Origin of the sequence: Streptococcus sp. NSJ-72 (genome assembly GCF_014334035.1) — a bacterium.
Taxonomy (GTDB): domain Bacteria; phylum Bacillota; class Bacilli; order Lactobacillales; family Streptococcaceae; genus Streptococcus; species Streptococcus constellatus.
The window spans coordinates 1,787,819-1,903,161 of the sequence record NZ_CP060489.1 but is presented as its reverse complement, the minus strand read 5'-3'; the positions used below and the strand labels follow the sequence as shown (position 1 = coordinate 1,903,161).

119 protein-coding genes, 11 tRNA genes, 3 rRNA genes and 5 pseudogenes (1 of these 138 cut by a window edge) are annotated in these 115,343 nt (G+C 38.6%); 124 read left to right on the top strand and 14 right to left on the bottom strand.

Features of this window, described 5'->3' with window-relative positions:
• The 6 genes from H8787_RS09385 to H8787_RS09360 all read right to left on the bottom strand — a co-directional run.
• On the bottom strand, window positions 1-110 hold the 5' portion of the coding sequence (locus tag H8787_RS09385; RefSeq protein ID WP_162885539.1) for a hypothetical protein. The gene continues 67 nt to the left of window position 1, outside the view; the window shows 110 of its 177 coding nt (coding positions 1-110); its start codon is at window positions 108-110; its stop codon lies beyond the left edge, outside the window.
• Entirely contained in the window at window positions 107-385 is a 279-nt protein-coding gene (locus H8787_RS09380) for a hypothetical protein (RefSeq protein WP_003027794.1), read from the bottom strand. The genes H8787_RS09385 and H8787_RS09380 overlap by 4 nt, the downstream gene beginning before the upstream one ends.
• A 342-nt stretch (window positions 386-727) precedes the next feature.
• Window positions 728-895, bottom strand: a complete 168-nt coding sequence (locus tag H8787_RS09375) for a hypothetical protein (protein WP_003075312.1) — start codon at window positions 893-895, stop codon at window positions 728-730.
• Window positions 896-899: 4 nt separating this feature from the next.
• Window positions 900-1,514 carry a Rha family transcriptional regulator gene (locus H8787_RS09370; RefSeq protein WP_187327924.1) on the bottom strand — a complete coding sequence of 205 codons (615 nt, stop codon included), beginning with the start codon at window positions 1,512-1,514 and terminating at the stop codon, window positions 900-902.
• Between the two features lie 16 nt (window positions 1,515-1,530).
• Window positions 1,531-1,938 carry a hypothetical protein gene (locus tag H8787_RS09365; RefSeq protein ID WP_062198896.1) on the bottom strand — a complete coding sequence of 136 codons (408 nt, stop codon included), beginning with the start codon at window positions 1,936-1,938 and terminating at the stop codon, window positions 1,531-1,533.
• 14 nt (window positions 1,939-1,952) lie between these two features.
• Window positions 1,953-2,150: a helix-turn-helix domain-containing protein gene (locus H8787_RS09360; protein WP_151621203.1), complete on the bottom strand. Its 198-nt coding sequence runs from the start codon at window positions 2,148-2,150 to the stop codon at window positions 1,953-1,955.
• A 163-nt stretch (window positions 2,151-2,313) separates the two neighbouring features.
• On the opposite strand from H8787_RS09360, the gene H8787_RS09355 reads away from it, so the two are divergent.
• The 4 genes and pseudogenes from H8787_RS09355 to mutL all read left to right on the top strand — a co-directional run bounded on the left by H8787_RS09355 (window position 2,314) and on the right by mutL (window position 6,841).
• Window positions 2,314-3,087, top strand: coding sequence for a helix-turn-helix domain-containing protein (locus tag H8787_RS09355; RefSeq protein WP_151621201.1), 774 nt, complete (start codon window positions 2,314-2,316; stop codon window positions 3,085-3,087).
• 117 nt (window positions 3,088-3,204) lie between these two features.
• Window positions 3,205-3,447: pseudogene (locus tag H8787_RS09350) on the top strand (cell filamentation protein Fic); the annotation flags it as partial.
• 207 nt (window positions 3,448-3,654) lie between these two features.
• Window positions 3,655-4,800: a tyrosine-type recombinase/integrase gene (locus H8787_RS09345; protein ID WP_187327923.1), complete on the top strand. Its 1,146-nt coding sequence runs from the start codon at window positions 3,655-3,657 to the stop codon at window positions 4,798-4,800.
• 94 nt (window positions 4,801-4,894) lie between these two features.
• A complete protein-coding gene (gene mutL / locus H8787_RS09340; protein ID WP_187327922.1) occupies window positions 4,895-6,841 on the top strand; it encodes a DNA mismatch repair endonuclease MutL in 1,947 nt (648 codons plus the stop codon).
• Between the two features lie 328 nt (window positions 6,842-7,169).
• Here the strand turns inward: mutL and H8787_RS09335 are convergent, their stop codons facing one another.
• Complete coding sequence (locus H8787_RS09335; protein ID WP_187327921.1) at window positions 7,170-7,679, bottom strand: helix-turn-helix domain-containing protein; 510 nt, start codon at window positions 7,677-7,679, stop codon at window positions 7,170-7,172.
• Between the two features lie 161 nt (window positions 7,680-7,840).
• On the opposite strand from H8787_RS09335, the gene ruvA reads away from it, so the two are divergent.
• Both ruvA and H8787_RS09325 read left to right on the top strand, forming a co-directional pair.
• Window positions 7,841-8,431, top strand: a complete 591-nt coding sequence (gene ruvA / locus H8787_RS09330; RefSeq protein ID WP_006269179.1) for a Holliday junction branch migration protein RuvA — start codon at window positions 7,841-7,843, stop codon at window positions 8,429-8,431.
• Window positions 8,432-8,441: 10 nt separating this feature from the next.
• Entirely contained in the window at window positions 8,442-9,005 is a 564-nt protein-coding gene (locus H8787_RS09325; protein ID WP_187327920.1) for a DNA-3-methyladenine glycosylase I, read from the top strand.
• 137 nt (window positions 9,006-9,142) lie between these two features.
• Here the strand turns inward: H8787_RS09325 and H8787_RS09320 are convergent, their stop codons facing one another.
• Both H8787_RS09320 and H8787_RS09315 read right to left on the bottom strand, forming a co-directional pair.
• Window positions 9,143-9,556, bottom strand: a complete 414-nt coding sequence (locus H8787_RS09320) for an EamA family transporter (RefSeq protein WP_006269778.1) — start codon at window positions 9,554-9,556, stop codon at window positions 9,143-9,145.
• A 160-nt stretch (window positions 9,557-9,716) separates the two neighbouring features.
• Window positions 9,717-10,571 (bottom strand): Rgg/GadR/MutR family transcriptional regulator, encoded by an 855-nt coding sequence (locus H8787_RS09315; RefSeq protein WP_187327919.1) that lies wholly within the window; start codon window positions 10,569-10,571, stop codon window positions 9,717-9,719.
• A 382-nt stretch (window positions 10,572-10,953) separates the two neighbouring features.
• Between H8787_RS09315 and H8787_RS09310 the strand changes: the two genes are divergently transcribed.
• From H8787_RS09310 to H8787_RS09145, 35 genes are all read left to right on the top strand, one after another.
• Window positions 10,954-11,223: a hypothetical protein gene (locus H8787_RS09310; RefSeq protein WP_020998096.1), complete on the top strand. Its 270-nt coding sequence runs from the start codon at window positions 10,954-10,956 to the stop codon at window positions 11,221-11,223.
• A 97-nt stretch (window positions 11,224-11,320) separates the two neighbouring features.
• Entirely contained in the window at window positions 11,321-13,330 is a 2,010-nt protein-coding gene (locus H8787_RS09305; RefSeq protein WP_187327918.1) for an ABC transporter permease, read from the top strand.
• Window positions 13,327-13,956 carry an ABC transporter ATP-binding protein gene (locus tag H8787_RS09300; protein ID WP_006269784.1) on the top strand — a complete coding sequence of 210 codons (630 nt, stop codon included), beginning with the start codon at window positions 13,327-13,329 and terminating at the stop codon, window positions 13,954-13,956. Before H8787_RS09305 ends, H8787_RS09300 begins: the two co-directional genes overlap by 4 nt.
• Window positions 13,957-14,111: 155 nt before the next feature.
• Window positions 14,112-15,380 carry a competence/damage-inducible protein A gene (locus H8787_RS09295; protein ID WP_187327917.1) on the top strand — a complete coding sequence of 423 codons (1,269 nt, stop codon included), beginning with the start codon at window positions 14,112-14,114 and terminating at the stop codon, window positions 15,378-15,380.
• Between the two features lie 48 nt (window positions 15,381-15,428).
• Entirely contained in the window at window positions 15,429-16,574 is a 1,146-nt protein-coding gene (gene recA / locus H8787_RS09290) for a recombinase RecA (protein ID WP_006269775.1), read from the top strand.
• A gap of 86 nt (window positions 16,575-16,660) precedes the next feature.
• A complete protein-coding gene (spx, locus tag H8787_RS09285) occupies window positions 16,661-17,059 on the top strand; it encodes a transcriptional regulator Spx (RefSeq protein WP_003026638.1) in 399 nt (132 codons plus the stop codon).
• An 84-nt stretch (window positions 17,060-17,143) separates the two neighbouring features.
• Complete coding sequence (locus tag H8787_RS09280) at window positions 17,144-17,713, top strand: SP0191 family lipoprotein (RefSeq protein WP_037598406.1); 570 nt, start codon at window positions 17,144-17,146, stop codon at window positions 17,711-17,713.
• Window positions 17,714-17,817: 104 nt separating this feature from the next.
• Window positions 17,818-18,375: an SP0191 family lipoprotein gene (locus H8787_RS09275; protein ID WP_003071476.1), complete on the top strand. Its 558-nt coding sequence runs from the start codon at window positions 17,818-17,820 to the stop codon at window positions 18,373-18,375.
• A 123-nt stretch (window positions 18,376-18,498) separates the two neighbouring features.
• Window positions 18,499-18,765 carry an IreB family regulatory phosphoprotein gene (locus H8787_RS09270; protein WP_009569646.1) on the top strand — a complete coding sequence of 89 codons (267 nt, stop codon included), beginning with the start codon at window positions 18,499-18,501 and terminating at the stop codon, window positions 18,763-18,765.
• Complete coding sequence (ruvX, locus tag H8787_RS09265; RefSeq protein WP_003071469.1) at window positions 18,765-19,184, top strand: Holliday junction resolvase RuvX; 420 nt, start codon at window positions 18,765-18,767, stop codon at window positions 19,182-19,184. The genes H8787_RS09270 and ruvX overlap by 1 nt, the downstream gene beginning before the upstream one ends.
• A 17-nt stretch (window positions 19,185-19,201) precedes the next feature.
• The gene (locus tag H8787_RS09260) at window positions 19,202-19,513 is read left to right on the top strand and encodes a DUF1292 domain-containing protein (RefSeq protein WP_003027765.1); all 312 of its coding nucleotides are present in this window, start codon (window positions 19,202-19,204) and stop codon (window positions 19,511-19,513) included.
• A gap of 200 nt (window positions 19,514-19,713) precedes the next feature.
• Window positions 19,714-20,958, top strand: coding sequence for a bifunctional folylpolyglutamate synthase/dihydrofolate synthase (locus H8787_RS09255; protein WP_187327916.1), 1,245 nt, complete (start codon window positions 19,714-19,716; stop codon window positions 20,956-20,958).
• Window positions 20,959-21,006: 48 nt separating this feature from the next.
• Window positions 21,007-21,444: an SP_0198 family lipoprotein gene (locus H8787_RS09250; RefSeq protein WP_003071462.1), complete on the top strand. Its 438-nt coding sequence runs from the start codon at window positions 21,007-21,009 to the stop codon at window positions 21,442-21,444.
• Between the two features lie 297 nt (window positions 21,445-21,741).
• Window positions 21,742-22,488: a collagen binding domain-containing protein gene (locus tag H8787_RS09245; protein ID WP_115263559.1), complete on the top strand. Its 747-nt coding sequence runs from the start codon at window positions 21,742-21,744 to the stop codon at window positions 22,486-22,488.
• A gap of 98 nt (window positions 22,489-22,586) precedes the next feature.
• On the top strand, window positions 22,587-23,045 hold the full coding sequence (locus tag H8787_RS09240; protein ID WP_187327915.1) for a Spy0128 family protein: 459 nt from the start codon (window positions 22,587-22,589) through the stop codon (window positions 23,043-23,045).
• 141 nt (window positions 23,046-23,186) lie between these two features.
• The gene (gene cls, locus H8787_RS09235; RefSeq protein ID WP_048801164.1) at window positions 23,187-24,719 is read left to right on the top strand and encodes a cardiolipin synthase; all 1,533 of its coding nucleotides are present in this window, start codon (window positions 23,187-23,189) and stop codon (window positions 24,717-24,719) included.
• 66 nt (window positions 24,720-24,785) lie between these two features.
• The gene (locus tag H8787_RS10180) at window positions 24,786-24,917 is read left to right on the top strand and encodes a hypothetical protein (RefSeq protein ID WP_262350632.1); all 132 of its coding nucleotides are present in this window, start codon (window positions 24,786-24,788) and stop codon (window positions 24,915-24,917) included.
• Between the two features lie 54 nt (window positions 24,918-24,971).
• On the top strand, window positions 24,972-26,504 hold the full coding sequence (locus tag H8787_RS09230) for a heme transporter CcmD (protein ID WP_187327914.1): 1,533 nt from the start codon (window positions 24,972-24,974) through the stop codon (window positions 26,502-26,504).
• A gap of 107 nt (window positions 26,505-26,611) precedes the next feature.
• On the top strand, window positions 26,612-28,822 hold the full coding sequence (gene nrdD, locus H8787_RS09225; protein ID WP_187327913.1) for an anaerobic ribonucleoside-triphosphate reductase: 2,211 nt from the start codon (window positions 26,612-26,614) through the stop codon (window positions 28,820-28,822).
• A gap of 8 nt (window positions 28,823-28,830) precedes the next feature.
• Entirely contained in the window at window positions 28,831-28,971 is a 141-nt protein-coding gene (locus tag H8787_RS09220) for a hypothetical protein (RefSeq protein ID WP_003038368.1), read from the top strand.
• Between the two features lie 59 nt (window positions 28,972-29,030).
• Window positions 29,031-29,528, top strand: a complete 498-nt coding sequence (locus H8787_RS09215; protein ID WP_187327912.1) for a GNAT family N-acetyltransferase — start codon at window positions 29,031-29,033, stop codon at window positions 29,526-29,528.
• A 4-nt stretch (window positions 29,529-29,532) separates the two neighbouring features.
• Entirely contained in the window at window positions 29,533-30,138 is a 606-nt protein-coding gene (nrdG, locus tag H8787_RS09210; protein WP_187327911.1) for an anaerobic ribonucleoside-triphosphate reductase activating protein, read from the top strand.
• A gap of 184 nt (window positions 30,139-30,322) precedes the next feature.
• A complete protein-coding gene (locus tag H8787_RS09205; RefSeq protein ID WP_187327910.1) occupies window positions 30,323-31,774 on the top strand; it encodes an LCP family protein in 1,452 nt (483 codons plus the stop codon).
• Window positions 31,775-31,776: 2 nt separating this feature from the next.
• Window positions 31,777-32,511: a capsular polysaccharide biosynthesis protein Cps4B gene (gene cps4B, locus H8787_RS09200; protein ID WP_187327909.1), complete on the top strand. Its 735-nt coding sequence runs from the start codon at window positions 31,777-31,779 to the stop codon at window positions 32,509-32,511.
• Between the two features lie 8 nt (window positions 32,512-32,519).
• Window positions 32,520-33,218 carry a Wzz/FepE/Etk N-terminal domain-containing protein gene (locus H8787_RS09195; protein WP_006270511.1) on the top strand — a complete coding sequence of 233 codons (699 nt, stop codon included), beginning with the start codon at window positions 32,520-32,522 and terminating at the stop codon, window positions 33,216-33,218.
• Between the two features lie 9 nt (window positions 33,219-33,227).
• Window positions 33,228-33,920, top strand: a complete 693-nt coding sequence (locus H8787_RS09190; RefSeq protein WP_070484749.1) for a tyrosine-protein kinase — start codon at window positions 33,228-33,230, stop codon at window positions 33,918-33,920.
• Between the two features lie 24 nt (window positions 33,921-33,944).
• The gene (locus tag H8787_RS09185) at window positions 33,945-35,318 is read left to right on the top strand and encodes a sugar transferase (protein WP_134971929.1); all 1,374 of its coding nucleotides are present in this window, start codon (window positions 33,945-33,947) and stop codon (window positions 35,316-35,318) included.
• Window positions 35,319-35,354: 36 nt separating this feature from the next.
• On the top strand, window positions 35,355-36,527 hold the full coding sequence (gene cps2T / locus H8787_RS09180; RefSeq protein WP_187327908.1) for a beta 1-4 rhamnosyltransferase Cps2T: 1,173 nt from the start codon (window positions 35,355-35,357) through the stop codon (window positions 36,525-36,527).
• A 3-nt stretch (window positions 36,528-36,530) separates the two neighbouring features.
• Entirely contained in the window at window positions 36,531-37,694 is a 1,164-nt protein-coding gene (locus tag H8787_RS09175; protein WP_049480892.1) for a glycosyltransferase family 4 protein, read from the top strand.
• A 218-nt stretch (window positions 37,695-37,912) separates the two neighbouring features.
• Window positions 37,913-38,230 carry a serine O-acetyltransferase gene (locus H8787_RS10305; protein ID WP_410468308.1) on the top strand — a complete coding sequence of 106 codons (318 nt, stop codon included), beginning with the start codon at window positions 37,913-37,915 and terminating at the stop codon, window positions 38,228-38,230.
• Window positions 38,231-38,468: 238 nt separating this feature from the next.
• Window positions 38,469-39,440: a glycosyltransferase family 2 protein gene (locus H8787_RS09165; protein ID WP_187327907.1), complete on the top strand. Its 972-nt coding sequence runs from the start codon at window positions 38,469-38,471 to the stop codon at window positions 39,438-39,440.
• Window position 39,441: 1 nt separating this feature from the next.
• Complete coding sequence (locus H8787_RS09160) at window positions 39,442-40,371, top strand: glycosyltransferase (RefSeq protein WP_187327906.1); 930 nt, start codon at window positions 39,442-39,444, stop codon at window positions 40,369-40,371.
• Window positions 40,372-40,374: 3 nt separating this feature from the next.
• Window positions 40,375-41,442, top strand: coding sequence for a glycosyltransferase family 4 protein (locus H8787_RS09155; protein ID WP_049480900.1), 1,068 nt, complete (start codon window positions 40,375-40,377; stop codon window positions 41,440-41,442).
• A 17-nt stretch (window positions 41,443-41,459) separates the two neighbouring features.
• Entirely contained in the window at window positions 41,460-42,569 is a 1,110-nt protein-coding gene (locus H8787_RS09150) for a hypothetical protein (RefSeq protein ID WP_187327905.1), read from the top strand.
• 23 nt (window positions 42,570-42,592) lie between these two features.
• Window positions 42,593-44,008 carry a flippase gene (locus H8787_RS09145; RefSeq protein WP_187327904.1) on the top strand — a complete coding sequence of 472 codons (1,416 nt, stop codon included), beginning with the start codon at window positions 42,593-42,595 and terminating at the stop codon, window positions 44,006-44,008.
• An 11-nt stretch (window positions 44,009-44,019) separates the two neighbouring features.
• On the opposite strand, the gene H8787_RS09140 is transcribed toward H8787_RS09145, so the two are convergent.
• Complete coding sequence (locus H8787_RS09140; protein WP_187327903.1) at window positions 44,020-44,577, bottom strand: histidine phosphatase family protein; 558 nt, start codon at window positions 44,575-44,577, stop codon at window positions 44,020-44,022.
• 168 nt (window positions 44,578-44,745) lie between these two features.
• Here H8787_RS09140 and H8787_RS09135 point away from each other — a divergent pair, with 168 nt between their 5' ends.
• The 3 genes from H8787_RS09135 (at window position 44,746) to H8787_RS09125 (ending at window position 49,089) form a co-directional block, all read left to right on the top strand.
• The gene (locus tag H8787_RS09135; protein WP_187327902.1) at window positions 44,746-47,271 is read left to right on the top strand and encodes an SSURE domain-containing protein; all 2,526 of its coding nucleotides are present in this window, start codon (window positions 44,746-44,748) and stop codon (window positions 47,269-47,271) included.
• Between the two features lie 98 nt (window positions 47,272-47,369).
• Entirely contained in the window at window positions 47,370-48,056 is a 687-nt protein-coding gene (locus H8787_RS09130; protein WP_187327901.1) for a response regulator transcription factor, read from the top strand.
• A gap of 1 nt (window position 48,057) precedes the next feature.
• Window positions 48,058-49,089, top strand: coding sequence for a sensor histidine kinase (locus H8787_RS09125; RefSeq protein ID WP_006269168.1), 1,032 nt, complete (start codon window positions 48,058-48,060; stop codon window positions 49,087-49,089).
• Window positions 49,090-49,150: 61 nt separating this feature from the next.
• Here H8787_RS09125 and H8787_RS09120 read toward each other — a convergent pair whose 3' ends face one another.
• A complete protein-coding gene (locus tag H8787_RS09120) occupies window positions 49,151-49,906 on the bottom strand; it encodes a MurR/RpiR family transcriptional regulator (protein ID WP_003034801.1) in 756 nt (251 codons plus the stop codon).
• A 163-nt stretch (window positions 49,907-50,069) separates the two neighbouring features.
• Between H8787_RS09120 and H8787_RS09115 the strand changes: the two genes are divergently transcribed.
• From H8787_RS09115 to H8787_RS09095, 5 genes and pseudogenes are all read left to right on the top strand, one after another.
• Window positions 50,070-51,764, top strand: coding sequence for a PTS transporter subunit EIIC (locus tag H8787_RS09115; RefSeq protein WP_187327900.1), 1,695 nt, complete (start codon window positions 50,070-50,072; stop codon window positions 51,762-51,764).
• A gap of 2 nt (window positions 51,765-51,766) precedes the next feature.
• Window positions 51,767-52,549 carry a Cof-type HAD-IIB family hydrolase gene (locus H8787_RS09110; RefSeq protein ID WP_003034796.1) on the top strand — a complete coding sequence of 261 codons (783 nt, stop codon included), beginning with the start codon at window positions 51,767-51,769 and terminating at the stop codon, window positions 52,547-52,549.
• 80 nt (window positions 52,550-52,629) lie between these two features.
• Complete coding sequence (polA, locus tag H8787_RS09105; protein WP_187327899.1) at window positions 52,630-55,275, top strand: DNA polymerase I; 2,646 nt, start codon at window positions 52,630-52,632, stop codon at window positions 55,273-55,275.
• 166 nt (window positions 55,276-55,441) lie between these two features.
• Window positions 55,442-55,879, top strand: a complete 438-nt coding sequence (locus H8787_RS09100) for a CoA-binding protein (protein WP_187327898.1) — start codon at window positions 55,442-55,444, stop codon at window positions 55,877-55,879.
• A pseudogene (locus tag H8787_RS09095) lies at window positions 55,880-56,374 on the top strand (kinase).
• A 257-nt stretch (window positions 56,375-56,631) separates the two neighbouring features.
• Here the strand turns inward: H8787_RS09095 and H8787_RS09090 are convergent.
• The gene (locus tag H8787_RS09090; protein WP_187327897.1) at window positions 56,632-57,477 is read right to left on the bottom strand and encodes a DUF975 family protein; all 846 of its coding nucleotides are present in this window, start codon (window positions 57,475-57,477) and stop codon (window positions 56,632-56,634) included.
• A gap of 200 nt (window positions 57,478-57,677) precedes the next feature.
• Here H8787_RS09090 and tgt point away from each other — a divergent pair, with 200 nt between their 5' ends.
• The 58 genes and pseudogenes from tgt to H8787_RS08800 all read left to right on the top strand — a co-directional run bounded on the left by tgt (window position 57,678) and on the right by H8787_RS08800 (window position 92,874).
• Window positions 57,678-58,820 (top strand): tRNA guanosine(34) transglycosylase Tgt, encoded by a 1,143-nt coding sequence (tgt, locus tag H8787_RS09085; protein WP_037598467.1) that lies wholly within the window; start codon window positions 57,678-57,680, stop codon window positions 58,818-58,820.
• A gap of 25 nt (window positions 58,821-58,845) precedes the next feature.
• Window positions 58,846-59,492 (top strand): annotated as a pseudogene (locus tag H8787_RS09080) (uridine kinase).
• Between the two features lie 179 nt (window positions 59,493-59,671).
• Window positions 59,672-61,489, top strand: a complete 1,818-nt coding sequence (locus tag H8787_RS09075) for an acyltransferase family protein (RefSeq protein ID WP_187327896.1) — start codon at window positions 59,672-59,674, stop codon at window positions 61,487-61,489.
• Between the two features lie 514 nt (window positions 61,490-62,003).
• A complete protein-coding gene (rpsJ, locus tag H8787_RS09070; RefSeq protein ID WP_187327895.1) occupies window positions 62,004-62,312 on the top strand; it encodes a 30S ribosomal protein S10 in 309 nt (102 codons plus the stop codon).
• A 203-nt stretch (window positions 62,313-62,515) separates the two neighbouring features.
• Window positions 62,516-63,142, top strand: a complete 627-nt coding sequence (gene rplC / locus H8787_RS09065) for a 50S ribosomal protein L3 (protein WP_003029484.1) — start codon at window positions 62,516-62,518, stop codon at window positions 63,140-63,142.
• A 24-nt stretch (window positions 63,143-63,166) separates the two neighbouring features.
• Window positions 63,167-63,790, top strand: a complete 624-nt coding sequence (rplD, locus tag H8787_RS09060) for a 50S ribosomal protein L4 (protein ID WP_003029483.1) — start codon at window positions 63,167-63,169, stop codon at window positions 63,788-63,790.
• Complete coding sequence (locus H8787_RS09055; RefSeq protein ID WP_003075202.1) at window positions 63,790-64,086, top strand: 50S ribosomal protein L23; 297 nt, start codon at window positions 63,790-63,792, stop codon at window positions 64,084-64,086. Before rplD ends, H8787_RS09055 begins: the two co-directional genes overlap by 1 nt.
• Before the next feature lie 17 nt (window positions 64,087-64,103).
• Window positions 64,104-64,937, top strand: coding sequence for a 50S ribosomal protein L2 (gene rplB / locus H8787_RS09050; RefSeq protein ID WP_003071334.1), 834 nt, complete (start codon window positions 64,104-64,106; stop codon window positions 64,935-64,937).
• 86 nt (window positions 64,938-65,023) lie between these two features.
• On the top strand, window positions 65,024-65,302 hold the full coding sequence (rpsS, locus tag H8787_RS09045) for a 30S ribosomal protein S19 (RefSeq protein WP_000533765.1): 279 nt from the start codon (window positions 65,024-65,026) through the stop codon (window positions 65,300-65,302).
• Between the two features lie 14 nt (window positions 65,303-65,316).
• Window positions 65,317-65,661, top strand: a complete 345-nt coding sequence (gene rplV / locus H8787_RS09040; protein ID WP_003026550.1) for a 50S ribosomal protein L22 — start codon at window positions 65,317-65,319, stop codon at window positions 65,659-65,661.
• Window positions 65,662-65,673: 12 nt separating this feature from the next.
• Window positions 65,674-66,327 (top strand): 30S ribosomal protein S3, encoded by a 654-nt coding sequence (gene rpsC / locus H8787_RS09035; RefSeq protein WP_003071330.1) that lies wholly within the window; start codon window positions 65,674-65,676, stop codon window positions 66,325-66,327.
• Window positions 66,328-66,330: 3 nt separating this feature from the next.
• Window positions 66,331-66,744: a 50S ribosomal protein L16 gene (rplP, locus tag H8787_RS09030; protein WP_003062852.1), complete on the top strand. Its 414-nt coding sequence runs from the start codon at window positions 66,331-66,333 to the stop codon at window positions 66,742-66,744.
• A 9-nt stretch (window positions 66,745-66,753) separates the two neighbouring features.
• On the top strand, window positions 66,754-66,960 hold the full coding sequence (gene rpmC, locus H8787_RS09025) for a 50S ribosomal protein L29 (protein ID WP_003071328.1): 207 nt from the start codon (window positions 66,754-66,756) through the stop codon (window positions 66,958-66,960).
• Between the two features lie 27 nt (window positions 66,961-66,987).
• Window positions 66,988-67,248 carry a 30S ribosomal protein S17 gene (rpsQ, locus tag H8787_RS09020; RefSeq protein WP_003026542.1) on the top strand — a complete coding sequence of 87 codons (261 nt, stop codon included), beginning with the start codon at window positions 66,988-66,990 and terminating at the stop codon, window positions 67,246-67,248.
• A gap of 25 nt (window positions 67,249-67,273) precedes the next feature.
• Window positions 67,274-67,642 carry a 50S ribosomal protein L14 gene (gene rplN, locus H8787_RS09015; RefSeq protein ID WP_003071326.1) on the top strand — a complete coding sequence of 123 codons (369 nt, stop codon included), beginning with the start codon at window positions 67,274-67,276 and terminating at the stop codon, window positions 67,640-67,642.
• Window positions 67,643-67,718: 76 nt separating this feature from the next.
• Complete coding sequence (rplX, locus tag H8787_RS09010) at window positions 67,719-68,024, top strand: 50S ribosomal protein L24 (protein ID WP_003071325.1); 306 nt, start codon at window positions 67,719-67,721, stop codon at window positions 68,022-68,024.
• A gap of 23 nt (window positions 68,025-68,047) precedes the next feature.
• Window positions 68,048-68,590: a 50S ribosomal protein L5 gene (rplE, locus tag H8787_RS09005; protein ID WP_003071324.1), complete on the top strand. Its 543-nt coding sequence runs from the start codon at window positions 68,048-68,050 to the stop codon at window positions 68,588-68,590.
• A 17-nt stretch (window positions 68,591-68,607) separates the two neighbouring features.
• A complete protein-coding gene (locus H8787_RS09000) occupies window positions 68,608-68,793 on the top strand; it encodes a type Z 30S ribosomal protein S14 (protein ID WP_006270514.1) in 186 nt (61 codons plus the stop codon).
• A 168-nt stretch (window positions 68,794-68,961) separates the two neighbouring features.
• Window positions 68,962-69,360, top strand: a complete 399-nt coding sequence (gene rpsH, locus H8787_RS08995; RefSeq protein WP_003071323.1) for a 30S ribosomal protein S8 — start codon at window positions 68,962-68,964, stop codon at window positions 69,358-69,360.
• 194 nt (window positions 69,361-69,554) lie between these two features.
• A complete protein-coding gene (gene rplF, locus H8787_RS08990; protein ID WP_020998084.1) occupies window positions 69,555-70,091 on the top strand; it encodes a 50S ribosomal protein L6 in 537 nt (178 codons plus the stop codon).
• An 81-nt stretch (window positions 70,092-70,172) separates the two neighbouring features.
• Entirely contained in the window at window positions 70,173-70,529 is a 357-nt protein-coding gene (rplR, locus tag H8787_RS08985) for a 50S ribosomal protein L18 (RefSeq protein ID WP_003040651.1), read from the top strand.
• A gap of 18 nt (window positions 70,530-70,547) precedes the next feature.
• The gene (gene rpsE / locus H8787_RS08980; protein ID WP_187327894.1) at window positions 70,548-71,042 is read left to right on the top strand and encodes a 30S ribosomal protein S5; all 495 of its coding nucleotides are present in this window, start codon (window positions 70,548-70,550) and stop codon (window positions 71,040-71,042) included.
• 13 nt (window positions 71,043-71,055) lie between these two features.
• Window positions 71,056-71,238 carry a 50S ribosomal protein L30 gene (gene rpmD, locus H8787_RS08975; RefSeq protein ID WP_003029471.1) on the top strand — a complete coding sequence of 61 codons (183 nt, stop codon included), beginning with the start codon at window positions 71,056-71,058 and terminating at the stop codon, window positions 71,236-71,238.
• A gap of 160 nt (window positions 71,239-71,398) precedes the next feature.
• A complete protein-coding gene (gene rplO, locus H8787_RS08970) occupies window positions 71,399-71,839 on the top strand; it encodes a 50S ribosomal protein L15 (protein ID WP_003071320.1) in 441 nt (146 codons plus the stop codon).
• A gap of 12 nt (window positions 71,840-71,851) precedes the next feature.
• Window positions 71,852-73,159 carry a preprotein translocase subunit SecY gene (secY, locus tag H8787_RS08965; protein WP_003071319.1) on the top strand — a complete coding sequence of 436 codons (1,308 nt, stop codon included), beginning with the start codon at window positions 71,852-71,854 and terminating at the stop codon, window positions 73,157-73,159.
• A 243-nt stretch (window positions 73,160-73,402) separates the two neighbouring features.
• Window positions 73,403-74,041, top strand: a complete 639-nt coding sequence (locus H8787_RS08960) for an adenylate kinase (protein ID WP_003071318.1) — start codon at window positions 73,403-73,405, stop codon at window positions 74,039-74,041.
• A 116-nt stretch (window positions 74,042-74,157) separates the two neighbouring features.
• The gene (infA, locus tag H8787_RS08955) at window positions 74,158-74,376 is read left to right on the top strand and encodes a translation initiation factor IF-1 (protein ID WP_001029883.1); all 219 of its coding nucleotides are present in this window, start codon (window positions 74,158-74,160) and stop codon (window positions 74,374-74,376) included.
• Between the two features lie 24 nt (window positions 74,377-74,400).
• Window positions 74,401-74,517 carry a 50S ribosomal protein L36 gene (gene rpmJ, locus H8787_RS08950; RefSeq protein WP_001808836.1) on the top strand — a complete coding sequence of 39 codons (117 nt, stop codon included), beginning with the start codon at window positions 74,401-74,403 and terminating at the stop codon, window positions 74,515-74,517.
• Window positions 74,518-74,532: 15 nt separating this feature from the next.
• Window positions 74,533-74,898, top strand: a complete 366-nt coding sequence (gene rpsM / locus H8787_RS08945) for a 30S ribosomal protein S13 (RefSeq protein ID WP_002262317.1) — start codon at window positions 74,533-74,535, stop codon at window positions 74,896-74,898.
• A gap of 19 nt (window positions 74,899-74,917) precedes the next feature.
• Window positions 74,918-75,301, top strand: coding sequence for a 30S ribosomal protein S11 (gene rpsK, locus H8787_RS08940; RefSeq protein WP_001118385.1), 384 nt, complete (start codon window positions 74,918-74,920; stop codon window positions 75,299-75,301).
• Window positions 75,302-75,345: 44 nt separating this feature from the next.
• Window positions 75,346-76,284, top strand: a complete 939-nt coding sequence (locus tag H8787_RS08935; RefSeq protein ID WP_003071316.1) for a DNA-directed RNA polymerase subunit alpha — start codon at window positions 75,346-75,348, stop codon at window positions 76,282-76,284.
• 11 nt (window positions 76,285-76,295) lie between these two features.
• On the top strand, window positions 76,296-76,682 hold the full coding sequence (gene rplQ, locus H8787_RS08930) for a 50S ribosomal protein L17 (protein ID WP_187327893.1): 387 nt from the start codon (window positions 76,296-76,298) through the stop codon (window positions 76,680-76,682).
• Between the two features lie 431 nt (window positions 76,683-77,113).
• Entirely contained in the window at window positions 77,114-77,596 is a 483-nt protein-coding gene (locus H8787_RS08925) for a sigma-70 family RNA polymerase sigma factor (protein WP_187327892.1), read from the top strand.
• Window positions 77,597-77,796: 200 nt separating this feature from the next.
• Window positions 77,797-79,352 (top strand): 16S ribosomal RNA (locus H8787_RS08920).
• Window positions 79,353-79,408: 56 nt separating this feature from the next.
• A tRNA-Ala gene (locus H8787_RS08915) sits at window positions 79,409-79,481 on the top strand.
• Window positions 79,482-79,671: 190 nt separating this feature from the next.
• Window positions 79,672-82,574, top strand: a 23S ribosomal RNA gene (locus H8787_RS08910).
• Window positions 82,575-82,825: 251 nt separating this feature from the next.
• A 5S ribosomal RNA gene (gene rrf, locus H8787_RS08905) occupies window positions 82,826-82,941 on the top strand.
• Together the 16S, 23S and 5S rRNA genes with 11 tRNA genes alongside form the textbook arrangement of a ribosomal RNA operon.
• Before the next feature lie 105 nt (window positions 82,942-83,046).
• A tRNA-Val gene (locus tag H8787_RS08900) sits at window positions 83,047-83,119 on the top strand.
• Window positions 83,120-83,136: 17 nt separating this feature from the next.
• Window positions 83,137-83,209, top strand: a tRNA-Asp gene (locus H8787_RS08895).
• A gap of 27 nt (window positions 83,210-83,236) precedes the next feature.
• Window positions 83,237-83,309, top strand: a tRNA-Lys gene (locus H8787_RS08890).
• Window positions 83,310-83,318: 9 nt separating this feature from the next.
• Window positions 83,319-83,400: transfer RNA gene (locus H8787_RS08885), tRNA-Leu, on the top strand.
• Between the two features lie 10 nt (window positions 83,401-83,410).
• Window positions 83,411-83,483, top strand: a tRNA-Thr gene (locus H8787_RS08880).
• 15 nt (window positions 83,484-83,498) lie between these two features.
• Window positions 83,499-83,570, top strand: a tRNA-Gly gene (locus H8787_RS08875).
• 7 nt (window positions 83,571-83,577) lie between these two features.
• Window positions 83,578-83,663, top strand: a tRNA-Leu gene (locus tag H8787_RS08870).
• Between the two features lie 9 nt (window positions 83,664-83,672).
• Window positions 83,673-83,746, top strand: a tRNA-Arg gene (locus tag H8787_RS08865).
• Between the two features lie 59 nt (window positions 83,747-83,805).
• A tRNA-Arg gene (locus H8787_RS08860) sits at window positions 83,806-83,879 on the top strand.
• 39 nt (window positions 83,880-83,918) lie between these two features.
• Window positions 83,919-83,992, top strand: a tRNA-Pro gene (locus H8787_RS08855).
• 444 nt (window positions 83,993-84,436) lie between these two features.
• The gene (locus H8787_RS08850; protein ID WP_070669051.1) at window positions 84,437-85,285 is read left to right on the top strand and encodes an S-adenosyl-l-methionine hydroxide adenosyltransferase family protein; all 849 of its coding nucleotides are present in this window, start codon (window positions 84,437-84,439) and stop codon (window positions 85,283-85,285) included.
• Between the two features lie 14 nt (window positions 85,286-85,299).
• Window positions 85,300-85,845, top strand: a complete 546-nt coding sequence (locus tag H8787_RS08845) for an ECF-type riboflavin transporter substrate-binding protein (RefSeq protein WP_006270195.1) — start codon at window positions 85,300-85,302, stop codon at window positions 85,843-85,845.
• A 145-nt stretch (window positions 85,846-85,990) separates the two neighbouring features.
• Window positions 85,991-86,197, top strand: coding sequence for a hypothetical protein (locus H8787_RS08840; RefSeq protein WP_022525734.1), 207 nt, complete (start codon window positions 85,991-85,993; stop codon window positions 86,195-86,197).
• The gene (locus H8787_RS08835) at window positions 86,181-86,384 is read left to right on the top strand and encodes a helix-turn-helix transcriptional regulator (RefSeq protein WP_187327891.1); all 204 of its coding nucleotides are present in this window, start codon (window positions 86,181-86,183) and stop codon (window positions 86,382-86,384) included. Before H8787_RS08840 ends, H8787_RS08835 begins: the two co-directional genes overlap by 17 nt.
• Window positions 86,381-86,866, top strand: a complete 486-nt coding sequence (locus H8787_RS08830) for a DUF6773 family protein (protein WP_187327890.1) — start codon at window positions 86,381-86,383, stop codon at window positions 86,864-86,866. Before H8787_RS08835 ends, H8787_RS08830 begins: the two co-directional genes overlap by 4 nt.
• Before the next feature lie 13 nt (window positions 86,867-86,879).
• Window positions 86,880-87,360 (top strand): annotated as a pseudogene (locus H8787_RS08825) (DUF6773 family protein).
• 607 nt (window positions 87,361-87,967) lie between these two features.
• A pseudogene (locus tag H8787_RS08820) lies at window positions 87,968-88,729 on the top strand (nucleoside phosphorylase).
• 11 nt (window positions 88,730-88,740) lie between these two features.
• The gene (locus tag H8787_RS08815; RefSeq protein ID WP_003068102.1) at window positions 88,741-90,420 is read left to right on the top strand and encodes an ABC transporter ATP-binding protein; all 1,680 of its coding nucleotides are present in this window, start codon (window positions 88,741-88,743) and stop codon (window positions 90,418-90,420) included.
• Window positions 90,413-91,249 carry an energy-coupling factor transporter transmembrane component T family protein gene (locus tag H8787_RS08810; protein ID WP_003071815.1) on the top strand — a complete coding sequence of 279 codons (837 nt, stop codon included), beginning with the start codon at window positions 90,413-90,415 and terminating at the stop codon, window positions 91,247-91,249. The genes H8787_RS08815 and H8787_RS08810 overlap by 8 nt, the downstream gene beginning before the upstream one ends.
• Window positions 91,250-91,281: 32 nt before the next feature.
• Window positions 91,282-92,034: an SDR family oxidoreductase gene (locus tag H8787_RS08805; RefSeq protein WP_003068106.1), complete on the top strand. Its 753-nt coding sequence runs from the start codon at window positions 91,282-91,284 to the stop codon at window positions 92,032-92,034.
• Window positions 92,035-92,049: 15 nt separating this feature from the next.
• Window positions 92,050-92,874, top strand: coding sequence for a glycosyltransferase family 8 protein (locus tag H8787_RS08800; RefSeq protein WP_187327889.1), 825 nt, complete (start codon window positions 92,050-92,052; stop codon window positions 92,872-92,874).
• A 51-nt stretch (window positions 92,875-92,925) separates the two neighbouring features.
• Here the strand turns inward: H8787_RS08800 and rsmG are convergent, their stop codons facing one another.
• Window positions 92,926-93,639: a 16S rRNA (guanine(527)-N(7))-methyltransferase RsmG gene (gene rsmG, locus H8787_RS08795; protein WP_006270458.1), complete on the bottom strand. Its 714-nt coding sequence runs from the start codon at window positions 93,637-93,639 to the stop codon at window positions 92,926-92,928.
• Between the two features lie 147 nt (window positions 93,640-93,786).
• On the opposite strand from rsmG, the gene H8787_RS08790 reads away from it, so the two are divergent.
• Together H8787_RS08790 and htpX are read left to right on the top strand one after the other, a co-directional pair.
• Window positions 93,787-94,347, top strand: coding sequence for a LemA family protein (locus H8787_RS08790; protein WP_039677367.1), 561 nt, complete (start codon window positions 93,787-93,789; stop codon window positions 94,345-94,347).
• A gap of 1 nt (window position 94,348) precedes the next feature.
• Entirely contained in the window at window positions 94,349-95,245 is an 897-nt protein-coding gene (gene htpX, locus H8787_RS08785; RefSeq protein WP_003068114.1) for a zinc metalloprotease HtpX, read from the top strand.
• Between the two features lie 68 nt (window positions 95,246-95,313).
• On the opposite strand, the gene H8787_RS08780 is transcribed toward htpX, so the two are convergent.
• Window positions 95,314-96,573 carry a transporter gene (locus H8787_RS08780; protein WP_187328383.1) on the bottom strand — a complete coding sequence of 420 codons (1,260 nt, stop codon included), beginning with the start codon at window positions 96,571-96,573 and terminating at the stop codon, window positions 95,314-95,316.
• A 187-nt stretch (window positions 96,574-96,760) separates the two neighbouring features.
• Here H8787_RS08780 and H8787_RS08775 point away from each other — a divergent pair, with 187 nt between their 5' ends.
• The 15 genes from H8787_RS08775 (at window position 96,761) to mltG (ending at window position 115,222) form a co-directional block, all read left to right on the top strand.
• Window positions 96,761-97,297, top strand: coding sequence for a YceD family protein (locus H8787_RS08775; protein ID WP_039677365.1), 537 nt, complete (start codon window positions 96,761-96,763; stop codon window positions 97,295-97,297).
• A 91-nt stretch (window positions 97,298-97,388) separates the two neighbouring features.
• On the top strand, window positions 97,389-98,813 hold the full coding sequence (gene gndA / locus H8787_RS08770) for an NADP-dependent phosphogluconate dehydrogenase (protein ID WP_003071834.1): 1,425 nt from the start codon (window positions 97,389-97,391) through the stop codon (window positions 98,811-98,813).
• Between the two features lie 8 nt (window positions 98,814-98,821).
• Window positions 98,822-99,511: a DNA-binding response regulator gene (locus H8787_RS08765; RefSeq protein ID WP_003068120.1), complete on the top strand. Its 690-nt coding sequence runs from the start codon at window positions 98,822-98,824 to the stop codon at window positions 99,509-99,511.
• 210 nt (window positions 99,512-99,721) lie between these two features.
• Complete coding sequence (locus tag H8787_RS08760; RefSeq protein WP_049481911.1) at window positions 99,722-101,911, top strand: PTS transporter subunit IIBC; 2,190 nt, start codon at window positions 99,722-99,724, stop codon at window positions 101,909-101,911.
• 16 nt (window positions 101,912-101,927) lie between these two features.
• Entirely contained in the window at window positions 101,928-102,743 is an 816-nt protein-coding gene (locus H8787_RS08755) for an endonuclease/exonuclease/phosphatase family protein (RefSeq protein WP_003068124.1), read from the top strand.
• A gap of 182 nt (window positions 102,744-102,925) precedes the next feature.
• A complete protein-coding gene (gene nrdR, locus H8787_RS08750; protein WP_003068126.1) occupies window positions 102,926-103,399 on the top strand; it encodes a transcriptional regulator NrdR in 474 nt (157 codons plus the stop codon).
• Window positions 103,400-104,551, top strand: a complete 1,152-nt coding sequence (locus H8787_RS08745) for a DnaD domain protein (protein WP_187327888.1) — start codon at window positions 103,400-103,402, stop codon at window positions 104,549-104,551. It abuts the gene before it with no gap.
• A complete protein-coding gene (gene dnaI, locus H8787_RS08740; protein WP_187327887.1) occupies window positions 104,552-105,451 on the top strand; it encodes a primosomal protein DnaI in 900 nt (299 codons plus the stop codon).
• 78 nt (window positions 105,452-105,529) lie between these two features.
• A complete protein-coding gene (der, locus tag H8787_RS08735; RefSeq protein WP_049481904.1) occupies window positions 105,530-106,840 on the top strand; it encodes a ribosome biogenesis GTPase Der in 1,311 nt (436 codons plus the stop codon).
• A gap of 460 nt (window positions 106,841-107,300) precedes the next feature.
• Window positions 107,301-110,411: a DEAD/DEAH box helicase gene (locus H8787_RS08725; protein WP_187327886.1), complete on the top strand. Its 3,111-nt coding sequence runs from the start codon at window positions 107,301-107,303 to the stop codon at window positions 110,409-110,411.
• Window positions 110,412-110,452: 41 nt separating this feature from the next.
• Window positions 110,453-111,085, top strand: a complete 633-nt coding sequence (locus H8787_RS08720) for a cystathionine gamma-synthase (protein WP_187327885.1) — start codon at window positions 110,453-110,455, stop codon at window positions 111,083-111,085.
• A gap of 82 nt (window positions 111,086-111,167) precedes the next feature.
• On the top strand, window positions 111,168-112,499 hold the full coding sequence (gene murC / locus H8787_RS08715) for a UDP-N-acetylmuramate--L-alanine ligase (RefSeq protein WP_006269441.1): 1,332 nt from the start codon (window positions 111,168-111,170) through the stop codon (window positions 112,497-112,499).
• Window positions 112,489-113,007 carry a GNAT family N-acetyltransferase gene (locus H8787_RS08710; protein ID WP_187327884.1) on the top strand — a complete coding sequence of 173 codons (519 nt, stop codon included), beginning with the start codon at window positions 112,489-112,491 and terminating at the stop codon, window positions 113,005-113,007. The genes murC and H8787_RS08710 overlap by 11 nt, the downstream gene beginning before the upstream one ends.
• A 2-nt stretch (window positions 113,008-113,009) precedes the next feature.
• Window positions 113,010-113,507, top strand: coding sequence for a GNAT family N-acetyltransferase (locus H8787_RS08705; protein ID WP_037598793.1), 498 nt, complete (start codon window positions 113,010-113,012; stop codon window positions 113,505-113,507).
• A 110-nt stretch (window positions 113,508-113,617) separates the two neighbouring features.
• A complete protein-coding gene (mltG, locus tag H8787_RS08700; RefSeq protein WP_187327883.1) occupies window positions 113,618-115,222 on the top strand; it encodes an endolytic transglycosylase MltG in 1,605 nt (534 codons plus the stop codon).
• Window positions 115,223-115,343: the final 121 nt, after the last annotated feature.

Sequence of the window (115,343 nt, the reverse complement as noted above, 5' to 3'; positions counted from 1 at the left end):
ATGTAGCCCCTCCGCTTGTAAGCAATCGCCCAAGCATTAAACAGTTGAGTACAAATACCAGCAAGAAAGAAAAGTAGTAGCGTTAAAATTGCGCCTAGTAGTTCGCTCATTTGTTTAATGCCTCCAGTTCCTTGGGTTTGTCATTGTTTAATAGCAGAAAGGCAATTTTGTCTAGTCTTTGGCAAAGTTTTTCGTTTTGTGCATAAGCAGTCTCAATATATTTCTTAGCTATCCAGTTAAAGGTCGCTGTATCCACTTTTTGCGTTATCTCTAAGGCTTCTAGAGTTAAGTTATTCATTTCTAAGCTGTTCATGATGTCAGTTAGTTCGCTGCCTAAGTCGATTAGTTTTTCAGTGCTCAATAATACAGTTGTTGTTTTCGTCATGGTGTTTTACCCCTTTTGGATTTTCTTGTATTTATGCCCTTTTTAAGGGTTAGCGCCCTCCGTATGGTCAAAATGTCCTAGATATGGTATAATCTAGCTATAAATCTTTACTAAAACCCTTACGGCTTGCCTGCTGTATTGTTTTAGTATTTGTGTGAAAGGCTTCCTACTTGGTCGGTTGGTTAAGCCTTTTTGTTTTATTCTGTTTTTAAGCACTCTAATAAGCGTTTTGAGCGGTTGAAACGGTTAGGGATATAATTATACCCTTGAGACATTTCAAGTTGATTTTGGCTATATCTTATTGGCGAAAATCAGCTTAAAATCGATTCTAGCGCTTGCTGCTTATTCAGCTTTTGAGTTATCGTTATCTTTTAAAATATTTTCAAGCCCTGTTTTGATAAAATAAAGGCTAGTTAGTGCTTGTTTTTTATCACCTTGTAAAATAGCATTGTCTGCAAGGTCGATCATAGCGTATAGATGAGCTTTTTCTTGTTCGTTTGATAGATACATTTTTTTATCCTCCTTGTTGTGGTCTAAAGACCATGGATTTTATTTCCTGATAAGTCATGCCTAGCTTAATCATAGCAATAGCCATATCTTCTAAGTCTTGATATCTGGCTAGCTCGGTACTGGTTAGGCTATCAATGCCATTATAGCCACCACGCACTGCCATAAGTTGGCGCTTATTCATACCGCTAGCACCTTTCAGTAAAAGATTGTTCATTGTACTGTGAGCGTGCTTAGGAGCAACTAGCCATGTCTCTATACTGTCGTGTAAGGTTTTTCGTTTAGGCTTTTCTAAAGCCCTCTGATAGCGAAACGCCGCCACCTCGTCCCGCATTTCAAAGAATGCTTTGACTAGGTTTGTTTTGAATTCTTTAACTGGCTCGGTGTTACGTAAGTAAGTGATTAGCAACGTAGCCTGCTGCTCATTCAGAATATAGTCACGTACATTTTGCCCAGCCTCTGAAGGTGAAATTTTAAATGTCACCTTTCCGAACTTCTCAAAGTCTGCTCGGTGCTTATTCAGTAAGATTTTCAAATGCCTATGTTTTACCTCTGCACATTCTGCAATAATGCTTGAAAGTGTATACGGCTCTTTTTTGCCGTCCATGTAGACTAATTCCATGTTGCGCCTGCCTTTCTTACTCGTAAACTTCTGATAGCTCTTTAAAAACAGCGTCAGGGATTGCCCGCATTGCTTTTTGTTGCAGTTCCATTGCTTTGTTGCGGTCGCTCGCTTTGGCAGTGCTTTTTTCGATAATTTCAGAAGTTGCGAGAACTTGCCGAAAAAGTAAGTCTAATTTGAGTCTATGCCCTTCTGTAATTTCTACTTGTTGGGCTTTTTTATTTCTCAAAAATTCAAAATCTATCAGCTCATCATCTTCTAACTTATAGTCAATAGCTTTTCGATATCGCCAACCTGAAAGCCGCTGCTTGATGTCTGCAAGCGTCCACGTCGGCAAAGCTTCAGCGATAAGATCCAAAGTGATAACTCCGTTATCTTCATAGAGCTTATAGAGTGTTTCTTGGGTAAATGGTTGTTTTGCCACGGCCTACCTCCTTTCTATTCTTCTGGTGTAAGTAGTTCGTCTATAGTGACGCCCAGATATTTCGCAACTTTTAGCAAGGTTTCTGTTTCAGGGTTTTTGGTACGTTCATAGTACAAAGCTGTCAAAGTGGTTTTAGAAACACCCGTAGCTTCGTGAACGTCTGAAACTTTCTTGCGTTGCTTTGCTAAAATAATTCTAAGATTATTTTTCAAAGTTTTACCCTCCTTGTTGTAATTCTATATTTACAACTTTGATGTTTTTTTGTAAGCTGTTGTTTACAGTTTACAAAAAAACAAAATAACTGTCAAGTAATATTTACAAATCGTTGAAAAAAAAAACATCGTGATGTAAAATAGGTTAGTAAGGAGAATACCTATGATAAAAACAAACTTAAAAGAATTACTCGAAAAAAATAAACTGAGTATTAACAAATTATCAATGGAAACAGGCTTATCCCGCCCAACTCTAACCTCTCTCTTAAATAACGATAGTAAAGGAATTCAGTTCGATACACTCGAAACTCTTCTGGATTTCTTCAATATTCCTATTTCAGATTTTTTTACTATTACTGACAGAGAGATATTATTTTATTTTCAGGAAGTATTAAACTTTGATAACTTAGAAACAGTAGAAAATTCAACGATTCATAATAGTCAAAATGATGACGGTTCTGTAAATATAAAACCTAGTGAAGCTTTTTTATATAATTGCCAAGTGGTAGATCACCAAAACAAAACAAAACCGTTCTCTCTTATAGTGTCTCCGATAGAACAGGAAAAGAAATTGCTAATAGTAAACCTAGCTTTTTTTAGAGCTAATCAACAAAATAAAGCTGAAGATACTTCTGATATAAATAAATTTCTCTCAAGGCTCAATAATGAAGCGATTATAAATTTAATTCAAAGCGTTATATCAAATTGGTTAAAATATTACACAAAAATAAACGAACTTGATTTATTCTTAAATTCAATGGTATTTGTAGAGATTGTTGTTTTTGGGTTTAAAACCAGGATACCTGTAGTTGTTGATATTCATAAAGAGAATACAATTATGAAACTGTCTTTTGAAACATATATAAAAAACTCACCTAGAGTTGGGGACGATGTCTTTAGTTCTAAAATTTCTTTTATTAATGCAAAGGAAGACTAACCCACGCACCACGATGTTCAACGATCATGCTGCGCGTGATTTCTCGGGGTTCGCTCGGAGTTCAGCAAATCAAACATCTTAAAATCTAATTTTTAAAACACCAACAGAAAGGAAGCCATGAACGAATTACAATTTTTAATCTATTCAGCAGATAACAACCAAGAAACAGCTAGCGTTATTATACGCGGGGAAACTATCTGGGCTAGTCAGAAAGAAATGGCTAGGCTGTTTGATGTTGGTGTTCCCGCCATTAGTAAGCACTTAAAAAATATCTTTGAAGAGGGAGAATTAGAAGAAAAAGTGGTTGTTTCCAAAATGGAAATAACCACAAAACACGGTGCAATTGCTGATAAAACCCAAAAGATAAATTCAGACTTTGAGAAAGAGCTTAAAGGGCTGATTGGCAAATAACCTCATAAAACGCATTTTAAGCGCTTGTTTTCTTTTCTGGTATAATTTACCGTCTTACATAAAACAAACGAAAATAGGGGTGTTTTCGTAGCTCCTTGCATGATATAAACCGAATCTAAAACCCTTACGGCTTGCCTGCTGATAGAAAGGGATATCATGAGAATAACAGAAGTCAAAAAGAAAAACGGTACAACTGTATACCGTGCTAGTGTTTATCTCGGTGTTGACCAGGTAACAGGTAAGAAAGTAAAAACCAGCGTAACAGGACGAACAAGAAAAGAGGTTAAATCAAAAGCTCAACAAGCCCAGATAGATTTTAAACTGAATGGTTCAACCATTCAAAAGGCAGTTACGGTCAAGAATTTTCAAGAGCTGGCTGATATATGGCTAGAAAGCTATAAGCTGACCGTTAAGCCTCAAACCTATGAGGCGACATTGAGCAATCTAAGAACCCATATTTACCCAGTTTTTGGGAACAGACAACTTGACAAGATAACGGCTAGTGATATACAAGTTTTTATCAATCAGTTATCAAGATATTTTGAAAACTTTGTGACAATACGGTCAATCATCAGGAGGATTTTTCAGCAAGGAATATTGCTGCAGCTTGTCACTAATAACCCAGCTAGAGATATTATACTTCCTAGAAGACAAAAGAAGGCTGATAACAAGGTAAAGTTTATTGCTCCAGATGATTTGAAGGCTTTTCTTGATAATCTAGAAAAGAAGCAGTACAAGCGTTATGGTTTGTATTATGAGTATGTCCTCTATCATTTGCTCTTGTCTACAGGATTACGGATCGGTGAAGCCTGCGCCTTAGAATGGACTGACATAGACCTTGATAAGAGTACAATCACCGTAAATAAAACGTATAACAAAGGCTTAAAGGCAGTTAGTACAGCCAAGACCAAGTCAGCCAATCGAACTATTAGCATAGACAAGAAAACGGTCAATATGCTGCGCTTATACAAGAATAGGCAACGCCAGCTATTTTTCGAGACTGGGGCGCGTGCTCCGTCTGTTGTCTTTGCCACCCCTACAAGAGAATATTTTGATTTGGCAATCAGGCAAAGTGCTTTAGATACCCGTTGCAAAGAAGCAGGTATCCCTCGCTTTACCTTTCACGCTTTCCGCCATACTCACGCTAGTTTATTGCTGAATGCTGGTATCTCATACAAAGAATTACAATATCGATTAGGTCATGCTAATATTACAATGACCTTAGACATCTACAGCCACCTATCAAGAGACAAAGAAAAAGAAGCAGTAGCTTACTTTGAGAAAGCTATTAGCTCCCTTTAGTCCACAAAAAGGTGAACAAATTGTGTTTTTGATAGTTGTAAACATCATCAGAACCTTATTAAATCAACGTTTAGAAAGGGTAAAACCAAAAACTATGTCAAAAATTATAGAATTACCAGAAAATCTTGCTAATCAGATTGCGGCTGGTGAGGTCATCGAGCGACCTAGCAGCGTGGTCAAGGAGTTGATAGAGAATTCCATTGATGCTGGTGCCACTCAAATTATAGTTGAGATTGAAGAAGCAGGGCTCAAGAGTATTCAAGTCATCGATAATGGTGAAGGAATTGAGCATGAGGAGGTTTCCTTGGCTTTGCGGCGGCACGCAACGAGTAAAATTAAGAAGCAAGCCGATCTTTTTCGGATTCGGACTTTAGGCTTTCGTGGTGAAGCGCTTCCGTCTATTGCTTCTGTTTCACGCTTGACAATTGAAACTGCGACAAATGGTGGAACACATGGGACGCGTTTAATTGCTCAGGGGGGAGAAATTGAAACTGTGGAACCAAGTAGTTGCCCTAAGGGTACCAAAATCAAAGTGGAAGACCTTTTTTTCAACACGCCTGCTCGCTTGAAATATATGAAAAGTCAGCAAGCAGAACTATCTCACATTGTAGATATGATTAACCGTTTGAGCTTAGCTCATCCAGAAGTCGCTTTTATCTTGCTCAATGATGGTAAAGAGTTGACTCGGACAGCAGGAACAAGAAATTTGCGTCAAGCAATTGCTGGTATCTATGGATTAACAACAGCAAAAAAAATGATTGAAATTTCAGCTTCTAATCTGGATTTTGAAGTATCAGGCTATATTAGCCTACCAGAGTTGACACGTGCCAATCGTAACTACATCACCATTCTCATCAATGGTCGTTACATCAAGAATTTCCTGCTCAATCGAGCTATTCTTGATGGTTACGGTAGTAAGCTCATGGTTGGGCGATTCCCGATTGCTGTGATTGCTATCCAGATTGATCCTTACCTTGCGGATGTTAATGTTCATCCGACCAAGCAAGAAGTGCGGATTTCCAAGGAGCGAGAACTGATGGTCTTGATTTCGCAAGCTATTGCTGCGAGTTTAAAAGAACAGGATTTGATTCCGGATGCTTTGGAGAATTTAGCAAAATCAACCATTAACAGAGCAAATAAGTCGGAGCAGACGAGCCTTCCGCTCAAAGAAAACCGACTCTATTATGACAAAGAGAGAAATGACTTTTTTGTTAGACCTCAAGTATCAGAAAGCAATCTTTCTTTTGAGGAAAATGCTACATTTGATCAGCAGCATACTGATACAGATATGCTTGCTTCCAGAGCAGTTTCTGTCAAATTTGCAGCAAGGCAAACTCCTTCTTACGATCAACTAGATCATCCAGAACTGGATCAATCAAGCTTAGAAAGAGCTTTAGATAAGTTAGATGGAGAAGAAACTTCAACTTTTCCAGAACTGGAATATTTCGGGCAAATGCACGGCACGTACCTCTTTGCACAAGGAAATGGTGGTCTCTATATTATCGACCAGCATGCAGCGCAGGAGCGAGTCAAATATGAGTATTATCGGGAAAAAATCGGTGATGTGGATGACAGTCAGCAGCAACTTTTGGTTCCCTATATCTTTGAATTTCCAGCGGACGATATGTTGCGGCTCAAGCAGCGGATGAATCTGCTGGAAGAAGTCGGAGTTTTCTTGGACGAATACGGCAGCAATCAGTTTATTCTGAGGGAATACCCTATCTGGATGAAGGAAGAGGAAATCGAGTCGGGTATCTATGAAATGTGTGATATGCTGCTCCTTACCAAGGAAGTTTCTATCAAGAAATACCGAGCTGAACTAGCGATTATGATGAGTTGCAAACGCTCTATTAAGGCCAATCATAGCTTAGATAATGATTCGGCACGTGATTTGATCTTCCAGTTATCGCAATGTGACAATCCCTACAATTGCCCTCACGGTCGTCCAGTTTTGGTAAACTTTACCAAATCTGATATGGAAAAAATGTTCCGTCGCATTCAGGAAAACCACACCAGCTTGCGAGAATTGGGCAAGTATTGAAACTATTTATAGAAACTCTAAAACAGAGAGTGGGACGATGAAAGGTTTGGGGAACCCTTCGAGGCTGGAAATAAAGTCAAGTGAAACTTGGGTCAAAAGGACTGGAAAAGTTGAGTTATCAACGTATTAGAGTCCACTCAGCAGTGATTGATTGGCACTAAAGTGCCTAATCAATTGTGCATGGGAAACTCTACATTGACTAAAGTCACTAGAGCTTCTTCAAACCACTGCGTCTTATAATTCTGACTATATAAACAAAAGAAGCTGAGCACTTTTGTCTCAGCTTCTGTTTTTAAGATTTTATCTGTAAGTGAGTTTCAGCAGTGATTTAAGATGTTTGGCTATAGGAACGGGGTTCTTGATGTTCAGCACTTTCTACTCTAAAGTTAGTTATCTGATCCAAGTAAGTTTTCTTGATGGTCAGATACCTCTTGCAGGCTAAGGCTGCGCCGGCAGATAGAAAGAAGAGGAAAAAGATGAGGGATGGATTCCAGGGAAGATAGAGTCCTCCTGCGAAAAAGAAGAGGGTGATGGCCAGAAAGAGGATATAGAGGACGTTGACCAGACCAAAGCTTCTGACCTCCTGTTGATAGCCCTCGCTTTCCGAAGTAGTCCACTTGGATCTGGCTTCTTTCTCATCTGCCTGATCCAGTAGCAGATAATCCGTCGTCACCTGAAAGATTTTGCTCAGTTCGATGACCTTCTCGATTTCCGGCAGGGCCTGAGCAGATTCCCACTTGGAGATGCTCTGCCGGGAGACATTGACCTTTTCCGCCAGTTGATCCTGAGACCAGCCTCTTTCCTTTCGCAGTTCAAAAATTCGTTTATTGATTTGCATTTGCTAAATCTCCTTTCATATTTCTCTACTTGTATTGTACCATGATTGAGAGAACTTGAACATATAGCCAGCTTTCCTTTTTGTCAACCGGAGGTTGCGCTTTTATTTGCAGTTTCTGCGCTCAGAATATGATATACTAAAAGGGTTGAAAAGGAGAAGTCATGTACGAATATTTTAAAGGAATTTTAAGTAAAATCACAGCCAAATATATTGTAGTGGAGGTGGGGCAAATTGGCTATATCCTGCATGTGGCAAATCCCTATGCCTATTCAGGTCAGGTCAATCAGGAGATTCAAGTTTTTGTTCATCAGGTGGTTAGAGAGGATGCCCAGCTCCTCTACGGTTTTGGCACAGAAGATGAAAAACAGCTTTTTCTCAATTTGATTTCGGTTTCTGGTATTGGCCCCGTTTCTGCTCTTGCGATAATCGCAGCCGATGATAATGCTGGATTGGTGCAAGCCATTGAGCAGAAAAACATCACCTATCTGACCAAGTTTCCCAAGATAGGCAAAAAGACAGCCCAGCAGATGGTGTTGGACTTGGAAGGTAAAGTGGTAGCAACAGGTGCGCCAGCGGAAAGCAAGGTTTCCGTCCAGACTGCAGATAATCAGGAGTTGGAAGAAGCCATGGAAGCCATGCTGGCTCTGGGCTACAGGGCTGCTGAACTCAAGAAAATCAAGAAATTCTTTGAAGGCACGACAGATACAGCTGAAAACTACATCAAGTCAGCTCTCAAGATGTTGGTGAAATAGGAGTGAGGATATGACTAAACGTTGTGGTTGGGTAAAAATGAACAACCCCTTGTATGTAGCCTACCACGATGAAGAGTGGGGTCGACCCCTTCATGATGATTGGAAGTTATTTGAACTGCTTTGCATGGAGACCTATCAGGCGGGACTTTCGTGGGAGACCATTTTGAATAAACGTCAGGCTTTTCGGGAGGCCTTTCATTTCTATGACGCGCAGAAAATTGCTCAGATGACAGATGCAGACTTGGATGGTCTTTTGGACAATCCGGATATTATCCGTAATAAGATGAAGCTCTATGCGACCAGAGCCAATGCCCAAGCTTTTTTGGCTGTTCAAGAACAATACGGTAGTTTTGATCATTATCTCTGGTCTTTTGTTGGATTTACACCGATTGACAATTCTGTCAAGGATTACAGACTTGCTCCGTCTAAAACTTCCCTGTCCGAAAAAATAGCTAAAGATATGAAGCAACGAGGCTTCAAGTTTGTCGGTCCTGTTTGTGTCTATTCTTTCATGCAGGCAGCAGGATTGGTCAATGATCATGAAACAAGTTGTGAATGGAATCCTAAAAAATAAGGCATAAAAGCATTTACCAATATTGCTAAATTTGTACTATATTCTCACTAAACATACAATAAAATGGAATCAAAAGATGACAGTTGAATAACGTAAAAGACAGTTTAGAGAAAAAACTGTCTTTAATATGCCGAACGCTACAAAACCATGATTAAGGTTCCAATGGTAATCAAGATGGTGCCAATTAAGGATTTCATAGTAAAATCTTCGTGGAGAAAGATAAAAGCAAGGATGAGCGTGAGAACAACACTAAGCTTATCAATAGGAGCGACCTTGGAGGCTTCTCCTTCTTGCAATGCTCGGTAGTAACAAAGCCAAGAAGCGCCTGTTGCTAGGCCTGATAAAATCAGAAAAATCCAGTTTTTCTTACTGATGTTAGCTAAACCAATTTGTCCTTTAGTTAAAAAAACTATACCCCAAGCCATCAAAACGACGACTACTGTCCGAATAGCTGTTGCTAGATTAGAATTAACCCCAGCAATCCCAATTTTAGCTAAGATAGATGTCAGTGCTGCAAACAAAGCAGAAAAAAATGCAAAAATTGCCCACATAATGGAAGCCCCTTAAAGTTTTATTCTTTTATTTTATCACATTTGATTCTATCTAACACAAGTAAACCAAGGAAACTCAGGCAGCAAGAACTGTCTGGTTTTTCTTTGTATAAATTAAAATATGGGAAGAATTTGAACCTAGTTGATAAAAAACCACAAGCTAAGACCTGTGGAAATGGTTGATTTCGTGTTTCATATCTTGTAATAAATCCAGTTCATCTGTGATTTCTAATAAGACCAATCCTTTTTTGATTAATTTATTATTATTTTGACAAATTCCTAATCGAATATTACATAAAGCTAAAGCATCATACCTCTTTAACTTTTGTGCAGTCTCTAAAGCTAGTGTGACAATTTTTTCACATTGGTGAAATTCATTATGGTGCAAATAGATTCCTGCTAAATTTGAGAGAAGAGTTAAGCGATCGTTTTGAAAATTTTTATAGTCTTTATATTTCTCTGAATTTTCCAAAATTTTATCAGTAATCAAATGTAGGGTATCCATCGAAAAATGATGTAAAATAGATACTAGAATCCTAAAATCATTTTTATACCAAGTATCTTCTTTTTCTAAATAATTCCAAAACTGCTTGGTGATAGAGATTGTTTCATCTGTTAATGTTTTAACTCCGTTTTTTCTAATAGAAATGAAAAGTTTTAACAAATCATGAATATGCTTAATTGGTAAATCGTATTCCTTACGAAGATATCTTTCACAGAGTTCTTGTAGCTCTTCTAAATCTTGTGTGCCACTAATAGAGCTTATATTTAAAGCTTTGTTAAATATGATACTTCTGGGGCTAGGGTTATAGACGTGACAGATATACTCAAACTCTTCAAAACTCATATTGATTTGACGTAGTAAAAATTCCATATTTTCGTATTTGGGAGTAGCCTTCCCGCTTTCAAATTTAGCCAGAGTTGTTCGGGATAGAACCTCTCCGCATACATCTGCTTGCGATAAACCTTTTGATTTGCGAATTTCTTTATAAACAGCTCCGAAATCATACTTCATAACAAACCTACAAACCTCTCAGAATAATATAGTGCGAAAAAAGTTAGCGTTTTCAAAAAAGTGATTTCAAATATTATAACATAGAAGTGAAAATTTATAAAGAAACGGAGGGAGAATATGAGAACAGCTTGTTTACAATTGATGATACTTTTGTTACTGTATCCAAGTATCTGGCTATTTTAATAAGTAAGGTGTGAATTATGTTTACATTTCATTCAAATTAGGAAATAACACGTTATGATATTTTCATCAAATGGAAGTCTATACTAGTTAAGACAATATTTGATATATCATATATATAAAGGAGGAAACCATATCAAATAGTTCAAATAAATTTACGAAATTAGCACTTATTGGTGCTCTTGCCCTTACTCTTAGTCCTTTGGCTGGAGGTGGGGTCTCGGCAGATACCCAGCATCCTCATCCTACTTATAAGGATACTTGGAATTATGGTGTAACATCAAATGGATGGGCCTACTCGCATTATTATTTAGAAGCACCAATCCGTCTTGGAAGCGGCTCATCTGTGACCGATATATGGGGAAATGTAAAAGACTATGCCAAATCAAATTATGGCTGGGCAAATTCAGGAGCTACAAAACATTGGTCATGGATTCAAGCAAAGTCATTTTATTCTTGGTATGAATTCTAATAGTCATACGATTTAATAAACTTATCGTGGAGGGAAATGCCTGCATAGTAGAATTTCAGTTTTTCCCTCCTTGTTTTTTGTTGTAAAGGAGTCTTGTATGAAGTGGCGGCTAACCGTTCTTTCTTTATTTGTCTTACTAATATCATTTTTATCTTTAGGTGCTGTTAAAGAATTTGGGAACGACATTCCTTATCCTGCGCAGGCAGCTTTTTCATTGACGGGCTCTAGTGAGGTTGATAAAAACCAAATTTTTGATAAAATACAGGAAATTGCAGATAAAAAGCAATTAACTATTTATCGTCCTTTTTTAGATAAAAGTGGTCAGCAAGCTACATTTGTTTTTGGAAAGATACAGCGCAAAAATCAATCTTATATCACGGATCGAGGAGTCTTGGCAGCAAGTACCGCGACTGGTATGTATTATTCTAGTAAGGCGCTACCGACAGAATTAAAAACAGAATTGCAGCGATTTGGCTTGACTTACACAGGAGCAGACCTTCCGTGGTACTTAGTGCCAATCAACTTTCTATTTATGAATTTACGCTCTCTGGCAGTTTGGACTTTATTTTTTGTTTTTGCTGTGCTTCTTTTTGCAGTCAAAATGCTTTATGTTAAAAAAGCTATGATTCAGCGCAGTCTGGGGCTTTTTGATAGAGAATTTCGGCGTTCACTTTGGTTGGATTCTACTATTTTGATTAGCACAGGAATCCTTGTGTGGCTACTTTTTGTTTTATGGCAAGGTAGTATGGTAAATGTTTATGTTAAGACGTTTAGCTTATTACTATTTCTCAATCTCTTTATTTTGATGGTTATTAGCTTACTTGTCAATCTACTTTTTGCTTTAAATGTTCGCCTTATGGGAGCTGTAACTGTCTTGAAGAATAAAAAATCAAATCCGTTAGTGCTTTATATCTGGCTTTTTGGAATGTTGCTATCTTGCTTTATCTTTGGCGTGACTGCATCGGAAAGTGTTAAAACCATTTCCAAATCTGCCCAAGAAATAGCCGTTTTGGGAAATTGGAAAATAGCTCAAGATTATGCTGCGATCACTTGGTTTGAAAATACCGCTACTCATACTGATGAAAATCATCAAATTGATTCAACATTTATAAAAGAAAATGCTGCGAAGCATAGACAATTGATTCAATCTTTTGGGACAGATGGCTGGCTTTATTCAGAGCAATCTAGCCTTAGCCCAGATCGAACTAAGCACGCTCCGGAAGAATTTAAGCAGGAGCTGGTAAGAAATGGTGTCGATAGTAAAATTGCAGAAACATTGTTCTATGTCAATACAGGATTGATGAATAAAAATAAAAAATTGTATCCTCAAAATAAGTATGGGCAAGCACCGAAAGAAAGCTTAGGTGTTATCTATATTCCAAAAAGTCAGATGGCTCACATAGACAATGTTCGTAAGATAATTAACTATGAGCACTTCCGATATTCAGCTTTAAAAGCTGAGGATTTTCAAATCGTAGAAATTCCTGATGGACAGAAGACTTTTCTTTTTAACCATAAAGACGGTCCAGATGAATTATTGGCTAAACAAGAAGTAGTGAACAAGATTTTAGTGCAAATCAATTTTCACAATCTACCAGCAGATGCAGCTTTTGATAACTATTATACAGTTCTTGCAACAAAAGGAGCTTTTAAACAGAAATGGATAAAAGAAAAGATTAGCCAAGCTGGTTTGACTCATTTTTCTAGTATGACAAATATTTCAGAGCAACTATTATTAGCTCGTGAAAACATTGTTAGCCAACTGACAGGGACGATTACTGCTCTACTGATGTTAGTCTTGGCGCAGTTCTTTATTATTTATGAATATATTACCACTCGCATGAAACAAAAAGCGAAAAAGATTTCTTTACAAAGTTTGTTAGGAGCAAGTAGCTATCTAGAAATTTTTCAGTCTTTACTGCCATTGATAGCAGGCATTTTATTCATCAGTGCATTGACAATTTTAGTGATGAAAGGTAGTTTCCTAGTAGTTGGTTTAGTAGGAGTTCTTTATGCGTTTGAGATAACTGCTATGTCTTACTTTGCTTTAATGAACGTCAGAAAAAATCGTGTTCAGATTATAAAAGGAGATTTTGAAATACTATGATTGAGATAGAAAATTTAGCGAAAAAATATGGACGAAAAACCGTCTACAGCCATGTCAATCTACATTTTGAAAGGAATCAATCCTATGCTTTAGTTGGGCTTTCGGGTTCTGGAAAGACAACATTGTTAAATGCAATTGCTCGTTTAGAAAAACCAGATCAAGGCAGAATTTTGCTCAATAAGCAAGATATTTGGAAAATGAAGGAAAAAGATTATTTTAAACATTATCTGGGCTATGTCTTTCAAAATTATGCTTTGGTGGAAGAAGAAACAGTTTTCGACAACTTGAAACTATTGGCGGGTAAATCAGAAATTCTGATAGCTTTAAAACAGGTTGGACTAAATGAGTCTGTCATGAAGTCCAAAATTTATGAGCTTTCCGGTGGTCAAGCTCAACGGGTTTCAATTGCGCGATTATTATTAAAAAAAGCGAAAGTCATTTTGGCAGATGAGCCGACAGGTGCTCTTGACCAGCAAACAGGAAAATCAATTATTGATTTGTTGCTTAGTTTAGTTGCATCAGACACTGTGGTTATTTTTGCGACGCATGATCCAAATGTTTTTGAACGAGTTGATCAGGTCGTTGATATCACACAGATTAGTGGCTCATTAGAACAGTCATATTAGATTGATTGACAAACAAAAAGAGGCTATGTCTCTTTTTGTTTGTCAAGATACTATAGATGATATGCTGAGCAACTTGAAAATTGTTTTATTAACAAATTTTAATCTTTTTTATGATAAAATAAGACCAAATTGCGAATAGTAAGATAGGAGGTTCTATGAAAGCAGAAATTATTGCTGTAGGTACTGAAATTCTGACCGGGCAAATTGTCAATACGAATGCTCAATTTTTATCGGAAAAGTTAGCGAGTCTAGGGATTGATGTCTATTTTCAGACTGCTGTCGGTGACAATGAAAATCGTCTTTTATCTATTTTGGAAATTGCAAAGAAACGGAGCGATCTTGTCATTCTTTGTGGTGGCTTGGATCCAACAGAAGACGACTTGACCAAGCAGGTGTTGGCAAAATTTTTAAATCGCAGGTTGGTCTTTGACCAAGTAGCTATGGAAAAATTAGATCGTTTCTTCGCGAGTCGACTGGACTATGTTCGAACACCAAATAATGAGCGGCAAGCTCAGATAGTGGAAGATTCGACTTCTCTACAAAACGAAACCGGACTTGCGGTGGGGGGCGTGATTGAAGTAAGTGGTGTAACTTATGTTGTTCTGCCTGGTCCACCTAGTGAATTAAAACCTATGGTGAACAATGAGCTGATTCCGATTTTAGCAACGGATCAAAAATTGTATTCAAGAGTTTTGCGCTTCTTTGGCATTGGTGAAAGTCAATTAGTAACTCTTTTAGGAGATTTAATTGATGCTCAGATCGATCCGACCATTGCTCCTTATGCTAAGACGGGAGAGGTGACATTGCGATTGTCCACAAAGGCTAGCAGTCAAAAAGAAGCAGATACTAAGTTTGCTTATTTGGAAAAGAAAATTTTAGCTGTACAGACTTTTGAGAAACAACGTTTAGTGGACCTTTTCTATGCTTATGGAGATGATAATTCTCTAGCGCAGACAACTTTTGAATTGTTGAGGAGAGCAGGCAAGACTGTTACAGCAGCCGAAAGTTTGACTGCAGGCCTTTTTCAAGCAACTTTGGCAAACTTTTCTGGAGCCTCTAATGTCTTTAGTGGTGGCTTTGTCACTTACAGTATGGAGGAAAAGAGCCGCATGCTGGACATTCCTTTGGCAGACTTGGAAAAACATGGAGTTGTTTCTGCTTTTACAGCAAAGAAAATGGCTGAGCAGGCCAGAAAATTGACTGCCAGTGACTATGCAGTGAGTTTGACGGGTGTGGCAGGTCCAGACAGCTTAGAAGGATATCCGGCAGGGACAGTTTATATTGGCTTAGCAACCACAGAGAATGTACAATCTTTTAAGGTTAATATTGCCGGTCGTAGTCGGACTGATGTACGAAAAATAGCTGTTCTGCATGCTTTCAATCAGTTACGAAAAACTTTATTAAAAAACGAAAATATGCTATAATAATTAGATAGTCGAGAAAATTAATTTATCACTATACAGGAGAAATAAATGGCGAAAAAACAAAAAAAATTAGAAGAAATTTCAAAGAAATTTGGTGAGGAACGTCAAAAAGCGTTAGATAATGCACTTAAAAATATCGAAAAAGATTTTGGTAAAGGGGCGATTATGCGTTTGGGTGAGCGCGCTGAACAAAAAGTTCAAGTTATGAGCTCAGGTAGCTTGGCGTTAGATATTGCACTTGGTGCAGGAGGGTATCCAAAAGGTCGGATTATTGAAATCTATGGACCAGAATCATCTGGTAAGACGACAGTGGCCCTCCATGCTGTTGCTCAGGCTCAGAAAGAAGGCGGAATTGCGGCCTTTATTGATGCTGAGCACGCTCTGGATCCGGCGTATGCGCAAGCTCTTGGGGTTAATATTGACGAATTACTCCTTTCTCAACCAGATTCTGGCGAGCAAGGACTAGAAATTGCTGGGAAACTGATTGATTCTGGTGCAGTAGATTTGGTGGTCATAGACTCTGTGGCAGCTCTTGTACCGCGTGCTGAAATTGATGGTGATATCGGAGATAGCCATGTTGGTTTGCAAGCGCGTATGATGAGTCAAGCTATGCGTAAACTATCTGCTTCTATTAATAAAACGAAGACAATTGCGATCTTCATCAACCAACTACGTGAAAAAGTTGGTATTATGTTTGGAAATCCAGAAACAACACCGGGCGGTCGAGCTCTTAAATTTTATGCTTCTGTCCGTCTGGATGTCCGTGGCAATACTCAAATCAAGGGAACTGGTGATGAAAAGGACACTAATGTCGGTAAGGAAACCAAAATTAAGGTTGTGAAAAACAAGGTGGCTCCGCCATTTAAAGAAGCCTTTGTGGAAATCATGTATGGTGAAGGAATTTCCAAAACAGGTGAGCTCATCAAGATTGCAACAGACCTAGATATTATCAAAAAAGCGGGCGCGTGGTATTCTTACAATGATGAAAAGATTGGGCAAGGGTCTGAAAATGCTAAGAAATACTTAGCAGATCATCCAGAAATTTTTGATGAAATTGATCACAAGGTTCGAGTTCACTATGGTTTGATTGAGAATGATACTGAAGATGAAAAAAATGCAGAAGCAATTAAATCAGCAAACAAAGTAGAGGAAGTGACTCTAGACTTGGACGATGCGATTGAGATTGAGGAATAATTTTTTTAAAATAGGTCGTAAGACGGAGGGATTTTATGGTATAATATAGTATGATAATAGTACCGTGTGGCGAAAGGAGTACTTACATGATTACAATTTATACTGTCTCAAGTTGCACTAGTTGTAAAAAAGCAAAAACATGGCTCAATGCTCACCAGTTAACTTATAAAGAACAAAATCTTGGTAAAGAAGGGATTACAAAAGAAGAATTGTTAGATATTCTAACAAAAACTGAAAATGGGGTTGCAAGTATTGTGTCTTCAAAAAATCGTTATGCAAAAGGTTTAGGCGTAGATATCGAAGAATTGAGTGTGAGTGAAGTGATTGATTTGATTATGGAAACGCCACGTATTTTGAAAAGTCCTATTTTAGTAGATGATAAACGTCTTCAAGTAGGATACAAAGAAGATGATATTCGTGCATTCCTACCTCGCTCGGTTCGTAATGTTGAAAATACAGAAGCGCGTTTACGCGCGGCCTTGTAAAGAGTGGGATTTCCACTCTTTTTTATTTCAATGTTTATTGATATTAAAAATATGATAAAATAAAGAATGAGGAGGAGTTAATCTATGAAAAGAAGCCTAATTTTATTAACCATTATTCTTACAGTCTTAGTAGGCTGTGGTCAAAAGAAAGAAACAAAATCAAAAGCAAGCAAACAATCTATTGATAGTACGTTGCCAGTTATTGCAAATGCTGAAAAAGAAACGGTTGTGACGAAAAAATTATCGTTTCCAAAAACAGCTGAGGGAGTTCAGCAAACGCAAACAATTACTTACAAAGGGAACCAATTTTTAGGTTTAACGATTGAACAAATTTTGCCGATGAAAGAAGAATTAAAAAAGGTGGTTGCTGAGGTTGGAGTTGCTGAGGCGCAAAAATTATTGGAAAAATCTTTGGCTGAAGATGAAAAATTTACACAAGCAAAAAATTTGCAAGGCTTTTCAACCTCTTTGGAAATTATAAATGAGCAAGAATTGAAGCGAACTCATACGTTTGATTTTCAAGTTTTGGATGTTAATAAAGCCGCAAATACTGAGTATTTAAAGAATATGAAATTAAAAGAATTTTTAAAAATGAAACCAAAAGAATATGTTGAAGATCAGATTGCCAGTGGTGCAACGGAAGTCAATCAATAACTTGTTAAACATGAATTGATTTTTTAGACGGCTCTTTTTGACAACGCTTACAAAAGATGGTATACTATTCTTATAAAGCTCTAAAATACAAGGAGGATATTTTTATGAGAAAATCGGTTGTTTTGTTAGGAGCAAGTTTGTTGCTGCTCACAGCTTGTGGTCAAAAATCCGGTCAGAATCAGTCAGGGGATAGTAAGACTGGTTCGAGTGTTGTGAAAAAGGATTCTGTTGTGACCAAGTCTTTTCAACAAAAACAGACTGTCCAAGGGATTGAACAAACACTTACGCAAACTATTTCTTATGAAGGAAAAACCTTTAAGAAGTTTGTGATAAATCTTGAACAAATACTTCCTGAAAATATGAAGAGTGCATTAGCGGGTCAAGATTTAGAAAGCACTAAGCCGCACTTGATTTCTGCTTTTGAAAAGGCTGCAGGATTGGATAAATTTAAGTCTTTGGGCGGTGTTGATGTTAAAACAGACATTACAAAAGACTATATTATTAAAGTTGCAATCAATATTGATATGAGCAAAATCAACCTTGATGAAGCATCAAAACTGGATACATATGGCTCTATGTTTTCAACTATCAAAAATTTAACACCTAAACAATATATTGAATCTGTCAAAGCAGCTGGTGCTAAAGAAGTTGCAAATCCATGATTTTATAGGTGTATATGAAACAAAAAAAGCTGAAATTTATTCAGCTTTTTTCAACCCCTTTCATTTGTGAAAAGTCTTGAAATGTGCTATAATATGGGTATTCTAGTGAAAGAAGGTGTAATTGTGGGATTTACAGATGAGACAGTACGTTTTAATCTTGATGATTCAAACAAAAAAGAGATTAGTGAAACATTGAAAGATGTCTATGTGTCGCTGAATGAAAAGGGCTATAACCCAATCAACCAAATCGTAGGATACGTGCTTAGTGGTGATCCTGCGTATGTACCTCGCTATAATAATGCACGAAATCAAATTCGTAAATATGAACGTGATGAGATTGTAGAAGAATTAGTTCGTTATTATTTGAAAGGACAAGGCATTGATCTCTAATGAGAATTATGGGGTTAGATGTTGGTTCAAAAACAGTTGGTGTTGCAATTAGTGACCCACTTGGTTTTACAGCTCAAGGGCTTGAAATTATTCCCATCAATGAAGAACAAGAAGAATTTGGTTTTGAGCGTTTGACTGAACTTGTCCAAGAATATAAGGTGGACAAGTTTGTTGTGGGTCTTCCTAAGAATATGAACAATACAAGCGGACCACGTGTAGAAGCAAGTCAGGCTTATGGGACTAAGATTGAGCAGCTATTTCATTTGCCAGTTGAATACCAAGATGAGCGCCTAACAACAGTAGCTGCGGAGAGAATGTTGATTGAGCAAGCGGATGTGAGCAGAAAGAAGCGAAAAAAAGTGATTGATAAGCTCGCAGCGCAGCTTATATTACAAAATTATTTAGATCGAAATTTTTAATAAATAAAGGAGAAAACATGGCACACGATCATAACCATGACCATGAACACGAAGAACGTGAACTAATTACTTTAGTGGATGAGCAGGGAAACGAAACTTTGTTTGAAATTCTCTTGACCATTGATGGAAAAGAAGAATTTGGGAAAAACTACGTTCTATTGATTCCAGCTAGCGCAGAAGAAGATGAAAATGGCGAGGTAGAAATTCAAGCCTACTCGTTTACTGAAAATGAAGACGGAACCGAGGGTGACCTCCAACCAATTCCAGAAGATTCAGATGCTGAATGGGATATGATTGAAGAAGTTTTCAATAGCTTTATGGAAGAATAAAAATTGCGTACACTAGCTTTTCGTATTACAAACAATGAAGAGATTGAAAGGCTGTGTGAATAGTTATTTTTATGGTATACGAATGAGTGGTTGGTTAATTCCCATGTGGAGCAAGAGTTCCAGCCATTCAAGTGAATTGTGGGGTGTGACATGAACCAAAGTCTGGTTCTGTTTCACTCCCTTTTTGCTGGGAGAAGAATATGAATGAAATTGAAACGTGGCTAGAGAGCCGCATTGGTTTAAATTTTCGCTCTGGTTTAGAGCGAATGAGGCAGGCTATAAGTCTTTTGGATCATCCGGAAGAAAATTATCCCATTATTCATGTGACAGGAACGAACGGAAAAGGCTCAAGCATTGCTTTTATGAGTCAATTATTTGCAGAGCATAAAAAGAAGGTGGGAACCTTTACGTCACCTCATATGGTGAGCATTTATGATCGGATTTGTGTCAATCATAAACCAATCTCTGACAAGGATTTTGTTAGAATTGGGCGCCGTATTCAAGCAATGGAAAGGCAACTTTTGCAGACACAAGATCCATTATCTTATTTTGAAATTTTAACACTCATAGCTTTATTGTATTTCGAAGAAGAGCAGGTAGATGTGGCTTTAATTGAGGTGGGAATTGGTGGACTTTTAGATGCAACAAATGTAGTGATAGGAGATGTTGCGGTTGTAACGTCTGTAGGATTGGATCATCAAGAAACATTAGGAGACTCCATAGTAGCAATTGCTGAGCAGAAAGCGGGGATTTTCAAGAAAAAGGAACGAGCTGTTATCGGGCCGCTGGCTGAAGAAGCCAGGAGGGTCTGCGAATTGCGCGCAGATGAGTTGGGAGTTGTTTTGTATGAATACGGTAGGGATTTTTCATTTTCAAAAGGACAATTTTCTAATCAAGATAAAATGATAGTTGGTTTACAGCTGGATCTCAAAGGTACTTATCAGGAAGAAAATGCAGCTGTTGCTTTGCAAAGTTTTCTTTTATTCATGAAACAGCAAAATTGGCAACCACAAGTAAAATGGATACGCAAGGCTTTGCAAGAGACCCATTGGGCAGGGAGACTGGAATGTTTTGAGAGAGGAATTTATTTGGACGGGGCTCACAATTTACCCGCTTTGTCACGTTTGGTGGAGTTTATTCGCCAGCAAGAACAAAAAGAAATTTTTCTTTTATTCGGTGCTTTGAAACGTAAAAATTATCAGGGAATGCTGTCTTATCTAAAACAAGAATTGCCAGATGTGCGGTTGACGATAACGACATTTGAGGATGACGGTGCAATAGACAAGCGGAATCTGACAACTGAAACCTATGTTTCCTCTTATCGGGAGTTTATTGAACAATTCATTAAAAAATCTACTGATAGTCAGCTTCTTTTTGTGACAGGTTCTCTTTATTTCATTGCAGAAGTTCGTGCTTTTCTTTTGGAGAAAGAATTGACTGCTTGAAACGAGAAATAGTAGAATAGAAATGTAATCAAAAAAGGAGGGAATCAAATGGTACAATTAAAGAAACTTGGCTATGCCACATTTTTTCTAATAGGGCTTATCATTTTGACATCGTGTGCCAAGTCTAATCAAACTTCATCATCATCTCAATCTATCTCAAGCAGTCAATCAACTACAGTCTCAAGTGAGAGCAGCACTTCGTCAACTATTGCAGAAAATTCGGTAGAAAAATTAGACGGTACTTATAAAGGTATGGACGAAGAAGATGAGATCACTTTGGTTATCAAGGGAAACAGTGGCACGTGGACAGAAGAAGAGCCAAATGGTAAGAAAGAAGTAAAACAAGTGAGCATTGATCCAACAAATCAGCGAATGACGATTGGTGACGACATTGAGCGTTATATGATTAATGGCAATCAGTTGACAATTGAGGATATTGAGCAAGAAAACGGCGAAAATGATACGGTTGTTTTAACGAAGCAATAACTTATTTGATATTGGAGCAATGACTCTTAATAGAAAAACTAAATAGTAGCTTGCAAATGTAGGAGGTTGAGTTCAGATATTTCATCAGTTTTTATAACCACTGCTTTAAATTGTGTTTGTTTTACCCACCGCTCCAAATGGTTTATAAATTGTTCGCTTCGTGGATTTTATCTGCGCTCGCTAGTGATTCTCTATACTGGAGTTATGTGAGAATGAAAAAAGTTTAGTATTTCAGAAAAAATTTAGAAATAAGAAGATGAGGGAAGAGAATTTGACTAACTTTTTGAAGTGTAATAGGTGATAAAAACGAACAGCGAGAGAGAATTTTTTCAACTTACGGTAAATCGAAATACAGTACCAGTAGGAAAGGTGGATTTTGAAGGGGGAAGACAAGTTAAAAAGATAGATCTTACAAAATCAGGTAGCTATAAAACAGATAAGATTATCAGTTATCACATTTCTATTAATCAGTCTGGTAAAGAGATTTCTGATGCCAAAGTAACAGACATTCTGAGTACTCCTAAAATTTCTTATATTAAGAACAGTTTCAAAATTGAAAAAGGTAAGTGGGTGATTGTAAATAATCGTTGGGTATTGAAGAATAAAATAAATGTCACGGAACAATTTACAATCAATTTCATATCTGACTCACAATTTTCGGTTGATTTAGGTCATATCAAAGCAGGAGAAGGTTATCGTATTAACTATAAAGCTAAAGCAAACTATAATTTACAGAATGGAGAAATTGTTGAAAATATTGCTTCACTTTGGTCAAGTAAAATAAAAATCATAAATTCCATAGTGAAGACTACTTACAGAGAAGCAAGCGGAAATGCAGAAGGTTATGTTTACTCAATCACGCTGCATAAAAAGGATGAAGTTTCTGGCATGCCTTTAACGGGAGCTATCTTTAGGGTTATACGAGATCGCAACGGTACTACAGTTGGGGAATTTATCACAGATAGTGCAGGGGAAGTAACAAGTCTGAATCTATTAAAAGATACTTATAAAATTAAAGAAATAAAAGCTCCGGCTGGATATTAGCCATTTAAACGAAAGTTTAAGATTACTCCGGATAAGTTTAATAATGAGAAGACTTATGATTTGGAAGTTCTCAATAAATGAGGATTGGTTGAGGTCAATTGAAAGTTAAGAAATTATTAATTGGACGTGATTTAAAGGCAGGTGAATTTGAGTTTGAACTCAAAGGCACAGAGGATAATGTCCACCAAGTCAAGAAAAATGCTGTTAATGGTGATGTGATTTTCGATACTATTGAGTACACGAAAGTGGGAACATATCATTATATGATTACTGAAAAAGATACGAAACTTCAAGGTGTAATCTATGATAAAAAAGTGATCAAAGTAACAGTGACTGTTACAGACAATAGTTCGCGTATACTAGAAACTAAAGGTCGATATGATCAGGATGTTAAAGCTTTTGAAAATAGCTATACCCTACCAGCAACACCGCCGAAGAAAGGTTTGCCTAAAACAGGAACAGCTGTTCATTACTTAGCAATCTTTATGGATATGATATTGTTAGTGGGTGCAGTTTACTTCATCAAGAAAAAAATAAGTCTAGAGGTGGAAACCTAATGAGAAATGGAGAGTCTAATTAGGTTCCCTTTTTTATTGAAAGTTTTAAAAATGATTTGAAAATCAAGCAAGACTTGACTTTGGCTTGATTTATTAGGTAATCCCCGTTATACTAGTACTAAATACTGATAGGGAGAGAATATGAGTTTTAGGAAATTTCAGCTATTGATGTCAAAATATGGTTTTAGCATCATTACTATGGTGTTAGAACTGGTGCTTGTTTTTTGGTTTTTCTTTTGGCTCGGTCGATGGACGCCTACTTTATGGATTGCCTTTGTGATTTTGTTCAGTGTGGCAACGATTTTGGCGATTGTCAATCGTTCAATGACGCCAGAAAGCAAAGTAACCTGGCTTTTAGTGGCTTTTATTCCAGTCTTTGGACCGTTGCTTTATCTGATGTTTGGTGAGCGTCGTTTGTCTAGAAGTGAATTGAAACAGTTGAAAAATATGGATCAAATGAAATTTCGTGAGGACAATAGTTATGAGTTGCGTTTAGAGTTGAAAAATACAGATAAGTCAGCTTATGGGATTATCAAATCACTTCTTAGCATGGATCATAATGCGGATGTATATGACGGTACGGAATCACAATTTTTCCCTTTAGGCGAAGAAATGTTTCAAAAAATGCTGGAAGATTTGCGTAAGGCAGAAAAATTTATCTTTTTGGAATATTATATTGTGGAAGAAGGTCTCATGTGGAATAGTATTTTGGATATTCTGCGTGAGAAAGTAACTCAAGGTGTCGAAGTGAAGATGCTCTATGATGATATTGGCTGTATGGCGACTCTTCCTGGCGACTACACCAGTCGATTACAAGCTATAGGGATTGATGCCCATAAATTTAACAAAGTGATTCCGCGAATGACAGTAGCTTATAATAATCGAGATCATCGTAAAATTCTTGTTATTGATGGGCAGATTGGCTATACTGGAGGGGTCAATTTAGCAGATGAGTACATTAATCACATTGAGCGTTTTGGTCACTGGAAAGACGGTGGGATTCGTTTAAATGGTCGTGCAGTAAAGGCCTTGACACGTCTTTTTCTTATGAACTGGTATATCAACCGTGGAACCATTAGCGATTTTGATCAATATCATTTGGACAACAAAGCAATAGATGCACCAGGACTTTATATTCCGTATGGAAGCGGACCTAAGCCTATGTACAAAGCTCAAGTGGGGAAAAATGTTTATCAAAATATTATCAGTCAAGCAACAGATTATGTGTATATTGCTACACCGTACTTAATTATTGATTATGACTTGACAGAAGACATTAAAAATGCAGCTATGCGTGGGGTAGATGTGCGGATTGTGACCCCTTATATTCCAGATAAAAAGCTGATTCAGCTCATTACACGAGGTGCTTATCCAGACTTGATGGCAGCTGGGGTTCGGATTTATGAATATACCCCAGGTTTTATTCACAGTAAGCATGTGGTGGCAGATGATGATTTTGGTGTGGTTGGAACAATCAACTTTGATTATCGAAGTCTGGTTCACCACTATGAAAATGCTATTTTGATGTATAAAACGCCTTCTATGTTTGACTTAAAACAAGATTTTGAAAACCTTTTTGAGAATTCTCAAGAAATTCATGAGGATACTATTAAAAATACCTGGTATCAACGTTTAATCAAAGAGATTGTTGAATTGTTTGCACCTATGCTATAAAATTTCTCTTGTATGAGAGGAATTTTTTCTTTTTTACGAATAATTTAGTAAAAAGAAGGCGAAATAATGATACATCTAACACAAGAAGAACAAGAATTTTTACAAAAGTATACAAACAGCAGTCATCACCGTTTTCGAGATTTGGAATATTATGCCTTGCTTTTGCAAAAGATGAAGATTGTGTCAGAATCAAGCTGACAGATAGAGGAGATTTTGGTATACTAAATAAGACTGATATCAAGGAGAATCTTTATGCACGACACAATGCTTGAACAAGAGCCAATGGTAGAGAGTATTCACGAAGAAAGTGAACAGAAAAAAATTTTTGTAGAACCTACACCGACGCCGTTTGTCGTTTTATTTTTGTGGAGCTTATTATTGAGTGTTTTAAGTGTTGCCAATCCGTTTTTGACCAACTTTGCTACTAATCTGCAATCTCAAAATTTATATGCTGGATGGGCAATGGCGCAGGGGCAGGTTATTTATGGAAATATTTATGGAACGAGTGGTTTGCTTTATTATCTAACTAATTGGGTGGGTAGTCTTTTCATGGGCAATATTTTATTTGCAGTAGTGCAGTGCTTTGCCCTATTTGTTGCAGGAATTTTTCTTTTTAAAATTGTTTACCAATTAACAACTGTAAGGAATACCTCTGTAAAGATTCTTTCTTTATTTTATGGCTTAACCTTAGCTTTGGGCTGGGGCGGTTTATATTCTAGTATTTTTGCTTTTCCTTTTGTATTTGGTGCACTGTACTTTCTGATGCGCTATGTTGCAGGAGAAGCTAGTGACAGAGTTTTTATTGGTTTTGGTGCGCTCGGTACATTGATGTTTATGACAGATCCGATGACAAGTCTCGTGTTTTATTTAGTGGCTTTCCTTGTTTTGTCAGCTTATAATATTAGTGTAAAGAAAAAAGTACATGGCCTTTATCAATTTTTAGCAGCACTTGTAGGCTTTTCGTTTCTATTTTATCCTTTGGGCTATTATACGGTTTTAAATGGTAGCTTTGGTCTTGCGATTAGTCAGATTCTTTATCCGTTGGAAAGCTTTCGCTTTGCAGGGCAGCACTTGTTGTATAATGGTTTACTTTATGGTGGGTTAATCATTGGAATTGGTTTAGTGTTTTCTTGGGTGAGAAGTTTTTCATTGCCAGCAAATTCTTTGGAACGTTTCCTGCAGCTATTTAGTTTTTTCGCGTCCTTGATTTTAGTTTTATTTGTTTTCTTTTTGCCAGATCAAGGCGCTTATCAGCTGTTGCCTGTTTTGCCATTCTTCCTGATTTTGCTCAGTATGTGGTTAGGAAAAAGTAAACTTAAAAGAGGTGGACGTCATAGCCGTGTACAAAAATCTACATCTATTTTAGGAACGTATGTTGCAAAAAATGCTTTCTTGCCGCTTTTAGCAGTTACTTACTTAATTGGTTCTCCGCTTGTTAATCACTATATTTTATCTTCAGGTGAAGCAAGTGAACGTGTTTCTGCGGCAAATTATATCAAAGATAAAGCGAAGAAGACTGATAAAATCTATGCTTGGGATAAAACAGCAGCGCTTTATCAGGCGAGTAGACACTTATCTGCAGTACCAATTTTAACACCTAGCTTGTACCAAGGAACCGATGAAAATAAAATGGCGCTAGCTAGGAGTCTGAAAGAAAATGCACCAACCTATATTTTAGTGAATAATCAAGTGCCTGTTCTTCAAGATGTGCAAAAACAAATTCAGAAAAATTATGAGAAAACTGACCTGGAACTTCATCATTTCAAGCTTTATAAATTAAAATGATTTAATCAATATCTTGTGTTTAAAATAAAATTTAAAGTTTTTTTCCACAAGATATTGATTTTTTTTGTTGAGGTGATATAATATATTTTATACGAATGGAGGAGCTCATGATAGCATTAAAAGAAGAAACAATACAAGGTTTTGCTGATATTTATGTTGAAAAACGTGACGGTCGTCGTGTAGCTTTTGACGCAGATAAGATTTATAAAGCGCTTGTCAAAGCTAGTCAAGAAGTCACGACGATGACGCCGTTGTTAGAAGCAAAACTTGAAGGGATTACCAATAAAATTGTAGCAGAGGTGATTGAACGCTTTCCTGCTGGTGTTAAAATTTATGAAATTCAAAATATCGTTGAGCATGAATTGTTGCAAGCCAATGAATATGCTATTGCGGAAAGTTATATTACTTATCGCACGCAACGCGATTTTGCGCGTTCAAAAGCAACAGATATCAACTTCACAATCGGCAAATTGCTGAATAAAGATCAAGCGGTTGTCAATGAAAATGCCAACAAGGACAGTGATGTTTTCAATACTCAACGTGATTTGACAGCGGGGATTGTTGGGAAATCAATTGGTTTGCAAATGCTGCCGCCGCATGTAGCAAACGCCCATCAAAAAGGGGATATTCATTATCATGATTTGGACTATAGCCCATATACGCCGATGACCAACTGCTGCTTGATTGATTTCAAAGGGATGTTGAAAAATGGTTTTAAGATTGGAAATGCAGAGGTAGAAAGTCCAAAGTCGATTCAAACCGCGACTGCACAAATTTCTCAAATCATTGCGAATGTCGCCTCTAGTCAATATGGTGGTTGTTCAGCTGATCGAATTGATGAAGTTTTAGCGCCTTATGCTGAAAAGAATTACGAAAAGCATTTGAAGGATGCGCGTGAATGGGTCGTTCCTGAAAAACAGGAAGAGTTTGCTTGGGAAAAGACGAAAAAAGACATTTACGATGCCATGCAGTCTTTGGAATATGAAATCAATACCTTGTTTACGTCAAATGGACAAACCCCATTTACATCGCTTGGTTTTGGTCTTGGCACCAATCGTTTTGAGCGTGAAATTCAAAAAGCGATTCTTCAAATTCGCATTAAAGGTCTGGGGTCTGAACATCGGACAGCTATTTTTCCTAAATTGATTTTCACGTTGAAGCGCGGATTGAACTTAGAACCGGATAGCCCAAACTATGATATTAAACAGCTGGCTTTGGAATGCGCTACGAAACGGATGTACCCAGATGTCTTGTCTTACGACAAAATTGTGGAATTAACAGGTTCTTTTAAAGTTCCAATGGGCTGCCGTTCTTTCTTACAAGGCTGGAAAGATGAAAACGGTCAAGAAGTCAATTCTGGTCGGATGAATCTTGGCGTTGTGACGGTCAACCTTCCACGAATTGCTCTTGAATCTGAAGGCAACATGGAGAAATTCTGGGAAATTTTTAATGAGCGGATGAATATTGCTGAAGATGCGCTCGTCTACCGTGTCGAACGCACCAAAGAAGCGACTCCAGCTAATGCTCCTATTCTTTATCAATATGGTGCTTTTGGAAAACGTCTAGGTAAATATGATAAGGTGGATCAACTCTTTAAGCATCGTAGAGCCACGGTTTCTCTTGGCTATATTGGTCTATATGAAGTGGCTACAGTCTTTTATGGTGGTGAATGGGAGCACAATCCAGAAGCCAAGAAATTCACAGTCGATATCGTTCGTGAAATGAAGCGCCGTGTAGAAGAATGGTCTGACCAATATGACTACCACTTCTCTGTTTATTCTACACCGTCTGAAAGTCTGACAGACCGCTTTTGTCGTCTGGATACAGAAAAATTTGGTCTTGTAAAAGATATTACAGATAAGGAATACTATACGAATAGTTTCCACTATGATGTCCGTAAAAATCCGACACCGTTTGAAAAATTAGATTTTGAAAAAGATTATCCAGCAGCTGGGGCTTCAGGAGGCTTTATTCACTACTGTGAATATCCTGTTCTACAACAAAATCCGAAAGCACTCGAATCAGTCTGGGACTATGCTTACGATCGTGTGGGCTATCTTGGAACCAATACTCCGATTGACCATTGTTACAAGTGCGATTTTGAAGGGGACTTCACGCCAACCGAACGTGGATTTACTTGTCCAAACTGCGGCAATAGCGATCCTAAGACAGTTGATGTTGTGAAGCGAACTTGTGGTTATCTTGGAAATCCTCAAGCTCGTCCGATGGTAAATGGACGTCACAAGGAGATTTCGGCTCGTGTTAAACACATGAATGGTTCAACAATCAAGTTCGAAGGACATCATATAGAAAAATAGGAACTTTCATGGGAAAATATCAATTAGACGATAAAGGGAAAGCACAAGTCACACGCTATCATGAAAAACACTCGAAAGGTGGAGTCAACAAGAAAGCTCGTGTTACAAGTTTGCGAGAACAATTTTTGCAAAAAGCAAAGAAAAAATAAGGGAAAGAGTGAGGTCTGCATGAAGCTAGTCTCACTCTCTTTCTATCAAGGTGTGAAATATGAAATTAAGACGACCAAGATTGGAAGATAAGGACGCAGTCACGGCTCTCATAATGGAATTTGAAAGTTTAAATGCCGCACACGATGGTGGTTTTTGGAACGAGGAGGATTTTGATTATGAAGATTGGATTGTTGGGAACCGAGATGCAGAAATGGGCCTCAATATTCCTGATACCTGGGTGCCGGCTATACAGTTTGTTGCCTTTGATAAAGGACAGGCTGTTGGCTTTCTAAATTTACGCTTGCGTCTGAATGAACATTTACGCGGACATGGCGGTCATATTGGTTATAGCGTTCGTCCAACTATGCAGGGGAAGGGCTATGCGACCGCTATGTTGAAAGAAGGGCTTCTTGTCGTTGCTTCAAAGAATATCCACCGAGTGCTAGTTACTTGTGCGGAGGACAATTCTGCTAGTAGGGCAGTTATTTTAAAAAACGGGGGCATATTAGAAGACATCCGACAGGGCACCGAACGCTATTGGATAGATTTGGAGTAGAAAAATGACATGGAATACACCGAAGCCAGGTGAGTGGAAAAGTGAAGAGTTAAGCAAGGGGCGTATTATTGACTATAAAGCCTTTAATTTTGTGGATGGTGAAGGGGTGCGTAATTCCCTCTATGTCAGCGGCTGCATGTTTCATTGTGAGGGCTGCTACAATGTAGCGACCTGGTCGTTCAATACCGGGATTCCTTATACGCAAGAGCTGGAAGAGCAAATCATGAAAGATTTGGCTGAGCCCTATGTTCAAGGACTGACCTTGCTAGGAGGAGAGCCTTTTCTGAATACTGGGATTCTCTTGCCCTTAGTCAAGCGTATTCGACGAGAGTTGCCTGACAAAGATATTTGGTCTTGGACGGGCTATACATGGGAAGAAATGATGCTGGAAACACCAGATAAACTTGAACTTCTTAGTCTCATTGATATTCTGGTAGATGGTCGTTTTGATAAGGCAAAACGAAATCTCATGTTACAATTTCGAGGTTCCTCTAATCAGCGTATTATTGATGTACAAAAGTCTCTCAAAGCTGGAAAAGTGATTATTTGGGATAGATTGAATGATGGCACAGAAAGTTTTGAGCAGGTTAATCGAGATAAAACAGAATAAATTTGAACCAAGGTAGGAATTGATTGTTCCTACTTTTTTGTTGTTTAAAATGTAATGGCGAAAGATTGCATTGAAAACGCATTTATAATTTAAAGTTTTTGTAATTCTTAAAGAATGTTTAACTTTCAGTTATTTTATGCTATAATGGAGTAATAAAATGGATAATTCTACGTAGGGGTTTAAAATGGTCCAAAAAAGATTGCGCTCTTCTAAGAAGAGAGGTTATCGAATCTTAAATATTGCTTTGCTAATCGTTTTTGCATTGCTAACAGCATTATTGGTTTTTTCAATGTTTCGGTATAATATTCTAGCATTTCGGCACTTGAATGTTTTACTATCAATCTTGCTAGTAGCCGTAGCACTAGTGACTGGCTTTTTAATTTTTAAAAATAAAGCGCGTGTCACAACGACTATTATTCTCATTTTGGCTATTTTAGTTAGTTCAGGTGCGATGTATGCCATTAAAGAAGTGCTGGATTTGTCTAATGGTCTAAATGCAACATCCAACTATTCTGAATATGAAATGAGTGTGGTGGTACCGGCAAATAGCGACATTAAAGATATTAGCCAAGTGAAAAATGTTCTTGCTCCGACAGCAAATGATGAAAAAAATATCAAGGCATTAACAAACAACTTAGCAAAAACTAAAAAAGTCAATCTAACGGTTGATCAATCTTCTTCTTATCTGGCAGCTTATAATTCTTTGAGGAATGGTGAAGCGAAGGCTATGGTGCTAAATAGTGTTTTTGAAAGTGTTATCGAAAACGAACATCCAGATTATGCTTCAAAAATTAAGAAAATCTATACTTATAAGATTAGTAAGAAAATAGAAAATGCGCAATCACCAGCTACCAACAACGATGTCTTTAACATTTATGTTAGTGGTATTGACACTTATGGTCCCGTTTCGTCTGTATCTCGTTCGGATGTGAATATCATCATGACAGTGAATCGCAAAACAAAAAAAGTGTTATTAACAACAACACCGCGTGATGCTTACGTACCGATTGCTGATGGTGGCAACAATCAAAATGATAAATTGACGCATGCTGGCATTTATGGTGTGGAAGCGTCCATTCATACATTGGAAAATCTCTATGGCATTAAAACCAACTATTACATCCGACTCAATTTCACTTCTTTCCTCAAATTAGTGGACTTGTTAGGTGGTATTGACGTTTATAATGACCAAGAATTTACAAGTTTGCACGGGAATTATCATTTTGGTGTAGGAGATGTTCATCTAAATTCTGAGCAGGCTCTAGGCTTTGTGCGAGAACGGTATTCATTGAGTGGCGGAGATAACGACCGTGGTAAAAATCAAGAAAAAGTAATTGCGGCAATTATTAAAAAGTTGACTTCAACACATGCTTTGAAGAATTACAATGAGATTATTTCAGGTTTACAAAATTCAGTTCAAACCAATATGAGTCTTGAAACGATGATGAATCTCATTAATACACAACTAGAATCTGGCGGTAGTTATACTGTGACTTCTCAAGCTGTTACAGGTGAGGGACGGACAGACCTTCCGTCTTATGCTATGCCAGATGCGAATCTTTACATGATGGAATTAAATCAAGATAGCTTGAATGCAGCCAAAGCGGCAATTCAGAAAGTGATGGAAGGTAAATAAGATTGATTGATATTCATTCGCATATTGTGTTTGATGTAGATGACGGTCCCAAGACACGTCAGGATACGCGAGAGCTTTTGACGGAAAGTTATCGCCAAGGAGTTCGAACGATTATTTCAACTTCTCATCGTAGAAAGGGAATGTTTGAAACTCCTGAAGAAAAAATCGCGGCAAATTTTCATGTGGTTCAGCAAATCGCTAAAGAAGTGGCGGACGACCTCACCATTCTTTATGGTGCCGAAATTTACTATACTAGCGATATTTTAGAAAAATTGGATAAAAAAATTATTCCAACTTTGGGTGGAACGAGTTATGCTCTGATTGAGTTTAGTATGACAACTCCGTACAGAGAAATCCACAGTGCTTTAAATAATGTTCTGCGTTTAGGGATTACACCAGTTGTAGCCCATATTGAGCGTTATCATTGCTTGGAAAACGATGTGAAAAAAGTGCAAGACTTGATCAACATGGGATGTTATATGCAAATCAATAGCTCCAGTGTCCTAAAGCCGAAGTTATTTAGTGGCGATAAGTATAAATTCATGAAGAAACGGGCGCAGTTCTTTATGGAGCAGGATTTAGTGCACTTTGTGGCGAGTGATATGCACAATTTAGGTCCACGACCTCCTTATATGCAGGAAGCCTACCAAATTATCTCTAAAAAGTATGGCAAAGCATATGCTGATGCACTATTTCGCGAAAATCAAGAAATATTATTAAAAGACGAATTAATTTAGGAGAAGAAATGAAAAATCAAGATAATCAGACGATGGAAATTGATGTTCTATCATTAGTTAAAAGTCTATGGAGACGAAAATTTCTCATCGTTGTGACAGCTTTTGTGATGGCTATCATTACTTTAGGATATAATACCTTTATTATAAAGCCTAATTATACAAGTTCTACAAGGATCTATGTAGTAAATCGACAGCCTAGTGATAATTCTACATTGACAAACCAAGATTTGCAGGCTGGATCGTACTTGGTTAAAGACTATAAGGAAATCATTTTATCACAGGATGTATTAGCCAAAGTAATCTCTGACTTAAAATTAAATATGCAGCCAAGTGCACTAGCTAAGAAGATTACAGTTACTGTTCCGACCGATACACGTATTGTCTCAATAGCCGTTTCAGATGGTGATGCAAAGGAAGCTGCGCGTGTTGCTAATAGCCTTCGCCAAGTAGCAGCTGAAAAGATTATAGCTGTTACAAAAGTAGCAGACGTGACGACATTAGAAGAAGCAGAAGTACCAAACTCTCCTTCTTCACCGAATATCAAACGCAATACCTTAATTGGTTTCTTAACTGGAGGAGCCTTGATTTCAATGGTTATTATTATCGTTGAAGTGTTGGATGATCGAGTGAAAAAGCCAGAAGATGTGGAAGAAGCGTTAGGAATTACTCTTCTTGGAGTTGTGCCGAATATGGATAAACTAAAATAGGAGGAAATGATGCCAAGATTAGAATTAGCTAAAAATAAAGAGAAAGCTCTCAAAAAGTCAGAAGAATATTACAACGCTTTAAGAACCAACATTCAGCTTAGTGGAGAAAATATTAAAGTTATTGCTGTTACTTCTGTACAGTCTGGTGAAGGGAAGTCAACAACTTCTACTAATCTAGCTATTGCTTTTGCACGATCAGGCTATAACACTTTGCTGATTGATGCAGATATTCGTAATTCAGTCATGTCGGGAGTTTTTAAAACACGTGACAAAATTACAGGTTTGACAGATTATTTAGCTGGTGCAGCTGATTTATCAAACGGTTTATGTGATACAAATGTTGAAAATTTATTTGTGATTGAAGCAGGGCAGATTTCGCCCAACCCAACTGCACTTCTTCAAAGTAAGAACTTTGGGATGATGATTGATATTTTACGAAATCATTATGATTATATTATCATCGATACTCCTCCTATTGGAATTGTGATTGATGCAGCCATCATTGCTCAAAAATGTGATGCTAGTGCGTTAGTGGTTGAATCAGGAAATGTAAAACGTAAAGCTTTACAAAAAGCTAAAGGGCAACTAGAGCAAACAGGCACTCCATTCTTGGGAGTTATTTTAAATAAGTATGATACACAGTTAGAAAAGTACGGTTCTTATGGTAATTATGGAGACTATGGGAACTATGGCAAGAAATAAAGTTCAGTAAATTTAGGAGTAGGGATGTTTGAAAATAGAAAAGAATTTCAAAAAATAGAGATTGTATTGACACAACTACTTTCTGTTGTCACTATTTCTACAATTATGAATTTAGTCTTGAATTCAAAACTAACAAGTAAAGACATCATCATACTAGTATTGCTGCATATCGTTGCTTTTTATATCAGTAATTATGGTTACTACTTTTTTAAACGCGGTTATTTGATTGAGTTTACAGAAACGATAAAATACAGTGCCTTATATACTGTTATGATTACTTTCTTTTCATTTATGTCAAAAGGTAGCTTTTTACTAATTCGGAAAGATCTTATTCTTTTTATTCTTTTAAATGCTGTTTGTATTTATTGTATCAATTTGTTGATTAAACAATATTATCTGCGAGTGCATCCGAGGCTAAAAAGTAGTAAGAAAGTACTAGTTATTACTGTTTCAAGCCGCTTGGATAGAATTTTGCAGAAGTTAACGCAAACTTGCTCATTTAATGATTGCATCGCTGCTGTCTCTGTATTTGATAATTCCTATTATCAGCATCCCACCTTTGATGTTGTTCCGAGAGAACATCTCATTGAATTTGCGACTCGTTCCGTTGTTGATGAAGTCTTTATTAGTTTGCCAAGTGATTACTATTCCATTGAGGATTTGGTTATTCAGTTTGAGAATATGGGAATCACAGTTAATGTGAATATTAACGCCTTAGATTTTCAAATTGGTGAGAAGAGGCTTCAAGAGATTGCTGGTTTTAGCGTAGTCACTTTCTCGACAAATTTCTACAATTATAGTCATATTGTTGCCAAACGAATTTTAGATATTATTGGCTCTTTCTTTGGACTTTTGCTTTGTGGTATTGCAGCGATTTTCTTAGTGCCAATGATTCGTAAAGATGGTGGACCAGCTATTTTTGTTCAGGAACGTGTTGGGAAAAACGGTCGGATCTTTAAATTTTACAAATTCCGCTCTATGTACATAGATGCCGAAGAACGTAAGAAAGAACTGATGGCACATAATACCATGAGTGGCGGGATGTTTAAAATGGATGATGATCCTCGGATTACTCCAATTGGGAAATTCATTCGAAAAACAAGCTTGGATGAATTACCACAATTTTATAATGTTCTTAAAGGAGATATGAGTCTTGTGGGAACGCGTCCACCAACCAAAGATGAATATGAGCACTATACTCCTGAACAAAAACGGCGGTTGAGTTTCAAGCCAGGTATCACTGGTCTGTGGCAAATTAGTGGTCGCAGCAGTATTACTGATTTTGACGAAGTTGTCAAATTAGATGTCGCTTATATTGACGGTTGGACCATTTGGTCAGACATCAAAATCTTACTCAAAACAATTAAAGTTGTGCTAATGAAAGACGGAGCGAAGTAGTCTTACTTCCTCTTCTCTATTTTTGATGAAAGAAAAATGATAAAAACAGTTTATATTATTGGTTCTAAAGGAATTCCGGCTAAATATGGTGGATTTGAAACCTTTGTAGAGAAATTAACAGAATTTCAAAACAGTAAAAATATTCAATATTATGTTGCTTGCATGAGGGAAAATTCAGCAAAGTCTGGCATTACAGAAGATTTTTTTGAGCATAATGGAGCAATTTGTTTCAATATTGATGTTCCAAACATTGGTCCAGCTCGCGCCATTTCCTATGATATTGCTGCTCTAAATAAGGCGATTGAAATAGCAAAAACAAACAGGGATGAAGCACCGATATTTTATATTTTAGCCTGCCGAATTGGTCCGTTTATTTCAAGTATAAAAAGAAAAATCAAAGCTCTTGGAGGAATTCTGATGGTTAATCCGGACGGGCACGAATGGCTACGAGCTAAGTGGAGCTTGCCTGTTCGTAAATATTGGAAATACTCTGAGCGATTGATGGTGAAACATGCAGATCTATTAATTTGTGATAGTAAAAATATTGAAAAATATATTCACAAAGACTATAATCGTTACCAACCTAAGACAACTTATATTGCGTATGGAACGGATATAACCAAATCGCAATTAACGTCTTTAGATGAAAAAGTTCGTTCTTGGTATGATAAAAAAAATGTTCGAGAGAATGAATATTATCTTGTAGTTGGACGTTTTGTCCCTGAAAATAATTACGAAGCCATGATTCGTGGTTTCATGAGGTCTTACTCCAAAAAAGATCTTGTTTTGATTACCAATGTTGAGCAGAATAAGTTTTATGAGAAGTTGCGTCAAGAGACGGGTTTTGATAAAGATTCGCGTATCAAGTTTGTCGGAACCGTTTATGATCAAGAATTACTCAAATATATTCGCGAACACGCCTTTGCTTATCTCCATGGTCATGAAGTAGGTGGCACTAATCCATCACTACTCGAAGCTCTTTCTTCCACTAAGTTAAATCTTTTGTTAGATGTTGGATTCAATCGTGAAGTAGGAGCAGATGGCGCGATTTATTGGGATAAAGAACAGTTGGCTCAGATTATTGAAGAAATAGAACTATTGGATGAAAAAGCTATTTCTGAATTGGATAAGAAATCTAGTGAGCGAATTGCTGCAGCTTTTACATGGCAGAAAATTGTGGCAGATTATGAGGAAATATTTAAAGGATAGAAAATGAAACGGATTTTGTATCTGCACGCTGGTGCAGAAATGTATGGTGCAGATAAGGTTCTTTTGGAACTTATCAAGGGTTTGGACTCAAAAGCTTTTGAAGCTCATGTTATCCTACCTAATGATGGTATTTTAGTAAAGGCTTTAAAGCAAGTAGGGGCAAAAGTGAATGTAATTGATTACCCTATTCTTCGTCGAAAGTATTTTAATCCCAAAGGGATATTTGAATATTTCACTTCTTACAATCACTACTCAAAAAAAATCGCTGACTATGCTAAAGAAAATAAAATTGATTTGATTCATAATAATACGACTGCAGTCTTAGAGGGCATTTATCTAAAACGCAAACTGAGGATTCCGCTTATTTGGCATGTGCATGAGATTATTGTTAAACCAAAAGCTATATCTGATTTTATTAATATACTGATGGGACGTTATGCGGATAAAGTGATTACAGTTTCAGAGGCTGTTGCAAATCACGTTAAAAAATCTTCTTTTATTAAAGAAGATCAAGTTCAGGTTATATATAATGGAGTAGATAATGCTATTTATCACCCTATGCAAGCAAAACCAATCCGAGAAAAGTTTAAAATCGCTGTTGATGCGACAGTTATAGGCATGGTTGGTCGTGTAAATGCTTGGAAGGGACAAAATGATTTTCTAGATGCAATAATTCCTATTCTTGAGAAAAATCCTAAAGCAGTTGCCTTTATGGCTGGCAGTGCCTTTGAAGGTGAAGAATGGCGAGTTAAAGAACTTGAGAAAAGAATTTCATCTCTAGCTGTATCCTCTCAAATCCAACGAATTGATTATTACAGTCATACGACTGAACTTTATAATATGTTTGATGTTTTTGTGTTACCTAGTACCAACCCAGACCCACTTCCAACTGTTGTCCTAGAAGCTATGGCTTGTGGTAAACCTATTGTTGGTTATCGCCATGGAGGCATTTGTGAGATGGTTGCTGAAGGAGAGAATGGTCTTTTGGTGACTCCGAATCAACCAGAGGAGTTGAGTAAAGCGATAACCACCCTAGCAAATGACTCAAAACTATGTCAACACTATGGTCATCAGTCAATGAAACGACAAAGAGAATGCCTCTCCTTAGATAGTTATATTAATAATTTTTCTTGTATATATGGTGAATTGTTGAAAGGGATTATATGAAGGACGAAAAACTAATTGCCGATAAATATAGATGGGGGAATAGGAAATTTTTATGGTATTTACCACAATATAGATTTCTATTTGTAAAAAGAAAGTGTGAGTTTCATAGGTCAAATTCCCGATTATTATTTTATCTCTATCGTTTCTTATATGAAAAATATAAAGTAAAATACATGATGGACATTCCAGCAAAAGTCAAAATAGGTAAATGATTAAGAATAGAACATATTGGGAATATTGTTATAAATCCTGAAGCGGTTATTGGAGAAAATGTTACTTTATTAAACGGAGTTCTAATCGGTTCTCAAAGTCGAGGTGATAGAAAAGGGACTCCTATTATCGGAAATTCTGTTTGGATTGGAACGAATGCTATTGTTGTTGGCAAAATTAATATTGGGAATAATGTACTAATAGCACCAGGCGCATTTGTTAACTTTGATGTGCCAGATGATAGCATAGTGTTAGGAAATCCTGGTAAAATAATACCGAATTCTAATGCTACCAAAGGATATATAATAAATTCAATAGATAAATGACTTCTAGAAATTGTGTGTTTGCTTATATAAGTATAAAGCATAGCCATCAGACTGTTATTGATGTAAACGATCTCATAATTTCTTGAATTTTTTATTGAGACTATTTGAATGATAATGAAAGCCTAGTTGCTAAATATCATTTTTATAGATGATCAGATTATGTTATAATAACATGCTTATTCTATTGAATAAATACAACATGTGAATCTCGATTGTATTTGCAAGGGAGGTAAAATATATGAGGATAGGCCTTAGTGTCATTATACCAGTATATAATGTTGAAAAATATTTAGAACGCTGTATTGAGAGTGTTCTAGTCCAAAATTACAATTCTTATGAAATCATACTTGTTGATGATGGAAGCACGGATTCTTCTCCCATTATTTGTGATAAATATGCTCAAAAATTTAAACATGTTTCAGTAGTTCATAAAAAAAATGGAGGTTTATCAGATGCACGTAATGTTGGAATTCAAAATGCTAAAGGTAAATATGTATTCTTTCTTGATTCAGATGATTGGATTGTGAAGGATATGTTTGCTAATGTAAGTAATGTTCTTGTGACGAATGAATACGATATTTTCCAATTTGGAATGCAGATGTTTAACACTGAACAAGATAAATTAAAAACTCGAATATCTAAAGAATCTCATTTTTCGGGCATAGAAGCATTTAAAAATATGCTAAAATCAAATGAGATTACGAGTTTTTCGACAGATAAATTATACAAGCGAGAATTATTTTTATTAAATAAGATTGAGTTTCCTAAAGGAGCTTATTATGAAGACTTGGGTACAATATATAAATTATTATTAGCTTCTGAAAAAATTTGTTCAAGCAATCAAATATATTATTGCTATTTCATGAGAAATGAAGCAGCAATCACAAAAAGCTGGTCATTGAATAAATTTAGTGATATGTACCACTTTTATAATGAAATTTTTAAAGCTGCATCTAAAATATTGACTGATAGCCTGATGCTTGTCAAAGCTTATTATAATAATGGCTTAGTTTATTTATTAATGAAATTATATGAAGAAGGGCAAGAAAACACAGATATTTATAGCACGATACTTAAGGAGTTGAGTAAAAATAAAATACCACCTAATTATTTATCCGGTTACTCAAATCATATGAAGTATATATTGTATCGAGTTAATTTTTTGAAAATAATTGCAAAACTAAAAGTGAAATTAGGCAAGAATAGGTAAGATGAATTCGAGAAAAACATTAATATTATTTGAACAGATTGAAACCTTTGAACAATTTTTGGCTCGTAATATTATACTGAAGAATGTAGAGGTATCAACACCTTATAAGGAAGTATCAAATATTGTTATGCACAATATTAGAGCAGTCTCTAAGCGTTTACCAGTAAATTTTGTTCATGAGTTGTGGCTGGAAAGATGGTCAAAGGCTCTATCAGAATATGATAACATCATTATATTTGATAACGCTATCACACCTAAGCTTTTGGAATATATAAAGAGTCATTTGACGACAGATACCAAACTAAAAATATGGTTATGGAATATTCCTAATGAACATATAGATTATCTCACTAAAAATTATGATGTCTATTGTTTTGATAAGACGTATTCTGAGAAATACCATCTAAAATTTATCGATCAGTTCTATATTTTAGATACTGTCCAAGAGCAAGAATCAGTTAATAATTCTCAGGTGGACTTTTATTTTGTAGGTGCGGATAAAGGACGATTGTCAAGAATTGAGACTTTAGCTAAAACGATTGAAGATAGTGGCTATAGTTACCATTTTGATGTTATGAGTGAGACATCAAAATCTCAATTTCAAGGAATTCATTTTTTAGATGAGTTTTTGACCTATAATGATGTTATTAAAAATATTCAAGCTTCAAATGTTATTGTAGAATTAAATAAGGATGGTCAAGACGGCTTAACTCTTCGATCTCTAGAATCAATTTTTTATAATAAAAAGCTAATAACGAATAATATAAATATTGTGAATTATGATTTTTATCATCCAAATAATATTTTAGTTTGGGATGAGAATGAAGACATTGATTTAAAAGATTTTATGGATAAGCCATACATACCACTAGAAGAAAAAATTATCAAGAAATATTCATTTAGTCAATGGTTAAAGAAAATCACGGAGTAGAAAATGAAATTAACATTCTGTTTACCAGAAATAAGCACATTTCCAACAGGTGGTTATAAGATTATTTTTGAATATGCAAATAGACTGAGTGATAGGGGGCATGATGTGTCTCTTGTCTTCTTAACCCATAACGTACTGAATCGTGTTACGAAGAATAAAAAAATAAAATCTATTGTAGGGAATCTACGTGGCAGAAATGAGCCGTCTTGGTTTAACTTGAGGTCAAATATTAAGAAAATAACAACACCTTATCTGGATGGAAGAGAGTTTCCAGAAGCGGATTTTATCTTTGCGACAGCGGTATCAACAGCTGAAATTGTAAAAAGTCTTCCTTTGAGGTATGGAAAAAAATGTTATTTTATCCAAGATTTTGAAACTTGGATTTTACCAGAGGATAAAGTTATTGAAAGTTATAATTATGGTTTTCTAAACTTTACAGTCTCTAACTGGCTAAATGATATTGTTAAGTCTCATACAGAAGATTCAGTATTTTGTTTACCTAATCCAATTGATACGGAAGTTTTTCGAATAATAAATCCTGTAGAGGAACGGAATCCATTTCACTTAGCTATGCTTTATCATGAGGGAGAGCATAAAGGAATTTCTTATGCTATTAAAGCCATTGATATTGTTAAAGATAAGTACCCAAATATCGGTGTTAATGTTTTCGGTGTTCCTGATAGACCGTCATTTTTGCCAGATTATTATCACTATACTCAAAAGGCAACGCAAGATCAACTACAGGAATTATATAATGACACCGCCATTTTTGTATGTGCAACAATTGACGAAGGGTTTGGGTTAACAGGAGCTGAGAGCATGGCTTGTGGATGTGCATTAGCTTCTACAAGTTACAGTGGAGTATTTGAATATGCTGTGAATGGAGAAAATGCTCTTCTGTCACCGGTTAAGGATAGTCAAGCTCTTGCGGATAATATTATCAAACTAATAAATGACTCTGCTCTTAGGTTTAGAATAGCTAAAGAAGGTGGTAAAAATATTCGTCAAAGATCCTGGGAAAAAGCAATTGATTATCTCGAATTAATACTAGAAAGGGCTTCTCAACTTTGAGTTGAAGGAGGAATGGTATGGTTAAGTTAAATAACTTAGTACAATATGTTTTTTATCTAGCTACATCTTTGGCGTTGCTTGCTAATACAAATATTACATTTTTAATTCATAATAGAAATCTCAATATAGTCTTTCTTGTGTTAATGTTTGTTGTATATGTTTACTATGCAAAATCAAGATTATTTACTAAGGATATGTTATTTTCAACTATATTTTTAGTGATTTACTTTGCTTTCTTCTTAGTTTTTCGAATTCAATTAACTATTAATTGGAGTCTAATTTTTTTCTTATTTTTTACACCTCTTATTAGTTCAAATGACATACATTTTGTCAGAAATCTATTAATCATAAAAATTGCATTAATTTCCATGGTCATCCTTGCTTGCTTGATGGGAATGATACCAGATACAGTGACATATAAGATAGGCGAAGAGGCCCATTCTCTAGGCTTCTTTCATCCCAATACTCTAGGTGTTACTGGATTATCCATTTTATATGACTTGTACATATTAAGTAAGACTAAAAGAACTATATTTTATGCTCTAATAACTGTGGTTGCAGTAGTAATACTATATCGTATTACTTATTCTAGAACATCTCTGATGATTATGCTTACTATTCTCATCATTTTTATCTTTAGAGATTGGTTATCTAAAAAAATAGTGTCTAGAGTCTGTTTTGTACTACTGACAATGTTAATTATCTTGGTAGGGTTATTTGATTCTGTATTTTATACTACTAGTAATCAAATTTATGTTTTTATAGATAAATTTTTGACAAATAGACTATACTTAGGTAATTTATACATCAATAGATATGGTTTTACTTTACTACCTAAGCAAACTCCAAATATTATTCCAGCTGGCTGGTGGAGCTCTGATCAATTGTTTAATGACAACACTTATTTAAAGTTTGCTTTAACACAGGGCACAATATTAACTGCAGTATTGATTTTATATATTTTATATAATGTTTTTTCAAAGAAGTATAACTTGTATCGGGCGTTATTGATGACAACAGCTTTTATTTACCTTATCATTGAAGCGCAAGATTTTAATGTCTTCTTATTCACTCCTTTGTTATTTAACTTGATGGCAGAGAGTGATGGTACTGGAAGTTTAGAATGAGATACAATGAGAAAGGATTGAATATGAAGACAATTAAAAATTATTTATATAGCTCCCTATACCAACTATTTTTAATCATTGTCCCTTTTGTAACCATTCCCTATGTATCTAGGGTTTTGGGAGCGGAACTTATTGGGATAAATTCCTATACAAATACCATTCTGAGCTATTTTGTTTTATTGGCAAATTTAGGAATTTTGATGTATGGAAATAGGACAGTAGCCTATTACAGAGATTCTATTGAACATCGTAGCAAAAAATTCTGGGAAATTATATCGCTAAAGTTAATTGTATCTGCTATTGTCTATTTTTTATTTCTTATTTTTGTATTCTTTTATCCCAATTATCGGTTGATTTTTATGATCCAATCTGTTCAAATCATTGCGACAGCTTTAGATATCTCATGGCTGTTTGATGGGATGGAAGATTTTAAGCGAACAGTAGTTAGAAATTTTCTTGTTAAACTAACTTCTGTTATACTTATTTTTACTTTTGTTCGATCAGCAGAAGATTTTGATAAGTATGTATGGATTACAGTAGGAGCTACTTTGATAGGAAATTTGACTTTATGGACTTACTTACACCATTATGTTGTTCGTATCCCTATAAAAGGATTAAAATTAAAGGAACATTTTAATCCAATCATAAGTTTATTTATTCCACAAATAGCTTCGACGATTTTTGTATCTATTAACAAGATCATGTTGGGTAACTTGTCCACAATGTCACAAACGGGGTATTTTGAAAATGCAGATAAAGTTATAAGAGTTCTTTTAGCCTTAGTGGCGTCAGTTGGAGTTGTTATTTTTCCTAAAGTAGCAAATGCTTATAAAAACAATGACAAAGAGCGAGTTTTGAAACTGACTTATTTGACTTTTGATGCAGTAAATATTATTGCTATTCCAATGGTAGTAGGTATTATTTCTATTAGTACAATATTTTCTACAATCTTTTTTGGGACAGAATTTGCTGGAATAGATACAGTTCTATCTATTTTAGTATTGGAGCTAATCTTCATGGGATACTCATCTGTCTTGGGGAGTCAATATTTAATTGCAACAGGCCAGTCTAGATATTTAAGTATCGCTGTCCTTGGAGGAATAGTTTCTACAGCAGTAGCTTCAATCTTACTGATTCCAATTTACGGAGCGGTAGGTGGCGCTATCTCATCTGTTATTGGGGAAGCTTCTATCATGATTGTTGAAATTTGGTTATTGAGGCAACAAATTAACTTATTAGAATTGTGTAAGGACATACAAAAATATTTTATAGCAAGTTTTATGATGTATGTCGCTATTGTATTAATTAGTAAATTTTCTTTATCAATTTATCTTGCATTGATATCTCGTATTGTAGGGGGGGGAGTAACATACGTAGTTGGTTTATTATTATTAAAGCCACGTTTAATTAAAACACTAATATCTAACTACCTGAATTAATCTCTTATTTTTTATTTAGATGAGAGAAATGAAATTTCTCCCATCTCTCTGTAATATTTAAAACGGATAACAGCCAGCATAGGCAGTTGTTTCCAAAAGTTATAATTGATGGTATCATCAAAATAATTAAGTAGGATACAAACCAGATTTCCGTGTGAGCTAATGATAATGTGTTCGTTTTGATGCAGTTTTTCTAAGTCTTGTAGAAAAGAAAGGGCTCGTTTTTGAGCTGTGAGATTGGATTCACCGCCCGGTAGAGAAATAGCAGGATTTTTCCAAAGTTGTTTCAGAGTAGCTTCAAATGCTTGGTCGGAAATACTTTGACTGCTTAATTTTCGTTCAATCAGGCGTTTGTCCAGCTGAATAGAAAGTCCCAATGTTTGAGCCAAAGGCTCAACGGTTTCAATTGCCCGCTTGTAGGGGCTGGAATAAATAGCAGAAATAGGTTTGCTTTCTAACATGTTTAATTGCGAAAGAGAAGCTTGTCCTTTTTGTGATAAAGGACGATTCCATTCGTCGGGGCTATAAATTGAATGTGCATGGCGGATTAAGTAATATATGTTTTTCATAAATAATATTGTATCAAAAAAGAAATGTTGTTGATAGTTCATCATTTTTTTAACATAATGAAATAATAACTCCTATTTAAGAAAAATTTTAACTTTTCCTTACGGATGGTTAATAGGGGCTTGGTATACTTTAGTCAACCATTAAAAATAAATTAAAGGAGTAATAATATGGTTGCCAAAAATCATCGTCCAAATCATGAAAGATATACCAAATGGTCTATTCGCCGCCTGAGTGTGGGTGTAGCTTCGGTTGTTGTGACAAGCGGATTCTTTATTCTCATTAGTAATCCTGTAAATGCACAAGTTGGTTCGCAAAACAAGGTGGTGACAACAACCCCTTCAAATAGTTCGACAGATTTGCAAAAGCCGATAGTAGATGCTAATACAAAGCAAACTGAAAAAGCAACGCCAGATACAACGAAGCCTTCACAAGAATTAGCTGGAAAAACAAATCAAGCACCAGATAAGAACGTTCAAGAAAAGCAAGAAGTTACAAAAGAAAACAAAGTTGGCAAAACGATTGCAGAGGCTGCTAAGGAAATTCAAAAAGCAACTGAAAAAGTAGTAAAAGAAGCTACTTCAAAGGAAGAGAAGGATTCTTCATTGGATCAAGCGAAAAAATCAGTTTTAGATAATATTAAAAGTGATATCAATGTTCCTGCCTCTTACCTTGATAATGCTACTTATCCAGGACCTTTTACAGCAGGTGTGAACCAAGTAATTCCGTATGAACTTTTTGGTGGAGATGGGATGTTAACACGTCTTCTACTCAAATCCTCAAATGGAGCACCATGGTCAGATAATGGCACAGCAAATCATGCAGGCTTGCCTCCTTTTGCTAACATTCCGAAGGGTAAGTATTTTTATCAGGTATCACTTGGAGGAAATGCAGCAGGCAAGCAAAATAAAGAATTGTTGGATCAATTGAAAGCGAACGATACACAAAGTTACACCGCTACCGTAACAGTTTATGGTTCAAAAGATGGTAAAGTTGACTTGAGCAATGTAATTGCGACTCGTCAAGTGACGATTAACCTTAATAGTTTGAAATCTAAAGCAGATCCTTCATTAGAACAAGCGAAGAAATCTATTTCAGAAAATATTAAAGAAAGTACGGATGTCCCAGCGTCCTTCTTACAAAATGCGAACCATCCTGGTCCATTTACAGCTGGTGTGAATGAAGTGATTCCGTATGAACTTTTTGGTGGAGATGGGATGCTAACGCGTCTTCTACTCAAATCATCAAATGGAGCGCCATGGTCAGATAATGGCACAGCAAATCATGCAGGCTTGCTTCCGTTTGCAGGCATTCCAAAGGGCAAATATTTCTACCAAGTTTCATTGGACGGTAATGCAGCAGGCAAACAAGGTAGGGCACTTTTAGACCAACTGAAGGCCAACGGCACTCATACTTACACTGCGACTGTTAAGGTTTACGGTGCAACCAAAGATGGCAAGGCTGATTTGAACAATGTGATTGCGACTCGTCAAGTAAAATTGAACTTAAATGGCACAACAACAGCGGACCAAATTAAGAAATCCGTCTTAGAAAACATTAAAGAAAGTACAGATGTTCCAGCGTCCTTCTTACAGAATGCGAACCATCCTGGACCATTTACAGCTGGTGTGAATGAAGTGATTCCGTATGAACTCTTTGGTGGAGATGGCATGTTGACTCGTCTTCTGCTCAAATCATCAAACGGAGCACCATGGTCAGATAATGGCACAGCTAAGCATCCAGGTCTATTGCCACTGGCGGGCTTAGGCAAAGGCCAATATTTCTACCAAGTTTCATTGGACGGTAATGCAGCGGGCAAACAAGGCAAAGCACTTTTAGATCAACTAAAAGCCAACGGAACTCATACTTATACTGCAACTGTTAAAGTTTACGGTGCAAAAGATGGCAAGGCTGATTTGAACAATGTAATTGCGACTCGTCAAGTAAAATTGAACTTAAATGGCACAACAACAGCAGATCAAATCAAGAAATCTGTTTTAGAAAATATCAAAGATAAGATTGATGTTCCAGCAAGCTACTTGAAAAATGCAGTCTTTCCTGGACCATTTACAGCCGGTGTCAATCAAGTGATTCCGTATGAACTCTTTGGTGGTGATGGCATGTTGACTCGTCTTCTGCTCAAATCATCAAACGGAGCACCATGGTCAGATAATGGCACAGCTAAGCATCCAGGTCTATTGCCACTGGCGGGCTTAGGCAAAGGCCAATATTTCTACCAAGTTTCATTGGACGGTAATGCTGCAGGTAAACAAGACAAAACTCTGTTAGAACAGTTAAAAGCCAATGGAACACATTCGTATAAAGCAACTGTTACAGTCTATGGTGCAAAAGATGGCAAAGCTGACTTAAGCAATGTCATTGCAACCAAATCTGTTACAATTAACCTAAAAGGTGAAAAGAAAGCAGAAGCTAAGCCAGAAAAATCACAACCAGGTCAAAATGGTCAAACACAAGACCAGGGCAAAAAAGCAGAACATGATGGAAACGAGCATTCAAATAAAGGCGGAACACCTTCTGCGACATCTTCAAAAGGTGGACAAGCTAGGGCAAGTAAAAAATCGCTTCCTAATACAGGTCAAAAATCTTCTCTTGGTTTGACAGTTCTAGGGCTTCTTGGATTAAGCTTAGCAGCTATTCTAGCACTTGTCGGAATGAAACGCAGAGAAAAGAAATAAGCCTCGCACTTTGTGAGCGATAATGCTTGAATCAAGTATAGGAATAGTGTTATACTTTTTCATGGTATAACACTATTTTTCACAGTAGAGGTAAGGATATGACAAAGAGAATTTTGTTAGTAGATGATGAAGTAGAGATTACCGAGATTAACAAGCGTTATTTAACACAGGCAGGTTATGAAGTCAATGTGGCGCATGATGGACAAGAAGCTTTAGAGTTGTTTCAGAAATATTCAATTGATTTGATAATTACAGATATTATGATGCCTAATATGGATGGCTATGATCTGATTGGGGAAATACAATATCTTGCTCCAGACCAGCCTTTCCTTTTTATCACGGCCAAAACATCTGAGCCAGATAAGATTTATTCTCTCAGTATGGGTGCGGATGATTTTATTACCAAGCCTTTTAGTCCGCGGGAATTGGTTTTACGAGTCAATAATATCCTACGTCGCATTCACCGTAGTGCGGGAGCAGATGAAAAACTCCAACTAGGAGATTTAGAGATAAATTATGAAACACGCAAAGTGACAGTTCACGGACAACCATTGATAATGACCCTTAAATCGTTTGAACTACTATGGATTCTTGCTAGTAATCCTCAGCGTGTATTTTCAAAGACAGAATTATACGAAAAAGTTTGGCGAGAAGATTTTGTGGATGACACCAATACGCTAAACGTACACATTCATGCTCTGCGGCAGGATTTAGCTAAGTTCAGTACTGAAAAAACGCCCACGATTAAGACCGTCTGGGGCTTAGGGTATAAGATAGAGGTTTAAAATGAAATTAAAACACTTTATTATTGTTGGATACCTCATTTCCACAACGATCACGGTTGTTGCAATCATCTGGTCTGTCAACACCATGCTGATTTCAAAAAGTGATATTTATTTTATTATTGGTATTAGCATTCTGGCTAGTATTACAGGGGCATTGGTTAGCCTTTTGCTGTTGAGCCGTGTCTTTCTCTCTTTGGATAAATTAAAACAGCTCATAAAAGGAATTTCTGACAAGAAGTTTGCAACAGTAAATGATATAAAAAATCCAACTGAATTTAAAGAGCTGGCAGATGCCTTTAATAATATGTCAAGAAACTTGCAAAGTACCTTTACTTCGTTGGAAGAAAGTGAGAAGGAAAAGGGTTTGATGATTGCACAACTATCGCATGATATCAAGACTCCTTTAACTTCCATTCAGGCAAGCGTGGAAGGAATGCTAGACGGTGTGATTGCAGCAGATGAGCAGCGACATTATCTAAAAACTATCAGTCGCCAGACTGATCGCTTGAATAAACTAGTGGAAGAATTGAGTTTCATTACCCTGAATACAATGAATCAGCCAAATGCGCCGCTTGAAAAAGAAGAGATTTTTCTGGATAAGCTACTGATTGATATTATGTCAGAATTTCAGTTGGCCATTGATAAAGAGGAGAGAGATATTCAAATTTCTGTACAGCCAGCATCGGCAAAGATCATTAGCAACTATGACAAGTTATCACGAATTATTCTCAATCTTGTCAGCAATGCCTTTAAGTATTCAGAGGCAGGAACAAAGTTAAGTATTGATGCAGTTGTCGAAAGTCAGCGTTTGGCTGTCAGTGTTACGGATGAAGGACAGGGCATCAAACCAGAAGATTTAGACAAGATTTTCAGGCGCCTTTATCGAGTGGAAAGCTCGCGCAATATGAAAACAGGCGGGCACGGTCTAGGGCTCTATATTGCACGTGAATTGGCACGCCAATTGGGTGGTGATATTTTCGTGCAAAGTGAGTATGGACAGGGTAGTAGTTTTTCGCTTGTATTAGATTTATAAAATGAAAGTGAGATAGACTAGAAAAATGAACATTTCCGGTTTATCTCACTCTTTGTTTTTATTAGTTTGTTTGTTGCTCAGCTAGAATGACTTCAAAGAGAAGATTTCCAACTAAATTGAACATTAAACGCGAACGCAATTTTTCGCGTTTTTTTGGTGCATCATAGACAAAAATCATGTGATCGCTGATTTTAGCGAGAAGATGGTTTCCTAAAGTGGTGATTGTAAGAACAGTTGCCCCTTGTTCTTTTGCCTGTAAGATACTGTGGTTGACGTCTTTATTGCTGCCACCGAGTGAAAAGACGATAATCACATCTTTTGGCGTAGCAATGTCTTTAATCCGGTCAATGCTGTATTGCTCAAAGTAATCATTGGACCAAATATTGATAAGTTTGAGTTTTCGGTTAAAATCGCTCATAGGCATGTAACTAGATCCTACTCCGATGCAGAAGATCCTTCTAGCTGAAAGAATTTTAGCTGCAAAAATCTGAAAATCTTGTTCAGACAAGATGGATACGGTGTGTTCAAATTCGACTTGTACCTGTTCTTTTAATTGCTCAAAAGAAGTTCGTTCAGACTTGGCTTGCTCTTTTTTTAGTTCTTTTGATAAGCGTAAATCATAGCGTAATTCATTATAAGTTTGATAGCCTAATTTTTTACAAGCACGAATGACAGTGGAAGAGGAAATAAAAAGTTCGTTTGCAATGGTCTTTAATGTGATTGTCTCTACTTCTTTCTGACGCATGAGGTAGTCAATGACTTCCTGCTCATTTACAGACAATCGATCATAGTGTTGTTTTAAATTTTTTAGAAACATAAAGCCTCTTTTCTAAAACCTTGTTTTTAGAAAAACGTTTTCTACTTAGTAAAATTTTACCGAAATAGTCAAAATTATGCAAGATAGAAACTTCTTTCTAAAAAAACGTTTTCGCGTTTATTTTTGTTAAAATGAAAACAGAAAAATACAAGGAGCAAAAAAAATGAAAGAGAAGAATAAATTTATCTCTGCCTTTGAGCAATTTGGACGCTCATTCTTACTCCCTGTTTCGGTACTGCCCGGTGCAGGGATTATTCAAGGTATTGGTACAGCTTTTACCAATGAAAACACACTCAAGATGTTCCCATTTTTGAACAATGCAGTTTTTCAATTTGTCATGAAATTTTTCATTGCGCTTGGTGGTACAGCTTTTAGCAACTTACCTGTTATTTTTGCAGTCGGAGTTTCAGTTGGTCTTGCAAAACGGGAAAAAGGGTCGGCAGCTTTATCTGGTTTGTTAGGTTTTCTTGTTTTGCACAATGTTTTGAATTTCTTGTTGAAAATCAGTGGAAGGCTAGTCAATACTACTAACTTATCAAGCGGTGCAGCTAAGCTAGCTTTATCAAATGCCATGCAGACAAAGGTTCTAGGAATTCAAACCATGGACCTCAGTGTGTTTGGAGGGATTATCGTTGGGGTTTCTGTTTACTTCATTCACAAATGGGCTGTGAAACAAGAATTGCCAACCATGATTGGTTTCTTCAGTGGACCTCGTTTCGTACCAATTGTCACTATGGTGGCGATGTCCTTTGTAGCCGTTGCAATCTTCTTTATTTGGCCGACTATTCAAGCAGGCATTAGCGCAGTGTCTATCCTCGTTTTGAAGTCAGGCCCGATTGGCACTTTCTTATATGGATTGATTGAGCGGGCTCTCTTGCCGTTTGGTTTGCACCATGGTCTCAACTGGCCGGTCCGTACGACAGAGCTTGGTGGCTCATGGACAATTGGTGGGAACCATGTCGTCGGTACGGTTAATGCCTACCTTGCTTCTTTAGCGGATTCTTCGATCAAGTCTATTGACCCATCAATCACACGTTTCAATGGCGGTAAATTTGTTTACTTCATGTTCGGTCTTTCTGGTGCTGCTTATGCTATGTACAAGACAGCTTCTCCAGAAAAACGTAAAGTAGCAGGTTCCCTTCTCTTTGCAGCAGCCGGAACTTCATTCTTGACTGGTATTACAGAGCCAATCGAATTTACTTTCCTTTTTGTGGCACCAATGCTTTACGCTGTGCACGCTGTTTTGGCAGGTTCTGCTTTGTTTGTTATGCACATGCTGGGTGCTGGTGTAGCAACTCCTACTGGACATGGTTTCATTAACCTTGTAATCTACGGTGTGTTGCAAGGACCTAAAACGCACTGGTGGCTCGTTTTCTTAGTAGGTATCCCTTATTTCTTCCTTTATTACTATGTCTTTAAATTTATGATTTTGAAATTCAACTTTAAGACTCCAGGTCGAGAAGATACGGATGAAGTCAAGTTGGCAAGTAAGCAAGAAGCGCGTGGTAAATATGGTTTGAAGATTCAAAATGTCGGTCAAGCAGCTCCGCAAGATACAGCACCTACTCCAGAAAAATCTGAAGGGAAAGAACTTAGCAAGCAAGAAAAAACGCACCAACAGGCTCTCGGTTTGATTGCAGCCCACGGTGGTCCGGAAAATATTGTTGATGTCAATGCTTGTATCACTCGTTTGCGGATTGATGTCAAGGACAAATCATTAGTGGATAAAGATACGATTGTCAACCAATATGAAGCGCTTGGTTTTGCTGAAAATGGCATGCAAATGCAATCTATCTATGGCGCTTATGCCAATGTTCTCAAAATGGAAATCCAAGACATTCTAGGTTTAGAGGAATAGCCATGGCACATAAGATTTTATGTGTAACAGATTTAGACGGAACTTTTGTGAAAAATTCTGTTGATGTTAATTCAGTAGACTGGCAAGCTTATCAAAAGTTGACACGTTACAGTGACTTCGCTATTGCTACGGGTCGTTCTGTCAAGGAAATCAACTACATTACGCAACGTAATCAGCTTCATTTAAGCTATGCAATCGGCTTTAATGGCGCCATGATTGCTGAAAATGGGAATATATTATTTTCTCAAAAGTTGGCATCAGTAGATGTACAGGCCTTGTTAGACTACCTCAAAAAAGAAAAACTCGTTTTTGATGCACTTGATGGCGAAGAGAGAATTGGCAACTTTGACCATGAGGACAATCGGCGTTTGTGGAATATGCCCATTCTTTGCTTGGAAAATCCTTATGATCTGGTTCGGCAACGTCAGATTTACAAGTTTAACATTCGTCCAGAAGCAGCGAAAACGTCTGTCTATGTAAAAGAATTAAAAGAACATTTTCCCCACTTAGAAGTCTATCAATCAGGGAGCACTCGCATAGAAGTGACTGCGAAAGATGTTTCAAAAGGTAGTGGTTTACAGCTTTTGAAAAAGCATTATCAACTAGTTGTGGCATTTGGCGACTCTGGAAATGACATCTCGATGTTTGAAAAATCCGATATTTCCTATTGTATGACACATGCCCCTGCCACTGTCCAGGCAGCTGCTTCCTATGTTGTCGACAGCTTTGCAGATGCTATCAAGCATTTGGAGAAGTTATTGTATCAAAATAGTATAAAGGCTTAAGAAAATTCTCTTAGGCTTTTTAGATATTGCTATTATTCTTAATCAGAAAATTTCTTTGGTTTCATGGTATAATAAATAATATGGAAAATAAGAATAAATTACTGTTAATTGATGGCTCTTCTGTAGCTTATCGTGCTTTTTTCGCACTTTACAATCAAATTGATCGATTCAAGAGTCCGTCCGGACTTCATACCAATGCTATTTATGGCTTTCACCTTATGCTCAATCATTTAATGGAGCGGGTGCAGCCGACTCATATCTTGGTGGCATTTGATGCGGGGAAGACCACCTTTCGGACAGAGATGTATGCTGATTACAAAGGTGGTCGAGCTAAAACGCCGGAGGAATTTCGTGAGCAGCTTCCTTTTATCCGAGAAATGCTGGATAAGTTGGGTATTCGCTATTACGACTTGGATCAGTATGAAGCTGATGATATTATTGGAACTCTGGATAAAATGGCTGAAAATACGCCTGTACCCTACGATGTGACGATCGTGAGCGGAGATAAGGATCTAATCCAGCTGACCGATGACAATACAATTGTGGAAATTTCCAAAAAGGGTGTGGCAGAATTTGAGGAATTTACACCAGCCTATCTAATGGAAAAAATGGGAATTACACCAGCCCAGTTCATTGATCTCAAAGCTCTTATGGGCGATTCCTCAGATAATATACCTGGCGTAACTAAAATCGGCGAAAAAACAGGGCTCAAGCTTCTTTTGGAATATGGTTCTCTGGAAGGCATTTATAACAGCATTGACCAAATGAAGCAGTCTAAGATGAAGGAAAATCTCATTAAGGATAAGGAAATAGCTTTCTTGTCTAGAAAGCTTGTCACTATTGACACTCAAGCTCCGATTGAAATCGGTTTAGAAGATATTCTCTATCAAGGATCAGATATTAAACAACTAGGTAGATTCTATGATGAAATGGGCTTTAAACAATTTAAGCAAGCGCTAGAAGCAGAGATAGAGCCAGAGGAAACGACTGACATTACTTTTGAAGAAGTGACGGAAGTTTGTCCAGAAATGCTCAGTGCAGACGGTTTTTTCTACTTTGAAATGTTGGGGGACAATTACCACATAGACGAGATGGTTGGCTTTGCTTGGGGAAATTCACAGCAGATTTATGCCAGTCAGGACATCAGTCTTTTGCAGCAGCCGGTTTTCAAAGAATTTCTGGAAAATACAGCCTTGAAGGTTTATGACTTTAAATGCTCTAAAGTCTTGCTCAGTCGCTTAGGCATTGATCTTTCGCAACCAGCGTTTGACAGTCGTTTAGCTAAGTATCTTCTTTCAACTGTTGACAACAATGAAATTGCAACGATTGCTAATCTTTATGGCAAGACTAGACTCGTTGAAGATGAAGTGGTTTATGGAAAAGGAGCTAAGCGGGCGTTGCCTGAAAAAGCTATTTTATTGAGCCATCTAGCCAAAAAAGTCACAGTTCTCGTTGAAACAGAACAACCTATGACGGACTTGCTACGTCAGCACGATCAACTTAATCTCCTGTACGAAATGGAGCAACCGCTAGCTTTTGTCCTTGCTAAGATGGAAATTGCTGGTATCAAGGTAGAGCGCGAAACATTGCAAACGATGCAGACTGAAAACGAGAGAATTCTGACTCGGCTAACTCAGGAAATCTATGACTTAGCAGGGGAAGAGTTTAATATCAATTCGCCTAAACAGTTGGGGGGCATTCTCTTTGAAAAATTAGGTCTGCCAACATCTTTCACGAAGAAAACCAAAACGGGCTATTCTACAGCCGTGGATGTCTTAGAACGTTTGGCACCAATCGCGCCAATTGTGGAGAAGATTTTGGACTATCGGCAAATTGCTAAAATTCAATCAACCTATGTTATGGGGCTACAGGATTGGATTTTAGCAGACGGAAAGATTCATACTCGCTATCTTCAAGATTTGACCCAGACAGGAAGACTATCTAGTGTGGATCCCAATCTGCAAAATATTCCAATTCGTTTGGAGCAAGGACGCTTAATTCGGAAAGCTTTTGTGCCGGAGTGGAAGGATAGTGTCTTGCTCAGTTCCGACTACTCACAAATTGAGCTGCGCGTTTTGGCGCATATTTCGGGTGATGAACATTTAATTGAAGCATTCAGACATGGAGCTGATATTCACACTTCGACAGCTATGCGGGTTTTTGGTATTGAAAAGCCAGAGGATGTGACACCAAATGATCGTCGTAATGCTAAAGCTGTCAACTTTGGTGTTGTTTATGGGATTTCTGATTTTGGACTTGCCAACAATCTGGGGATTAGCCGTAAAGAAGCTAAATCTTATATTGATACTTATTTTGAACGCTATCCTGGAATTAAGAATTATATGGAAAATGTGGTACGAGAGGCTCGAGATAAAGGCTATGTAGAAACTCTCTTCCACCGTCGTCGGGAGATTCCAGATATTAATTCTCGTAATTTCAATGTCCGAGGATTTGCAGAACGAACAGCAATCAATTCGCCCATTCAGGGCAGTGCAGCTGATATTCTCAAAATTGCTATGATTCGGCTGGATCAAGCTCTGACAGATGGGAATTTTAAAACTAGGATGTTGCTGCAAGTTCATGACGAAATTGTGCTGGAAGTACCTGAAAACGAACTGACCGCTATCAAAACGCTGGTCAAAGACATCATGGAATCTGCCATTGAACTTGTTGTACCCTTGAAAGCGGACGAAAGTGCTGGCAAGACCTGGTATGAAGCGAAGTAGAATCAAAAGTCCCCCAAAGAGCTATATCATTCTGATTTTTTAGCTGTGTTCAGTTCAGATCAGAAACTTTCAAGGCAAATACATCAACTTTATAAAATATTTGTGTTTCTGGTTCAAAAAGGGACGGTATGGCTCACGATACATGAAAGATTACGGAGAAAATTTTATGACCTATCATTTCCAAAATCCCAGCGATGGGGTTATCAAACAGTATTTAAAAAATAGCAAGGTGGTTGCGGTTGTTGGCTTGTCGGATCGTGAGGAGGCAACTAGCCATCGTGTATCCAAAGAGATGCAAGAGAGAGGCTATCGGATTATTCCGATTAATCCACGAGCAGCTGGTAGGAAAATTCTAGGCGAGACTGTGTATGCCAGTCTAAAGGACATTCCTTTTTCTATTGACATTGTAGATATTTATCGTCGCAGTGAATTTCTGCCAGATGTGGCGCGTGATTTTCTGGAAGCAGATGCTACAATTTTCTGGGCGCAGTTGGGTCTGGAGAATGAAGAAGCGGAGCAGATTCTGCGGGCAGCTGGTCGGGATGATATTGTCATGGATCGCTGTATCAAGCAGGAGCACACCCGTCTAATTTTTGGAGAATAAATGGCAACATTGGTGATTATCAGAGGTAATTCTGGTTCAGGAAAAACGAGTTTGGCAAAGAAATTGCAAGAATACTATGGTCGAAAGACGCTGCTCATCTCACAAGATATCGTTCGTCGTGATATGCTGAAAGAAAAGGTCAAGCCGGGTAATCTATCAATCTCTTTGACAGAAACGATCGCCCGCTATGGCTATGAGCGAGATTTGTTGGTTATCGTTGAAGGTTTTTATGAAACAGATATTTATGGGCAAATGCTAGAAAAATTGCATACTCTCTTTTATCCAAAAGTTCTATCTTACTATTATGATTTAACATTTGAAGAGATAGTTCGCCGTCACTAAACGAGAAACAAGAAAGCAGACTTTAGTCCAGCTGATATGAAACGTTGGTGGAAAGAATGTGATTTCTTGGGTTGGGAGGAAGCGATATTTACAGATCAGGTTTCGCTGGAAGATGCTTTTCAAAAAATTTCAAAAAATATCAATTTGTTATAAAAAATTAAGGTTGATTTAAGTTAACTTGGTTATACTATGTTTATCAAATGAAGACCTCCTAACTTTATTTGATAGAAATCCTAAACTTTTTCATAATAATCTCCCTAATAAAAGTCACCCATTGGTGGCTTTTTTCATGTAAAGTTTGCAATAGAACACTTTAGCGGAATCACTTTACGAAAAATGGATACAACTCAAAAGACCTGAACAGTTTATTCAAGTCTTTTGTTGGATTGCCAATTGTTTCACACAAGAAATTAATAAAAAATTGGAGTCTGATCTTGTTCTTTTAGCACAGCTTCATAGAAAAGAGATTGAGCTGTATAAACGTAAGGATAAACGTAAATGGAAGCAATGCCAAAAGTAATAGCGCTTAGTAAGTACCAACCGATAAAGGTTAAATCAAGAACAAATCGCTTTCCTTTATAACCTTTCATCATTTGGCGACTTGCACGGATGATTTTAAAGGCGCTCTCATAGCTCTGGTTTTCTAATGTGTCACAAAGAATAAATTCTACTTGCGAATAAGCGTAATATTGAGGAAGTGCAATAATAATACCGATTACCATCAAAATAAAACCGATTAGAATATAAAGTAACAATGTCCCAACAGTTGTTTGAAGTGCAGTATTTTGTGAGAGAGCTTGAGAATTGGGGAGGAGTTTTATGACACTAAAACTAGCCAGAATCATCATGCCGCTTCCAATCCAGACGAAAATATTCCACAGAAATAGTAATACACGTTTGAGCAAAAGTGTCATGAAAACAGGACCAATTACTTTACTATCAAAAGTCCGAACTGAATCTGTAAAATGCACCTCTTGCCGTTTTCCACGAATGACTTCCAGTAAGGTCCAAAAAGCAGCCGTCAAAAAGAAAGATACGATAAAACTAATCGCGATTGGGAAAAGAGAACGATTGATTCCGTGGATAATCGTCTTTTGAATGCCATATTGTAAGATATTATTGGAAAAGGTATCTGAAGAATAATTGTAAACAACGGAAATAATCGCCGTTAGAATTGGTACTAAAAAGAGTGCATAGATACCTTTGGTTTGACGTTGGATACGACGAGCCTCTGCCCGCAATTCACTTAAATTCATATTTGCCTCCTAATTTGAAACATATTATACCATATTTTGGAGTCAAGTTAATCATAGCTAGCAGAAAACCTTTTGAAAAAATTACTGCTTTATCTTTCCTCTTTTTTTTGATAAAATCATACAGGATGTTGTGAGCAAGTGAAACTCACACACTATAGAATGAAGATCTGGGACTGTTTTTCCCAGCATCGGAGGTAAAAATGTCAGATTCACCGATTCAGTATCGTTTGATTAAAAAAGAAAAGCACACAGGTGCTCGCTTGGGAGAGATTATCACACCTCATGGCACCTTTCCAACACCTATGTTTATGCCGGTCGGCACTCAGGCTACGGTCAAGACTCAGTCTCCTGAGGAGCTCAAGCAAATGGGCTCTGGTATCATCTTGGCCAATACTTACCATCTCTGGTTGCGACCAGGTGATGAGCTGATTGCTCGTGCGGGTGGGCTGCACAAGTTCATGAACTGGGATCAAGCTATTCTAACGGATAGCGGAGGTTTTCAGGTTTATTCCTTGGCAGACAGCCGCAATATCACAGAAGAGGGTGTGACCTTTAAAAATCACCTAAACGGCTCTAAGATGTTTTTGTCGCCAGAAAAAGCGATTTCTATTCAGAACAATCTGGGAAGTGACATCATGATGTCTTTTGATGAATGCCCGCAGTTCTACCAACCGTATGATTATGTCAAGAAATCCATTGAGCGGACGAGTCGCTGGGCAGAGCGTGGGCTTAAAGCTCACAGTCGCCCTCACGATCAAGGACTCTTTGGGATTGTGCAGGGAGCTGGTTTTGAAGATCTGCGTCGTCAATCGGCGCATGATTTGGTCAGCATGGATTTTCCAGGTTATTCTATCGGTGGGCTAGCTGTCGGAGAGTCTCACGAAGAGATGAATGCAGTGCTAGACTTCACAACGCCTATGCTGCCCGAAAGCAAACCTCGCTATCTCATGGGAGTTGGAGCGCCGGATAGTTTGATAGACGGTGTGATTCGGGGCGTTGATATGTTTGATTGCGTCCTGCCAACTCGGATTGCCCGAAACGGCACCTGTATGACCAGCGAAGGACGCTTGGTGATTAAGAATGCTCAGTTTGCAGAAGATTTTACACCACTAGATCATGATTGCGATTGTTATACGTGTAAAAATTACACACGAGCCTATATTCGTCATTTACTAAAAGCTGATGAAACATTTGGCTTGCGTCTAACTAGCTATCATAATCTTTATTTCTTGGTTAATCTGATGAAAAAGGTTCGTCAAGCTATTTTAGATGATAATCTACTAGAATTTCGTGAAGACTTTGTCGAGCGTTATGGCTACAATCGATCCAAGAGGAATTTTTAAGAAATTTTATTTGAAAGGATAAACTATGTCTGATGAAGAAAAATTGCTGGAAAGATTGACAGCATATCTGTCAGACGACCAAAAACATACCCTGCGTATTTACGGTCATGGTGTTTCAGGCAAGTCAACTTTCGCTCGAAAACTCCAACTAATTCTGGGTGAGGAACGAGCCAATCTGCTGGCAACAGATCCTTACGTAATTGTTGGAGAGTATCGAGATTTGCTCAGTTCTAAGGATTTTCCTCATCAAAAAGTAACAGCCTGTCTCCCGGCTGTTCATGAGTTCAGTAGTCTAGAACGAGATATTCGTGCTTTGCAGTCTGGTCTGGATATCTTGACGATAGGTACAGCTTGGGCATCCAGCCTCCGCTTGTCAGCTCAAAAGCCGATTTTAATAGTAGAAGGCATGTCAGCAGCTTTTTTACCAAAGAATCTGTTTGATTTATCTATTTGCTTTCACACGGATGAGGGGACAGAGCTGGAGCGCCGCTTGGCTCGAGATACACAGCCGTTCGAGGTCGCGATGTGCACTGGATTCGGCAAGCGCACACTAGCCGCCGCCAGCAATATGAACACTACTATAAAATGTATCAGGAAGAGGCTGATTTTCTCATCAGCCAGACTGAAGAGGGCTTTGGAATAGATAAAATAAGCAATGGACTTGGAAAATAAAATTCCAGGTCTTTTGTTTTTTTGGCTTATTTTTTGGTAAAATAGAATAAAATAGATTTTATAGCAACGTTGCTAAATGCAGCAATTAACAGAATTTTTGGCTTGCTTGACTCAGCAGTGATGTAGGCTTGCGGGAGTTGGTCGGTCTGTAGCAGTAGTGAAAAGGATTTAGGAGAAATATGCGTATCAAATGGTTTTCAATGGTTCGAGTGACAGGCTTATTGCTGGTTCTCTTGTATCACTTTTTTCAAAAATTATTTCCTGGGGGATTTCTCGGTGTTGATGTCTTTTTTACCTTTTCAGGTTTTCTGATTACAGCGCTCTTGATTGATGAGTTTTCTCAGAGTAAAAAAATAGAGCTTCTAGCCTTCTTTCGACGGCGTTTTTATCGGATTGTTCCCCCTGTCATCGTCATGGTATTGGTGATCATGCCCTTTACCTTTTTGATTCGGCGGGATTTTGTAGCCGGTATTGGAACGCAGATTGCAGCAGTCATGGGCTTTGTGACTAACTTTTACGAAATGATGACGGGTGGAAGCTACGAGGCTCAGTTTATTCCACATTTATTTGTCCATAACTGGAGTCTGGCTGTAGAGGTTCATTATTATCTACTTTGGGGACTGGCCGTCTGGTTCCTAGCCCAATATTGCAAAACAGCCGGTCAGCTGAGGGGCAGTATCTTTTTGCTGTCTTCGTTTGGTTTGCTTATCAGCTTTCTCAGTATGTTTATTGGCAGCCTTTTAGGACTCAGTTTTTCGGAGCTTTATTTCTCGACCTGGACTCACATTTATCCTTTCTTTGTCGGCAGTATCCTAGCGACCTTGACCGGTATCAAACAGATGACAGGCCTGTTAAAGAAAATAATTCGCTCCTGGTCTTTGCGAGAGGCTTGTCTGGTCTTTGCGGCGGGAGCGGGTCTCTTAGCTATGATGATGTTCTGGATCAAGTTTGATTCGCTTTTTACCTATTTGCTTGGTTTTCTTTTGGCTAGTTTGTCAGCGGCGGCTATGATATTGGCTACACGGGTCTTGCATGAGAAGACTCCCGACCTAAAAGAACCGCTAGTTTTGACAGTGATTGCTGATACGAGTTATGGAGTCTATCTTTTCCACTGGCCTTTCTACACGATTTTTTCACAGCTGATGGGCAATCTGCCTGCGGTGATGTTAACAAGTCTTCTTTCTCTTGCTTTTGCTGGACTGTCCTTTTATGTTATTGAGCCAATCATTGCTGGGAAGTCCCCTGCTTTTCTCGGTTGGGACTTGCATTTTACGCAGTTGAAAAAGGTCTTGGCAATGAGTTCCGTAGGTTTGCTTCTTATCAGCCTGCTGGCTATCGGACTTGCTCCGAAGATTGGGGCGTTTGAGACAGATATGCTAGTCAATGGTCTTCATCAGGCTGACACCAAGCTAAATCGGACTAAAAGTCTTGCAGAAAAAGGAGAAGCTAGTAGTTACAATATTGCAGATGGTGTGACGATTATTGGTGACTCCGTTACCTTACGGGCTAGTACTCCGCTGAAGGCAATCCTGCCGGATGCACAAGTCGATGCTCAAGGCAGTCGCAATACAGCTCAGGCTCGCGAAATTATGAGCAATAATGCCGCAGCTGGCGGCTTGCTCAAGACCGTCGTGGTAGCAACCGGTGTTAATATTGTCTTTAACTACGAAGAAGAACTGAATGAGTTGGTCAAGACCCTACCGAAGGGACATCGGCTTATTCTGGTAACTCCTTACGATGGTAATTCAGACAAATATGACAATCCTGTCGCCGAAAAACATGCGCAATATGCCAGAGAGTTAGCCAAGAAATATGCTTACGTCACCATTGCCGATTGGAACACTACTGCCAAGCAGCACCCAGAAATCTGGGTAGGTAGTGATCATATCCACTTTGGAGAAGATGCCGACACAATTGCTGCAGGTGGTCGACTCTATGCGCAGGAAATTCAAAAGGCTGTCACAAAAGCAGCAGATGGGCCTGTAAAGCACAAGTAAATTCTTAGTGCATGGGGAAGTGCAAGTTTGTATTGAACATTCGATTTATCCTAGTAGTTAAAAATCTGTGCAAGCCCTTCAACTAAACATGTAGGAAACAAACTGACTTTAAGCGTGGAAGGGGTAGTTTGTCTTCTTACCAGGCAATTCTACTTATTCATATTAAAGAAAAAATGATTTGTAAATGTCAAGCCTCATTTTAAATGAGACTTGATTTTTTTGTGTTGGTACTTACGACTAATAAAGATTTCTATATTTAATCTCTTGCTTTTTCAGAAGATAGTAAAAGCTCAATAAGAAAGGGGAACGCTTTCAAATAAAAAAACTAAAAAACTTGCTCAAATCCCTTGCAATGCTTGGTTCTTTGTGTTAAGATATTATGGTGCTGTGAAAAACAGTCTATAGCTTTGATGCAAGAGGTTGCGACACGCTCGGTTGCATTGCCACGTGATCGCCTGTCGGTTTTCTTGTGGAGCTAGCCTATTATCTTAAATAGACGAAAAAGGAGAAAAAGATGGCAGACAAAAAAATCCGCATCCGTTTGAAAGCTTACGAACATCGTACACTTGACACAGCGGCTGCAAAAATCGTAGAAACTGCTACTCGTACAGGTGCTGAAGTTGCAGGTCCAATCCCACTTCCAACTGAACGCAGCCTCTACACAATCATTCGTGCGACTCATAAATATAAAGATTCTCGCGAACAATTTGAAATGCGTACGCATAAACGTTTGATCGACATCATTAACCCAACTCAAAAAACAGTTGACGCTTTGATGAAATTGGATCTTCCAAGTGGTGTGAACGTAGAGATTAAACTTTAATCAAATATTAAGAAATCGTTCAAGTGAAATTGAACACAGGCTAAGAGCTGTGCAAAAAAGATAAACTTCCTAGTGTTCATCGAACACGGCGTCAGTTTCCTATTTTTGCTTCGCTCTTGACGCCCTTGGTATCTTAATCTTGAGCATGAAAAACGCTCGTTAAAAACTTTTTGAAAAAACTATAGAAAAGGAAACATTTTCTCATGACAAAAGGAATCTTAGGGAAAAAAGTGGGAATGACTCAAATCTTCACTGAAGCTGGCGAATTAATCCCTGTGACTGTTGTTGAAGCAGCTCCAAACGTTGTTCTTCAAGTGAAAACAGTTGAAACAGATGGTTACAACGCAGTTCAAGTTGGTTTTGATGACCTTCGTGACGTATTGAGTAACAAACCTGCTAAAGGACATGTAGCAAAAGCTAACACGGCTCCTAAGCGCTTCATTCGTGAATTCAAAAACATTGAAGGCTTAGAAGTTGGTGCAGAAATTACAGTTGACACTTTCGCAGCCGGCGATGTTGTTGATGTAACAGGAACTTCAAAAGGTAAAGGTTTCCAAGGTGTTATCAAACGCCACGGTCAATCTCGTGGGCCAATGGCTCATGGTTCTCGTTATCACCGTCGTCCTGGTTCAATGGGACCAGTTGCGCCTAACCGTGTTTTCAAAAATAAACACTTGGCAGGTCGTATGGGGGGCAACCGTGTGACGATTCAAAATCTTGAAATTGCACAAGTTGTTCCAGAGAAAAACGTTATCCTGATCAAAGGTAACGTACCTGGTGCTAAGAAATCTCTTATCACGATCAAATCAGCAGTTAAAGCTGGTAAATAATAAGGAAAGGGGAAATCAGTCACAATGGCAAACGTAAAATTATTTGACCAAACTGGTAAAGAAGCTGGTGAAGTAGTTCTTAACGATGCAGTATTTGGTATCGAACCAAATGAATCAGTTGTATTTGATGTTGTCATCAGTCAACGTGCAAGTCTTCGTCAAGGAACTCACGCTGTTAAAAACCGCTCTGCAGTATCAGGTGGCGGACGCAAACCATGGCGTCAAAAAGGAACTGGACGTGCGCGTCAAGGTTCTATTCGCTCTCCACAATGGCGTGGTGGTGGTACCGTATTTGGTCCAACTCCTCGTTCATATGCCTACAAACTTCCACAAAAAGTTCGTAGATTGGCACTTAAATCAGTTTATTCTGAAAAAGTTGCTGAAAACAAATTCGTAGCTGTAGACAGCCTTTCATTTACAGCTCCAAAAACTGCTGAGTTTGCGAAAGTACTTGCTGCGCTTAGCATTGATTCAAAAGTACTTGTAATTCTTGAAGAAGGAAATGAATTTGCTGCACTTTCAGCTCGTAACCTTCCAAATGTGAAAGTTGCAACTGCAACAACTGCAAGTGTTCTTGACATCGTAAATAGCGACAAACTTCTTGTTACTAAAGAAGCTATCTCTACAATTGAGGAGGTTCTTGCATAATGAATTTGTATGACGTAATCAAAAAGCCTATCATTACAGAAAGCTCAATGGCTCTTCTTGAAGAAGGTAAATACGTATTTGAGGTGGACACTCGTGCTCATAAGCTTCTTATCAAACAAGCAGTTGAAGCTGCTTTTGATGGAGTAAAGGTTGCAAACGTGAACACAATAAATGTAAAACCAAAAGCAAAACGTGTAGGGCGTTATACTGGCTTTACAAATAAAACTAAAAAAGCTATCATCACTCTTACAGCTGATTCTAAAGCAATCGAGTTGTTTGGTGCTGAAGCAGAATAATCTAAGGAGGAAATATCGTGGGAATCAGAGTTTATAAACCAACTACAAATGGTCGCCGTAATATGACTTCTTTGGATTTTGCCGAAATCACAACGAGCACTCCAGAAAAAACTTTGCTTGTTTCTTTGAACAACAAAGCCGGTCGTAACAACAACGGTCGTATCACTGTTCGTCACCAAGGCGGCGGACACAAACGCCACTATCGTTTAATTGACTTCAAACGCAATAAAGATGGTGTTGAAGCAGTCGTTAAAACAATTGAATACGATCCAAATCGTTCAGCGAATATCGCTCTTGTGCATTACACTGATGGTGTAAAAGCTTATATCATCGCTCCTAAGGGCCTTGAAGTTGGCCAACGCATCGTTTCTGGACCAGAAGCAGATATCAAAGTCGGAAACGCTCTTCCACTCGCTAATATCCCAGTCGGTACATTGATTCATAATATTGAATTGAAACCAGGTCATGGCGGTGAATTAGTACGTGCTGCCGGAGCTTCTGCTCAAGTGTTGGGGCAAGAAGGGAAATACGTCCTTGTTCGTCTTCAATCTGGTGAAGTTCGTATGATTCTTGGCACTTGCCGTGCCACAGTTGGTGTTGTCGGAAATGAACAACACGGTTTGGTTAATCTTGGTAAAGCAGGACGTAGCCGTTGGAAAGGTATTCGCCCAACAGTTCGCGGTTCTGTAATGAACCCTAACGATCACCCGCACGGTGGTGGTGAAGGTAAAGCACCAGTTGGTCGTAAAGCGCCATCTACTCCATGGGGCAAACCTGCTCTTGGACTTAAAACTCGTAACAAAAAAGCGAAATCTGACAAACTCATCGTTCGTCGTCGCAACGAGAAATAATCTAAAACAATCTATCCGCCAGCTCGGTAGTGCTGCTAAGCAGCGCAGGCCGCTGTGGTACTTATTTTAAAGGAGAAAACATAAAAATGGGACGCAGTCTTAAAAAAGGACCTTTCGTCGATGAGCATTTGATGAAGAAAGTTGAAGCTCAAGCCAACGACGAAAAGAAAAAAGTCATCAAAACTTGGTCACGTCGTTCAACGATCTTCCCAAGTTTCATCGGATATACAATCGCAGTCTATGACGGCCGCAAGCATGTACCTGTATATATTCAGGAAGACATGGTAGGTCACAAGCTTGGTGAGTTTGCGCCAACTCGTACTTACAAGGGTCACGCAGCTGACGATAAGAAGACACGTAGATAAGAGAGGAGAAGGACATGGCAGAAATTACTTCAGCTAAAGCAATGGCTCGTACAGTGCGCGTTTCCCCTCGCAAATCTCGTCTGGTTTTGGACAATATCCGTGGGAAAGATGTCGCTGACGCAATCGCAATCTTGAAATTCACTCCAAACAAAGCTGCTGGCATTATCGAAAAAGTGCTCAATTCAGCAATCGCTAACGCAGAAAACAACTTTGGTTTGGAAAAAGCAAACTTGGTAGTATCTGAAGCTTACGCAAACGAAGGACCAACCATGAAACGTTTCCGTCCACGTGCGAAAGGTTCAGCTTCACCAATCAACAAACGCACTAGCCACATCACAGTGGTTGTTGCAGAAAAATAAGGAGGTAAAATCGTGGGTCAAAAAGTACATCCAATAGGTATGCGTGTCGGTATCATCCGTGACTGGGATGCCAAATGGTATGCTGAAAAAGAATACGCGGATTACCTTCATGAAGATCTTGCAATCCGTAAATTCATTCAAAAAGAATTAGCTGACGCAGCTGTTTCAACTATTGAAATCGAACGCGCAGTAAACAAAGTAAATGTTTCCCTTCACACTGCCAAACCAGGTATGGTTATCGGTAAAGGTGGTGCAAACGTTGATGCACTTCGTGCAAAACTTAACAAATTGACTAGAAAACAAGTCCACATCAACATCATTGAAATCAAATCACCAGATTTAGATGCTCATCTTGTTGGTGAAGGTATTGCTCGCCAGTTAGAGCAACGTGTTGCTTTCCGCCGTGCTCAAAAACAAGCTATCCAACGTACTATGCGTGCTGGTGCTAAAGGGATTAAAACTCAAGTATCTGGTCGTTTGAACGGTGCAGATATCGCTCGTGCAGAAGGATATTCTGAAGGAACTGTTCCACTTCACACACTTCGCGCAGATATTGACTACGCTTGGGAAGAAGCAGATACTACTTACGGTAAACTTGGTGTTAAAGTTTGGATTTACCGCGGAGAAGTTCTTCCGGCTCGTAAAAACACTAAAGGAGGTAAATAACCAATGTTAGTACCTAAACGTGTTAAACACCGTCGCGAATTTCGTGGTAAAATGCGCGGTGAAGCTAAAGGTGGTAAAGAAGTAGCATTTGGAGAATATGGTCTTCAAGCAACTACTAGCCATTGGATCACAAACCGCCAAATCGAAGCTGCCCGTATCGCTATGACGCGTTACATGAAACGTGGTGGTAAAGTTTGGATTAAAATCTTCCCACATAAATCATACACTGCCAAAGCTATCGGTGTGCGTATGGGATCTGGGAAAGGTGCTCCAGAAGGTTGGGTTGCACCCGTTAAACGTGGTAAAGTGATGTTTGAAATCGCTGGTGTATCAGAAGAAGTTGCTCGTGAAGCCCTTCGTCTTGCAAGCCACAAATTACCAGTTAAAACAAAATTCGTAAAACGTGAAGCTGAATAAGGAGAAGACATGAAACTTAATGAAGTAAAAGAATTTGTTAAAGAACTTCGTGGTCTTTCTCAAGAAGAACTCGCGAAGCGTGAAAATGAATTAAAGAAAGAATTGTTTGAACTTCGTTTCCAAGCAGCAGCGGGTCAATTAGAACAAACCGCACGCTTGAAAGAAGTGAAAAAACAAATCGCTCGTATCAAAACTGTTCAATCAGAAGTTAAGTAATAGACTTGGGAAAGGAGAAATTCTAAAATGGAACGTAATCAACGTAAAACTCTTGTTGGACGCGTTGTTTCTGACAAGATGGATAAAACAATCACAGTTGTAGTTGAAACTAAACGTAACCACCCAGTCTATGGTAAGCGTATTAACTACTCTAAAAAATACAAAGCACATGATGAAAATAACATCGCTAAAGAAGGCGACATCGTTCGTATCATGGAAACTCGTCCGCTTTCAGCTACAAAACGCTTCCGTCTTGTAGAAGTTGTAGAAGAAGCTGTTATTATCTAATCTTACCTGAAAGGAGAAAACTTAAATGATTCAAACAGAAACTCGTTTGAAAGTTGCTGACAACAGCGGTGCCCGCGAAATCTTGACAATCAAAGTTCTTGGTGGTTCAAAACGCAAATTCGCTAGCATTGGTGATGTCATCGTTGCATCTGTAAAACAAGCTACTCCTGGTGGTACGGTTAAAAAAGGTGACGTTGTAAAAGCGGTTATCGTTCGTACTAAATCAGGTGCTCGTCGTAAAGATGGTTCATACATCAAATTCGACGAAAACGCTGCAGTGATTATCCGTGATGATAAAACTCCTCGCGGAACTCGTATCTTTGGCCCAGTTGCACGTGAATTGCGTGAAGGTGGATTCATGAAGATTGTGTCACTTGCCCCAGAAGTACTTTAATCTCAAACAAACTAAGTCCCCTATCTTTAATTAGATAGGGTGCCTATCAAGGCGTAAGAAATCAAAGGAGAAACCAATGTTTGTAAAAACTGGCGACAAAGTTCGCGTGATTGCTGGTAAGGACAAGGGTGTTGAAGCCAAAGTCATTGCCGCACTTCCAAAGGTAAATAAAGTTGTTGTTGAAGGTGTAAACATCATCAAGAAACACCAAAAACCTAATAATGAAAACCCTCAAGGTGCTATCGTAGAAAAAGAAGCACCAATCCATGTATCTAACGTTCAAGTGTTGGACAAAAATGGTGTTGCAGGGCGTGTTGGCTACAAGTTTGTAGACGGCAAAAAAGTTCGTTACAATAAAAAATCAGGCGAAGTGCTTGACTAATCACGAAGGAAAGGAGAAGTATAATGGCTAATCGTTTAAAAGAAAAATATCTTAATGAAGTAGTTCCTGCTTTGACTGAAAAGTTCAACTACTCATCTGTTATGGCTGTGCCAAAAGTGGATAAAATCGTTTTGAACATGGGTGTTGGTGACGCTGTTTCAAACGCTAAAAATCTTGAAAAAGCTGCTGAAGAGCTTGCTCTGATCTCAGGTCAAAAACCACTTATTACTAAAGCTAAAAAATCAATCGCCGGCTTCCGTCTTCGTGAAGGTGTAGCGATCGGTGCTAAAGTAACTCTTCGTGGTGAACGTATGTATGAGTTTTTGGATAAATTGGTTACTGTATCGCTTCCACGTGTTCGTGACTTCCACGGAGTTCCAACAAAATCATTTGATGGACGTGGAAATTATACACTTGGTGTGAAAGAACAGTTGATTTTCCCAGAAATTAGCTTTGATGATGTTGATAAGACACGCGGTCTAGATATCGTTATCGTAACAACTGCTAACACCGATGAAGAATCACGTGAATTGCTTACAGGCCTTGGAATGCCTTTTGCAAAATAATCTAGGAGGTAAATAAATTGGCTAAAAAATCAATGATTGCTAAGAACAAACGCTCAGCGAAGTTCTCTACGCAAGCTTACACTCGTTGCGAACGTTGTGGTCGTCCACATTCTGTTTACCGCAAATTTAAACTTTGCCGTGTTTGCTTCCGTGAATTAGCATACAAAGGACAAATTCCAGGCGTTACCAAAGCATCTTGGTAATATTATGATGTGAGAGCGTTAAGAGAACGCAGTAAAAATAGGAAGTTTGATGCAGGAGCGATGCTCCAAAGCAAATTGGTCTTTTTTGCCAAAGCTGTCGCGCTCTCTGTATCATGTATTAACTAGCAAGTGAAAGCTTCAAACTACTAGTAAGAGGAGAAAATAAAAATGGTTATGACTGACCCAATTGCAGACTTTTTAACACGTATTCGTAATGCGAACCAAGCAAAACACGAAGTGTTGGAAGTACCTGCTTCAAACATTAAAAAAGGAATTGCTGAAATTCTTAAACGCGAAGGTTTTGTGAAAAACGTTGAGTACATTGAAGATGACAAACAAGGTGTTATTCGTGTATTCTTGAAATACGATCAAAACGGTGGAAAAGTAATCACTGGTTTGAAACGTATTTCAACTCCAGGGCTTCGTGTTTATAAAAAACGTGAAGATCTTCCAAAAGTTTTAAATGGACTTGGAATTGCAATCATTTCAACATCTGAAGGCTTGTTGACCGATAAGGAAGCACGTCAAAAGAATGTTGGTGGGGAAGTAATCGCCTACGTTTGGTAAAATTAAGATACAAAGCTCGTAAAGAACAAAGCAAAATTAGGAAGTTGGAGCAGTTTGTTTACAAAACAGCCAACTTATCTATTTTGCACAGTTCTTAGAGCGTGTTCAATTTAGCTATTGAACACAATAAGTATCTTTAACCCCGTGAAAACTAGTCGCTTTGCGGCTTGATAATCTAACAGGAGAAAAATAACATGTCACGTATTGGTAATAAAGTTATTCCATTGCCTGCTGGTGTTGAATTGACCAACAAGGACAACGTAGTAACTGTAAAAGGACCTAAAGGAGAACTCACTCGTACGTTCTCAAAAGATATTGAAATCCGTGTGGAAGGAACAGAATTAACACTTCACCGTCCAAACGATACAAAAGAAATGAAAACAATTCACGGAACAACTCGTGCCCTTTTGAACAACATGGTTCATGGTGTCTCAGAAGGTTTCAAGAAAGAACTTGAAATGCGTGGGGTTGGTTACCGTGCTCAACTTCAAGGAAAAAAACTTGTGCTTTCAGTTGGTAAATCTCATCCAGATGAAGTAGAAGCTCCTGAAGGTATTGCTTTTGAACTTCCAAATCCAACAACTATTGTTGTGAGTGGAATTTCAAAAGAAGTAGTAGGACAAACTGCTGCTTACATTCGTAGTCTGCGTGCTCCAGAACCATATAAAGGTAAAGGTATCCGCTACGTTGGTGAATTTGTTCGCCGTAAAGAAGGTAAAACAGGTAAATAATGTTAAACGGTTGTTCTTTAACCGAAATAATTATTTCCAACTTTGTGCTTAGGCATACAATAAAATTAAGAGGTGAAAATTGTGATTTCGAAACCAGATAAAAACAAAGTCCGCCAAAAACGCCATCGTCGTGTTCGCGGAAAACTCTCTGGAACTGCTGATCGCCCACGTTTGAACGTTTTCCGTTCTAATACAGGCATCTACGCTCAAGTAATTGATGACGTAGCGGGTGTAACGCTCGCAAGCGCTTCAACTCTTGACAAAGAAGTTTCAAAAGGAACTAAGACTGAACAAGCCGTTGTTGTTGGTAAACTCGTTGCTGAACGTGCAGTTGCTAAGGGTATTTCTGAAGTGGTGTTTGACCGCGGTGGATATCTCTATCACGGACGTGTAAAAGCTTTGGCTGATGCAGCTCGTGAAAACGGATTGAAATTCTAATAGGGAGGACACTAGAAAATGGCATTTAAAGACAATGCAGTTGAACTTGAAGAACGCGTAGTTGCGATTAACCGTGTTACTAAAGTTGTTAAAGGTGGACGTCGTCTTCGTTTTGCAGCTCTTGTAGTTGTCGGTGACCGTAATGGTCGTGTAGGCTTCGGTACTGGTAAAGCTCAAGAAGTACCAGAAGCTATTCGCAAGGCAGTTGAAGATGCGAAGAAAAATTTGATTGAAGTACCAATGGTTGGCACAACAATTCCTCACGAAGTTCTTTCAGAATTTGGTGGAGCTAAAGTATTGTTGAAACCAGCTGTAGAAGGTTCTGGAGTTGCTGCTGGCGGCGCTGTTCGTGCCGTTATCGAATTGGCAGGTGTGGCAGATGTAACATCTAAATCGCTTGGTTCTAACACTCCAATCAACATTGTTCGTGCAACTGTTGAAGGTTTGAAACAATTAAAACGCGCTGAAGAAGTTGCTGCCGTTCGTGGTATTTCAGTTTCTGACTTGGCATAAGAAAGGGGATAACATGGCTCAAATTAAAATTACTTTGACTAAGTCTCCAATCGGACGCATCCCGTCACAACGTAAAACTGTTGTAGCGCTTGGACTTGGCAAATTGAACAGCTCAGTTATCAAAGAAGACAATGCTGCCGTTCGTGGTATGATTACAGCTGTTTCTCATTTGGTAACTGTTGAAGAAGTAAAGTAAGCAAAAATTTTTGCTGCAAAACTTTAACTTGAAAATAAATTAGGGGATGGGAGAAATTTCTCAGCCCCTAAAACTAAATATGTGTATAGGCGAGTTTGCAGTAGGGACACCTTTTCCCTGCTGCGAGCGCTAGCATTTTACAAAAGAGGAGAAAATAATAATGAAACTTCATGAATTACAACCTGCTACAGGTTCTCGTAAAGTCCGCAATCGTGTTGGTCGTGGTACTTCATCAGGTAATGGTAAAACTTCTGGCCGCGGTCAAAAAGGTCAAAAAGCTCGTAGTGGTGGAAAAGTTCGTCTTGGCTTTGAAGGTGGACAAACACCATTGTTCCGTCGTATGCCAAAACGTGGTTTCTTAAATATTAATCGTAAAGAATATGCAATTGTTAACCTTGATCAATTGAATGGCTTTGAAGATGGTACAGAAGTAACACCAGTTGTTCTCGTTGAAGCAGGTATTGTAAAAGCTGAAAAATCTGGTGTTAAGATTCTTGGTAATGGTGAATTGACGAAGAAATTGACTGTTAAAGCAGCTAGATTCTCTAAATCAGCCGAAGAAGCTATCACTGCTAAAGGTGGTTCAGTGGAAGTCATCTAAGTGAGGTGACCTATGTTTTTTAAACTATTAAAAGATGCATTAAAAATCAAACAGGTTCGTTCTAAAATTCTCTTTACAATTTTTATTGTATTAGTATTTCGAATTGGTACAACGATCACTGTTCCAGGTGTTAATGCAAAAAGCTTAGAAGCTCTTAATGGGCTTTCCTTTCTAAACATGCTTAGTCTTGTCTCAGGTAATGCATTGCGAAATTTCTCAGTTTTTGCATTGGGAGTCAGTCCATACATTACCGCATCCATTGTTGTACAACTACTCCAAATGGATATTTTACCTAAGTTTGTAGAATGGGGTAAACAAGGTGAAGTTGGACGAAGAAAGTTAAATCAAGCGACGCGCTATATTGCCTTAGTCTTGGCATTTGTTCAATCTATCGGTATTACAGCAGGCTTCCATACCTTATCTAGTGCTAAGTTGGTGGCAACACCTAATTGGCAGACCTATTTGTTAATTGGTTTTCTGTTAACGACGGGTTCTATGATTGTGACTTGGTTAGGGGAACAAATTACAGATAAAGGCTATGGTAACGGTGTTTCTATGATTATCTTTGCAGGTATCGTAGCAGCAATTCCAGGAATGATTAAGAGTATATATGTAGACTACTTTGTCAATGTACCAAGCAGCCGTATTACTTCATCTATCATTTTTGTTACTATTCTGATTATAGCTGTTTTACTCATTGTTTACTTTACAACCTTCGTTCAACAAGCAGAATATAAAATTCCAATCCAGTATACCAAGATAGCTCAAGGGGCACCTTCTAGCTCTTACCTTCCTTTGAAAGTTAACCCAGCAGGTGTTATTCCTGTTATCTTTGCAAGTTCGATTACTGCCGCACCTGCAGCTATTTTCCAATTTTTGACAGCTACAGGTCACAATACACAGTGGGTTCGAGTGGCGCAGTCGTTGTTTGCGACGACGACAGTCAGCGGCATCGCAATGTATGCTCTCTTGATTATTTTGTTTACATTTTTCTATACATTTGTACAAATCAATCCAGAGAAAACTGCGGAAAATTTGCAAAAGAGCGGTGCCTATATTCATGGTGTCCGTCCGGGTAAAGGTACAGAAGAATACATGTCCAAGCTGCTTCGCCGCCTGGCGACAGTTGGTTCACTTTTCTTGGGCTTTATTTCGATTTTACCGATTTTAGCAAAAGATTTGTTTGGATTGACAGATGCTGTTGCTTTAGGTGGTACTAGTTTGCTGATTATTATTGCAACTGGTATTGAAGGGATGAAACAACTTGAAGGTTATCTTCTAAAGAGAAAATATACTGGCTTTATGAATACAACAGAATAGAATAAAGTAAAGAAAGATACTTTAACTTGAAAAGCAATTTGCGTTAAATAACGAACGCAATGGTTGATGATGAAAATGAGCTTTTGTTTTCATCTCAAATCAACTATGTTGCGGGGTGGGAGAGCAAATCGAAAATCATAGATTTTCTGAAGTCTGTCCCACTCTTTCTATTTTGTTTTTAAATAAGTTTATGAAATGCTGTTAATTAATAGATTTGTTTAAAAACAAAAAAGGAGAAGGATTATGAATCTTTTGATTATGGGCTTGCCAGGCGCAGGCAAGGGAACACAAGCAGCCAAAATCGTTGAGAAATTTGGTGTTGCACATATTTCAACGGGAGACATGTTTCGTGCAGCTATGGCAAACCAAACTGAAATGGGTGTACTTGCTAAATCATACATTGACAAAGGCGAATTAGTACCTGATGAAGTGACCAATGGAATTGTCAAAGAACGACTATCACAAGATGATATTAAAGAAAAAGGCTTTTTGTTAGACGGTTACCCACGCACCATTGAGCAAGCTCATGCGTTGGATGAGATATTAACTGCCCTTGGTCTTGTTTTGGATGGGGTTGTCAATATTGAAGTAGATCCGAATAGTCTACTAGAGCGCTTGAGTGGACGGATTATTCATAAAAAAACGGGAGAAACTTTCCATAAAGTATTTAATCCACCAGCAGATTATAATGAAGAAGATTATTACCAACGTGAAGATGACAAACCTGAAACAGTGAAACGTCGTTTGGATGTCAACATTGCACAAGGTCAGCCGATTATTGATCATTATCGCGCTCAAGGTTTGGTTCACGATATTCAAGGTAACCAAGAAATTGATGCAGTCTTTGCTGACATCGAAAAAGTCTTGATGAATTTGAAATAAAAGCGTTTTTCAAGCTTGCAATATTTGACAAGTAGTGATACAATGAATTAGTCTGACTTATAATTGTTACCTCTGTGTCCAGAGGAACGAATCGAAATTTAGGGAGGTGCTTTTGCGTGGCAAAAGACGATGTGATTGAAGTTGAAGGCAAGGTTGTTGATACCATGCCAAATGCAATGTTTACGGTTGAACTTGAAAATGGACATCAGATTTTGGCAACAGTTTCTGGTAAAATTCGTAAAAATTATATTCGTATTTTAGCGGGAGACCGTGTTACTGTCGAGATGAGTCCATATGATTTGACACGTGGACGGATCACCTACCGCTTTAAATAATCGAAATACTTGGAGGGATAAAAAATGAAAGTAAGACCATCGGTCAAACCAATTTGCGAATACTGTAAAGTTATTCGTCGTAATGGTCGTGTTATGGTAATTTGCCCAGCAAACCCAAAACACAAACAACGTCAAGGATAATAGAAAGGAGAAAAAATGGCTCGTATTGCTGGAGTTGATATTCCAAATGACAAACGTGTAGTTGTTTCACTTACTTATGTATACGGTATCGGTCTTCCAACTTCTAAGAAAATTTTGGCTGCTGCTGGAGTTTCAGAAGATATTCGTGTGAAAGATTTAACATCTGATCAGGAAGATGCTATCCGTCGTGAAGTTGATGCTATCAAAGTTGAAGGTGACCTTCGTCGCGAAGTAAACTTAAACATCAAGCGTTTGATGGAAATCGGTTCATATCGTGGAATCCGTCATCGTCGTGGACTTCCTGTACGTGGACAAAACACTAAGAACAACGCTCGCACTCGTAAAGGGAAAGCTGTTGCGATTGCTGGTAAGAAAAAATAATATAAGGAGGTAAAAAGTCTTGGCTAAACCAACACGTAAACGTCGTGTGAAGAAAAATATCGAATCTGGTATTGCTCATATTCACGCTACATTTAACAACACTATTGTTATGATTACTGATGTGCACGGTAACGCAATTGCTTGGTCATCTGCTGGAGCTCTTGGATTTAAAGGTTCTCGTAAATCTACACCATTTGCTGCCCAAATGGCATCTGAAGCTGCTGCAAAATCTGCACAAGAACACGGTCTTAAATCAGTTGAAGTTACTGTTAAAGGTCCAGGTTCTGGTCGTGAGTCAGCTATTCGTGCTCTTGCTGCCGCTGGTCTTGAAGTAACAGCTATTCGTGATGTGACTCCTGTGCCACACAATGGTGCTCGTCCTCCAAAACGTCGCCGTGTATAATCATAAACCATTACACTGCTTTTCGTTTAAGAGGGAGTAACTAAATGATTGAGTTTGAAAAACCAAATATAACAAAAATTGATGAAAATAAAGACTACGGCATATTTGTAGTAGAACCACTAGAACGTGGTTATGGTACAACGCTTGGGAACTCACTTCGTCGTGTACTTCTTGCATCTCTACCAGGTGCTGCTGTAACATCTATCAATATTGAAGGTGTATTGCACGAATTCGATACAGTTCCAGGTGTCCGTGAAGATGTGATGCAAATCATTCTGAACGTCAAAGGGATTGCTGTAAAATCTTACGTCGAAGACGAAAAGACGATTGAACTGGATGTTGAAGGTCCTGCAGAAATTACTGCCGGTGATATTTTGACAGATAGTGATATTGAAATTGTAAATCCTGATCATTATCTTTTTACAATCGGTGAAGGCGCTAGCTTAAAAGCTATTATGACTGTAAATGCAGGTCGTGGTTATGTGCCGGCTGATGAAAATAAAAAAGATGATGCACCAGTAGGAACGCTTGCGGTAGATTCAATCTATACGCCGGTGAAAAAGGTTAATTACCAAGTTGAACCAGCTCGCGTTGGTAGCAATGATGGTTTTGATAAATTAACTCTTGAAATCATGACAGACGGAACGATTATTCCAGAAGATGCCTTGGGACTTTCTGCGCGTATTTTAACGCAACATTTGGATTTATTCACTAATTTAACTGAAGTGGCAAAATCTACCGATGTAATGAAAGAAACAGAAAAAGTTTCAGATGATCGTGTGTTAGATCGTACAATTGAGGAATTGGATTTATCAGTTCGTTCATACAACTGCTTGAAACGAGCTGGTATCAATACTGTATTTGATTTGACAGAAAAAACTGAACCTGAAATGATGAAAGTAAGAAATCTAGGACGGAAGAGTCTTGAAGAGGTAAAAGTAAAACTTTCTGATCTCGGTCTTGGATTAAAAAACGATAAATAAAGGAGGAAAACATGGCTTACCGTAAACTAGGACGCACTAGCTCACAACGTAAAGCAATGCTTCGCGATTTAACCACTGACTTGATTATCAATGAATCAATCGTGACGACAGAAGCTCGTGCAAAAGAAATCCGTAAAACAGTAGAAAAAATGATTACCTTGGGTAAACGAGGAGACTTGCATGCCCGCCGTCAAGCAGCAGCTTATGTACGTAATGAAATTGCATCAGAAAACTATGATGAAGAAACAGCAAAATATACTTCAACTACTGCCCTTCAAAAACTATTCTCTGATTTAGCACCTCGTTATTCAAAACGTAAAGGAGGATATACTCGTATCCTTAAAACTGAACCACGTCGTGGTGATGCAGCGCCAATGGCTATCATTGAATTAGTATAATTTTTATCAATTTTGTTGAGTGTTATGATGATGGAGTCAAGTTACTCTTAGTCTAGCTCTGGTCTACCGCTAGGATTTTCCTAGCGGGAACACTCATCTTATGATAATCACCGTAGACGCTTGTTTACGAAATTGCTTTTCCTATAAAAGCAATTTCGTAAGCAGGCGTTATTTAAATTTCGTAATCTCTGTGAGGATTCTTCGGCAGAAACAAATTCGTATAGAGGACTGTATAAATTTAAATGGAGAGAATGAATACAATTTTTCGATATAGAGATAACCTCTTCTCTCTCAACGTTCACAATTTATCCCAGAAGTGTAATTGCTTGGGCTAAGGTTGTCAGAAAGGCACAAATAGAAGTCGGAAGAGAAAAGAAGGAAGTCAAATGTTCCTCTCCTTGTTATACTAAAGAAAAAAGGAGGGTTATGAAATGGACTTCAAGGAGTTGTATGACAAAGTGAGAGGGATCGTACTGAAGTGTCGCCGGGAATATTATGTCCACCTGTGGGAGTTAAGTGATTGGGACCAAGAAGGGATGCTGGTCTTATATGAGTTGGTGAGTCGCTTTCCGCAACTGGTAGAGTCAGAAAGTCGTCTCTATGTTTACTATAAGACCAAGTTCCGTAATCACATCAAGGACATCCTGCGTAAACAAGAAAGCCAAAAGCGCAAACTAGACCGTCAAGTCTATGAGGAAGTGAGCGAGATAGGTCACAAGCTCAGCCTGAAAGAACTCTATTTGGATGAATTGGTGATTCTCCGAGACCAACTAAAGAGCTATCAAAAACAGCTAAGTCCAGAGAAACAAGAACAGTATGAGCGCTTACTAGCAGATGAACGGTTTCAAGGACGCCAAGCGATGCTTCGGGAGTTACGGACCTACTTACAAGATTACGATGAAAGAAAAAGCTAGAGGAAAATAAAAAAAGATGAAAAAAAGTATTGACAAGAAGAGGAGGAGGTGATATACTAAGATAGTTGTCGCTTGAGGGCGATAAAGACCTTTGAAAACTGAACAAGACGAACCAATGTGCAGGCGACTGTTGAGAGACAGTCCGTCAAACAAAAGAAAAATAAATCTGTCAGTGACAGAAATGAGTGAGAGCTCAAACTTTATATGAGAGTTTGATCCTGGCTCAGGACGAACGCTGGCGGCGTGCCTAATACATGCAAGTGGAACGCACCGATGAAGCCGTAGCTTGCTACAATTTCATCAGTGAGTCGCGAACGGGTGAGTAACGCGTAGGTAACCTGCCTGGTAGCGGGGGATAACTATTGGAAACGATAGCTAATACCGCATAAGACATTTTACTGCATGGTAAGATGTTAAAAGATGCAAGAGCATCACTACCAGATGGACCTGCGTTGTATTAGCTAGTTGGTGAGGTAACGGCTCACCAAGGCCACGATACATAGCCGACCTGAGAGGGTGATCGGCCACACTGGGACTGAGACACGGCCCAGACTCCTACGGGAGGCAGCAGTAGGGAATCTTCGGCAATGGGGGGAACCCTGACCGAGCAACGCCGCGTGAGTGAAGAAGGTTTTCGGATCGTAAAGCTCTGTTGTTAAGGAAGAACGTGTGTGAGAGTGGAAAGTTCACACAGTGACGGTACTTAACCAGAAAGGGACGGCTAACTACGTGCCAGCAGCCGCGGTAATACGTAGGTCCCGAGCGTTGTCCGGATTTATTGGGCGTAAAGCGAGCGCAGGCGGTTAGATAAGTCTGAAGTGAAAGGCAGTGGCTCAACCATTGTAGGCTTTGGAAACTGTTTAACTTGAGTGCAGAAGGGGAGAGTGGAATTCCATGTGTAGCGGTGAAATGCGTAGATATATGGAGGAACACCGGTGGCGAAAGCGGCTCTCTGGTCTGTAACTGACGCTGAGGCTCGAAAGCGTGGGGAGCGAACAGGATTAGATACCCTGGTAGTCCACGCCGTAAACGATGAGTGCTAGGTGTTAGGTCCTTTCCGGGACTTAGTGCCGCAGCTAACGCATTAAGCACTCCGCCTGGGGAGTACGACCGCAAGGTTGAAACTCAAAGGAATTGACGGGGGCCCGCACAAGCGGTGGAGCATGTGGTTTAATTCGAAGCAACGCGAAGAACCTTACCAGGTCTTGACATCCCGATGCCCGCTCTAGAGATAGAGCTTTACTTCGGTACATCGGTGACAGGTGGTGCATGGTTGTCGTCAGCTCGTGTCGTGAGATGTTGGGTTAAGTCCCGCAACGAGCGCAACCCTTATTGTTAGTTGCCATCATTCAGTTGGGCACTCTAGCGAGACTGCCGGTAATAAACCGGAGGAAGGTGGGGATGACGTCAAATCATCATGCCCCTTATGACCTGGGCTACACACGTGCTACAATGGCTGGTACAACGAGTCGCAAGCCGGTGACGGCAAGCTAATCTCTGAAAGCCAGTCTCAGTTCGGATTGTAGGCTGCAACTCGCCTACATGAAGTCGGAATCGCTAGTAATCGCGGATCAGCACGCCGCGGTGAATACGTTCCCGGGCCTTGTACACACCGCCCGTCACACCACGAGAGTTTGTAACACCCGAAGTCGGTGAGGTAACCGTAAGGAGCCAGCCGCCTAAGGTGGGATAGATGATTGGGGTGAAGTCGTAACAAGGTAGCCGTATCGGAAGGTGCGGCTGGATCACCTCCTTTCTAAGGAAAAATCGGAAGCCATTGAGTTCGTTTTGTTTAGTTTTGAGAGGTCTTGTGGGGCCTTAGCTCAGCTGGGAGAGCGCCTGCTTTGCACGCAGGAGGTCAGCGGTTCGATCCCGCTAGGCTCCATTATCTAGGATGCAAAGAAATGAGATTCTTGTTCAACTAGATAAGATAGGATAGGTGTTCAACGGGTAAAGAAGTTGAACACGAACCTAATTAGCCCATTGAAAATTGAATAACGATATCAAATAGTAACAAGAAAATAAACCGAAACGCTGTGAATATTAATGAGTTTATGACTGAAAGGTCAAAATAAGGTTAAGTTAGTAAGGGCGCACGGTGGATGCCTTGGCACTAGGAGCCGAAGAAGGACGTGACAAACGACGAAATGCCTTGGGGAGCTGTAAGTAAGCGTAGATCCAGGGATGTCCGAATGGGGGAACCCAACAGGTACTACCTGTTACCCATATCTGTTAAGGATATGAGGAGGAAGACGCAGTGAACTGAAACATCTAAGTAGCTGCAGGAAGAGAAAGCAAAAGCGATTGCCTAAGTAGCGGCGAGCGAAAGGGCAGGAGGGCAAACCGAAGAGTTTACTCTTCGGGGTTGTAGGACTGCGAAGTGGACGTAAAGATTATAGAAGAAGACCTTGGGAAAGGTTGCCAGAGAGAGTAAGAGCCTCGTATTTAAAATAGTCTTTATACCTAGCAGGATCCTGAGTACGGCGAGACACGTGGAATCTCGTCGGAATCTGGGAGGACCATCTCCCAACCCTAAATACTCCCTAGTGACCGATAGTGAACCAGTACCGTGAGGGAAAGGTGAAAAGCACCCCGGGAGGGGAGTGAAAGAGAACCTGAAACCGTGTGCCTACAACAAGTTCGAGCCCGTTAATGGGTGAGAGCGTGCCTTTTGTAGAATGAACCGGCGAGTTACGTTATGATGCGAGGTTAAGTTGAAGAGACGGAGCCGTAGGGAAACCGAGTCTGAAAAGGGCGACTTAGTATTATGATGTAGACCCGAAACCATGTGACCTACCCATGAGCAGGTTGAAGGTGCGGTAAAACGCACTGGAGGACCGAACCAGGGCACGTTGAAAAGTGCTTGGATGACTTGTGGGTAGCGGAGAAATTCCAAACGAACTTGGAGATAGCTGGTTCTCTCCGAAATAGCTTTAGGGCTAGCGTCGACATGAAGATTCTTGGAGGTAGAGCACTGTTTGGGTGAGGGGTCCATCCCGGATTACCAATCTCAGATAAACTCCGAATGCCAAAGAATTATGGTCGGCAGTCAGACTGCGAGTGCTAAGATCCGTAGTCGAAAGGGAAACAGCCCAGACCACCAGCTAAGGTCCCCAAATAATTGTTAAGTGGAAAAGGATGTGGGGTTGCACAGACAACTAGGATGTTAGCTTAGAAGCAGCTATTCATTCAAAGAGTGCGTAATAGCTCACTAGTCGAGTGACCCTGCGCCGAAAATGTACCGGGGCTAAAACAATTTACCGAAGCTGTGGATACCTTTATAGGTATGGTAGGAGAGCGTTCTATGTGTGGCGAAGGTGTACCGTGAGGAGCACTGGAACGCATAGAAGTGAGAATGCCGGTATGAGTAGCGCAAGATGGGTGAGAATCCCATCCACCGTAAGACTAAGGTTTCCAGGGGAAGGCTCGTCCGCCCTGGGTTAGTCGGGACCTAAGGAGAGACCGAAAGGTGTATCCGATGGCCAACAGGTAGAGATTCCTGTACTAGAGTATAGAGTGAAGGAGGGACGCAGAAGGCTAACTCAAGCGTGCGAATGGAAGAGCACGTCTAAGCAGTGAGGCGTGGTATGAGTCAAATGCTTATATCTGTAACGTTGAGCTGTGATGGGGAGCGAAGTTTAGTAGCGAAGTGAGTGATGTCACCCTGCCAAGAAAAGCTTCTAGCATTAATCTATATTCTACCCGTACCGCAAACCGACACAGGTAGTCGAGGCGAGTAGCCTCAGGTGAGCGAGAGAACTCTCGTTAAGGAACTCGGCAAAATGACCCCGTAACTTCGGGAGAAGGGGTGCTCAGTTTAACTGAGCCGCAGTGAATAGGCCCAAGCAACTGTTTATCAAAAACACAGCTCTCTGCTAAATCGTAAGATGATGTATAGGGGGTGACGCCTGCCCGGTGCTGGAAGGTTAAGAGGAGTGCTTAGCGGTAACGCGAAGGTATGAATTGAAGCCCCAGTAAACGGCGGCCGTAACTATAACGGTCCTAAGGTAGCGAAATTCCTTGTCGGGTAAGTTCCGACCCGCACGAAAGGCGTAATGATTTGGGCACTGTCTCAACGAGAGACTCGGTGAAATTTTAGTACCTGTGAAGATGCAGGTTACCCGCGACAGGACGGAAAGACCCCATGGAGCTTTACTGCAGTTTGATATTGAGTGTCTGTACCACATGTACAGGATAGGTAGGAGCCAATGAGATCGGGACGCCAGTTTCGATGGAGGCGATGTTGGGATACTACCCTTGTGTTATGGCCACTCTAACCCGGTAGGTTGATCATCTACGGAGACAGTGTCTGACGGGCAGTTTGACTGGGGCGGTCGCCTCCTAAAGAGTAACGGAGGCGCCCAAAGGTTCCCTCAGATTGGTTGGAAATCAATCGTAGAGTGTAAAGGTAGAAGGGAGCTTGACTGCGAGAGCTACAACTCGAGCAGGGACGAAAGTCGGGCTTAGTGATCCGGTGGTACCGTATGGAAGGGCCATCGCTCAACGGATAAAAGCTACCCTGGGGATAACAGGCTTATCTCCCCCAAGAGTTCACATCGACGGGGAGGTTTGGCACCTCGATGTCGGCTCGTCGCATCCTGGGGCTGTAGTCGGTCCCAAGGGTTGGGCTGTTCGCCCATTAAAGCGGCACGCGAGCTGGGTTCAGAACGTCGTGAGACAGTTCGGTCCCTATCCGTCGCGGGCGAAGGAAATTTGAGAGGATCTGCTCCTAGTACGAGAGGACCAGAGTGGACTTACCGCTGGTGTACCAGTTGTTCTGCCAAGAGCATCGCTGGGTAGCTATGTAGGGAAGGGATAAACGCTGAAAGCATCTAAGTGTGAAACCCACCTCAAGATGAGATTTCCCATGATTTTATATCAGTAAGAGCCCTGAGAGAAGATCAGGTAGATAGGTTAGGAGTGGAAGTTGTGTGAGCAATGGAGCGGACTAATACTAATAGCTCGAGGACTTATCCTAGATTAGTTACTAAGGGTGAAAAATCCCCTTGAGAAATAGGAAATGGGAGTAGTGTTCAATGATCACCAGACCATTTATCTTTTTTCCAAGGATTTAGCCCGAGTACAATTTTATTGAGAGCACAGAATGTTTAGTTTATGCTTGAAACGATTTGAGAGCGTTATTCAATTTTGAGTGGACGAAATATCCAGTGGATGTTTTGGCTTGGGAGATAGAGGAAGCGAAACTTTTGACCGAGTCCATTCATATAGTTAAGTGACGATAGCCTAGGAGATACACCTGTACCCATGCCGAACACAGCAGTTAAGCCCTAGAACGCCGGAAGTAGTTGGGGGTTGCCCCCTGTGAGATAAGGTAGTCGCTTAGCAAAGGGGAGTTTAGCTTAGTTGAAATGGAGAGGGAATCGACATTTCAATCGGTGGATAAGAGAAACGAAGTTTCTCACCGTTGGCTGAGCTAAACTCCATTCCAAGGGAGTTTAGCTCAGCTGGGAGAGCATCTGCCTTACAAGCAGAGGGTCAGCGGTTCGATCCCGTTAACTCCCATCATTCTAGAAAGAATAGGTCCCGTAGTGTAGCGGTTATCACGTCGCCCTGTCACGGCGAAGATCGCGGGTTCGATTCCCGTCGGGACCGTTTTAGTGTATAGAGATACATTAGAGAGACTCGTTAGCTCAGTTGGTAGAGCATTTGACTTTTAATCAAAGGGTCACTGGTTCGAGCCCAGTACGGGTCATAGTCACAGGCGGGTGTGGCGGAATTGGCAGACGCACCAGATTTAGGATCTGGCGCTTAACGGCGTGGGGGTTCAAGTCCCTTCACCCGCATAGAAGATAAGCCGGCTTAGCTCAGTTGGTAGAGCATCTGATTTGTAATCAGAGGGTCGCGTGTTCAAGTCATGTAGCCGGCATAAGAAGAAAAGGATGCGAACGTAGTTCAGTGGTAGAACATCACCTTGCCAAGGTGGGGGTCGCGGGTTCGAACCCCGTCGTTCGCTTGAGGGAGCCGGGGTGGCGGAACTGGCAGACGCACAGGACTTAAAATCCTGCGATTGGAAGCAATCGTACCGGTTCGATTCCGGTCCTCGGCATAGGAAAGAGCACCCTTAGCTCAACTGGATAGAGTACCTGACTACGAATCAGGCGGTTAGAGGTTCGACTCCTCTAGGGTGCATAAAAAGGTTTGACTTTTTTAATATTTTTGGTATAATGAATATATATTCAATAGTTAGAGCACCCTTAGCTCAACTGGATAGAGTACCTGACTACGAATCAGGCGGTTAGAGGTTCGACTCCTCTAGGGTGCATAGGGAAGAAGTTTGAGGGCTTCGGTTTTTCTACCTATACGGGAAGTAGCTCAGCTTGGTAGAGTACTTGGTTTGGGACCAAGGTGTCGCAGGTTCGAATCCTGTCTTCCCGATATTTTATTCGATATTAGCTTAAATAAATGTTAGTTTTTAACATCTGGAGAGAATAAGTTTATTCTCTCCTTTTTTCGACTTAATATAAATTGTAGTATTGAAAGCGGGAGAAGTATTTTGCTTTTCTATTTTATATGTAAATGCTACTGGCTTATTTATTATCAACTTCTTGAATCATATGTTACATTCTGGAGAGGTGTGAAATTTTATAAATATTAGGTTAGAAATTATTATGTTTTGCTGGTAATGTTATCTTCTAATATTTGATATTTGTATCAACTTTGAATTGGAATGGCATTTCTTGTAAAAATAGTTATTTTATATTTAGTCATTTGCTAAGATGGGCGAATAACTATAGATAGTATTTATTAATGTGATAAAAAAATAGATATGGATAAGAAATTTAATTTGTGTTATGATAGAAGTGTGATGAAGGAGAGAAGATGTATAATAATTTACTTGTACTACAATCAGATTTCGGTTTGGTAGATGGGGCTGTATCGGCGATGGTCGGTGTGGCGTTAGAAGAATCTCCAACTTTAAAAATACATCATTTGACCCATGATATTACGCCTTACAATATTTTTGAGGGAAGTTATCGTTTGTTTCAAACGGTGAATTATTGGCCGGAGGGAACAACTTTTGTATCAGTTGTGGATCCGGGTGTTGGCTCTAAGCGCAAAAGTGTGGTTGCCAAAACTGTACAAAATCAGTATATTGTCACGCCAAATAATGGGACACTTTCTTTTATCAAGAAACATGTGGGAATTGTTGCGATTCGTGAGATTTCGGAGGTGGAAAACCGACGAAAAAATACGGAGCATTCTTATACGTTTCATGGTCGGGATGTTTATGCTTATACAGGGGCAAAACTAGCTAGTGGACATATTACTTTTGAGGAGGTAGGACCTGAACTAGATACTGAGGATATCGTGGAAATTCCTGTTGTGGAAACAACAATTGGGAATGATTTTGTTAGTGGGGCTATTGATATTTTAGATGTTCGTTTTGGGTCACTGTGGACTTCTATTAGGCGTGAGGAATTTTATACTCTAAGTCCTGAATTTGGTGATCGGTTTGAGGTCACGATTTACAATAATGATATGCTGGTCTATCAGAATCAGGTGACTTATGGGAAATCTTTTGCGGATGTCCGGATTGGTCAGCCAATTTTGTATATCAATTCTCTTTATCGTGTTGGTCTGGCTATCAATCAAGGTTCTTTTGCAAAGGCCTATAATGTAGGAGTCGGAGCGCAATGGAGTATTGAAATCAAACGGATTGAAAAATAATAAAGGAGGTTGTTATGAAAAATAATTCAATAAGAAGTGTTGTCGCAACGGGGATTGGAGCAGCTCTCTTTGTTGTTATTGGAATGATTAGTATTCCAACACCTGTTCCAAATACTAGTATTCAATTGCAGTATGCTTTGCAAGCCTTGTTTAGTGTAATTTTCGGACCTGTCGTTGGATTTTTGACGGGCTTTGTCGGTCATGCACTAAAGGATTCATTGCAATATGGGAATCCTTGGTGGTCATGGGTCATTGCCAGTGGTTTGTTTGGTTTGATTGTTGGGCTATTTCGAAAACGGATTCGTGCTACGCAAGGGATTTTTGAGGTAAAAGATATTATATCTTTTAATGTGATTCAAGTATTAGCTAATGCAATAGTATGGGTTGTTATTGCCCCATTAGGGGATATTTTGATTTACAATGAGCCTGTCAATAAGGTTTTGGTACAAGGTGTTGTTGCAACGATTTCTAATGGCTTAACTGTTGCTGTTGCAGGAACAGTGCTTTTACTGGCCTATGCTCGTACACAAACCAAATCGGGAAGTTTGAAAAAGGATTAGTTATATTTGAGGGCTCAGAAAGAATAATCTGAGCTTTTTTATTTTAAATTTTTTCTAAGGCCATAAAAAATGTACAAAATGTTATTTATATATTGCATTTTACAAAATATAATGTATAATAGTAGTAAAGAAAGAGTTAAAATTTATGAAAAATGATAAAAAACCAGTAGGAGCAGCTTACATGATATGGCTGTTGCTAGGAGTAACTTTTTTATTAGTAGGATTGAGTCAGAAAAATCGGACGTTCATAGTTCTGGGTTTTAGTAATATAACTTTGGGTTTCACCTTGTACGCGGCAAAGAAAAAAAGTGATGCTGACCGAGAGGACAAAGAGAATGGCAAAAAATCTTAAATTGAAAATGGCGCGGGTAGAGCATGACATGACACAGGGAGATTTGGCCGATGCGATTGGTGTGACACGGCAAACGATTGGTTTGATCGAATCAGGGAAATACAATCCTAGCTTGAGTCTTTGTATTGCAATTTGCAAACGATTGGACAAAACATTGGATCAATTATTTTGGGAGGAGGAATCATGAAATTCATTAAACGTCAGATTTTGGATGAGCGAGAAGAGCAATTAATCAATAAGGCTGGGACGGAAGCATTTAGTTTGCTGATGATTAGTAATTTTATCTTTTATATTGGAAGTGTCTTTGTCCATTCAGGGGAAATCTATGCGCAGTTATTCTTGTTTTCGAGTATGATTGCATTTCTTTACTTTTTGGAGCGTTGTCGGCGGTTAGGTGCAAATTATTTTAATAGTTTTACCTTTACTATTTGGGGTGTGATTGCCATGACAGCTTTTGTGACTGTCATGATCCTAGTTCAAAATTTCCAAGTTAATCATGCTATGTATCAAAACAATCCGTTGCATGCCAAGTTTTTATTGGCTATCCCAATTACATTTTTGCTGTATCTCCCTATCATTCTGGTGTTTAATCTGCTATTAGAAGTTGTTGGAAAATTTCAGAAAGGGCGATTTGAGAAATATTTATCGGAATTAGAAGATGAAGCCTGAGAGGAGGTTTCTCATGAACAAAATAAAGAATTATTTTGATGGCGAAAAGGACGAGCGTATTCGGCAAGGGGCATATATGGCTGAAGCCCTATGCGTTTCGAGTTTTACTTGTTATTTTAGGTATTGGAATTATTATCAAGTTTTTCCTGTTTAACTTTTCAATAAAATCTTATGTGGATGAATTGCTAGCTATTCTGATTAGCGGCGGAATTTACTTCTTTGTGATGAGGAAAGAAAAAATTGTTGAAAAGAAGAAGCTAGGAATACTCATGACTTTATTCCAAGCATTCTGTTTGACAGTTTTGAGTGGTTATTATCACTATCATTTTGGTGTATTGCATGATAAAACTCGTCCGACAAATGATTTCATTCTGTTTCTATTTGGCAGTTTTATCACATATTTGGTTGCGCCAGGAATATTTAATTGGTTTGTAAATACATACAATCAATCTCGTAAACACAAGATTGATAAGGAAATGGACGATTCTGAATGAGAGAAGATCAGGCTGTCTTTATATGTTAAGGAGGTTGGGCTACCTAGCCTTTTTTTGACAAAAGTGAACTACTTTTTGGGTAATCCGTCCGCCCCTCGGCCAGAGCAAACTAGTTTCGGTTCATGTTGTCCTAGGCTCGGATGAAGAAAACTGCTTTTGGTTCATATCGTCCGAGGCTCAGATGGAGCAAACTAGTTTCGGTTCATGTTGTCCGAGGCTCGGATGGAGAAAACTGCTTTTGGTTCATATCATCCGAGGCTCGGCCAGAAGAAAGAAGTTCTTGTTCGTCCTGTCGCTCTAGTCGGCAGTCTTAACGAGTTTTGATTTGCTTTGTCGACTAGGTCGCTAATCTTAACAAGTTTTGGTTTGTTTTGTCGACTGAGACGCCAATCTCAACGAGTTTCAGTTTACTTCGTCGACAAGGTCGACCATTTTAATCATTGTCACATTTTCTCATTAACCAAGTAGGGTCGGCAAGAAGCTGAACTCTTTTTGTTTGGTTAGATTCTTTTACACTTAGGGAGAGTTTTAAGGAACTTCAAAATTGATTTTCATCTTATTTTCTTTTGTGCTACAATAGAATGAGTATATATGGGAGGAGCAGTGGATGATTTTAGAGGAATTTGATAATAATCGCAGAGCGATTATCAATCCAGAAGATTTGATTGAGACACTGCCCGATTTCCCAGAGTTGGTGGTATCTTGTTTTGCTCGTGCTACTTTTGAGCGGATGCTAATGAGTTTCCGACATGAACAGGTGGCCACCACTTCCATGGCAAATATTGAGATTCCAATTTACAGGATTATTGTAAAAGGTACACCGATTGCTCTATTTAATGCACCGGTTGGTGCATCAGCTTGTGTCGCTATTCTGGAAGATTTGATTGCCTTCGGGATGAAAAAATTGGTCTTATTTGGAACATGTGGTGTTTTAGATGAAGCTATTAAGGAAACATCTATCATTGTACCTTAGATGGCTATTCGTGATGAAGGAACCAGCTATCATTATCTGCCAGCTTCTGATGAGATAGAGGTGAATGTGGGCTTGCAAGATTTTCTGATTTCCTTTTTAGATGAGAATGGGATTTCTCACTCCGTTGGTAAAGTTTGGACAACGGATGGCATTTATCGAGAGACCGCAGAAAAATTGTATAAGCGTAAAGAAGCAGGAGCCATTTGTGTAGATATGGAATGTTCAGCAGTTGCAGCCTTAGCCGCTTTTCGTAATATTCCCATCTGCCACTTCTTTTATGCGGCGGATCATTTGTCCGAGGAAAATTGGGATATGCGTAATCTGTCGAATCATGCAGATTTAGATGAAAAAGACAAAGTAGCTAACTTGGCAATACAAATTGCTCTTGCTTTATAAAGAAGAATGTGATGGAAAAACCAATTATTCAATTTGAAAATTTTAGTTTTCAGTATCAAGTACAGACAGAACCAACATTAAAAAATGTTGATTTGACAATTTATGAGGGGGAAAAAGTCCTGATTGTGGGGCCTTCTGGTTGTGGTAAATCGACGCTTGGCCAGTGCTTGAATGGAATTATCCCCAATATTTATCATGGAGAAATGACAGGAAGTTTATTGATTCAAGGAAAGTCTGTCTTTGATAGGAGCGTCTATGAACTGTCAAATCTCGTGAGTACAGTTTTGCAGGATACAGACGGTCAGTTTATCGGGTTGAGCGTTGCAGAAGATTTAGCATTTGCTTTGGAAAACGACATGGTGGATTTGCCAACGATGAGAGATAGGGTACATTTGTGGGCTGAGAAATTGGAGCTACTGTCGCTCTTACATCAGCGTCCTCAAGATTTGTCTGGTGGGCAGAAACAGCGGGTCAGTTTAGCCGGGGTGTTGATTGATGAAAGTCCGATTTTATTGTTCGATGAGCCTTTGGCAAACCTAGATCCTAAATCAGGGCAGGATACAATTGAGCTGATTGACCAAATTCATGCGGAAGCAGGAACGACGACGATTATCATTGAACATCGTTTGGAAGATGTGCTTTATCGAGCGATTGATCGAATTGTGCTCATCAATGATGGCCGAATTTTGTTTAATGGTAGTCCAGATGATTTGTTGCATACGGATTTACTAGCTGCCAATGGTATTCGTGAACCTCTTTATCTTACAACGCTGCGCCAGCTTGGCTTTCATGTGAAAGATGCTACACAGTTGGCAACTTTAGATCAGATAGACGTATCTTCTATTCAGTTTTTGGGAGAGTTGGTTCCTATTCAAAAACCACAGGTGCAAGATTACTTGCTAGAATTGAAAAACGTTCAATTTGCTTATGGGGAGAAAAAAGTTTTAAAGGATATTCATCTAGCAATCTCTAGAGGGGAAAAGATTGCGATCGTTGGAAAAAATGGTGCAGGAAAATCCACGTTAGCAAAAGCGCTTTGTCAATTCATTGAAACGGAAGGAAGCTATACTTGGCAGGGGCAAAACATCAAAAATGACTCTATCAAGGAGCGTGCCGAACGAATTGGTTATGTGTTACAAAATCCAAATCAGATGATTTCAACAACCATGATTTTTGATGAAGTTGCCTTGGGATTGAAGCTGCGTGGCGTTGCAGAAGAAGAAATAAAAAAGCGAGTCTTAACTGTACTAAAAACTTGTGGTCTATATGAATTTCGACATTGGCCTATTTCTGCTTTGTCCTTTGGCCAAAAAAAGCGTGTGACCATTGCTTCCATTTTAGTGTTAAATCCAGAGATTATTCTTTTAGATGAGCCAACAGCTGGGCAAGACCAACATAATTATACAGAAATCATGAATTTTTTGGACGAGTTGAATCAAAAAGGCCACACTATTGTGATGATTACACACGATATGCAATTAATGCTGGATTATTCTGAACGTGCGATTGTTATGCTGGATGGACATATCTTAGCAGATAAAGCCCCTGCAGAAGTTCTGACAGATAAGAAGTTGATTCAGGCGGCAAATCTGAAAGAAACATCAATTTTTTCTTTGGCTGAAAAACTAGAAGTAGATCCGCTAGCTTTGACTGAATTTTACATGCGAGAAAGGGAAAAAAGTCATGCTTAATCAACAAAAACTAATCGGTTACCATGCGGGTACGACCTTTCTTCATCGCTTATCGGGTGCTAGTAAATTGTTGTTTTTCATTTTAGTATCAACTGCAGCAATGATTAGCTATGATACACGTTTATTATTGGTAATTGCGGTTGGATCGCTCTTTTTATTCAAAGTGTCTCATATTCATTTTAAGGATGTATCATTTATTTTGATCTTTGCTGGTCTTTTTGCTGCTTTGAATCTCATCATGGTCTACCTGTTTGCACCTCAGTATGGAGTAGAGATTTATGGAGAACAGACAGTTTGGCTAAGTGGACTAGGTAGTTACACTGTAACTGCTCAGGAAATATTTTATCTATTTAATTTATTTTTGAAATATCTCTGCACTATTCCTTTGGCGGTTATTTTTCTGATGACAACTCACCCAAGTCAGTTTGCCTCTAGCATGAATCAAATCGGAATACCCTATAAAATAGCTTATTCAGTCAGCTTAACGCTGCGATATATTCCGGATTTGCAAGAGGAGTTTTACTTGATTAGAATGTCCCAAGAAGCGCGTGGATTAGAATTGTCAAAAAAAGCAAAGTTCAGTCAGCGAATCAAAGGCAATTTGCAAATTATTGTTCCCTTGATTTTTAGTTCGCTGGAACGGATTGATACGATTGCAACAGCTATGGAATTGCGGCGTTTTGGCAAAAATAAAAAACGGACATGGTACACTTATCAGGCTTTTCAGAGGTTGGATATTGAAGTAATTGTACTGGCTGGTTTATTTTTATTATTCAGTCTATTACTCTTTGTCGTGAATCACGGTCGATTTTACAATCCTTGGTTATAAATGAGAATGAAAATACATATAGGAGGAAGAAAATGATTGCATTGGTAACAGGAGCTTCGGCTGGTTTTGGACAAGCTATTTGTCGCCGTTTGGTGGCAGAAGGCCATCAAGTGATTGGTGCAGCAAGAAGATCAGAAAAATTAGCACAACTTCAGCAGGAATTGGGCTTTGCAAACTTTTATCCACTTCAAATGGATGTATCGGATGTGAAAAGTGTAGATCAGGCTTTAGAAAATTTGCCAGAGGCTTGGCAAAAGATTGATATTTTGGTCAACAATGCAGGTTTGGCATTGGGTTTAGATAAGGCTTATGAAGCAGATATGCAAGATTGGCTGACAATGATTCAGACTAATGTTGTTGGTTTGGTTTATCTAACACGCCAGATTATACCACAAATGGTAGAGCGGGATAGTGGGCTTATTATCAACCTTGGTTCAACTGCTGGGACAGTCCCTTATCCGGGAGCTAATGTGTATGGAGCTAGTAAAGCATTCGTAAAACAGTTTTCTCTGAATTTACGTGCTGATTTGGCTGGACATCATATTCGTGTGACCAATATTGAACCCGGTCTTTGTGAAGGCACAGAATTTTCAACTGTTCGGTTTAAGGGAGATAAGCAACGATCTGAAAAATTGTATGAAGGAGCTCATGCTATTCAGCCGGTAGATATTGCCGATACTGTTGCTTGGATTGTTGGGCAGCCTCCTCATGTCAATATTAACCGAATTGAGCTCATGCCTGTTTCACAAACATTTGGTCCACAACCCGTTTTTCGAGAAGAATAGATAGATGGGGAATAAATGATGGAAATAAATCTTTTATTCTCAATTGATGATCACTATATAGAGCCGTTTAAAACGACCTTGTATTCAGTGTATCAGAATACACCGTCAGCTTTGCTGCATGTGTTTGTCTTGCAGAAACAATTGTTAAAAAAGCATGCAGAGATTAAGAGCTTTTGTGAGGCATTAGGAATCGTTTATGATCCAGTTGTGATTGGTGAAAGAGCTTTTGAAGATGCCCCAATCGCTGATCGGTATCCAGAGACAATTTACTATCGTTTGTTGGCTCATGAATATCTCCCTAAGGATTTAGACAAAATTCTATATTTGGACGCCGATACTTTATGTTTGAATGATATTTGTCCACTTTATGAAATAGAGTTAGGCGCTTCTTTATATGTTGCAGCTAGTCATGGTTCAGATACTAACATGACAGATTTAGTCAATAAGCTACGCTTACAAAATTTTGAGGCAGAAAGTTACTATAATTCAGGAGTTTTACTCATGAATTTGACAGCAATTCGACAAAAAGTGAAGCGTGACGCTATTTTAGATTATATTGCTCAAAATCGTTTTAAACTTTTTTTACCAGACCAAGATGTACTAAATGCTTTGTACGGGCATTTGACACTCCAGATTCCAGATGAATTATATAATTACGATGTACGCTATAATGTTCTTTATTACGCTAGAAGTAAGGGAGAGTGGGATTTAGACTGGGTCATAAAACATACTGTCTTTCTTCACTTTTGTGGCCGAGATAAGCCTTGGCGGAAAGACTACCATGGTCGCTATACCGCACTTTATAAGCATGTCCAGCATTGTTGTAGAAAAGTGGACTAAATTGGAGATAATAAAGAAACCAAGCAGCTTTAAACTGCTTGGTGTTTCGTTTTATAAGGGCCGTTTATTAGGAATTCCTGCTTTGCGAGGGTATTTATTGGGAGTTTCTTTTTTCTTATCAACAATAGTGATATAGCGTGGGTCGCCATTTGGAAGTTGATAGCTACTATTTTCTTTGACTTTGCTAAATAGAAGTTTGAGAGCATCGTTAGCCTCCGTTAATTCCTCAGGGGCATTAGTAGCTTTGAGTGCTAAAAGACGTCCACCAACTTTAAGAAAAGGAATGGTCAGTTCGGCTAAGATTTGCATACGGGCGACGGCGCGCGCAGTTACAATATCAAATTGGGCGCGGAAGTCTTTATCTTGAGCAAAATCTTCTGCCCGACCATGATAGAAATGAACTTTTTCCAAATCTAATTCGTCAGCCAAATGATTTAAAAATAGAATGCGCTTGTTTAGAGAATCAATAACCGTCACATCTAACGCTGGATAGAGGATTTTCATAGGGAGGCTAGGAAAACCTGCCCCAGCTCCAATATCCAATAGTTTGATATTTTGGTTTTTAATCCGTCCCTGCAAAATTGGTGCAATGGAGTCATAGAAATGCTTGAGATACACTTCTTTTTTTTCAGTGATAGCTGTCAGATTGATTTTTTTATTCCATTCAACGAGCAGTTCAAAATAGCGTTCAAACTGCATCTGTTGTCGGTCCGTGAGTTCAATCTGTTGCTGTTTTAAAAGTTGATAAAATTCTTCGGGTGTCATCATTTGTCCTTACTTGTATCTTCTTGCCTCTATTATACCAAATAATCAGAAGAGAATCTTTAAAATTTCTCTTTTGAAGAAGTCAAAATGTTTATTATTTTCATTTTTCTGGTATAATATCTATAATAAATTAAAAGGAGAATGACTATGTGGATAATTATTTTAGCTATTGTAGTGGTACTAGTGCTGTTTGTAATTGCTAGTTACAATGGTCTTGTCAAAAGTCGTATGCAAACCAAAGAAGCATGGAGTCAGATTGATGTTCAATTGAAACGTCGAAATGACTTGCTACCAAACTTGATTGAAACGGTCAAAGGGTATGCCAAATATGAAGCATCAACGTTTGAAAAAGTAACAGAACTGCGTCGGCAGGTAGCTGCTGCAACAACTCCAGCAGAAGCTATGAAAGCAAGTGATGCCTTGACGCGTCAGATTTCAGGAATTTTTGCTGTTGCAGAAAATTACCCAGAATTGCAAGCAAGTACAAATTTTGTAAAATTGCAAGAAGAATTAACTAATACTGAAAATAAAATTTCGTATTCTCGTCAACTTTATAATAGCGTAACAAGCAGTTATAATGTGAAGATAGAAACATTTCCAAGTAATATTATTGCTGGAATGTTCAGTTTTAAGCCAGCAGATTTCTTGGCTGTTCCAGAGGAAGAAAAATCCGTACCAAAAGTTGATTTTAGCGGTTTAGGTGACTAATATGCTCTTTGATCAAATTGCTAGTAATAAAAGACGAACGTGGGTTCTCTTGATTGCATTTTTTGCTCTCTTAGCGATTATTGGTGCTGCAGTTGGCTATTTGTGGTTCGATTCGATTCTTGGCGGAGTGTTGATTGCCTTTATCATTGGAGGGATTTATGCTTTTAGCATGATTTTTCAGTCTACTGAGGTTGTCATGTCCATGAATGGTGCTCGACAAGTCACGGAAGCTGAGGCTCCTGATCTTTATCATGTGGTAGAAGATATGGCGATGGTAGCCCAAGTTCCTATGCCACGAGTGTATATTGTTGAGGACTCATCACCCAATGCTTTTGCAACAGGCTCAAAACCTGAAAATGCGGCAGTAGCAGCGACAACAGGTCTGTTGAATATGATGAATCGTGAAGAATTGGAGGCTGTTATTGGACACGAAGTGAGTCACATTCGGAATTATGATATTCGAATTTCAACGATTGCAGTAGCGCTTGCTAGTGCGGTAACGATGTTATCGAGCTTGGCAGGGCGTATGATGTGGTTTGGTGGGAGTGGTCGCAGACGTGATAGCCGAGATAATGATAATGGTTTGGGCGTTCTAATGTTGATTTTATCGCTCGTTGCGATTATATTAGCTCCTTTAGCAGCAACGTTGGTTCAATTAGCCATTTCTCGTCAGCGTGAATTTTTAGCGGATGCTTCAAGTGTAGAATTAACTCGCAATCCACAAGGGATGATTAATGCTCTCTTGAAATTAGAAAATAGCGATCCTATGCACCATAAAGTTGATGATGCTAGTGCAGCTCTCTATATTAATGATCCGAAAAAAGAAGGTGGCTTGCAAAAATTATTTTACACCCACCCACCGATTTCTGAACGGGTTGATCGTTTAAGAAAAATGTAAAAAGATTGAGATAGATTCCTATGATTGTGTTGCAATCATGACTGTCTATCCCGATCTTTTTTGCTGTTTTACAATATAAGTGAAAGCAATCTAGCTTTATTCCTATCTTTTCTTAATGAGAGTAGGAGAGATATGATACCGCATCCTGTAAACACCATCCAGGTGATTTTCATATTCCAAATAGCTAGACTGGTAAAAATCATCGTTCCTAGTGGAATAGAGAACGAAAAGAGCAAATTAAGAAAACTAGAAGTTTGAGCTAAAACATCTGAAGGCAGTTTGCTGAGAAGCAGGCTGTTAATTTTAGGATTGACCTTCCCAGCAATATACATCATAAAGAAAATAACAAGTAATCCTAGAAAAACAGGTAAATGATAGAAATTGATAATCCCTAAAATAGGAATTGTTAGAGAAGCCCAAAGAGCTAATTTATTGATCGATAATTTGCTAAAATAATCATTGGGGGTAAGACTAGCAGAAATAACTCCTAAAATAAACGTCGTTTCAAAGATTAGTAAAGATTGGCTGAAAGAGAGACCAAATAAAGGATGATCCAATAAATACAAATTATAAAGAGCCATAATAGAGCCACCTAGCGCATTAAGGATGAGCACCTGTAATAGTAATTTGAAAAAATTAGTAGAATTATCTTGCTCAAAAATTAATTTAGAACTTTGATACATCTGTTTGAATTGCTGCTTTAGCGGAGTCGTCTTTCCTTGTTCATGTTGAACGATTTCGTGGGTCAAACGGTGACGGACAAAATAGAGTGTTGTAGAAGATAGTAGGAAAGACAGGGCATTGATAAGAGCGACTAGAGTGAAGTTTTGATTGCTAACAGTTAATAGCCAAACACCAAGAGCTTGTCCAGCAAGATTGCATAGATAGGTGAGGAGTTGTGTGAAAGAAAAAGCTTCCATCATATCTACATCAGCAATATTCTTTTTCAAAATAGGCATTTGTAGTCCACTGCGATAGTCGCTGATAGTATCTGAAAGGATATTGATGAGACAAACGGTTGAAAAGGCAATATAGGTACTAGACTTTGTCAAAATAGCTACCGCAGTAAAGACGAAAGCTTGTACATACCCCATATGAATGAGCCAGCGAGCTTTCTGAATCGTTTTATCCGCTTGCATACCGATAAATATCGTAAAAAATGTTGGAACAAGAACGATAAAATTTGCAATTCCTACAGCAAACTTTGGATGTGGCAGACTAGAAGCAAAAACAACAAAAACAATATTATAAATGGAAGAACCTAGAATATTGAACATGCGTGACAAGCTGATAAAAGCGAATACTTTATTTTTGAAGATGAGTTTCATCATAATCTCCTTTTTATTTGTTGCAATGATTATAGCAGGAACGAGCCTGATTTCAAGGCATTTTCTGTAAGTGGTAATAAAGTATAAGTAAGTGAATGGTATAGTAAAGTAACTTGCAAGTGAACTTTATGTCTGTTTTCAAAAATGGTATAATAAAACTAGAAATCTAAATACAAACGAGGAAATCATGTTACATATTCAAGAAATTCATAAAAATCCAGATGGTCTTACTTTTGAGCAAGATTTTGATTTGACACAAGAATTACAAATGCGCAATCCAGAAATTTTGAATGTCGCAGATATTGTTGCAAGTGGAAAGGTGCAGTATGAGGATGGCCTTTACTTTTTAGATTATGATTTGTCTTATACCATTACACTAGCGTCCAGTCGTAGCATGGAACCGGTAGATCAAAAAGAAAACTACTTGGTGAATGAGGTTTTCTCTGATGCACATAGTGGGAAAATGGATCAAGATTTGATAGCTGATGATTTGGTGTTGCCGATTGAAAATGAAGTAATCAATCTAGCCGAAAGTGTGGCAGATAATATTTTATTGCATATTCCACTTAAAGTGTTGACGTCCGAGGAGAAAGCGAGTGACTGCATGCCTTCAGGAAATGATTGGCAGGTCATGACTGAAGAAGAGTATCAAAAAAGTAAACAAGCGCAAAAAGAGAAGAATAGTCCGTTCGCCAGTTTGCAAGGCTTATTTGATGAAGAGTGAACCCCTCTTTAACATTGGTTTTTAGCAACAAATCCTTTCTTTTCCTGCTTAAAAATGATAAAATAAGACAAACAAAAAAGAGGAGTGCAAAATGACAAAAGCGAATTTTGGTGTTGTTGGTATGGCTGTTATGGGGCGTAACCTCGCCCTTAATATTGAATCTCGTGGCTATACAGTGGCAATTTACAACCGATCAGCGAATAAAACAGAGGATGTGATTGCATCTCATCCTGAAAAAAACTTTGTTCCAAGTTACGATGTGGAAAGTTTTGTGAATTCTATTGAAAAACCACGTCGGATCATGCTCATGGTTAAAGCTGGGCCAGGGACAGACGCAACGATTCAGGCATTGTTACCGTTTCTTGATAAGGGAGATATCTTGATTGACGGTGGAAATACGTTCTATAAAGATACTATTCGTCGTTCAGAAGAATTGGCAAATTCTGGAATCAATTTTATCGGGACAGGTGTATCTGGTGGTGAAAAAGGTGCGCTTGAAGGTCCATCTATCATGCCTGGTGGACAAAAAGAAGCCTATGAATTGGTAGCAGATGTATTGGAAGAAATTTCAGCGAAAGCGCCAGAGGATGGGGCACCATGTGTAACTTATATCGGACCAAATGGTGCAGGTCATTATGTAAAAATGGTCCACAATGGGATTGAGTATGGCGATATGCAATTGATTGCAGAAAGTTATGATTTAATGCAGCACTTGCTTGGATTTTCAGCAGCAGAAATGGCTGAAATCTTTACTGAATGGAATAAGGGTGAGTTGGATAGCTATCTGATTGAAATCACTGCTGATATTTTGACACGTAAAGATGATGAAGGACAAGATGGACCAATCGTTGATTACATTTTGGATGCAGCTGGAAATAAAGGAACGGGTAAATGGACGAGCCAATCAGCTCTTGATTTTGGTGTTCCACTTCCACTTATTACGGAGTCTGTTTTTGCACGTTATATTTCTGCTTATAAAGAAGAACGTGTTCAAGCTAGCAAAGTTCTTCCAAAACCTACTGCTATTAAATTTGATGGGGATAAGGCTGAATTAATTGAAAAAATTCGCCAAGCTCTATACTTCTCGAAAATCATGTCTTATGCACAAGGTTTCTCACAATTGCGTGTCGCATCTAAAGAGCAGGCTTGGAATCTTCCATTTGGTGAAATTGCTTCTATTTGGCGTGCTGGATGTATCATCCGTGCTCGTTTCTTGCAAAAAATTACAGATGCATATGGCCGTAATGCAGATCTTGCAAACCTACTTCTTGACGAATACTTTATGGATGTTACTGCAAAATATCAACAAGCTGTTCGCGATGTAGTTGCTTTAGCTGTTCAGGCGGGTGTGCCAGTACCAACTTTCTCTAGTGCGATTGCTTATTTTGATAGCTATCGTGCAGAAAACTTGCCAGCCAATTTGATTCAAGCGCAGCGCGATTACTTTGGCGCACATACGTATGAACGCAAGGATAAAGAAGGCATTTACCACTATTCTTGGTATGATGAAAAATAGGATAAGCTATGGGGAAGCGGATTTTATTAGTTGAGAATGAAAAAAAATTAGCACAATTTATTAGCTTAGAGTTGCAAAATGAAGGTTATCGAGTGGATCTTCTTGAAACGGGAAAAGATGCTTTAGCATCTGCGAGAGCTAATCAATACGATTTATTCCTGTTGAATTTTATGCTTGAAGATATGACAGGAACGGAGTTTGCTGAGCAATTAAGTTTGATAAAGCCTGCTTCAGTCATTATTGTATTGGATAATCGTGATATTATTTTAAAATATACTGAGGAAATCCAACGTTTTGCTGTTAGTTATATGATAGAGCCTTTCATTGTGATGGACTTGGTCGAAAAAATTTCTGCTATTTTTCGTGGGCGTGATTTTATTGATCATCATTGTAGTCAGATGAAAGTTTCAACATCTTATCGGAATCTTCGCATTGACGTGCAAAATCATACTGTATATCGAGGGAATGAAATAATTTCCTTGACTAGAAGAGAGTATGATTTGTTAGCAACGCTGATGGGCAGTCATCAGGCTTTAAGCCGTGAACAGCTGTTAGAGCGCGTTTGGAAATACGAAGGAGCAGTCGAAACAAATGTTGTTGATGTCTATATTCGTTATCTTCGTAGTAAACTTGATATAGCAGGGCAGAAAAGTTACATAAAAACCGTGCGTGGTGTTGGCTATGCTATGCAAGAATAAACGTGAAGTGCAGGAAATATCGTTTTTCTGCACTTTTCTAATGGGGATGTTTTTTAATCTGTTATACTTTGCAAGTAAAAAATAGGGAAAGTTTTTAAAATATTATATAAAAACGCTTTACAAAATAGAAATATATGATATAATTAAAGAGTCAAATAAATGCAAACGTTTGCGGAAAGCGCTTGCGGAAAATTTTATAAGGAGATATGAATGATGAAAGAGACATTCAAAAACATATTCAGTTTCGAATTTTGGCAAAAATTCGGAAAAGCTCTGATGGTCGTTATCGCAGTAATGCCCGCGGCTGGTTTGATGATCAGTATTGGTAAGTCAATTCCAATGATCAATCCAAACGTAGCTGCTCTTGTTACAACAGGCGGTATTCTTGAGCAAATTGGTTGGGGAGTTATCGGAAACCTTCACATTTTGTTTGCATTAGCTATTGGAGGTAGCTGGGCAAAGGAACGTGCTGGTGGTGCATTTGCGGCCGGACTTTCATTTATTTTAATTAACCGTATTACAGGGGTCTTTTTTGGAGTAACTTCAGACCTTCTTACAAAACAAGGAGCTACTGTAAAAACTGTCTTTGGTGGAACCATTAAGGTGGCTGATTATTTTGTAAGTGTACTTGAAGCTCCTGCCCTTAATATGGGGGTGTTTGTTGGTATCATTGCCGGTTTTGTTGGAGCAACTGCTTACAACAAATATTATAATTACCGTAAATTACCAGATGCGCTTTCATTCTTTAATGGTAAACGGTTTGTGCCATTCGTTGTTATTTTGCGTTCTACAATTGTGGCTTTGATTCTTGCAGTATTTTGGCCAGTTGTTCAAACTGGAATCAACAATTTTGGTATTTGGATTGCTAACTCTCAAAAGACAGCTCCAATTCTCGCACCATTCTTGTTTGGTACTTTAGAACGTCTTCTTTTACCATTTGGCCTTCACCATATGTTGACAATTCCAATCAACTATACTCAATTAGGTGGGACATATGAAGTGTTGACAGGGGCTGCTAAAGGAACGACTGTATTTGGTCAAGATCCATTATGGTTGGCTTGGGTAACAGACCTTGTTAATTTAAAAGGTTCACACGCTGACCAATATCAACATCTTCTAAATAGTATTACTCCAGCTCGTTTTAAAGTTGGGCAAATGATTGGTTCATTTGGTATTTTGATGGGGGTTGCCTTTGCAATTTATCGAAATGTAGATGATGATAAGAAACATAAATACAAAGGGATGATGATTGCAACAGGACTTGCAACTTTCTTAACAGGTGTTACAGAACCAATTGAATACATGTTTATGTTTGTTGCAACACCTCTTTATTTGGTGTATGCTGTTGTGCAAGGGTTAGCCTTTGCTATGGCAGATATTGTTCACTTGCGTATGCACTCATTTGGTTCAATCGAATTTCTGACTCGTACTCCACTAGCCATCAATGCTGGTTTGGGTATGGATATTATTAATTTTGTTTGGGTAACAGTGCTCTTTGCAGTTGGAATGTATTTTATTGCCAACTTCATGATTAAGAAATTTAACTACGCAACTCCAGGACGTAACGGAAACTATGAAACAGCTGATGGAGAAGATAGTCCTTCGTCTGCCGCAGCTGGTGGCAAAGTAGCAGAAGCATCTCAAGCTGTGAATATTATCAATCTTCTTGGTGGACGTGCAAACATTGTTGATGTTGACGCATGTATGACACGTCTTCGTGTAACTGTTAAAGATGCAGAAAAAGTTGGTACAGAAGAGCAATGGAAAGCCGAAGGAGCTATGGGCTTGGTGATGAAAGGTCAAGGTGTTCAAGCAATTTATGGACCAAAAGCGGATGTTTTGAAATCTGACATTCAAGACTTACTTGACTCAGGCGAAGTGATTCCCGAAACCCTTCCGAGCCAAATGACAGCTTCACAAGCTGCCGAAGCGAACTACAAAGGTGTGACAGAAGAAGTTGAGACAGTCGCAGACGGTGAAGTGATTGCGATTACAGATGTCAAAGATCCAGTTTTCTCTCAAAAAATGATGGGTGACGGATTTGCTGTTGAACCTGAAAATGGCAAGATTTACTCACCAGTAGCAGGTACGGTTAGCAGCATTTTCCCTACAAAGCACGCTCTCGGTCTCTTGACTGATAATGGTCTTGAAGTGCTTGTTCATATCGGACTTGATACAGTCAGTCTTGAAGGTAAACCATTTGAAGTGCATGTTGCAGAAGGACAAAAAGTTGCAGCAGGTGATCTTCTTGTGACAGCTGATTTAGAAGCTATCAAAGCAGCAGGTCGTGAAACTTCAACAGTTGTTGTCTTCACAAATGCACAAGCGATTAAATCTGTATCAGTTGAAACATTCGGCAAAGTAGCAGCGAAAACAGTTGTTGCTAAAGTAGAATTGTAGATAGAAAAGAGAAATCATGGCAAAATTCCTGACTTTAAATACTCATAGTTGGATGGAAGATGAGCAAGAAAAAAAGTTAGATCAACTAGCTGAGCGGATTCTTCAAGAAAAATATGATGTCATTTGCCTGCAGGAAGTCAATCAAGAAATGGAGTCTGAACAGGTTGTTCAGGCTCCGTTTTATCATGCGGTAGATGACGCCATTGCGATTCATAAGGATCATTTTGTATATTGTCTCGTGGAGAGATTGGTGGAGAAAGGTCTTATTTATCATTGGTCTTGGGCTTATAATCATATTGGATTTGATCGGTTTCATGAGGGAGTTGCTATTTTATCTTTAAATCCATTGAAAGCAAGTGAGTTGTTGGTTTCTGAGACCAACGATCCAACGGATTATCACACTAGAAAAGTACTTTTGGCGGAAATAGAAGTTGCTGGACGGCTTGTAACAGTGGCTTCTTGTCATCTTTCTTGGTGGGACAAAGGCTTCCAAGAAGAATGGGTACAAGTAGAAAAAGAATTGTTGCAGCGCGATATGCCTCTAGTATTGATGGGAGATTTTAACAATCCCGTCGGTTATGAGGGCTATCGGCACATTCTAAAAAGTCCGCTTGCTCTGCAAGACAGTCATGTTGTTGCGGCTACAGTCATTGGTACAGCAACAGTTGAAGGTGACATTGCTGGCTGGACTGGAAATAAGGATGCTCTGAAAATTGATTATATCTTTACAAGTAAAGATTTCAACATTGAAAAATCTGTTGTTGTCTTTGATGGCAAATCAACACCAATGATTAGTGACCATTTTGGATTAGAAGTAGAAGTGACATTTTAACAATCAAAAGCGAGAAGTTTTGAAATGAAATTTCTCGTTTTTTGATTGTCATTTTTTCGGAGTGAATGTTTTCTAAATAGATAGCTGAAATTTCACTATACTATGGGAATACCAATTTACTAGCTTTTGTTATTTCTTAAAACATGGTATAATGAAGTATTAAGAATTCAGGAGGGAAGCAGATGCGTTGTCCTAAGTGTGGTGGTAGTAAATCGAGTGTTATTGACAGTCGGCAGGCTGAAGATGGTAATACAATTCGTCGTCGTCGTGAATGTGAAGAGTGTCAATATCGTTTTACAACTTATGAACGTGTAGAAGAACGGACGCTCGTTGTCGTTAAAAAAGATGGCACGCGGGAACAATTTTCAAGAGATAAGATCTTTAATGGAATCATTCGTTCGGCGCAAAAACGTCCTGTTTCTAGTGATGAGATTGAGGCGATTGTTAGCAGAATTGAACAAAAAGTGCGTAGCAATAATGAAAATGAGATTGCGAGTGAGTTTATCGGAGGTCTGGTAATGAAAGAATTAGCGGAATTAGATGAGATTACCTATGTTCGCTTTGCCAGTGTCTATCGTAGTTTTAAAGATGTGAGCGAGTTGGAAAACCTCTTGAAGCAGATTACAAAAACAGCTAAAAAGAAAAAGGAACAATAAATGAAACCCAATGATCAATTTTCTTTTGTGAAAAATAATCTGATCAGTCAGGACAGTACAAATTTAATTCGTCTGTATTTGCCGATTTTAGGGTTTGATGCGACCTCTATTTATCAATATTTGCTCGCTTTTTGGGATAATGGGAAATCATCTTATACTTTTGGACACATTTTGAATCATCTCAATCTGGGAATGAATGCCTTACAAAAAAGTTTAGAAATTTTGTCTGCTATGCGGTTAATAGAGCTTTATCATGCGGAGAATTATTTTCAAGTTTATTTGCAGCCGACTTTATCTGCTGTTGACTTTTTAGCTAATCCTGTTTATAGACGTCTTTTGGAAAAGAAGATTGGTGAAGCTGCGGTAGAGGCTTTGTTACCTAGTCAACCAAGGGGTGAGAAGCAAGATGTGAAGCTGTCAGAGATTTTTCAAGTAGAAGAAACGAAGGTGGGGACACAAATAAAACAGAATCATTTTGAGTTGGACTATTTTAAACAATTGATGGCACGTGAAAACTTGCGCTTTGATAATGAAAAAGAAGATTTGCTGGTACTCTTTGCCATTGCAGAGAAAAAAAATTGGACCTGGTATGAGACTTATTTGTTAGCTAAAAAAACAGCTGTCGGTCATGTGATTTCAACTAAGCGAATGAAGCAAAAATTACAGCAAAAAGTTTCAAATGAACTGTTTTCAACTCAAGAGCAAACGATTCTTCGAGAGGCTAAGAGTAAAACAGCTCTGCAATTTTTGGCAGAAATCAAGAAAGCTAAGCATGCAACGATTACACGCGGAGAGCGTCAGTGCTTGACAGAAATGGCAAATTTGGGCTTGTTAGATGAAGTGATCAATGTAATTTTATTATTGACTTTTAATAAGGTAAATTCAGCTAACCTTAATGAAAAGTATGCTTTAAAAGTAGCAAATGATTTTTCCTATCAAAAAATCTTCTCAGCTGAAGAGGCTGTGGTGTATATTCGCGAACGTTATCAAACACAGCATAGCAAAAAATCAGCGAAAGATTCTGATCCAAAGAGCAATGTGCCTAGCTGGAGCAATCCTGATTATAAAAACGAAACCAGTGCTGAAAAGCAAGTAGAATTAGAAAAACAAAAACGTAAATTGTTAGCTAAATTAGATCAAGGAGGTGACTAGATGGAACGTGTTGGACAAGCAATGTCACGTAGAAATGGTGCGCAGCAATTTGATTATGATAAATTGGTCGAGCAAATCATGGCTGATCCAGATGTGGCGGCTTTTATCCAGTCAGAAGGGATGACACCAGCTGAAATCAAACGAAGCATTTCTAAGTTTAATCAGTATATTTCTGAGCGAAATCGTTTTTTACTAGGCGATAAGGCTTATATTGCTAAGGGATATAAGCCAATTTTAGTGAAAAATGAGGGATATGCTGACGTTTCTTATGAAGAAACTCCAGAGCTAGTTGAAGCACAGAAGCAAGCAGCTATCAATGCGCGCTTAAACCTGATTAGTCTTCCGGCTAGTCTCAAGGAAGCTAGTTTGGCAAAAGTGGATTTAGACGATGTTGGTCGTTACAAGGCTTTTGAGTTGCTGACGAATTTTGTAGCGGATTATCCAAACTATAAAAAAGCGATTTACCTTTATGGTGATTTTGGCGTGGGTAAAAGTTACATGATGGCTGCCTTGGCACATGATTTGTCGGACAAACGCAGTGTTTCCACGACGTTGCTTCATTATCCTAGTTTTGTGTTGGATGTAAAGAATGCCATTTCTTCCGGTTTGGTGAAGGAAAAGATTGATGAAGTAAAAGTAGCACAAGTCTTGATTTTGGATGATATTGGTGCGGAGCAATCAAGTCCTTGGATGCGAGATGAGATTTTGCAGGTTATTTTGCAGCATCGGATGCAGGAAAATTTGCCAACTTTCTTTACATCAAATTTTAATTTTGCGGATTTGGAACGCCATTTTGCTACATCCAAAAACGGAGATGAAACTTGGCAGGCTCGTCGGGTCATGGAAAGAATAAAATTCTTAGCAGAGGAAGTGCGTCTGGAAGGAGAAAATCGCCGGTGAATGAAATAGTTCATTGTTAGATGAGAAGTTACTTTATGTAGATCAGTTGACTAGTGAATAAATAAGAAAGAGGAAAATATGGCTTTACCAACCATTGCCATTGTCGGTCGTCCCAACGTTGGCAAATCAACACTTTTTAATCGGATTGCCGGGGAACGGATTTCTATTGTTGAGGATGTTGAAGGGGTCACTCGTGACCGTATTTACGCGACGGCTGAATGGCTGAATCGCAAGTTTAGCATGATTGATACAGGTGGTATTAATGATGTGGATGCTCCTTTTATGGAGCAAATCAAGCACCAAGCAGAGATTGCTATGGATGAGGCAGATGTTATCGTTTTTGTTGTGTCTGGAAAAGAAGGTATTACAGATGCGGATGAATACGTGGCTCGTATGCTCTACAAGACCCATAAGCCGATTATTCTAGTGGTCAATAAAGTAGATAACCCAGAGATGCGTAATGAAATTTTTGATTTTTATGCGCTGGGCTTAGGCGATCCATTCCCAGTTTCTTCAGTCCACGGGATTGGTACAGGAGATGTTCTTGATGCCATCGTTGAAAATCTTCCAAATGAAGAAGTGGCAGAAAATCCTGATATGATTAAGTTTAGTCTGATTGGCCGTCCTAATGTCGGCAAGTCTAGCTTGATCAATGCCATCCTGGGTGAGGATAGGGTTATTGCCAGTCCTGTTGCTGGTACTACGCGTGACGCCATTGATACGGTCTTTACGGACAGTGAAGGTCAGGAATTTACCATGATCGACACGGCTGGTATGCGCAAGTCAGGCAAGGTCTATGAAAATACGGAGAAATACTCTGTCATGCGGGCTATGAGGGCCATTGACCGATCTGATGTGGTGCTTATGGTGCTCAATGCTGAAGAGGGCATTCGCGAGTATGACAAGCGAATCGCCGGTTTTGCTCATGAAGCTGGTAAAGGAATCATTATCGTTGTGAACAAGTGGGATACGCTGGAAAAAGATAACAAGACCATGCAAAATTGGGAAGCAGATATTCGCGATCAATTTCAGTATCTTTCTTATGCACCGATTGTCTTTGTATCAGCTCTTACCAAGCAACGTTTGCATAAGCTTCCAGAGATGATTAAAAATATCAGTCAAAGTCAAAATACCCGCATACCGTCTGCAGTGCTCAATGATGTCATTATGGATGCTATCGCAATTAATCCGACGCCAACCGACAAAGGCAAACGGCTGAAAATCTTCTATGCGACACAAGTTGCGACTAAACCACCAACTTTTATCATCTTTGTCAATGAAGAAGAGCTTATGCACTTCTCTTACCTACGTTTCTTGGAAAATCAAATCCGCAAGGCCTTTGTCTTTGAAGGAACCCCGATTCACTTAATTGCAAGGAAGCGGAAGTAGGGCGGAGCCAGCTAAACAAGGACTGGCATAAAAATAATAGGAGAAGCACAAGGTGATTAGTTTAATGTACCTATGTGAGAAAGAAATATGAATTGGATGAATGTTTCTAGGGCAGTGCTCATTGGAATTGCAAGTTTAGATTATACGAATATTTACTACGATGATAGACAGCATAAACCATTTGTTTTTCGTTAATGGTTATCACTTTTTAGTCTGATATTTGTAGGAGTTACGCATCTTTTCTTGACTGCCATAACGTTGGGAACCATTTGACTTATGATAACAAAATTCTCTTTCCCTTTACTGGAGATTTGGCTCTTTTTAGTGTTCCTAGTAACACGCACTAAATGCTATAAAAAGCTCAAAGAAAATATTTTTTAAAAGAAAGCAAGAAAGAGCTTGCTTTTTTCTTTATGCCGAAAATATGATATAATGAATAGATAAAATAAAGGTGGTACTTATGGCAAAATTGATTCCTGGGAAGATTCGGACAGAAGGGACGACTCTTTATGAAGCAGGGAAAATTGAAATTCTTAAAGTGAAAGATCGGATGATTTACAGCCGAGTTGAAAATCACAATCTGCGATATAGCTTGGACGACGAAGCCATTTTTTGTGCCTGTGATTTTTTTCAAAAAAAGAAATATTGTGCTCATCTCGCAGGATTAGAATATTTTCTAAAAAATGACCCCGAAGGAAAAGTTGTTTTGGCCAATCTGGAAGAAGAACAGACAACTTCTGAGGCAACACAAACAAAGGTCTCTTTTGGCAGTCTTTTTTTGGATAAAATTCTTCTAACAGAAGAAATACCTGTTCGATATGAATTATCGGCAGTTGGGCAAGAAGATGATTATACAGGACAATTTCTGTGGACGTTGCGTATCAGTCGTTTACCCGATGAACGCTCTTATGTTGTTCGAGATATTCGTGCTTTTTTAAAAATTGTTGAAAAAGGCGATTATTATCAAATCGGAAAACACTACTATGAAAAAATGCAATTAGCTGCTTTTGACGAAGCCAGCCAAGAGGTGATTCAGTTTTTACGAGGGCTTGTTTCTTATCAGCAAGATCAAGATACTTCTTTTATTTTTCCAAATGCAGCTAGACATCTTTATTTTCCATCTAGTCTGTTTGAGGAAGGCTTGAATCGGCTTATGAATTTGCCGCATTTCCGCTTAGAATACAGTCTTTATGACTATGACGAAGTTTTTTTCCAAGATTTACATGCCGAAGTAGGAATTTATGATTTTACAGTAGAGGAAAATTCAGATTATTTTGAACTCACTATTACAGAGCAAAATTATAAAATTCTATACGGTGGTGACTTTATTTTTTATGGAAATCATTTTTACCAATTAACTGAACAGCAAAAGCGTATGATTCAGGTGATGCGAGAATTGCCTGTGGACACCGATCGTAAAAAACGCCTGCAATTTGATACAAGTGATCAAGCGAAACTGGCTTCAGGATTACTAGAATTTCACAAAATCGGCTCTATTCATGCACCAGAAAGTTTGGTGATTCATACTTTCACCCCGTTATTTAATTTTGAGTTGTTAGAGTCTAAAAAAATCAGTCTCAAAATTCAGTTTGATTATGGAACTCGTATAGTCGCCAGTCGTTTGGAGTTAGAGAAATTACCATTTGCTAGTGATTTTCAGTTAGAGCAGAAAGTTTTTCAACAAGCTCTGTCTGCTGGTTTTGAAGCAAATTTTGTAAGCAAGCGTCCTCCGCTGCAGCCACAAGAGCTTTATTCATTCTTCACATCAACTCTTCCTCGTTTCAAACGATTGGGAAAGGTAATTGTATCAGAAAATTTGGCAGCTTTATACCAAGTTGAAAGACCGACAATTTCGATTCAGACAAATGGCGGTTTGCTAGATATCGGTTTTGACTTTACCAGTATTGACCAGGCGGAAGTGGATGATGCTTTAGCAGCTCTTTTTTCGACTAATGATTATTTCATCAATAAATCTGGCAAGGTGCTCGTTTTTGATGAGGAAACAAAAAGAGTCAGCAAAACCTTACAGGATTTACGAGCTAAAAAAGGAAAAAATGGTATTTTCCAGACGCAGCGGATTGCTGCCTATCAGCTATCTGAATTGTTTAAAAACCAAGAAAAAGTGAACTTTTCAGAAGAGTTTCGCCATTTAGCTTTTGATTTGACGCATCCGGAGGAATTTACACTGCCGCCATTAAAAGTGGAGGCAACTTTGCGTGATTACCAAGAAACTGGTGTCAAGTGGATAAGCATGCTTGACCGTTACGGGTTTGGTGGTATTTTAGCAGATGATATGGGGCTTGGGAAAACACTCCAAACGATAGCCTTTTTAAGTAGTAGGCTAAAAAAGGAAACGAACGTCTTAATTTTGGCGCCATCTAGTTTGATTTACAATTGGCTGGATGAGTTTGCAAAGTTTGCACCAGATATTGATGCGGCAGTCATCTATGGCTTAAAATCAATAAGAGATAACTTAATTGCAGAACGCCATCAGGTGATGATTACAAGTTATGCCTCTTTCCGTCAAGATGTTGAAGAATATAGTCAATTGAACTTTGATTATCTCTTTTTAGATGAAGCACAGGTCATGAAAAATGCGCAAACCAAGATTGCTCATCATTTACGAAATTTTGAGGTCAAAAATACTTTTGCTCTTTCTGGAACACCGATTGAAAATAACCTCAGCGAATTATGGTCTATTTTTCAAATTGTTTTGCCAGGATTATTACCTAGCAAAAAGAACTTTTTGAAACTGCCTGCAGAAACTGTCGCTCGTTTTATCAAACCATTTGTCATGCGGCGGAAGAAAGAAGATGTCTTGCAAGAATTGCCAGAACTCATCGAAGTTTCTTATCGCAATGAGCTTGCAGATAGTCAAAAGGCTATCTACCTAGCGCAACTAAAACAAATGCAGGAGCGTGTGCTTACTTCTACAGATGAAGAACTTAATCGCAGCAAAATGGAAATCTTATCTGGCTTGATGCGATTACGTCAAATCTGCGATACTCCTGCGCTCTTTATGGAGGACTATCATGGAGAGAGTGGCAAACTAGAAAGCCTGCTAGAACTATTAGAGCAGATTCAGACAGGAAGCCACCGTGTGTTAATCTTTTCTCAATTCCGAGGAATGCTAGACATTATCGAAAAAGAATTGAAAAAGATGAAAATGGAGACATTTAAAATTACAGGTTCTACACCAGCAAAAGAGCGGCAAGAAATGACAAATGCTTTTAATAATGGGGAAGGAGACGCCTTTTTAATCTCTTTAAAAGCTGGTGGTGTTGGCTTGAATCTAACTGGTGCTGATACTGTTATCTTAGTAGACCTTTGGTGGAACCCAGCAGTAGAGTCTCAGGCAATTGGTCGAGCTCACCGTATGGGTCAAGAAAGAAATGTAGAAGTGTATCGATTGATTACGCGAGGAACGATTGAAGAAAAAATTCAAGAGTTGCAGGAAAGCAAGCGTCATCTCGTATCAACTATCCTAGATGGAACAGAATCCCGTAGCAGCCTAACCGTTGCTGAAATACGAGAAATTCTAGGAATTTCTACAGAAACACTTGAAAAATAGCACCAATAGGTTATAATGAAGTGTTGAAAGGAAATGTGCTCATGAAAGAAAAAACTTTTCCGTTGATTTCTGATGATGAAATCATGTTATCAGAAATGCCGCGTATGAACCTTTACGATGAAAGTGATCTTATCAGCAATATTAATGGTGACTATGTTGATAAAAATTATTTAGAATGGGAACCAATTGTAAAGAAAATTGCAGATAGTCAGGTAAAAGAAGGAAAAGCTTACCAAGCAACTTCAGCTATTCCGTCTGCTGAAGTCGCCAAACCTGCCCCAAAAAGCTATGCAGAATTGGCTAGAGAAGAAGCCAGAGCGGATTTAAAAAAGAAACGCTCAGCAGCTTATTTGACTTCAGACTTTATAACTAAAAAACGCTCCCATCCTGCTGTTAATACTGCTAATACAGCTATTTCACATCAACCAACAGCATTTTTCCAAAAGGAAAATGGTAGTGGGTTATCAAAATATAGTCGAAATTTAAAGCAGGATCATTATATTTTAGCAGATATCAAAGTAAATACCTCTTTGCCGAAGGAATCACCCAAAAAATCTAAAAATAATTATGACTTTTTAAAAACAAGTCAAATTTATAACAAAAAAGAATTGCAAAATCAAAGAGAGCGTCGGATAGCGCAAGAGCTAAATTTAACACGGTTGGAAGAAAAATAATCGAATGTTGACAAAAAGTAAAGACGTTTTGGTGTGAACGCGATTTCACCTATTTAATGTTCTTTGTATTTAAGGAGAAATTATGACAAAAACCTATCATTTTATCGGGATTAAGGGCTCTGGAATGAGTGCCTTAGCATTGATGCTGCATCAAATGGGACATCAAGTTCAAGGAAGCGATGTTGAAAAATACTATTTCACTCAACGTGGCTTAGAACAAGCAGGAATTAAAATCTTGCCTTTTGACGAAAAAAATCTTCAAGCAGATGTAGAAGTTATTGCAGGAAATGCTTTCCGTCCGGATAATAATCTTGAAATTGCCTACGCCGATGCAAATGGCATTTCTTATAAGCGTTACCATGAATTTCTTGGAATCTTTATGCGTAATTTTGTCAGCATGGGGGTGGCGGGTGCACATGGAAAGACATCAACGACTGGCATGTTAGCACACGTTTTGTCAAATATTACAGATACTAGTTATCTCATCGGTGACGGTACGGGACGTGGCTCTGCAAATGCGAAATATTTTGCGTTTGAAGCAGATGAATATGAGCGTCACTTTATGCCTTATCATCCTGAATATTCGATTATTACGAATATTGACTTTGACCACCCAGATTATTTTACCAGCTTAGAAGATGTTTTCAATGCATTTAATGATTATGCTAAACAAGTTAGCAAAGGGGTGTTTGTTTACGGTGAAGACAAGGAGTTGCGTCGGATTACAGCCAATGCTCCTATTTATTATTATGGTTTTAAGGAAGGAAATGACTTTGTCGCTCATGATCTGCTTCGTTCTACGACGGGTTCCAGCTTTAAAGTTTCTTTCCGCGGAAAAGAATTAGGAGAATTCAAGATTCCTAGCTTTGGTCGCCACAATATTATGAATGCAACAGCTGTTATTGGTTTATTGTATACAGCTGGATTTGATTTGACTTTGGTTCGAGAGCATTTGGCTACTTTTGGTGGTGTGAAACGTCGCTTCACTGAAAAAATGGTGAATGGAACGACAATTATTGATGACTTTGCTCATCACCCTACTGAAATCATTGCAACTTTAGATGCAGCTCGCCAGAAATATCCAAGCAAAGAAATCGTTGCAATTTTCCAACCCCATACCTTTACTAGGACTATTGCACTTTTGGACGAATTTGCAGAAGCTTTGAATCAAGCAGATGCAGTGTATTTAGCACAGATTTATGGTTCTGCACGTGAAGTGGATCATGGAGATGTCAAAGTAGAAGATTTGGCAGCGAAGATCGTGAAAAAAGCAGACATCATTACCGTTGACAATGTTTCTCCCTTACTAGAACATCCAAATGCAGTTTACGTTTTCATGGGGGCTGGTGATATTCAAACCTATGAATATTCTTTTGAACGCTTATTATCCAATTTGACAAGCAATGTCCAGTAATCTAACTCCTCAAGTCACTCTTCGAGAAGCTATTTTGGAAGATTTGGAAACAATCAAGGCTATCGAACAGGTGAATTTTTCCACAACAGCAGTTGGTGCAGAAACTATTCAAAAATGGATTGCACATGTTCCAAATACATGCTTAATAGCAGAATTAAATGAAAAAATAGCTGGCTATATTGTCGGGTCAGCCGTTTTTTCACGTCATTTAACAGATGAGTTGTTTGAAAAAGTGGCAGAAAATCCAGATTCGGGTGGTTTCATTGCTATTCAAAGTTTGTCTGTTCATCCGGATTTTAAAGGACAGGGAATTGGAACTCTGCTACTTGCAGCTTTAAAAGAAAAAGCAGTCGTTCAAAATCGACAAGGGATCAATCTAACTTGTCATGATTATTTGATTTCCTATTATGAAATGAATAATTTTAAGAATGAAGGAATTTCAGATTCCGTTCATGCTGGAGTCGTTTGGTATGATATGATTTGGGATAATCCGTATTTTAAGGAGTAAAAATGAAGATTAGACAAGCAAATTTAGCAGATTTGGATGCTATTACGGCTATTGAGTTGGAGAATTTTGGACCAGAGGAAGCCTTAAGTCGAGAGATTTTAGAAATTCATATTCAAAAATTAACAACAAGTTTCTTAGTCGCTGAACGAGGCGGTCAGATGTTAGGCTACCTAGAGGGACCTGTTCGTCCAGAACGCCATCTAGTAGATCAATCCTTTACTTCAGAAGTAAAAGATTATAGTCATTTACCGAATCATTATATTTCGTTGACCAGTTTATCGATTTCTAAAAATGCGCAAAATATGGGACTAGGTCGTAGCTTGTTGGATGCAATGAAAGAGATTGCTATTCGAGACCAGCGCTTGGGAATCAACTTAACTTGTCATGATTATTTAGTCGGATATTATGAAAAGCATGGTTTTATCAATGAGGGCCTGTCTCAATCTACCTATGCAGGTGAACTTTGGTATGATATGGTTTGGGAAACGCCTAGTAATTGAGAGACGTATTGATTATTTCGTAGAAAGCCTGAAAGAAAGGCTTTCTCTTATTGCTTTTCTTTTCCTTTTAAGATATAATAGTAGGGATATTGAACAAGGAGGTCAACTATTTGGCTGAAGATTCACAAGAAAAAGAAGGGTTGAGTTTTAAAGAGCAAATTCTGCGAGACTTAGCTAGAGCAAAGGGGACTGAACAACCTACCCCTGTAGAAAAATCTAATGATTTACACGAAAAGTTGGGGCTAGGCCAATCGACACTTCCTTCTATTCAGGAAGAAGAGGAAACACTTGCTTCTGAAATGGATATACCACAGGTGCAAAAAGAAGAAACTAACGAGCCAGAGCCAGCTCCATTAGAAAGTCTTCTTCCAACCATTGAGCAAATAGAAGCCGAAGCGGCAGCTAGGGAAGAGAAAGAGTTTAATACTCATACAACGAAAGTCCCTGTTTCTTACCCAATCAATAAAGCGGTCGAAGAAATCAAGGTTCCAGAAGAATTGGTTCAGCCTGCAGTTTACGGAACAGAGAAAGAAACAAAGCAACTTTCTCGTTCAAATCGGACTTCTCAGATAGTCACTACTAAGAAGCGTCAAAACAAAATCGCAGGAAAAATTGTTAAAACTGTTTTGATATTACTGCTTTTAGGAATTGGAATAACTGGTTTCTTTGCTTATCGTTATGTTGCGTCGGCACTACAACCAGTTGATGCGAAAAATACCAAGTATGTGACGGTTAAGATTCCGACTGGATCAAGTACCAAAGAAATTGGAACGGTCTTGGAAAAAGCTGGTTTGATCAAAAATGCTCAGATTTTTAGCTATTATGCCAAATTTAACAATTATGCAGATTTCCAATCAGGTTATTACAATCTACAAAAGAGTATGAATTTGGATGCAATTGCTAAAAAACTACAGCAAGGTGGAACGGATACTCCGCAAGATCCATCAATGGAAAAATTGACGATTCCAGAGGGATATACGATTGAACAAATTGCAAAAATGATTGCGAAGCTGAAGAAAAATAAATTATCTTCAGAAGCTTTCTTAAAGAAAATACAAGATGATAATTTTATCACTCAGGAAGCTGCGAAATATCCGAAATTATTGGAAAGCCTAGCTAAAAAAGAGAGTGGTGTGAAGTATCGCTTAGAGGGCTATCTTTTCCCTGCCACTTACAATGTGACAGATAGTACAACAGCTGAAACTCTCATTGATCAAATGTTAGCTGCAATGGATAAGACTATGTCGCGATATTATGATGTTTTAGCAACGAAGAACTTGACGGTGCACGATGTTTTAACAATTGCATCCTTGGTTGAAAAAGAAGGTTCAACGGATCAAGATCGGAAAAATATTGCAAGTGTTTTTTACAACCGTTTGAATCAAAATATGCCTTTACAAAGCAATATTGCAATTCTGTATGCTCAAGGAAAACTTGGACAAAAAACGACCTTATCGGAAGATGCTGCAATTGATACGAATATTGATTCGCCTTACAACATCTATAAAAACACTGGTTTAATGCCTGGCCCTGTAGATAATCCGAGTCTCTCTGCTATTGAAGCGACGGTTAACCCAGTTAAAACTGATTATCTATACTTCGTAGCTAATACAGAAACAGGAAAAGTTTATTTCGCAACTACCTATGCAGAACATGAGAAAAATGTTCAGGAGCATGTCAATAGTAAATTGACAAAGCCAAGTAGTTCGAATTAAAAGGAGTAGGGCAAAATCGGTACTTCGTAGAACTTGATTTGATTTTCCTTTAGCGCAATGAAAATTAGGTCTGAAATAGAGTGCAATAAGCATATTTTAGACTGGATGGAGATTGTGCCTT

Bases quoted from the DNA above. Each gene is read 5' to 3' on its own strand.
- H8787_RS09380 (WP_003027794.1), bottom strand. From the start codon at position 385: ATGACGAAAACAACAACTGTATTATTGAGCACTGAAAAACTAATCGAC.
- H8787_RS09375 (WP_003075312.1), bottom strand. From the start codon at position 895: ATGTATCTATCAAACGAACAAGAAAAAGCTCATCTATACGCTATGATC.
- H8787_RS09370 (WP_187327924.1), bottom strand. From the start codon at position 1,514: ATGGAATTAGTCTACATGGACGGCAAAAAAGAGCCGTATACACTTTCA.
- H8787_RS09355 (WP_151621201.1), top strand. From the start codon at position 2,314: ATGATAAAAACAAACTTAAAAGAATTACTCGAAAAAAATAAACTGAGT.
- H8787_RS09345 (WP_187327923.1), top strand. From the start codon at position 3,655: ATGAGAATAACAGAAGTCAAAAAGAAAAACGGTACAACTGTATACCGT.
- mutL (WP_187327922.1), top strand. From the start codon at position 4,895: ATGTCAAAAATTATAGAATTACCAGAAAATCTTGCTAATCAGATTGCG.
- H8787_RS09335 (WP_187327921.1), bottom strand. From the start codon at position 7,679: ATGCAAATCAATAAACGAATTTTTGAACTGCGAAAGGAAAGAGGCTGG.
- ruvA (WP_006269179.1), top strand. From the start codon at position 7,841: ATGTACGAATATTTTAAAGGAATTTTAAGTAAAATCACAGCCAAATAT.
- H8787_RS09325 (WP_187327920.1), top strand. From the start codon at position 8,442: ATGACTAAACGTTGTGGTTGGGTAAAAATGAACAACCCCTTGTATGTA.
- H8787_RS09320 (WP_006269778.1), bottom strand. From the start codon at position 9,556: ATGTGGGCAATTTTTGCATTTTTTTCTGCTTTGTTTGCAGCACTGACA.
- H8787_RS09315 (WP_187327919.1), bottom strand. From the start codon at position 10,571: ATGAAGTATGATTTCGGAGCTGTTTATAAAGAAATTCGCAAATCAAAA.
- H8787_RS09305 (WP_187327918.1), top strand. From the start codon at position 11,321: ATGAAGTGGCGGCTAACCGTTCTTTCTTTATTTGTCTTACTAATATCA.
- H8787_RS09300 (WP_006269784.1), top strand. From the start codon at position 13,327: ATGATTGAGATAGAAAATTTAGCGAAAAAATATGGACGAAAAACCGTC.
- H8787_RS09295 (WP_187327917.1), top strand. From the start codon at position 14,112: ATGAAAGCAGAAATTATTGCTGTAGGTACTGAAATTCTGACCGGGCAA.
- recA (WP_006269775.1), top strand. From the start codon at position 15,429: ATGGCGAAAAAACAAAAAAAATTAGAAGAAATTTCAAAGAAATTTGGT.
- spx (WP_003026638.1), top strand. From the start codon at position 16,661: ATGATTACAATTTATACTGTCTCAAGTTGCACTAGTTGTAAAAAAGCA.
- H8787_RS09280 (WP_037598406.1), top strand. From the start codon at position 17,144: ATGAAAAGAAGCCTAATTTTATTAACCATTATTCTTACAGTCTTAGTA.
- H8787_RS09275 (WP_003071476.1), top strand. From the start codon at position 17,818: ATGAGAAAATCGGTTGTTTTGTTAGGAGCAAGTTTGTTGCTGCTCACA.
- ruvX (WP_003071469.1), top strand. From the start codon at position 18,765: ATGAGAATTATGGGGTTAGATGTTGGTTCAAAAACAGTTGGTGTTGCA.
- H8787_RS09260 (WP_003027765.1), top strand. From the start codon at position 19,202: ATGGCACACGATCATAACCATGACCATGAACACGAAGAACGTGAACTA.
- H8787_RS09255 (WP_187327916.1), top strand. From the start codon at position 19,714: ATGAATGAAATTGAAACGTGGCTAGAGAGCCGCATTGGTTTAAATTTT.
- H8787_RS09250 (WP_003071462.1), top strand. From the start codon at position 21,007: ATGGTACAATTAAAGAAACTTGGCTATGCCACATTTTTTCTAATAGGG.
- cls (WP_048801164.1), top strand. From the start codon at position 23,187: ATGAGTTTTAGGAAATTTCAGCTATTGATGTCAAAATATGGTTTTAGC.
- H8787_RS10180 (WP_262350632.1), top strand. From the start codon at position 24,786: ATGATACATCTAACACAAGAAGAACAAGAATTTTTACAAAAGTATACA.
- H8787_RS09230 (WP_187327914.1), top strand. From the start codon at position 24,972: ATGCACGACACAATGCTTGAACAAGAGCCAATGGTAGAGAGTATTCAC.
- nrdD (WP_187327913.1), top strand. From the start codon at position 26,612: ATGATAGCATTAAAAGAAGAAACAATACAAGGTTTTGCTGATATTTAT.
- H8787_RS09220 (WP_003038368.1), top strand. From the start codon at position 28,831: ATGGGAAAATATCAATTAGACGATAAAGGGAAAGCACAAGTCACACGC.
- H8787_RS09215 (WP_187327912.1), top strand. From the start codon at position 29,031: ATGAAATTAAGACGACCAAGATTGGAAGATAAGGACGCAGTCACGGCT.
- nrdG (WP_187327911.1), top strand. From the start codon at position 29,533: ATGACATGGAATACACCGAAGCCAGGTGAGTGGAAAAGTGAAGAGTTA.
- H8787_RS09205 (WP_187327910.1), top strand. From the start codon at position 30,323: ATGGTCCAAAAAAGATTGCGCTCTTCTAAGAAGAGAGGTTATCGAATC.
- H8787_RS09195 (WP_006270511.1), top strand. From the start codon at position 32,520: ATGAAAAATCAAGATAATCAGACGATGGAAATTGATGTTCTATCATTA.
- H8787_RS09190 (WP_070484749.1), top strand. From the start codon at position 33,228: ATGCCAAGATTAGAATTAGCTAAAAATAAAGAGAAAGCTCTCAAAAAG.
- H8787_RS09185 (WP_134971929.1), top strand. From the start codon at position 33,945: ATGTTTGAAAATAGAAAAGAATTTCAAAAAATAGAGATTGTATTGACA.
- cps2T (WP_187327908.1), top strand. From the start codon at position 35,355: ATGATAAAAACAGTTTATATTATTGGTTCTAAAGGAATTCCGGCTAAA.
- H8787_RS09175 (WP_049480892.1), top strand. From the start codon at position 36,531: ATGAAACGGATTTTGTATCTGCACGCTGGTGCAGAAATGTATGGTGCA.
- H8787_RS09165 (WP_187327907.1), top strand. From the start codon at position 38,469: ATGAGGATAGGCCTTAGTGTCATTATACCAGTATATAATGTTGAAAAA.
- H8787_RS09160 (WP_187327906.1), top strand. From the start codon at position 39,442: ATGAATTCGAGAAAAACATTAATATTATTTGAACAGATTGAAACCTTT.
- H8787_RS09155 (WP_049480900.1), top strand. From the start codon at position 40,375: ATGAAATTAACATTCTGTTTACCAGAAATAAGCACATTTCCAACAGGT.
- H8787_RS09150 (WP_187327905.1), top strand. From the start codon at position 41,460: ATGGTTAAGTTAAATAACTTAGTACAATATGTTTTTTATCTAGCTACA.
- H8787_RS09145 (WP_187327904.1), top strand. From the start codon at position 42,593: ATGAAGACAATTAAAAATTATTTATATAGCTCCCTATACCAACTATTT.
- H8787_RS09140 (WP_187327903.1), bottom strand. From the start codon at position 44,577: ATGAAAAACATATATTACTTAATCCGCCATGCACATTCAATTTATAGC.
- H8787_RS09135 (WP_187327902.1), top strand. From the start codon at position 44,746: ATGGTTGCCAAAAATCATCGTCCAAATCATGAAAGATATACCAAATGG.
- H8787_RS09130 (WP_187327901.1), top strand. From the start codon at position 47,370: ATGACAAAGAGAATTTTGTTAGTAGATGATGAAGTAGAGATTACCGAG.
- H8787_RS09125 (WP_006269168.1), top strand. From the start codon at position 48,058: ATGAAATTAAAACACTTTATTATTGTTGGATACCTCATTTCCACAACG.
- H8787_RS09120 (WP_003034801.1), bottom strand. From the start codon at position 49,906: ATGTTTCTAAAAAATTTAAAACAACACTATGATCGATTGTCTGTAAAT.
- H8787_RS09115 (WP_187327900.1), top strand. From the start codon at position 50,070: ATGAAAGAGAAGAATAAATTTATCTCTGCCTTTGAGCAATTTGGACGC.
- H8787_RS09110 (WP_003034796.1), top strand. From the start codon at position 51,767: ATGGCACATAAGATTTTATGTGTAACAGATTTAGACGGAACTTTTGTG.
- polA (WP_187327899.1), top strand. From the start codon at position 52,630: ATGGAAAATAAGAATAAATTACTGTTAATTGATGGCTCTTCTGTAGCT.
- H8787_RS09100 (WP_187327898.1), top strand. From the start codon at position 55,442: ATGACCTATCATTTCCAAAATCCCAGCGATGGGGTTATCAAACAGTAT.
- H8787_RS09090 (WP_187327897.1), bottom strand. From the start codon at position 57,477: ATGAATTTAAGTGAATTGCGGGCAGAGGCTCGTCGTATCCAACGTCAA.
- tgt (WP_037598467.1), top strand. From the start codon at position 57,678: ATGTCAGATTCACCGATTCAGTATCGTTTGATTAAAAAAGAAAAGCAC.
- H8787_RS09075 (WP_187327896.1), top strand. From the start codon at position 59,672: ATGCGTATCAAATGGTTTTCAATGGTTCGAGTGACAGGCTTATTGCTG.
- rpsJ (WP_187327895.1), top strand. From the start codon at position 62,004: ATGGCAGACAAAAAAATCCGCATCCGTTTGAAAGCTTACGAACATCGT.
- rplC (WP_003029484.1), top strand. From the start codon at position 62,516: ATGACAAAAGGAATCTTAGGGAAAAAAGTGGGAATGACTCAAATCTTC.
- rplD (WP_003029483.1), top strand. From the start codon at position 63,167: ATGGCAAACGTAAAATTATTTGACCAAACTGGTAAAGAAGCTGGTGAA.
- H8787_RS09055 (WP_003075202.1), top strand. From the start codon at position 63,790: ATGAATTTGTATGACGTAATCAAAAAGCCTATCATTACAGAAAGCTCA.
- rpsS (WP_000533765.1), top strand. From the start codon at position 65,024: ATGGGACGCAGTCTTAAAAAAGGACCTTTCGTCGATGAGCATTTGATG.
- rplV (WP_003026550.1), top strand. From the start codon at position 65,317: ATGGCAGAAATTACTTCAGCTAAAGCAATGGCTCGTACAGTGCGCGTT.
- rplP (WP_003062852.1), top strand. From the start codon at position 66,331: ATGTTAGTACCTAAACGTGTTAAACACCGTCGCGAATTTCGTGGTAAA.
- rpmC (WP_003071328.1), top strand. From the start codon at position 66,754: ATGAAACTTAATGAAGTAAAAGAATTTGTTAAAGAACTTCGTGGTCTT.
- rpsQ (WP_003026542.1), top strand. From the start codon at position 66,988: ATGGAACGTAATCAACGTAAAACTCTTGTTGGACGCGTTGTTTCTGAC.
- rplN (WP_003071326.1), top strand. From the start codon at position 67,274: ATGATTCAAACAGAAACTCGTTTGAAAGTTGCTGACAACAGCGGTGCC.
- rplX (WP_003071325.1), top strand. From the start codon at position 67,719: ATGTTTGTAAAAACTGGCGACAAAGTTCGCGTGATTGCTGGTAAGGAC.
- rplE (WP_003071324.1), top strand. From the start codon at position 68,048: ATGGCTAATCGTTTAAAAGAAAAATATCTTAATGAAGTAGTTCCTGCT.
- rpsH (WP_003071323.1), top strand. From the start codon at position 68,962: ATGGTTATGACTGACCCAATTGCAGACTTTTTAACACGTATTCGTAAT.
- rplF (WP_020998084.1), top strand. From the start codon at position 69,555: ATGTCACGTATTGGTAATAAAGTTATTCCATTGCCTGCTGGTGTTGAA.
- rpsE (WP_187327894.1), top strand. From the start codon at position 70,548: ATGGCATTTAAAGACAATGCAGTTGAACTTGAAGAACGCGTAGTTGCG.
- rpmD (WP_003029471.1), top strand. From the start codon at position 71,056: ATGGCTCAAATTAAAATTACTTTGACTAAGTCTCCAATCGGACGCATC.
- rplO (WP_003071320.1), top strand. From the start codon at position 71,399: ATGAAACTTCATGAATTACAACCTGCTACAGGTTCTCGTAAAGTCCGC.
- secY (WP_003071319.1), top strand. From the start codon at position 71,852: ATGTTTTTTAAACTATTAAAAGATGCATTAAAAATCAAACAGGTTCGT.
- H8787_RS08960 (WP_003071318.1), top strand. From the start codon at position 73,403: ATGAATCTTTTGATTATGGGCTTGCCAGGCGCAGGCAAGGGAACACAA.
- rpmJ (WP_001808836.1), top strand. From the start codon at position 74,401: ATGAAAGTAAGACCATCGGTCAAACCAATTTGCGAATACTGTAAAGTT.
- rpsM (WP_002262317.1), top strand. From the start codon at position 74,533: ATGGCTCGTATTGCTGGAGTTGATATTCCAAATGACAAACGTGTAGTT.
- H8787_RS08935 (WP_003071316.1), top strand. From the start codon at position 75,346: ATGATTGAGTTTGAAAAACCAAATATAACAAAAATTGATGAAAATAAA.
- rplQ (WP_187327893.1), top strand. From the start codon at position 76,296: ATGGCTTACCGTAAACTAGGACGCACTAGCTCACAACGTAAAGCAATG.
- H8787_RS08925 (WP_187327892.1), top strand. From the start codon at position 77,114: ATGGACTTCAAGGAGTTGTATGACAAAGTGAGAGGGATCGTACTGAAG.
- H8787_RS08850 (WP_070669051.1), top strand. From the start codon at position 84,437: ATGTATAATAATTTACTTGTACTACAATCAGATTTCGGTTTGGTAGAT.
- H8787_RS08845 (WP_006270195.1), top strand. From the start codon at position 85,300: ATGAAAAATAATTCAATAAGAAGTGTTGTCGCAACGGGGATTGGAGCA.
- H8787_RS08840 (WP_022525734.1), top strand. From the start codon at position 85,991: ATGAAAAATGATAAAAAACCAGTAGGAGCAGCTTACATGATATGGCTG.
- H8787_RS08835 (WP_187327891.1), top strand. From the start codon at position 86,181: ATGGCAAAAAATCTTAAATTGAAAATGGCGCGGGTAGAGCATGACATG.
- H8787_RS08830 (WP_187327890.1), top strand. From the start codon at position 86,381: ATGAAATTCATTAAACGTCAGATTTTGGATGAGCGAGAAGAGCAATTA.
- H8787_RS08815 (WP_003068102.1), top strand. From the start codon at position 88,741: ATGGAAAAACCAATTATTCAATTTGAAAATTTTAGTTTTCAGTATCAA.
- H8787_RS08810 (WP_003071815.1), top strand. From the start codon at position 90,413: ATGCTTAATCAACAAAAACTAATCGGTTACCATGCGGGTACGACCTTT.
- H8787_RS08805 (WP_003068106.1), top strand. From the start codon at position 91,282: ATGATTGCATTGGTAACAGGAGCTTCGGCTGGTTTTGGACAAGCTATT.
- H8787_RS08800 (WP_187327889.1), top strand. From the start codon at position 92,050: ATGATGGAAATAAATCTTTTATTCTCAATTGATGATCACTATATAGAG.
- rsmG (WP_006270458.1), bottom strand. From the start codon at position 93,639: ATGACACCCGAAGAATTTTATCAACTTTTAAAACAGCAACAGATTGAA.
- H8787_RS08790 (WP_039677367.1), top strand. From the start codon at position 93,787: ATGTGGATAATTATTTTAGCTATTGTAGTGGTACTAGTGCTGTTTGTA.
- htpX (WP_003068114.1), top strand. From the start codon at position 94,349: ATGCTCTTTGATCAAATTGCTAGTAATAAAAGACGAACGTGGGTTCTC.
- H8787_RS08780 (WP_187328383.1), bottom strand. From the start codon at position 96,573: ATGAAACTCATCTTCAAAAATAAAGTATTCGCTTTTATCAGCTTGTCA.
- H8787_RS08775 (WP_039677365.1), top strand. From the start codon at position 96,761: ATGTTACATATTCAAGAAATTCATAAAAATCCAGATGGTCTTACTTTT.
- gndA (WP_003071834.1), top strand. From the start codon at position 97,389: ATGACAAAAGCGAATTTTGGTGTTGTTGGTATGGCTGTTATGGGGCGT.
- H8787_RS08765 (WP_003068120.1), top strand. From the start codon at position 98,822: ATGGGGAAGCGGATTTTATTAGTTGAGAATGAAAAAAAATTAGCACAA.
- H8787_RS08760 (WP_049481911.1), top strand. From the start codon at position 99,722: ATGATGAAAGAGACATTCAAAAACATATTCAGTTTCGAATTTTGGCAA.
- H8787_RS08755 (WP_003068124.1), top strand. From the start codon at position 101,928: ATGGCAAAATTCCTGACTTTAAATACTCATAGTTGGATGGAAGATGAG.
- nrdR (WP_003068126.1), top strand. From the start codon at position 102,926: ATGCGTTGTCCTAAGTGTGGTGGTAGTAAATCGAGTGTTATTGACAGT.
- H8787_RS08745 (WP_187327888.1), top strand. From the start codon at position 103,400: ATGAAACCCAATGATCAATTTTCTTTTGTGAAAAATAATCTGATCAGT.
- dnaI (WP_187327887.1), top strand. From the start codon at position 104,552: ATGGAACGTGTTGGACAAGCAATGTCACGTAGAAATGGTGCGCAGCAA.
- der (WP_049481904.1), top strand. From the start codon at position 105,530: ATGGCTTTACCAACCATTGCCATTGTCGGTCGTCCCAACGTTGGCAAA.
- H8787_RS08725 (WP_187327886.1), top strand. From the start codon at position 107,301: ATGGCAAAATTGATTCCTGGGAAGATTCGGACAGAAGGGACGACTCTT.
- H8787_RS08720 (WP_187327885.1), top strand. From the start codon at position 110,453: ATGAAAGAAAAAACTTTTCCGTTGATTTCTGATGATGAAATCATGTTA.
- murC (WP_006269441.1), top strand. From the start codon at position 111,168: ATGACAAAAACCTATCATTTTATCGGGATTAAGGGCTCTGGAATGAGT.
- H8787_RS08710 (WP_187327884.1), top strand. From the start codon at position 112,489: ATGTCCAGTAATCTAACTCCTCAAGTCACTCTTCGAGAAGCTATTTTG.
- H8787_RS08705 (WP_037598793.1), top strand. From the start codon at position 113,010: ATGAAGATTAGACAAGCAAATTTAGCAGATTTGGATGCTATTACGGCT.